This window comes from Sedimentitalea sp. (assembly GCF_039973035.1).
Taxonomy (GTDB): domain Bacteria; phylum Pseudomonadota; class Alphaproteobacteria; order Rhodobacterales; family Rhodobacteraceae; genus Sedimentitalea.
In genome coordinates this window covers 57672-140704 of the sequence record NZ_JBDWLR010000086.1, presented here as the reverse complement: position 1 = coordinate 140704, position 83033 = coordinate 57672, and the positions used below count along the sequence as shown (strand labels likewise).

Annotated in this window: 69 protein-coding genes and 1 tRNA gene (1 of these 70 only partly in view); 41 read left to right on the top strand and 29 right to left on the bottom strand. The window is 59.0% G+C overall.

The window, feature by feature from the left end; all coding sequences use genetic code 11:
- The 6 genes from fdhF to ABJO75_RS21920 form a co-directional block, all read left to right on the top strand.
- Positions 1 to 2317: formate dehydrogenase subunit alpha (gene fdhF / locus ABJO75_RS21945; RefSeq protein ID WP_348126578.1), on the top strand; the 2317-nt coding region annotated here is incomplete at its 5' end.
- A gap of 163 nt (positions 2318 to 2480) precedes the next feature.
- The gene (locus tag ABJO75_RS21940; RefSeq protein WP_348126576.1) at positions 2481 to 3179 is read left to right on the top strand and encodes a fumarylacetoacetate hydrolase family protein; all 699 of its coding nucleotides are present in this window, start codon (positions 2481 to 2483) and stop codon (positions 3177 to 3179) included.
- A gap of 265 nt (positions 3180 to 3444) precedes the next feature.
- A complete protein-coding gene (locus ABJO75_RS21935) occupies positions 3445 to 4491 on the top strand; it encodes a TRAP transporter substrate-binding protein (RefSeq protein WP_348126574.1) in 1047 nt (348 codons plus the stop codon).
- Between the two features lie 77 nt (positions 4492 to 4568).
- Positions 4569 to 5153, top strand: coding sequence for a TRAP transporter small permease (locus tag ABJO75_RS21930; protein ID WP_348126572.1), 585 nt, complete (start codon positions 4569 to 4571; stop codon positions 5151 to 5153).
- Positions 5150 to 6466 carry a TRAP transporter large permease gene (locus tag ABJO75_RS21925; protein ID WP_348126570.1) on the top strand — a complete coding sequence of 439 codons (1317 nt, stop codon included), beginning with the start codon at positions 5150 to 5152 and terminating at the stop codon, positions 6464 to 6466. The genes ABJO75_RS21930 and ABJO75_RS21925 overlap by 4 nt, the downstream gene beginning before the upstream one ends.
- 180 nt (positions 6467 to 6646) lie before the next feature.
- Entirely contained in the window at positions 6647 to 6823 is a 177-nt protein-coding gene (locus ABJO75_RS21920) for a hypothetical protein (RefSeq protein WP_348126568.1), read from the top strand.
- A gap of 25 nt (positions 6824 to 6848) precedes the next feature.
- On the opposite strand, the gene ABJO75_RS21915 is transcribed toward ABJO75_RS21920, so the two are convergent.
- Positions 6849 to 7571, bottom strand: coding sequence for a DUF599 domain-containing protein (locus tag ABJO75_RS21915; RefSeq protein WP_348126566.1), 723 nt, complete (start codon positions 7569 to 7571; stop codon positions 6849 to 6851).
- Positions 7572 to 7650: 79 nt separating this feature from the next.
- On the opposite strand from ABJO75_RS21915, the gene ABJO75_RS21910 reads away from it, so the two are divergent.
- The 6 genes from ABJO75_RS21910 to ABJO75_RS21885 all read left to right on the top strand — a co-directional run bounded on the left by ABJO75_RS21910 (position 7651) and on the right by ABJO75_RS21885 (position 13899).
- Positions 7651 to 9096, top strand: coding sequence for an FAD-linked oxidase C-terminal domain-containing protein (locus tag ABJO75_RS21910; RefSeq protein ID WP_348126564.1), 1446 nt, complete (start codon positions 7651 to 7653; stop codon positions 9094 to 9096).
- A 50-nt stretch (positions 9097 to 9146) separates the two neighbouring features.
- A complete protein-coding gene (locus tag ABJO75_RS21905; protein WP_348126562.1) occupies positions 9147 to 10265 on the top strand; it encodes an FAD-binding protein in 1119 nt (372 codons plus the stop codon).
- A 3-nt stretch (positions 10266 to 10268) separates the two neighbouring features.
- The gene (gene glcF, locus ABJO75_RS21900) at positions 10269 to 11591 is read left to right on the top strand and encodes a glycolate oxidase subunit GlcF (protein WP_348126561.1); all 1323 of its coding nucleotides are present in this window, start codon (positions 10269 to 10271) and stop codon (positions 11589 to 11591) included.
- A 72-nt stretch (positions 11592 to 11663) separates the two neighbouring features.
- Entirely contained in the window at positions 11664 to 12476 is an 813-nt protein-coding gene (locus tag ABJO75_RS21895; RefSeq protein ID WP_348126559.1) for a trypsin-like serine protease, read from the top strand.
- Positions 12473 to 13294, top strand: a complete 822-nt coding sequence (locus ABJO75_RS21890; RefSeq protein WP_348126557.1) for a trypsin-like peptidase domain-containing protein — start codon at positions 12473 to 12475, stop codon at positions 13292 to 13294. The genes ABJO75_RS21895 and ABJO75_RS21890 overlap by 4 nt, the downstream gene beginning before the upstream one ends.
- 131 nt (positions 13295 to 13425) lie before the next feature.
- The gene (locus ABJO75_RS21885) at positions 13426 to 13899 is read left to right on the top strand and encodes an Hsp20 family protein (protein WP_348126555.1); all 474 of its coding nucleotides are present in this window, start codon (positions 13426 to 13428) and stop codon (positions 13897 to 13899) included.
- Positions 13900 to 13977: 78 nt separating this feature from the next.
- Here the strand turns inward: ABJO75_RS21885 and ABJO75_RS21880 are convergent, their stop codons facing one another.
- From ABJO75_RS21880 to ABJO75_RS21870, 3 genes are all read right to left on the bottom strand, one after another.
- Positions 13978 to 15177: a cytochrome P450 gene (locus ABJO75_RS21880; RefSeq protein ID WP_348126553.1), complete on the bottom strand. Its 1200-nt coding sequence runs from the start codon at positions 15175 to 15177 to the stop codon at positions 13978 to 13980.
- 313 nt (positions 15178 to 15490) lie between these two features.
- Positions 15491 to 16966 (bottom strand): NAD-dependent succinate-semialdehyde dehydrogenase, encoded by a 1476-nt coding sequence (locus tag ABJO75_RS21875; protein WP_348126551.1) that lies wholly within the window; start codon positions 16964 to 16966, stop codon positions 15491 to 15493.
- A gap of 302 nt (positions 16967 to 17268) precedes the next feature.
- Positions 17269 to 18540, bottom strand: a complete 1272-nt coding sequence (locus ABJO75_RS21870; RefSeq protein WP_348126549.1) for a Hint domain-containing protein — start codon at positions 18538 to 18540, stop codon at positions 17269 to 17271.
- Positions 18541 to 18923: 383 nt separating this feature from the next.
- Between ABJO75_RS21870 and ABJO75_RS21865 the strand changes: the two genes are divergently transcribed.
- From ABJO75_RS21865 to ABJO75_RS21845, 5 genes are all read left to right on the top strand, one after another.
- Positions 18924 to 20132: an aminopeptidase P family protein gene (locus ABJO75_RS21865; RefSeq protein WP_348126548.1), complete on the top strand. Its 1209-nt coding sequence runs from the start codon at positions 18924 to 18926 to the stop codon at positions 20130 to 20132.
- A gap of 333 nt (positions 20133 to 20465) precedes the next feature.
- Positions 20466 to 22067, top strand: a complete 1602-nt coding sequence (locus ABJO75_RS21860) for a di-heme-cytochrome C peroxidase (RefSeq protein WP_348126546.1) — start codon at positions 20466 to 20468, stop codon at positions 22065 to 22067.
- A 152-nt stretch (positions 22068 to 22219) separates the two neighbouring features.
- Positions 22220 to 23296 (top strand): hypothetical protein, encoded by a 1077-nt coding sequence (locus tag ABJO75_RS21855; RefSeq protein ID WP_348126544.1) that lies wholly within the window; start codon positions 22220 to 22222, stop codon positions 23294 to 23296.
- A gap of 6 nt (positions 23297 to 23302) precedes the next feature.
- A complete protein-coding gene (locus ABJO75_RS21850; RefSeq protein WP_348126542.1) occupies positions 23303 to 24427 on the top strand; it encodes a hypothetical protein in 1125 nt (374 codons plus the stop codon).
- A 122-nt stretch (positions 24428 to 24549) separates the two neighbouring features.
- Complete coding sequence (locus tag ABJO75_RS21845) at positions 24550 to 25629, top strand: pyridoxal-phosphate dependent enzyme (RefSeq protein ID WP_348126540.1); 1080 nt, start codon at positions 24550 to 24552, stop codon at positions 25627 to 25629.
- A gap of 95 nt (positions 25630 to 25724) precedes the next feature.
- Here the strand turns inward: ABJO75_RS21845 and ABJO75_RS21840 are convergent, their stop codons facing one another.
- Both ABJO75_RS21840 and ABJO75_RS21835 read right to left on the bottom strand, forming a co-directional pair.
- Positions 25725 to 26573: an SDR family NAD(P)-dependent oxidoreductase gene (locus ABJO75_RS21840; protein ID WP_348126538.1), complete on the bottom strand. Its 849-nt coding sequence runs from the start codon at positions 26571 to 26573 to the stop codon at positions 25725 to 25727.
- Positions 26574 to 26803: 230 nt separating this feature from the next.
- Positions 26804 to 28720: a CoA-transferase gene (locus ABJO75_RS21835; protein WP_348126536.1), complete on the bottom strand. Its 1917-nt coding sequence runs from the start codon at positions 28718 to 28720 to the stop codon at positions 26804 to 26806.
- 11 nt (positions 28721 to 28731) lie between these two features.
- Here ABJO75_RS21835 and ABJO75_RS21830 point away from each other — a divergent pair, with 11 nt between their 5' ends.
- A complete protein-coding gene (locus ABJO75_RS21830) occupies positions 28732 to 29826 on the top strand; it encodes a trypsin-like serine protease (protein WP_348126535.1) in 1095 nt (364 codons plus the stop codon).
- A gap of 62 nt (positions 29827 to 29888) precedes the next feature.
- Here ABJO75_RS21830 and ABJO75_RS21825 read toward each other — a convergent pair.
- A tRNA-Thr gene (locus tag ABJO75_RS21825) sits at positions 29889 to 29963 on the bottom strand.
- Between the two features lie 83 nt (positions 29964 to 30046).
- On the opposite strand from ABJO75_RS21825, the gene ABJO75_RS21820 reads away from it, so the two are divergent.
- The 9 genes from ABJO75_RS21820 to ispD all read left to right on the top strand — a co-directional run bounded on the left by ABJO75_RS21820 (position 30047) and on the right by ispD (position 36280).
- On the top strand, positions 30047 to 30205 hold the full coding sequence (locus ABJO75_RS21820) for a hypothetical protein (RefSeq protein ID WP_348126533.1): 159 nt from the start codon (positions 30047 to 30049) through the stop codon (positions 30203 to 30205).
- Positions 30206 to 31474 (top strand): UDP-N-acetylglucosamine 1-carboxyvinyltransferase, encoded by a 1269-nt coding sequence (murA, locus tag ABJO75_RS21815; protein WP_348126531.1) that lies wholly within the window; start codon positions 30206 to 30208, stop codon positions 31472 to 31474.
- Positions 31471 to 31941 carry a DUF2948 family protein gene (locus tag ABJO75_RS21810; RefSeq protein WP_348126529.1) on the top strand — a complete coding sequence of 157 codons (471 nt, stop codon included), beginning with the start codon at positions 31471 to 31473 and terminating at the stop codon, positions 31939 to 31941. Before murA ends, ABJO75_RS21810 begins: the two co-directional genes overlap by 4 nt.
- Entirely contained in the window at positions 31938 to 32438 is a 501-nt protein-coding gene (locus tag ABJO75_RS21805) for a GNAT family N-acetyltransferase (RefSeq protein WP_348126527.1), read from the top strand. Before ABJO75_RS21810 ends, ABJO75_RS21805 begins: the two co-directional genes overlap by 4 nt.
- A gap of 99 nt (positions 32439 to 32537) precedes the next feature.
- Positions 32538 to 33041, top strand: coding sequence for an anthrone oxygenase family protein (locus tag ABJO75_RS21800; RefSeq protein WP_348126525.1), 504 nt, complete (start codon positions 32538 to 32540; stop codon positions 33039 to 33041).
- A 52-nt stretch (positions 33042 to 33093) separates the two neighbouring features.
- A complete protein-coding gene (gene hisD, locus ABJO75_RS21795) occupies positions 33094 to 34410 on the top strand; it encodes a histidinol dehydrogenase (RefSeq protein ID WP_348126523.1) in 1317 nt (438 codons plus the stop codon).
- A gap of 225 nt (positions 34411 to 34635) precedes the next feature.
- Positions 34636 to 35115 (top strand): UPF0262 family protein, encoded by a 480-nt coding sequence (locus ABJO75_RS21790; protein WP_348126521.1) that lies wholly within the window; start codon positions 34636 to 34638, stop codon positions 35113 to 35115.
- A gap of 2 nt (positions 35116 to 35117) precedes the next feature.
- Positions 35118 to 35576 (top strand): low molecular weight phosphatase family protein, encoded by a 459-nt coding sequence (locus ABJO75_RS21785; protein ID WP_348126520.1) that lies wholly within the window; start codon positions 35118 to 35120, stop codon positions 35574 to 35576.
- Positions 35573 to 36280, top strand: a complete 708-nt coding sequence (gene ispD, locus ABJO75_RS21780) for a 2-C-methyl-D-erythritol 4-phosphate cytidylyltransferase (RefSeq protein WP_348126518.1) — start codon at positions 35573 to 35575, stop codon at positions 36278 to 36280. The genes ABJO75_RS21785 and ispD overlap by 4 nt, the downstream gene beginning before the upstream one ends.
- A 19-nt stretch (positions 36281 to 36299) precedes the next feature.
- Here ispD and ABJO75_RS21775 read toward each other — a convergent pair whose 3' ends face one another.
- Positions 36300 to 37958: a hypothetical protein gene (locus ABJO75_RS21775; protein WP_348126516.1), complete on the bottom strand. Its 1659-nt coding sequence runs from the start codon at positions 37956 to 37958 to the stop codon at positions 36300 to 36302.
- Positions 37959 to 38162: 204 nt separating this feature from the next.
- Here ABJO75_RS21775 and ABJO75_RS21770 point away from each other — a divergent pair, with 204 nt between their 5' ends.
- Both ABJO75_RS21770 and ABJO75_RS21765 read left to right on the top strand, forming a co-directional pair.
- Entirely contained in the window at positions 38163 to 38840 is a 678-nt protein-coding gene (locus ABJO75_RS21770) for a rhomboid family intramembrane serine protease (protein ID WP_348414119.1), read from the top strand.
- Between the two features lie 217 nt (positions 38841 to 39057).
- Positions 39058 to 39735: a VPLPA-CTERM sorting domain-containing protein gene (locus ABJO75_RS21765; RefSeq protein WP_348126512.1), complete on the top strand. Its 678-nt coding sequence runs from the start codon at positions 39058 to 39060 to the stop codon at positions 39733 to 39735.
- Positions 39736 to 39962: 227 nt separating this feature from the next.
- Here ABJO75_RS21765 and ABJO75_RS21760 read toward each other — a convergent pair whose 3' ends face one another.
- Positions 39963 to 40820, bottom strand: coding sequence for an AAA family ATPase (locus ABJO75_RS21760; protein WP_348126510.1), 858 nt, complete (start codon positions 40818 to 40820; stop codon positions 39963 to 39965).
- A gap of 621 nt (positions 40821 to 41441) precedes the next feature.
- Here ABJO75_RS21760 and ABJO75_RS21755 point away from each other — a divergent pair.
- Complete coding sequence (locus ABJO75_RS21755) at positions 41442 to 42131, top strand: sugar transferase (RefSeq protein ID WP_348126508.1); 690 nt, start codon at positions 41442 to 41444, stop codon at positions 42129 to 42131.
- Between the two features lie 60 nt (positions 42132 to 42191).
- Entirely contained in the window at positions 42192 to 44645 is a 2454-nt protein-coding gene (locus tag ABJO75_RS21750) for a tetratricopeptide repeat protein (RefSeq protein WP_348126506.1), read from the top strand.
- 227 nt (positions 44646 to 44872) lie between these two features.
- Here ABJO75_RS21750 and ABJO75_RS21745 read toward each other — a convergent pair whose 3' ends face one another.
- On the bottom strand, positions 44873 to 45235 hold the full coding sequence (locus ABJO75_RS21745; protein ID WP_348126504.1) for a hypothetical protein: 363 nt from the start codon (positions 45233 to 45235) through the stop codon (positions 44873 to 44875).
- A 57-nt stretch (positions 45236 to 45292) separates the two neighbouring features.
- On the opposite strand from ABJO75_RS21745, the gene pncB reads away from it, so the two are divergent.
- Complete coding sequence (gene pncB / locus ABJO75_RS21740) at positions 45293 to 46585, top strand: nicotinate phosphoribosyltransferase (RefSeq protein ID WP_348126502.1); 1293 nt, start codon at positions 45293 to 45295, stop codon at positions 46583 to 46585.
- 42 nt (positions 46586 to 46627) lie between these two features.
- On the opposite strand, the gene ABJO75_RS21735 is transcribed toward pncB, so the two are convergent.
- The 13 genes from ABJO75_RS21735 to ABJO75_RS21675 all read right to left on the bottom strand — a co-directional run bounded on the left by ABJO75_RS21735 (position 46628) and on the right by ABJO75_RS21675 (position 59326).
- Complete coding sequence (locus tag ABJO75_RS21735; RefSeq protein WP_348126500.1) at positions 46628 to 48250, bottom strand: dipeptide ABC transporter ATP-binding protein; 1623 nt, start codon at positions 48248 to 48250, stop codon at positions 46628 to 46630.
- The gene (locus tag ABJO75_RS21730) at positions 48247 to 49062 is read right to left on the bottom strand and encodes an ABC transporter permease (RefSeq protein WP_348126498.1); all 816 of its coding nucleotides are present in this window, start codon (positions 49060 to 49062) and stop codon (positions 48247 to 48249) included. Before ABJO75_RS21730 ends, ABJO75_RS21735 begins: the two co-directional genes overlap by 4 nt.
- Positions 49059 to 50006: an ABC transporter permease gene (locus ABJO75_RS21725; RefSeq protein ID WP_348126496.1), complete on the bottom strand. Its 948-nt coding sequence runs from the start codon at positions 50004 to 50006 to the stop codon at positions 49059 to 49061. Before ABJO75_RS21725 ends, ABJO75_RS21730 begins: the two co-directional genes overlap by 4 nt.
- A 102-nt stretch (positions 50007 to 50108) precedes the next feature.
- Positions 50109 to 51590: an ABC transporter substrate-binding protein gene (locus tag ABJO75_RS21720; RefSeq protein WP_348126494.1), complete on the bottom strand. Its 1482-nt coding sequence runs from the start codon at positions 51588 to 51590 to the stop codon at positions 50109 to 50111.
- 145 nt (positions 51591 to 51735) lie between these two features.
- The gene (gene idi, locus ABJO75_RS21715; protein ID WP_348126492.1) at positions 51736 to 52269 is read right to left on the bottom strand and encodes an isopentenyl-diphosphate Delta-isomerase; all 534 of its coding nucleotides are present in this window, start codon (positions 52267 to 52269) and stop codon (positions 51736 to 51738) included.
- A gap of 74 nt (positions 52270 to 52343) precedes the next feature.
- Positions 52344 to 53345, bottom strand: coding sequence for a P1 family peptidase (locus ABJO75_RS21710; RefSeq protein WP_348126490.1), 1002 nt, complete (start codon positions 53343 to 53345; stop codon positions 52344 to 52346).
- Positions 53346 to 53403: 58 nt separating this feature from the next.
- Positions 53404 to 54150: an SDR family oxidoreductase gene (locus tag ABJO75_RS21705; RefSeq protein WP_348126489.1), complete on the bottom strand. Its 747-nt coding sequence runs from the start codon at positions 54148 to 54150 to the stop codon at positions 53404 to 53406.
- 66 nt (positions 54151 to 54216) lie between these two features.
- Positions 54217 to 54636 carry an alternative ribosome rescue aminoacyl-tRNA hydrolase ArfB gene (arfB, locus tag ABJO75_RS21700; RefSeq protein ID WP_348126488.1) on the bottom strand — a complete coding sequence of 140 codons (420 nt, stop codon included), beginning with the start codon at positions 54634 to 54636 and terminating at the stop codon, positions 54217 to 54219.
- 282 nt (positions 54637 to 54918) lie between these two features.
- The gene (locus ABJO75_RS21695) at positions 54919 to 55548 is read right to left on the bottom strand and encodes a queuosine precursor transporter (RefSeq protein WP_348126486.1); all 630 of its coding nucleotides are present in this window, start codon (positions 55546 to 55548) and stop codon (positions 54919 to 54921) included.
- 89 nt (positions 55549 to 55637) lie between these two features.
- Positions 55638 to 56522 (bottom strand): esterase-like activity of phytase family protein, encoded by an 885-nt coding sequence (locus ABJO75_RS21690; RefSeq protein WP_348126484.1) that lies wholly within the window; start codon positions 56520 to 56522, stop codon positions 55638 to 55640.
- Complete coding sequence (gene mepA, locus ABJO75_RS21685) at positions 56495 to 57349, bottom strand: penicillin-insensitive murein endopeptidase (protein WP_348126584.1); 855 nt, start codon at positions 57347 to 57349, stop codon at positions 56495 to 56497. The genes ABJO75_RS21690 and mepA overlap by 28 nt, the downstream gene beginning before the upstream one ends.
- A gap of 14 nt (positions 57350 to 57363) precedes the next feature.
- Entirely contained in the window at positions 57364 to 58731 is a 1368-nt protein-coding gene (locus ABJO75_RS21680; protein ID WP_348126482.1) for an MFS transporter, read from the bottom strand.
- A 46-nt stretch (positions 58732 to 58777) separates the two neighbouring features.
- A complete protein-coding gene (locus ABJO75_RS21675) occupies positions 58778 to 59326 on the bottom strand; it encodes a thioesterase family protein (protein WP_348126480.1) in 549 nt (182 codons plus the stop codon).
- Positions 59327 to 59453: 127 nt separating this feature from the next.
- Here ABJO75_RS21675 and ABJO75_RS21670 point away from each other — a divergent pair, with 127 nt between their 5' ends.
- From ABJO75_RS21670 to yaaA, 3 genes are all read left to right on the top strand, one after another.
- A complete protein-coding gene (locus ABJO75_RS21670) occupies positions 59454 to 59741 on the top strand; it encodes a YggT family protein (protein ID WP_348126478.1) in 288 nt (95 codons plus the stop codon).
- 128 nt (positions 59742 to 59869) lie between these two features.
- Positions 59870 to 61909: a DNA helicase RecQ gene (recQ, locus tag ABJO75_RS21665; RefSeq protein WP_348126476.1), complete on the top strand. Its 2040-nt coding sequence runs from the start codon at positions 59870 to 59872 to the stop codon at positions 61907 to 61909.
- 20 nt (positions 61910 to 61929) lie between these two features.
- Positions 61930 to 62703, top strand: coding sequence for a peroxide stress protein YaaA (gene yaaA / locus ABJO75_RS21660; protein WP_348126474.1), 774 nt, complete (start codon positions 61930 to 61932; stop codon positions 62701 to 62703).
- 23 nt (positions 62704 to 62726) lie between these two features.
- Here the strand turns inward: yaaA and ABJO75_RS21655 are convergent, their stop codons facing one another.
- A complete protein-coding gene (locus ABJO75_RS21655) occupies positions 62727 to 65078 on the bottom strand; it encodes a response regulator (protein ID WP_348126472.1) in 2352 nt (783 codons plus the stop codon).
- A 153-nt stretch (positions 65079 to 65231) separates the two neighbouring features.
- On the opposite strand from ABJO75_RS21655, the gene ABJO75_RS21650 reads away from it, so the two are divergent.
- From ABJO75_RS21650 to ABJO75_RS21640, 3 genes are read left to right on the top strand one after another with little or no spacing between them, the layout of a single operon-like run.
- Positions 65232 to 70670 carry an alpha-2-macroglobulin family protein gene (locus ABJO75_RS21650; protein ID WP_348126470.1) on the top strand — a complete coding sequence of 1813 codons (5439 nt, stop codon included), beginning with the start codon at positions 65232 to 65234 and terminating at the stop codon, positions 70668 to 70670.
- A 29-nt stretch (positions 70671 to 70699) separates the two neighbouring features.
- Complete coding sequence (pbpC, locus tag ABJO75_RS21645; RefSeq protein ID WP_348126582.1) at positions 70700 to 72709, top strand: penicillin-binding protein 1C; 2010 nt, start codon at positions 70700 to 70702, stop codon at positions 72707 to 72709.
- 29 nt (positions 72710 to 72738) lie between these two features.
- A complete protein-coding gene (locus tag ABJO75_RS21640; RefSeq protein WP_348126468.1) occupies positions 72739 to 73584 on the top strand; it encodes a fumarylacetoacetate hydrolase family protein in 846 nt (281 codons plus the stop codon).
- Positions 73585 to 73600: 16 nt separating this feature from the next.
- Here the strand turns inward: ABJO75_RS21640 and ABJO75_RS21635 are convergent, their stop codons facing one another.
- Genes ABJO75_RS21635 through ABJO75_RS21620 form a run of 4 tightly spaced genes read right to left on the bottom strand, consistent with a single transcriptional unit; the run spans position 73601 to position 80281 of the window.
- On the bottom strand, positions 73601 to 75643 hold the full coding sequence (locus ABJO75_RS21635) for a hypothetical protein (RefSeq protein WP_348126466.1): 2043 nt from the start codon (positions 75641 to 75643) through the stop codon (positions 73601 to 73603).
- Positions 75640 to 78405 (bottom strand): DUF4159 domain-containing protein, encoded by a 2766-nt coding sequence (locus ABJO75_RS21630; protein WP_348126464.1) that lies wholly within the window; start codon positions 78403 to 78405, stop codon positions 75640 to 75642. Before ABJO75_RS21630 ends, ABJO75_RS21635 begins: the two co-directional genes overlap by 4 nt.
- Positions 78402 to 79277 carry a DUF58 domain-containing protein gene (locus ABJO75_RS21625; protein WP_348126462.1) on the bottom strand — a complete coding sequence of 292 codons (876 nt, stop codon included), beginning with the start codon at positions 79275 to 79277 and terminating at the stop codon, positions 78402 to 78404. The genes ABJO75_RS21630 and ABJO75_RS21625 overlap by 4 nt, the downstream gene beginning before the upstream one ends.
- Positions 79274 to 80281, bottom strand: coding sequence for a MoxR family ATPase (locus tag ABJO75_RS21620; RefSeq protein WP_348126460.1), 1008 nt, complete (start codon positions 80279 to 80281; stop codon positions 79274 to 79276). The genes ABJO75_RS21625 and ABJO75_RS21620 overlap by 4 nt, the downstream gene beginning before the upstream one ends.
- A 68-nt stretch (positions 80282 to 80349) precedes the next feature.
- Here ABJO75_RS21620 and ABJO75_RS21615 point away from each other — a divergent pair, with 68 nt between their 5' ends.
- Together ABJO75_RS21615 and ABJO75_RS21610 are read left to right on the top strand one after the other, a co-directional pair.
- Positions 80350 to 80934: a DUF1285 domain-containing protein gene (locus ABJO75_RS21615; protein ID WP_348126459.1), complete on the top strand. Its 585-nt coding sequence runs from the start codon at positions 80350 to 80352 to the stop codon at positions 80932 to 80934.
- A gap of 107 nt (positions 80935 to 81041) precedes the next feature.
- The gene (locus ABJO75_RS21610) at positions 81042 to 81794 is read left to right on the top strand and encodes a TIM barrel protein (protein ID WP_348126457.1); all 753 of its coding nucleotides are present in this window, start codon (positions 81042 to 81044) and stop codon (positions 81792 to 81794) included.
- Positions 81795 to 81850: 56 nt separating this feature from the next.
- On the opposite strand, the gene ppk2 is transcribed toward ABJO75_RS21610, so the two are convergent.
- Positions 81851 to 82771, bottom strand: coding sequence for a polyphosphate kinase 2 (gene ppk2 / locus ABJO75_RS21605; RefSeq protein WP_348126455.1), 921 nt, complete (start codon positions 82769 to 82771; stop codon positions 81851 to 81853).
- A 258-nt stretch (positions 82772 to 83029) separates the two neighbouring features.
- Here ppk2 and ABJO75_RS21600 point away from each other — a divergent pair, with 258 nt between their 5' ends.
- Positions 83030 to 83033, top strand: partial view of a redoxin domain-containing protein gene (locus tag ABJO75_RS21600; RefSeq protein ID WP_348126453.1) — the 5' portion only. 533 nt of this gene lie beyond the right edge of the window; the window shows 4 of its 537 coding nt (coding positions 1-4); it begins with the start codon at positions 83030 to 83032; its stop codon lies beyond the right edge, outside the window.

The window sequence follows — 83033 nt, the reverse complement described above, 5'->3', positions numbered from 1 at the left end:
CATCCAATGCGGCCTCTGCGTCCGCGCCTGCCGCGAAGTTCAGGTCAACGACGTCATCGGCATGGCGGGCCGCGGCCACGACGCCTACCCCACATTCGACTTCGCCGACCCCATGGGCACCTCAACCTGCGTCGCCTGCGGTGAATGCGTACAAGCATGCCCAACCGGAGCGCTTATGCCCTCAGCAGTGCTGGACGCCGAAGGACAGGGCAGCAGTGCCGAGTTTGACCGCGAGGTCGAGAGCATTTGCCCCTTCTGCGGAGTCGGATGTCAGCTGTCATTCAAGGTGCGTGACGACAAGATTGCCTGGGTCGATGGTGTCGAAGGTCCGGCCAATGAAAACCGCCTTTGCGTCAAGGGCCGTTTCGGCTTTGACTACATTCACCACCCGCATCGACTGACCAAACCCCTGATCCGGCGCGACGATGCTCCGGCCAAGGGTTTGAATGTCGACCCAGCCAATCCGCTCACCCATTTCCGCGAGGCCACGTGGGACGAAGCATTGGGTGCTGCCGCCGACGGCCTTAAGGGGCGGGGAACTGAGATCGCAGGCTTTGGCAGCGCCAAATGTTCCAACGAAGAGGCCTATCTGTTTCAAAAATTGATCCGACAGGGGTTTGGTCATAACAACGTCGACCACTGTACCCGCTTGTGCCACGCCAGCTCGGTTGCTGCCTTGCTGGAAAACGTCGGTTCAGGGGCCGTAACGGCGACGTTCAACGAGATCGAAAACGCCGATGTGGCCATCATGATTGGCTGCAATCCTCTCGAGAACCATCCGGTCGCGGCCACCTACTTCAAGCAGTTTGCCCAACGCGGAGGCAAGCTGATCGTCATGGACCCGCGTGGGGTCGGACTAAAGCGGTTCGCATCCCACATGCTGCAATTCCGCCCGGGAACTGATGTCGCGATGCTGAATGCGATCATGAACGTGATCGTCGAAGAGCGCCTGTATGACGAACAATACATCGCCGGATTCACCGAGAATTGGGATGCGATGAAGGAGCATCTGGCAGACTTCACCCCTGAAAAGATGGCGCCTCTGTGTGGAATTGACGCCGACATGCTTCGGGACGTCGCGCGCACCTTTGCCGGTGCCAAATCGGCGATGATTTTCTGGGGAATGGGAATCTCGCAACATATCCACGGTACGGACAATTCCCGCTGCCTGATTTCTCTGGCGCTGATGACCGGACAGGTTGGGCGCCCCGGCGCGGGTCTGCATCCATTGCGCGGCCAGAACAACGTGCAGGGTGCCAGTGACGCGGGGCTGATCCCGATGTTTCTGCCGGACTATCAGTCTGTTGAAGATGACGGCGTGCGCTCGGCCTTTACCGAGCTCTGGGAGTCCGACGATTTTTCGAACAAGAAAGGCCTGACCGTCGTTGAAATCATGGACGCGATCCATGCCGACCAAATCAAGGGCATGTATGTTCTCGGCGAGAACCCGGCCATGTCCGACCCCGACGCCGAACACGCGCGCGCAGCCTTGGCCAAGCTCGACCATCTGGTGGTGCAGGATATCTTTCTGACCGAGACGGCAAACTATGCCGATGTCATTCTGCCATCCTCGGCCTGGCCCGAAAAGACCGGCACCGTGACGAACACCAACCGGCAGGTGCAGATGGGTCGCCCCGCTGTACCGCCACCCGGACTGGCCAAGGAAGACTGGTGGATCACCGTGCTTTTGGCGCAGCGGCTCGGGTTGAACTGGTCCTACACACACCCGCGCGAAGTCTTTGCCGAGATGGCGCTGAACATGCCGAGTCTCGACAACATCACATGGGAGCGACTGGAAAAGACAGCCGTCACATATCCCAGCCTGACGCCGGATGATCCGGGACAGGCCATCGTCTTTGCTGACGGATTTCCACGGGCGGATGGCCGCGCTCGTTTCACACCGGCGAGCGTGATTGCCCCGGCGGAAACGCCAGATGACGACTATCCGATGATCCTGACGACAGGCCGGCAGTTGGAACACTGGCACACCGGATCAATGACCCGACGCGCCAGCGTGCTGGACTGGGCGGAACCTGAGGCGAACGCCTCGCTGCATCCGCAAACCCTGCGCAGGCTGGGCGTAGAACCGGGAGGCATGATAAGTCTGGAAACTCGACGCGGCCGGATCGAAATCATGGCGCGGGCAGACCGTGCTGTCGCCACCGACATGGTGTTCCTGCCGTTTGCCTATGTCGAGGCGGCCGCCAACATCCTGACCAATCCAAAACTCGATCCCTATGGCAAGATCCCCGAGTTCAAGTTCTCGGCCTGTCGGGTCGCGGCCATCCCCACAGCAGAGTCCACGGCGGCAGAGTAGCAGCGCGGCTTCGGCTTTCCTCCCCGCCCGAAACAAGGCCTCGCACACAGTCGCCCGGGCGGCTGCCAGTCAGATCGACCGGCAGCCGCCCTTGAAAAATTGTACCGCACCTGTTTCATGGCATCAGCAAGGTAACGATACGCGGTACAAGGACCCTGACCGGATGAGCGACAGCCTTTTTCCCCTGCCCCCGGTGCCCGGCATCCCGATTCGCGGCGAAACCGCCACCTATCCGATCGGGCGCATTTTTTGCGTCGGTCGCAACTATGCCACGCACGCTGCCGAGATGGGTATCGAGGTGGACCGCGAAAAGCCCTTTTACTTCACCAAGTCCCCAGCCTCTGCCGTACTCAGCGGGGCCAGCGTTCCCTATCCGTCAGGGACGGAAAACTATCACTACGAAATGGAACTGGCGCTGGCGATCTCGGCCCCGGTCTTCCGTGCAACGCCAGAGCAGGCGCGGGATGCGATCTATGGCTATTGTTGTGCGCTCGACATGACACGGCGCGATCTTCAACTCAGCGAGCGAGCCAAGCAACGCCCTTGGTCACTCGGCAAGGATGTCGAGAATTCGGCCGTCTTTGCCCCGATGACCAAAGCGGTTGATCTGCCTGCAATCAGGGATCAACGCATTCATCTGTCAGTCAATGGCGAAATCCGTCAAGATGGTAACCTCACGGAACTGATCTGGAAGCTCGACGAGATCATCGCCCACCTGTCCGGCTTTTATCATCTGCGCCCCGGCGACCTGATACTGACCGGAACGCCTGCCGGCGTCGGCCCGGTCGTAGCGGGCGATGTCATCGAGGGTGGCATCGATGGGCTTGATCCGATCCATTTGACTCTGACGCCACTGGAGTGACGCTGTATCGCTGATCCAAAGGCAAACAGTTTGATGTGACGGTGAAACAGCACTTGCACCACGTCGGCATTCGCAGGCACTCTTCCCTTGGCGATCCTGTTTCGCAATCCGCAACAAAGCAGGCTCCGCCATGGATTTGCCCACGTTCGGTTGCTCAAACAGCAAACTGCGGGACGTTTCGCACATAAGCTGTGGGGTGTTGTTGTTGCCGTTCATGGCAAATCCGTCCTAAAAGCAAAATACGAAAAATTCAGGGAGAGAGTATATGATCAGTCGGAGAAATCTGCTGAACTTGGCGAGTGCCGCCGCAGTGGCCGCATTGTCGACCGGTTTCGCTGCGACATCGGCAATCGCACAGGAAGTCACGCTTAAACTGCACCAGTTTCTGCCAGCACAGGCAAATGTGCCAAAGCTGATTCTGGATGTCTGGGCCGACAAGGTCGAGGCGGATTCGGATGGTCGCATCAAGATCGACCGCTATCCGTCGATGCAGCTTGGTGGTCGTCCACCCGAGTTGATGGATCAGGCTGTTGATGGTGTCGCCGATATCGTCTGGACCGTTGTCGGCTATACGCCGGGTCGGTTCCCCGGCACCGAAGTGTTCGAACTGCCGTTCATGATGACCAACGCCCGCGCCGCCAGCCGGGCCTATTGGGAAATGTTCGAAAAGCACTGGAAAGACACAGATTTTCAGGAGGTTCATATCCTCGGCGCATGGGTCCATGGCCCTGGCCTGTTCCACACCTCCGACCCGGTCGCCACGCCTGATGACCTGCGCGGCATGAAGATCCGTGGCGGCTCGCGTTCGATCAATTCGTTGCTGTCGGAACTGGGCGCAACCCCGGTCGGCATGCCGGTGCCAGCCATCCCCGAAGGCCTGTCCAAAGGCGTGATCGACGGGACCACCATTCCGTGGGAGGTGACACCGGCGCTCAAGGTACCTGAGCTGGTCAAGAACCATACCGAGTTTACCGGCAATGCCCTTTATGTGCTGACCTTTGTTCTGGCTATGAACAAGGACAAGTACGAGAGCCTGCCTGACGACCTGAAAAAGGTGATCGACGACAATTCGGGTCTCGAATTCTCGGTCTTTGCCGGTGGCACACAGGCCGATTCCGATGGTCCCGCACGTCAGATCGCCGTCGACATGGGGAATAATATCATCACCCTGGATGCCGAGCAGACTGCTGTATGGAAAGACGCCAGCCAGCCCATCTATGAACAATGGGTTGCCGACATGGACAGCAAAGGGATCGACGGTCAGGCGCTGATCGACGAAGCCCGGACACTGATCAACCAGTACACCGAGTAAGCCAGCAACCGTTGGTCAGGGCCGTCGCATGACATATGCGGCGGCCCGAACCGGTCTGCGATGGACAGGGTAGGAAAATGCACAAAATAATGATGGGCCTCGCCCGGTTTATGGCTGTTCTGGGCGGAATCGCCCTGAGCGCCCTGATTTTGCTGACCTGCGTTTCCATTGCCGGACGGCTGCTGAACGGATTTTTTCACAACGACTTCATGCAGAGCCTTCTGCCCGCTTTCTCGAACTGGATGATCGAGATTGGGGTCGGCCCGGTGAATGGCGATTTCGAACTGGTCGAATCCGGTGTCGCATTTGCCATCTTTGCGTTTATTCCCCTGTGCCAGATCACCGCGGGCCATGCGTCGGTTGATATTCTCACCAGCCAGTTTTCGGCCCGTGTGAACCGCTTTCTTCGCATGGTTACTGAAACTGTGTTCGCCGCCGTGCTGATCCTTATCGCGGTCAAGCTCTATGACGGGATGGCGAGCAAGATGCGCTATGGCGAAACCAGCTTTCTCCTACAATTCCCGATCTGGTGGGCCTATGCCGCCAGCCTCTTTGGCGCCGTGGTGTCCGCGATCGTCGGAGTGTATGTCGCGGCAGTCCGAATATACGAATTCTTAACAGGCCGGATCATCATTGTGGACGGCATGGAGGCAGACGCATGAGCGCCCTTGAAATCGGCATCGCGTCATTCCCGGCGCTCATGGTCCTGATCTTTCTGCGGGTACCGATTGGCCTCGCCATGTTCATCGTCGGGCTGGTTGGGCTGGTGATCGTGACCGACGGCACAAACGTGCCCTTTTCGCGCCTCAAGAATGAAACCTACACGACGTTTTCCAGTTACTCGCTCAGCATCGTGCCGATGTTCCTCTTGATGGGCCATTTCGCGACGTTGGGCGGCATGTCCTCCGCCTTGTTCCGCGCCGCCGAAGGGTTTCTCGGCCACCGCAAGGGCGGTGTGGCCATGGCATCCATCGGGGCGTGTGCAGGGTTCGGCGCGATCTGCGGCAGCTCGCTCGCAACCGCTGCCACAATGGGCCGTGTAGCCCTACCGGAACTGCGCCAATACGGCTATGCGGGCGGGTTCTCGACGGCAACATTGGCCGCTGGCGGTACGCTCGGCATCTTGATCCCGCCCTCGGTTGTGCTGGTGATCTATGCCATTCTGACCGAACAGAACATCGCCAAACTGTTCCTCGCCGCATTCATTCCGGGGCTGCTGGCGGCGCTTGGCTATGTCATTGCGATCTCGATTTATGTGCGCCTCTACCCCGATTCAGCCGGAACGCGCCCCCCGGTTCCCTACAGCGAACGCTTTGCCGCGCTGTTGCGGGTCTGGCCTGTCCTGCTGGTCTTTGGTCTTGTGGTGGGTGGCATCTATCTCGGATGGTTCACCCCAACCGAAGGCGCCGCTGTCGGGGCCGCTGGCACCGGGCTGATCGCGTTTCTGAATGGCGGTCTGACTTTCTCGACCCTGATCGAGAGCTTTTATGTTACGGCGCGTTCAACCGCGATGGTGTTTTTCATTGTGCTCGGTGCGGGGTTCTACAATGGCTTTCTCGCACTGACACAGGTGCCGCAGGAACTGTCGAATTTCGTCGTCAGCCAAGGGCTAAGCCCCTGGATGGTGCTGTCGTTGATCCTTGTGTTCTACCTGCTGTTCGGTTGTCTGATGGACAGCCTGTCGATGATCCTACTGACGATCCCGATCTTCTTTCCGGTGATCAGCGCCCTTGATTTCGGGATGAGCGCCGAGCATGTGGCGATCTGGTTTGGTATCCTTGTTCTGATCGTTGTCGAGGTCGGTCTGATCACACCTCCGGTTGGCATGAACCTGTTCATCATCAACGCGATGGATCGCAAGACGCCGATGGTCGAAACCTATAAGGCAGTGATGTTCTTTGTCGGCTCCGACCTCGTGCGCGTGGTGATCCTGGTGATGTTCCCGGCAATCACGCTGTTCCTTTTGCCTAACTGACAAGCGCCAAAAATTCTCAGCACGAGCGCATGCTGAACCCGGCCATCCGCATCAAGTAGGGTCTGGAATCTAAGACTTTTGCCGATTCGACGAGTCATGATAGGCTCAGAATCACGGGCGACATATTTTCGCCTCACAACCGGGATAGTTTCCCGAACGATACCTGTATTGGAGTTGTCTATGTTTATCAGTCGCCATATTGCCGAAGCGCCGCGCACCGCAGCACTGACCTCAGAAATTTCCAAGTTGAACGGCCCCTGCATCGGGTGCACCGAATGCGATGGATTGTGCAAGGAATTGATCGAAGCACTGGTTGTTCCCGACGTGATCCTGTCAAAGAGCCAAAAGTCCCAGTAACCACAAGCAACTTAGTGTTTTGACGCTAAACCGCTGACTGCGACCCTGCGTCCGATGGAATACGCATCAGAGATGCCCGTGACTCGGACGCGAATTCGCGCCGATACAACACTGCTGTGGTCAAAACTACGCTAACCATGAGTGCGGCTGGCCCCAAGAGCCATGCCACAGCCGCCAGCGCAAAATAGACCGAGCGCATAGCGCGATTATAGCTGCGCGCAGCGGTGATATTGACCTCGGCCGCCTGTTCGGCGCGCGGATATGCGCGCGGGTCTTCTGGGTCATTGGGCACCGACGCCATCAGAACAGCGCAATAGCCGAACAAGCGATGCGACCAGACAAACTTGAGAAACGCATTCGCAAGTAACACCAGCACCAATAATACCTTGACCTCCCAGACGATCGACGGTGCATTGCCTTGCGTCAGGTCCGTGACCAACCCGGCAAGCTGTTCGGTGTTTCCCATCAGGGCTAGCGTTCCGCCGATTGCGATCATCGAGGCCGAGGCGAAAAATGCGGTTCCCTGCCGCAAGTTACCGATCAGCTGTGCATCAAAGACACGCGGTTCGCGCGACACCATGTTACGCATCCAATCGCGCCGAAAGTCCACCATGAGAAGCGAGACCGAAGGCTGCTCTTTGGGAGGGGATTCGATCCGCCACCCAATCCACAGCGCACCGAGCAACAGCCATACAAGGGCAGCAATATCGAGCGGTGAAAACAGGTCAAATGTCTGTGCGGCGGTCATTTCGCGACAGTAAGACGCTTCTAAATCACTTGCCAGACTCTAAAATTGGTAATATCTTTTTACCAAAATGGAGAGCCGTATGGAAATGCCTGCACCCAACCCAGCCGTTCTGGCGCGCAAGACCCGGCTGATCGAACGGCTGTCAAAAGTGCTGCCGGATGACGCGCTCATCCACGAACTTGCCGAAACGCGCGCCTATGAATGTGACGCGCTGACCGCGTATCGCTGCCCGCCGATGTTGGCCGTATTGCCCGCGACCACGCAGGAAGTGTCAGACGTGCTTCGCATCTGCCATCAGGAGGGTATTCCGGTTGTGCCCCGTGGTGCAGGTACGTCGCTTGCGGGCGGGTCACTGCCCACTGCAGATTGTGTGATTCTGGGCGTTGCCCGGATGAATGACGTGCTGGAAACCGACTATGACAACCGCATCATCCGGGTGCAGTCCGGTCGCACCAACCTGTCGGTCACCGGCGCGGTCGAAGAAGAGGATTTCTTTTACGCCCCCGACCCATCCAGCCAGCTTGCCTGCGCGATTGCCGGCAACATCGCAATGAATTCCGGCGGGGCACATTGCCTGAAATACGGCGTCACCACAAACAACCTGCTCGGCGTGACGATGGTGATGATGGACGGGACAGTGGTCGAAATCGGCGGCGGACACCTCGACGCGGCGGGCCTCGATCTATTGGGGTTGGTCTGCGGGTCCGAAGGCCAGCTTGGCGTGGTCACCGAGGCGACTCTGCGCATTCTGCGCAAGCCCGAAGGCGCGCGTCCGGTTCTGATGGGATTTGACGACAACGAAGTTGCCGGAGCCTGCGTAAGCGATATTATCAAGGCTGGCGTCTTGCCCGTCGCGATCGAGTTCATGGATCGCCTCTGCATCCGGACAAGCGACGCCTTTGCAAATGCCGGGTACCCGGATTGCGAAGCCTTGTTGATCGTCGAAGTCGAAGGGTCCGACGCCGAGATCGACGCACAGCTTGCCAAGATCATCAAGATCGCACGCAGGCACAATCCGGTCGAACTGCGTGAAAGCAAGTCGCCCGAGGAAAGCGCGCGCATCTGGTTGGGACGCAAAAGCGCGTTTGGCGCGATCGGGCAGATCAATGATTACATGTGTCTGGACGGGACGATCCCTGTGTCTGCGCTGCCCGAAGTGCTGCGCCGCATCGGCGAATTGGCCAAGGAGGTCGGCCTTGAGGTCGGCAACGTATTCCATGCGGGCGATGGCAACATGCACCCTCTGATCCTGTTTGATGCCAACAAACCCGGAGATCTTGAACGCTGCGAGGCGCTTGGTGCAGAAATCCTGAAGCTTTGCGTCGATGTTGGCGGTTGTCTGACAGGCGAACACGGTGTTGGCATCGAAAAACGAGACCTGATGCTGCACCAATACACGCCCGAGGATCTGGAGGCACAGATGTCCGTCAAGGATGTGTTTGATCCGGCATGGCTGTTGAACCCGGCCAAGGTGTTTCCACTGTCCGCATCCGAAGCACGGCGATCCTCGGATATCGCGGCATGATACAGCTGCTGCGTGGCAATTCCCCTCGGAACGATTGAGGCAAGAGCAATATGAGAACTGTTGAAACCGAGGCCGAACTGGCCGGGGTGATTGGTGCCGCGAACGAACCGCTGGCGATTCAGGGCGGCGGCACGCGCGGTGTGCGTCTATCCGGAGATGTGGTGAGCACCGCTGGTCTGAGCGGGGTAGAGCTGTACGAGCCGGGCGCATTGACCCTTGTCGTTGCAGCGGGCACACCGGTTGCCGAGATTGATCGCCTGCTGGCCACGGAAAACCAGCGTCTGGCATTTGAACCGATGGACCATCGATCATTGCTTGGGACTGCAGGAGAACCGACAATTGGCGGAGTGGTTGCGGGAAATATCTCGGGGCCGCGTCGGATACAGGCCGGAGCTTGCCGCGATTTTTTGCTGGGCGTGCGTTATGTTGATGGCACCGGAACCGTCATCAAGAATGGCGGTCGCGTGATGAAGAACGTCACCGGCTATGATCTGGTCAAGCTGATGGCAGGCAGTTGGGGGACGTTGGGTGTGTTTACGCAGGTTTCCCTCAAGGTTTTGCCGCGCGCAGAGACAGTGTGCACACTGAACATCAGTGGCGTTGGAACCACGCAGGCCGTTCGCGCCATGTCTACGGCCCTCGGCTCGCCCTTCGAAGTGTCAGGCGCGGCGTATGATGCGTCCAAGGACAAGGTGTTGATCCGGGTCGAAGGGTTTACCGACTCCGTAGCCTATCGCATTGGCCGGTTGACCGATTTGCTTGACCGATTTGGCACGGTCGAAACCATCGAAAGCGCCGAGGACTCTGCGGCCCTGTGGAGGTCGATACGCGATGTAGAAATGTTTGCAGGTGAGCCGGGCGACGTCTGGCGGCTGTCGGTAAAACCATCGGATGCACCGGCGATCGCTGACAGGCTGAACGCCGATGCGCTGCTTTTGGACTGGGGCGGCGGATTGATCTGGGCGCGTGTGCCTGCAGGCTCCAATCTGCGCGCGGGCATCGGCGAGGTGGATGGCCACGCCACGTTAATCCGGGCCGACGCCGCAACCCGCGCGGAACTTGGCATGTTTCATCCCCAGCCCGCACCGCTTGAGGCAATCAGCGCAGGCCTGCGCGCCCGGTTTGATCCCCGTGGAATTTTCAATCCGGGCCTGATGGGGAGAACCTGAGCCATGCAGACGATATTTACCCCGGAACAGCTGAATGACCCGGCAATCAAGCGCAGCAATGAAATCCTGCGATCCTGCGTGCATTGCGGGTTCTGCACCGCGACCTGTCCGACCTATCAGGTTCTTGGCGACGAACTCGACAGCCCGCGCGGCCGTATCTACCAAATCAAGGACATGCTCGAAAACGAACGCGTCCCGGATGAGCGCACCGTTCTGCACATCGACCGGTGTCTGAGTTGTCTGGCCTGCATGACGACCTGCCCGTCCGGCGTACATTACATGCACCTTGTCGACCATGCCCGCGCCTATATCGAGGACAATTACAAGCGCCCGTTCAGTGACCGTGCACTGCGCTGGATACTGGCCCGCATTCTGCCCTATCCGACGCGGTTCCGTCTTGCCTTGTTAGGGGCCAAGATCGGGCGCCCCTTTGCACGGCTGATGCCTGATGCGCGGCTGCGTGCGATGATCGCAATGGCACCAAAGACCATTCCGCCGGTAAGCCTGAATGACGACCCCCAGAGCTTTGCCCCTGTCAGTCCCAAAAGGATGCGCGTGGCACTGATGACGGGCTGTGCGCAAAAGGCGCTAAACACAGATATCAATGATGCTACGATCCGCATCCTGCGCCGGTTTGGCTGCGAAGTGGTCGTGGCACGCGGGGCCGGATGCTGTGGAGCGTTGACCCATCACATGGGCAAGACCGATGAAAGCCACGCGTCGGCGGCCAGGAACATCCGCGCCTGGGTTGCGGAAATGGACGGCGAAGGGCTGGACGCCATCATCATCAACACCTCCGGCTGTGGCACGACGGTCAAGGATTACGGACATATGTTCCGTAACGATCCCCTCGCCGCAGATGCAGCAAGGGTGTCAGAGATGGCGATGGACGTGAGCGAGATTCTCACTCGGCTCGACATCCCCGAAGCTGCGCCAAAGGATACGGTTGTCGCCTATCACGCCGCCTGTTCGCTACAACATGGCCAGCAGATCAAGACATACCCCAAAACCCTGTTGAAACACGCCGGGTTCACAGTGGTTGAACCCGCTGACAGCCATCTGTGTTGTGGATCGGCCGGTACCTACAACCTGATGCAACCCAAGATTTCCGCCGAACTCAAGGCCCGCAAGCTGCGCACACTCAAGGCCAAGTCGCCGGATATCATCGCTGCGGGCAACATCGGCTGCATGATGCAGCTTGGGACTGGTGCGGGCGTTCCCATCGTGCACACGGTTGAGCTCTTGGATTGGGCGACAGGTGGGCCGCAACCTCCCGCCCTGAGCGCGGATCACGGAACAGAAACACCTGTGCCGATCCTCAGGTAATACTTGCGGGTGCCCAAGTTTCGCCGCAACACTGGGCTACTCATTGCCTTGGTACCTTGTGGAGGTGGTTCGGTGCGCCACTGGCTAACCTGTCTCGTATTTGTGCTGATCCCTTTTGCGGCTTCGGCGCAAGACGCCGTGCTCGAGCGGCTCGAAACAACCGATTCCGGCCGCCAATGGGATGCGGTCGGTCGGCTCGACATCAACGGGGCTGGCTTCTGTACCGGGGCGCTGATTGCACCCAATCTGGTCCTGACGGCGGCCCACTGCTTGTTTGACAGTCCAACAAAGACACGGATCGATCCGGGATCGTTCGAATTTCTCGCCGGATGGCGCAATGGCCGCGCATCCGCCTATCGGCAGGTTCGCCGTGCCGTCGTGCATCCTGATTACATCTATGATCAGGACGTGACCTCAACACGGGTCCGGAACGATTTGGCCCTGCTGGAACTGCAACAGCCGATCCGCAATACAACCGTGGTGCCATTTGAAACATCCGACCAACCGCGCCGTGGCGACGAGGTTGGCGTGGTCTCATATGCCAAAGACCGGGCCAATGCGCCGTCGTTGCAAGAAGTATGCAAGGTGATGGCCCGGCAGGAAGGGATGCTGATCATGTCCTGTGATGTTGACCATGGTTCCTCGGGGGCACCGATCTTTTCCTTTTCCGGCGATGCGCCACGTATCGTCTCGGTAGTTTCCGCAAAAGCCGAGGTGCAAGGGCGACGCGTCGCCTTGGGAACCGATCTGACAGAACCTCTCGCGCACCTGAAATCGCAGCTTGAAAATGGCGACGGATTTGCGGTGCCCACCGCACCAAGAACCAACCGCATCACCGCGGGCGGCGCGAGGCGCGATACGGGTGCCAAGTTCATCAAGCCATGAAACAAGTCATCCGTTACCCGGTCTTGTTGGCCCTGTTGAGCCTGATCCTTATACCAACTCTTGCCGCAGCACAGTCGACGAGGTTGGCGCGTTTAAGCGACAGAGATGATCTTTTGGGATGGGAAGCTGTCGGTCGGCTCGACATTAGGGGGCGTGGGTATTGCAGCGGCACACTGATTGCGCCGGACCTCGTTCTTACAGCGGCCCATTGCGTTTATGACAAGAAAACCAATCTGTTGCACGACCCGCAGACGCTGACGTTTCGCGCAGGTCTGCGCGACGGAACGTCCATCGCCGAGCGCGCCGTTTCACAGATCGCAGCAGCTGAACAATTCGTTCCCGGTGTTCCACTAAGCCTTGATATGGTGCGCCACGATGTTGCGCTGCTGCGGCTGACAGAACCGATTGTCAGCAGCGATGCAGACCCGTTTATCCTTCACTCTGGCCAAGAAGTTGGCAGCGCGGTAAGCGTCACGTCCTATGGACAGGGTCGATCTGAGGCACTGTCGCGGCAACGGCATTGCAACATCCTTGCCGCCGAAGAAGACTTGATGGCTTTTGACTGTGATGTGACCTTTGGTTCATCTGGCGCGCCGGTCTTTGCAAAGGTCGGTTCGCGCGGCCGCATTGTTTCAGTCATTTCGGGCGCTGGTTCCCTTGATGGGCGCCCGGTGGCCCTTGGCCCATCCCTGCCCGCCAATGTCGCCCGCCTCAAGTTGCAACTGCGCAATGCACCGCGCCCGGTCCCTGACCAGATCAAGCGGCTGTCGGTCGGTGACAGAAACCAGTCTACCGGCGCGAAATTTATCCGGAACTGAGGGGCTTGAAACCTCGTTTTTCGCTCCCCACATCAATCAGGTCGAGACGCCGTACCGGGTTTCGACAAGCAATCAGGCCCGTCCATAATGGAGGGCTTTCGGAAATCGCTCTATGAATGAGGATAACGACCATGCGTAACTTTGATTTTGCACCGCTGCACCGCGCCACCGTGGGTTTTGACCAAATCGCCGATCTTATGGATCGCGTCATGACCAACGATGTCGGCCAATCCAGCTACCCTCCCTATAACATCGAAAAGACCGCCGACGATTCCTATCGGATCTCGATTGCTGTCGCCGGATTCGCGGACAGTGACCTGAGCGTCGATGTCAAGGAAAACGCCCTTGTCGTGGCCGCCCGCAAGGCCGAAGACGACAACGAACGCACCTATCTGCATCGTGGCATCGCGACCCGTGCCTTTGAGCGTCGGTTTCACCTCGCAGAGCATGTGCGCGTGACCGGTGCCAGCCATGCGGATGGCATGCTGCACATCGACCTGACCCGCGAGATCCCCGAGGCGCTGAAACCGCGCCGGATTGAGATCTCCAGCGTCAGCAGTCAGCCCATCGAAACCGATGTGGTTGACGCCAAAGCTGTGAACTGATCGTCCTCCTGACTTCCCTCGGATAGACGATATGCCCCGCATCTGGTCAGACAGGTGCGGGGTTCTTGCGTTGCGACCTCAGACCACAACTCTCATGCCGCTCAGGGTGCGCACGGCCCCGTATCCGCGCAGCTGCACGGGTGGACCGTCGAGTTGCATGTCAGGCACCAACCGCGCCAGCGCCTTGAGCGCCTCCTCCAACTCGATCCGTGCCAATGCTTCGCCTAGGCAACGATGTGGGCCGCCGCCAAAGACAGGGTGCAGCCGAGGGTGGTCCGTGCGGGTGATATCAAATCGATCAGGATCGCCATAGACCTCCGGATCGCGCAGCGCGGTCAGCATGGAAACGGCGATAAAGCTCCCTTTGGAAATGAGCACACCCTCGACCTCGCGCGGTTCGAGCGTGATCCGGGGCAGTGATCCGATTACCGGATCAAACCGCAACCCCTCCAATACCGCAGCCTCGGCCCAGCGATCCGGGTCATTGACCAATAATGCCCATTGTTCTGGATGTTGCAGAAGTTGCGATATCGTTGACGCCAGCGCACCGCGCATCGTGTCCGACCCCGCCAGCACCAGCGCAGCAAGTTGTGCGCGCACTTCGTCCTCGGTCAGCGGGCCATCTTGCACACGTTCCAGATAGGTACTCAGGAAATCCGCCTCGGGAGACGCACGTCGCTGCGCAATCAGACCGGCGACATAAGTACCCAACGCAGCCATGTCAGCATTCGACTCGGCACGGACCTCTTCGGAGCAATGCGACAGACCGCGAATTGCGGAATAAACATGCCGCGCAAACATGCCGGTGTCGTCTTCGGGCGCCCCAATGACCGACGCGATAACCTGCGCGGGAAATGGACCGGCGATCGCCTCAAGGAAATCGATCGACCCTGTTCCACGCAGTGGGGCGACCAGCGCGCGGGCTCGGGCAGATATTCTGGGACGCATCTCGCCGATAACCTTGTTTGCAAAGCTGCGCACCAATGGGCCGCGCCGGTTGCGATGGGTCTGACCATTGGAAAACAATACGGCGTTGCGCTGAAACTCGAACATCGGGCCATCACGCACACCGGAAATGAACATGGCCTCCATCTCGATCTGCCGGGTCCACCGATCGTCGTTAATCAACTCCATATTCGCTAGGGAAAACCCTGATATGATCCCCAGCCGATTCCGGGCCAGCGGCCCCTGGGAGCGGGCGGCGGCCATAAAGTCATGATCCGTCTGGCCTTCGACATAGGCGGGGAGTTCGGGGATATCGCGGACGGTCTTGGGCATCAAATGCCTCCGAGCTGTGCTGGCAGGGACAGACTAGCCGGAACTCGTATAAAAACAGCCCCGACCCGACGTCAAGCGATCCGTATTTGCGCAGACCCCGCCTGCCCCGTCCAGTGTTATGCTAACTCGGTCCAGCTTTTGCGCCGGATAGCCATTGCGGTGAAAATTCAGTTCTGCGGCCACAGGCCTAGCCGTCAGGGCAGCAACAAACGATGTCAGAATCCCGCGAAAATAAACGGGGCCACTCTCCTTGCTGTGATTGCAAGAGAGAGCGGCCCCGGATTGTAGCTCGCTTGTGACGTTTGTCCGAAAGTCAGACAGACAGGCAGACGTATTTCATTTCGAGGTAATCCTCGATCCCATGATGGCTGCCTTCGCGGCCCAGACCCGACTGTTTGACCCCGCCAAACGGCGCGACTTCGGTCGAAATAATACCGGTGTTGACCCCGACGATGCCGTATTCCAGCGCCTCGGCGACCTTGTAAACGCGGCTCAGATCCTTGGCATAGAAATAGGCGGCGAGACCAAAGATGGTATCGTTCGCCATCGCGATCACTTCGTCCTCGTCTTCGAACTTGAACAGCGGCGCCAGCGGACCAAAGGTCTCTTCTTTGGCCACAGCCATTTCCTGCGTCACACCGGTGACAACGGTAGGTTCAAAGAAGGTTCCGCCCAGTTCGTGAGGTTTGCCACCTGTCAGAACTTCACCGCCCTTGGATGTGACATCTCCGAGATGCTCCAGAACCTTTTCAACGGCGTCGGAGTTGATCAGCGGACCTGTCGTGACGCCATCGTTCAGCCCGTCCCCAACTTTGAGATTCTCGACCGCCACCTTCAGCTTGGCCGCGAACGCGTCATAGACGCCGGCCTGTACGTAGATACGGTTGGCGCAAACGCAGGTCTGACCGTTATTGCGGAACTTGCACATCATCGCGCCTTCGACCGCGGCATCCAGATCGGCGTCGTTGAAAACGATGAACGGTGCATTCCCGCCCAACTCCATCGAACATTTCATAACCTGATCTGCCGCCTGTTTGAGCAGGATGCGCCCAACTTCGGTGCTGCCGGTAAAGGTCAGCTTGCGCACGGCAGGGTTTTCACAGAATTCCTTGCCGATCGCGCTCGCGGACGAGGATGTAACGACGTTGAAGACACCCGCCGGAACGCCTGCGCGCTCAGCAAGTACGCCCATGACCAGCGCAGACAGCGGTGTTTCCTTGGCCGGTCGAGCGACAAAGGAACATCCTGCGGCCAGCGCCGGAGCCGCTTTGCGCGTAATCATCGCGTTCGGGAAATTCCACGGTGTGATCGACGCCGCCACACCGATGGGTTGTTTCAACACCATGATCCGTTTGTCACGCTGATGACCGGGGATCATCTCGCCATAGATCCGTTTGGCCTCTTCGCCGAAGAACTCGATGAACGACGCGCCATAGGCAATCTCGCCAACGGCCTCGGTCAGGGGTTTGCCCTGTTCTGCCGTGAGGATGCGACCCAGATCCTGTGCGTTCTCCATCATCAGGTCGAACCATTTGCGCAGAATGCCCGCCCGTTCCTTGCCGGTCATGACGGCCCATTCCTTCTGGGCTGCCTCGGCTTGTGCGATGGCATCAGCGACCTGTTCGCGACTGAGATCTGCAACCTCGGCGATCACGTCACCGCGCGCAGGGTTGGTAACCGCAAAAGTTCCATTGTCGCCATCAACCCACTCGCCGCCGATATAGGCCTTGGTGACCAGAAGATCGGGGTCATTGAGTAGGGATTTGAGGTCGGTTGTCGTGTCAAGCATTGAAGTGCCCTCCCGCAAGAAAATTAACTCGCGCACGCAAATCAGGTGGGACAAGCTTTGTCCAGAGGTCAATGCGGGGAAACCGAATGGAACTGAGTGATGTCGTCGCGAATGTCGTCTGTATTGAAGGTGCGGTGTACACGTAATCGCGGGCCAGCTTCATCCGCCACGGGCGTCCATGAACCGCGGTTCGGGTTTACATTGGCAGACGCCAAAGCCGAGAGCCCGCTGCAGATCCAAGACCGATACAATGCTACGTTTTCGATTTCGTTAGATACAATGGTACGACCGGCATTCTTGAATCAGGCCCTCTGACCTGCCGACGCATTGCAGGTCGAAAATGTTGTAGAGTCGGGCGGACACCATTCCGACGCCAACGACCTGCTGAAGGATGCGGGATCCGGCTTGCCCACCGTATTGACGAGGCCCTGAGATCGCATGGCTGCAACTTTAGATGATGATATCAGCGACTTCGCCAAGCCATTTGCAATGACGGGTTTTCCGGTCATCAAAAGGCGCTTTGCGAACTCCTTCTGCTCTTTCGGAGACGGCAGAAAACGAGCTGGCACGTCGCCATCAAACCGCGCGGCCAGATCAGGACATCGGGCCTTGATGTCCGTGACCGTTTTAGGGCCCAGCGCCACACTGGCCTCCTTGCCCGCAAACAGGGTTTCGGCGGGCGCTCCCTCTGCCAGAACAATTTCGTGCCGATCAGACAGGATGTGCCAATATGTGACCCGGGGCCGATCCTGTGCGAGTGTAATACCGGGCAAACCGACCAGTTTCTTGGCCGCGATCAACACCTCGCTTTGCCCGAACAGGCGCCTGGCAATACCGCAACCGGCCAACACGCGATGCTGCTGGGAAACATGCAGATCGCGAAAAGGCAAACCATTTCCGAGCGCGCCAGCCCTGATCCGCACGGGGCGCATCGATGCCGTGGCCACGACCTCTCTGGAGCCAATCCAGCGGATCGTCTGGGCGCCGTTATCGACGCTGCAAACAGCATCCCCGACGGCCAGCTCTTCAATCGCGGTGAGCCCCGATGGCGTGCCGAGTTGCGTTCCTTCGGCAAAGCAAACCATGAAATTTCCGGCTTCACGATCACCCACGAAACCACTCACATTGGAATCGACAGCCACGCGATCAAGGTTTAGCGATTGTATTGGTTTGGCTTCCAGTCTCGTCTGATCAGTGTTGTCGGAATATTCGGGTGCAAGATATGTGTTCCCGGACGTGTCCTGAAATATCACCGCGCTGATATTCGCAGTCGTACCATCGACATAAGTGATCGTTGCCCAGAAACTGGCGACACCGTCAAAGACCTGATCAGGGCCGTCATCAACCCTGAATGTCTCTATTGAAGGGTTTGCCAGATCATAAACTTCGCTGTTGCCACTGACATGAGTGGCGCTTCCTTGCGACAGGGTTTGGATATGGTGGCTAAGCGGGTCAGTTTCAAAGCCAAAACTCTGCCCCACCAGATCAGAGGCCCCTTCGGCCCGGCTGTTGCCCTCGACTGTATCAAGGTCTGCCGTTCTCCCAAGGGAGATCACGTTGAAGGTCGTCGCCATTACAATTCTGCCCGCGCCACTTTGAGGTTTCCCCAGCTTCACCGGGATTGTTGGGAACCGCTGAATGGCGGTCACCGATTTGCCTCATTAGCCGCGTTGCAACTTAAGCTTTGCTGAAATCAGGTTGCGGGAAATGCGGTGGATTTTCGACGAATTGACCGCTCTGCCGCCTCGCAGCCAGTCTGACCACCCCGCGCTAACGTCCTACCGATACATCCGGGGTTTAGCTTCGCTGCTTCAAATCAGACAAACAGTGATAATAAAGCTTGTCACGCCTGTGCTTTTTGGCGACCTATGCCTGCGTCCGGTCGATGGCGTCGCCCGGTCGAATCGTTTTTTCTTCGTCCTGAACGCCGGGACCTTTCTGTAAAGGAGGGTCATTCATGACCACACGTCCCGAAATGTACCGATTTCACAACGGTGAAAAGGCTGTTCTTCCGTTTGAAACAGCGGAATACGAGGCCCGGATTACCGAGTTGCGAGAGCGCATGGAGGCCACGGGTGCCGCCGCTGCTGTTTTCACCTCGATGCACAACATCGCCTATTACTCGGGCTTTCTGTATTGCGCGTTCGGGCGTCCCTATGGGTTGGTGGTGACTGAAACAGACTGCGTGACCATCAGTGCCGGGATTGATGCAGGCCAGCCTTGGCGCCGCAGCTTTTGCGACAACATCACCTATAGCGATTGGCAACGCGACAATTTCTGGCGGGCCGTTGCGTCGGTCGCCGGCACCGGCAAGGTGATCGGATATGAAGGCGATCACCTGACCCTGATGCAGCGAGACAAGCTCGAAGATTACCTGCAGCCACTTACGATGGTTGATCTGTTTGAAACCACCATGCGCCAACGCATGCACAAGAGCGAAGCAGAGATTGCGCTGATCCGTCAGGGCGCGCAGGTGGCCGATGTGGGCGGATACGCGATCCGCAACGCGATCAAGGCGGGTGTCCGCGAGATTGAAGTGGCGATGGCCGGACGGGATGCGATGGAGGCTGAGATCGCCAAGCGTTTTCCTGATGCCGAGTATCGCGACACGTGGGTCTGGTTCCAATCGGGGGTGAATACTGATGGAGCGCATAATCCGGTGACCGGGCGGGTTCTGGAACGCGGTGATATTCTCAGCCTCAATGCCTTTCCAATGATTTCAGGGTATTACACCGCACTTGAACGCACCCTCTTTGTGCAAGAGGTCGACGCCGCCAGCCAGAAAATCTGGCAGGCCAATATCGCCGCGCACGAATACGGCATGTCGCTCCTGCAACCCGGTGCGCGCTGCTCCGAGATCACGCAAAAGATCAACGCCTTCTTTGAAGAGCGCGACCTGCTGCAATACCGAACCTTCGGATATGGTCACTCGTTCGGCGTTCTGTCGCACTACTATGGCCGTGAAGCGGGGCTGGAGCTTCGAGAAGACATCGACACGGTTTTGGAGCCCGGCATGGTGATTTCGATGGAGCCGATGCTGACCATTGCGCAGGGACAACCGGGCGCGGGCGGGTACCGCGAGCATGATATTCTGGTGATAACCGAAGACGGAAACGACAATATCACCGGCTACCCCTATGGGCCGGATTTCAACGTGGTCGGCTGACGCCTTGGACTCTTGAGGGCGACCGTTGGCTGCTCCCAACTTTGAAACCATACAGCCCTGCGTCTGGTCTCGATCTTGTCGATGGCGCAATCACCGGTTGAAGTAAGGTTTCCGTTTGCCCTGATTTTGGTGTAATTTGTGATGGTGGAGCCTTTTCACCGTCCGGCTGCCATTTTGCGTCCGGATCGTTTTTCACATTATTGACCGGACATTTTGCATCCGGCATCGACATATTTTGAGGTTTGAGAAATGGTATTTTCTGGCAATAATTTGCGGTTGAGCGCGTTGGCAGCAGGGATGCTCGCCGCGGGGTTGGTCGCCTGTGATCCCGCAATGACAGACGAACCCATCTATCTTGACCAAGGTTGGTCGGCCGAACTGCGCGAGAAGTTCTATTTTACACCGCAAGGATCACGAATGATGCCAAACGCGTGGTTCCGCGCGCTTGAGACATTGGCCGGAGATGAACGCTTCAGTGACCCGGAGAACCTAGCGCAATATGGCCTGATCGCATCCGTGGGAGAGCACGATCTGAACCCCGATGGCTATCCCGTGGGTTTTGCGATTGATCCCGCCCCGGGTGCGCCGGGTGTCGGGCCCGCGGTTGGGTTGACATGTGCCGCCTGTCACACCTCGGCTGTCACCGTGGACGGGCGAACAATCCGCGTTGATGGCGCCCCTGCGAATTTTGATTTCGACAGCTTCTTTCAGGATCTTGCCCGCGTCGTTCAGGTCACGCTGGTGGGCGAAGAGCGTTTCAAACGGTTTGCCGGAGCCATTCTGGGCGAGGGCCTGACACCCGAAAACGCCGCGCGGCTCAAGGCCGGGTTTGCAATGTTCCAGGTGGACTTCACAGCCGAAGCCGCCCTGCGCCGTCCGGCCTTGCAATCCGGCTTTGGCCGCGTCGATGCGCTGACCCAGATCGTCAATTCGCTTGCCGTCAGGGATCAGAACGTGACGGCCAACCTCTATCCTGTCGAGGCTCCGACCAGCTACCCACCTCTGTGGTTGGCACCGGATCTGGAGTTCGTACAGTGGAGCCCAATTGCCGCCAGCCCGATCGGGCGCAACAGCGGCGAGGTTCTTGGCGTCTTTGGCCATGCCAACCTAAATGGGGACTCTGGCAATCCTTACCAGTCGACGATCCTGCTGGACCAACTCGCCGCGATGGAGGCTTGGTTGACCGAACTGTCCCCTCCCGTCTGGGACGAAGAGATCATGGGAACCATTGACCAGGCAAAGGCCGCAGAGGGGAAAACCCTGTTTAAGGCGAATTGTTCCGGTTGCCACAACATGGCCCCCTACAAGCGCACCGACCCCACCAAGAATTTCTTTGGCAAGGATTTCATCGAAATCGGGCGGGTGAACTATCGCGCGGTTGGAACCGACCCGGCCTACATCGAATCGCTTCTGTTCCGTCTGATAAAGACCAATGCGATTACCGCTCCCGGTTTTGCTGGCAAGCCGGTGGTACCGGCGGCAGAGTTCTTTATCTCGACGGTGGCCAAGGTTGTCGGCAAGGCAATGGCGGATCAGGGGATGAGTCAGGAGACACAGATCGCACTTCACGGGTTCCGCTTTAGCAAAGGCGAAGATGGCAAACCCGTGCCTTACAGCCCCACCAAGGAAACCCTGATGCAATTGAAGGCACCTACGCTCGCCGGGGTGTGGGCGACAGGCCCCTATCTGCACAACGGGTCGGTGCCGACCATCTATGAAGTGCTGTCACCTCCGTACGAACGGCGGGTCGAGTTCTGGACCGGCGGGCGAGAGGTTGACCGCGACAGGCTTGGTTTCGTCAGCGAAGAGGCCGCAGGGCTGTTCCGTTTTGACACGTCACTGCGCGGCAACGGCAATATGGGGCATGAATTTCCCAAGGACGGCCTGACCCCGGATCAGAAAATGGCGATTATCGAGTATCTGAAAACCCAATGAAACCACAGGCCCGGCCGGTGTGGTCGGGCGAACTCCGCTTTTCTTTCAGCCGCTGATTTGCAAGACTTCGTGCAATTGCGCAGGACGGCCAATGTAAATGGCCGTTACATACCTTATATGGACCCCATGGGATTTGAGACGGAGATACTGTGATGACGAATTTCGAAGAAATGGTGCGCGAGTCTCAGGCTCAGGTCGCCAAGGGTCAGTCCGAAATCAAGGCCATGACCAGCCGGATCGAGGCCGCACGCGCCAAGATCGACGCCGGTGAGGATGCCAGCATCGACATCGAAAACGCGACGCTGGAAGATGTGCACGCCCATACCGACGTAATGACGGCGAATATCGCAGAGCTGATCATGGGTCTGGACGATGTGACCAGCGCGTTTTCCAAGGATTTCGACGAAATGCGCACCAAGACCGGGTGGGAGAGCTTTGTCGGCATCTTCAGCCGTGGCAAATCGGAATCGATGCGGCAAGAGCGCATGCGCATGGCCAATATCGACGACAAGTTACAGGATCTGATCGGCAAGTCGGACGTGATCGTCAAGCTGCTGGAAGGTCAGCTGGAGGTCCTGAACGATCAAAAGGAAAAGGTCGGGGCCAATCTTGCCCGCACCTTGGACGAACGGGAAAGCACGGTTGGAACGCTTGAGGCCGTGCGCGCCGACATTCTGGCAATGGACCCCAAGATCATCGAACTTGAAAACAAGATCAGCGTCGAACAGGACGCCGCCGCGCGGACCAAGCTTGAAACCGAACTGGCCGATATGAACGCGAAATACAACGCGCTGGTTCAGGACGAACAGGTCAAACTGGCCAAATCCCAGACGCTGGAACGCTATATCGAAAAGGGCAAGACTTGGGTCGACAGCCTGCAAAATCAGGCGGCAACTCAGATGGTTCTGATCAACAAGTTGCAGACAGACACACAGCAGCGCGTGGTGCTGTATGATGCGTTGACGAAATCCCTGAAGACCGCGCAACAGCAGGACGTGGCACACCGGATCAATGAAATCGGGGTCAAGACAGACCAAGAGGCACAGACCGCGATGGCCGCGATCGGCACGGCGACCAATCAGAAAATGGCCGACATGCTGGACGCGCATGAAGACCACATGGTGTTCGCCCGCGATGTGCTCGAGAAAAAGGCCAAGGCCGACGAACGCTTTGCCCGCCGGTTCGCCGCGATTGTCGAAAAACACGACAAGAATTTGTACGGTGGGTAAGCCGCTGTGACCGACGCGCCGGATCACGACCATATTGGCCTGACGGACCTGTTCGCCAGCCGCCGCTATTTCCGCAAGTTCGAGGCAATCACCGGGCACCTGACACGGGTGGCTGGCGCGATGGAGACGGACAGGACGCTGAACAGGACCGAGGTCAAGGTTCTGACCCGCTATGTCATGGCGCTGACATTTACCTTTCGCGCCTTGTCGATGAAATACCTTCTGGTAGGGCGCGATACCGGTCGGTTCTTTGGCTCGCTCACGATCGACATGCACGAAAGCGGTTTTCCTGCCGCTCCCGAACTGATGACCATGGCCAACGACGCTCAGCAGGCCGCCACACATCTGGCGAACATGCCATCAGAGGCGTCGCTCAAGGACGATATGGTGCGGGTGATTGTCGGAGACCGTGAGATTCCGACCAAGCTGCAATTCGCATTGTCCCAGAGGCTCTACTATCAGGAATTGCTCAAGGGACAGTTGTTCTGGATGCAGAACGATCCTGATTGCATCTGGCTGGGTGATGTGAGCGAAGATCGCCGCCGGTTCCTGTTGCATTGGGCGGTCTATGACAGCCAGACCAACCTGCCCGTTGTCTACCTGATGGAAGTCGAGGACTCAGGCAGCAACGCGCTGCCCAAGGATCAGCGACGTTGGCCGGGCGTTCAGGCGCATCTGATCGCGCAAAGTCTGGGCGGTCTGAAACTCTTGACCATCGCGCGCGGCTTTGACGAGGATTTTTCCGATCTGCACCCCAAGCGCCTACGCCGGTTCCATCTGGGGCCGATGTATTCCAGCGCCTACACCCAGCAATCCGGTCCGCTGCCCAAAGTGCTCGCCGATGCGGCAGCACCAGAGGGTCAGGATTGGGCGCTCGCCTGGACGGCCGAGGACCTTGAAAGCGAACGTGTAGTCGAGGAACGCGCCGGCTGGTTTTCCAATGTCGAACGCGAGGTCTTTGCGCTTGATCCATTTGCCGGGCGCGGGGCCGATACCGGCGCCACTCGGACCGAGCGCGCGATCATCCTGCCACAACGCCCGTTCCAGGTTCTGGCCGAGCGCAACCCGCCCGGGTTTGCCGATGTAAAGAAATTCGTTGTCGGTTCCGGTGGACGGGTGCTCAGATACTAAGTCTGATGTGATGATGCCTGTGATGGGCAAGACAAGTTGGCGGTTTCGATGTTAGGCTCGCATGCACAAGGCGACCTGCGGAACTTCAAACATCAGCCTGTTCACCAAGACGAGGGAATGCGATGACCGAGAATAAACTCAGAACCACCCAAGGAAACGGGCGCAGATATGACAGCGTTCTTGACACGATTGGGAACACCCCGACAATCCGCGTGAACAATCTGGGCCCCGAGGGGATCAATCTGTTCGTCAAATTCGAAGCGTTCAACCCGGCCGGGTCGGTCAAGGATCGCCTTGCCGTCAATATCATCGAGGCCGCCGAACGCGACGGCACGCTCAAGCCCGGTCAGACTGTGGTCGAGGCCACGAGCGGCAACACCGGCATTGGCCTTGCCATGGTTTGTGCGCAAAAGGGCTATCCGCTTGTCGTCACCATGGCTGACAGCTTTTCGGTCGAACGCCGTCGATTGATGCGGATGATGGGGGCCAAGGTGATCCTGACTCCGCGTGCAGAAAAAGGCTATGGCATGTACCGCAAGGCGGCCGAGCTCGCCGAGGCGCATGGCTGGTTCCTCGCACATCAGTTCGAAACCAACGCAAATGCCGAGATTCATGCGTCAACCACGGCTCAGGAAATTCTGGGCGATTTTGACGGCGTACCTTTGGGTTATTTCGTGACCGGATATGGCACAGGTGGAACATTAACCGGCGTTTCACGGGTGCTGCGTGACAAGCGACCGGACACCAAGATCATCCTGTCTGAACCTGCCAACGCCGCATTAATCGGAAGCGGCATCCCAACCGAACGTGACACCAGCGGCGCACCGACATCCGGCCACCCGGCATTTGAGCCGCACCCGATCCAGGGCTGGACGCCGGATTTCATCCCGGCGGTCCTGCAGGAATCAATCGACAACGGAAACTATGATGAGTTGCGACCCGTGGCTGGCCCCTCCGGCGTCGAATGGGCGCGAAAGCTGGCCAGCAAAGAAGGTATTCTGACCGGCATTTCCGGCGGAGCAACTTTTGCGGTGGCGGTGGAGATCGCGGAACAGGCGGAACCGGGCGCGACGATCCTTTGCATGCTGCCCGACACTGGAGAACGTTACCTTTCGACTCCGATGTTTGAGAATATTCCAGAGGACATGTCCGAGGAAGAAACGGCCATATCCCGTTCCACAGCAGGCTACCAAATGGACTGATCTCTCTGGCTGATGAACCCGGCAAACCGCGCTTTATCAGAGCGGTTTACCATCGTTGCCAAGGCATCTGCAGGCAGATCGGTAAATGCACCCGGTCAGTCTCGCCCCGATTTTTCAAACGCGGCAAAGGCGTCGGCGTGGTCCGGATGCCATCGCGACAGGGCCGGTCTGTTTTCGGCGACATCACGCGCCGCCCATTCTGACCGCTTCCGATCACGAGTCTCGTCAACATCATTGTCGGGACAGAGAATGTAAAAGTCACCCTTGGCCATTCGCGCGATGAAATAGTCCACCGTCTGTTCGCTGGTCCATGCCGCTGCCGGTTTCTCGGGTATGAAGGATGCGATCATACCCGTATAGGTGAACCCCGGCACAAAAAGATGGGCCGATATGGGAGCCCCTGCTTCGCGCAGTTCATGGGCAAGTTGTTCAGTCATGACTTTGATGGCAGCCTTGGATACGTTGTAGCCGGGGTTACCTGGGGGCGTGGTGATCCCCTGTTTGGAACCCGTGTTGATGATGACAGCCGGACGGTTTGCCTCGATCATCCGTGGCACAAAGGCGTGAATACCCCTGAGGATACCACCGAAATTCACGTCCAGCAGCCTTTGCCAGTTGTCCATATTCGACCAGACCGTGGTCGGCAGTCCGATCCCGGCGTTGTTCATCAGGACCGCCACTGGTCCGACAGAAAATGCCCGGTCGGCGAGGGCATTGACCTCGGCGTCGTTTGAAACATCGGTCGGCACACCGATCACTTCCGCACCGGGTGCCGCTACGGCGCGAACCTCGCCAACCGCTTCGTCAAGTTGCGGCCCCGGCAAATCCGCCAGGATCACGCCCAGCCCGGCCTCGGCAAAGCGCAGGGCAGCGACCCGCCCCACACCACTAGCCGCGCCGGTGACCACGGCGACCCCGCCTGCCGCGATTGCCTCTGTATACATATCGATCCCCTTCCCGTTTCGTCGCAACCAGCATGAAGGCCGTGCTTGAGCATCATAGCCGAATTTAGCACAGCTGTTGATCGTCCAAGAGAATATCGTTCGTTGCGGATTAAATCACATGAGCCTGTGATAGTTCGAGCCGATTTAGGTATATGTTTTATCTTTATCCCCGTATGGGGCGAAAACGAACACAGCGGGTTGAGATGTTTTGCCAGCGAACTAAGCGCGGCTCAGTCCAGAAAGTTGCGCGCCTGTTCACTTGTTTCAAATATATGCGTGCGGGCGTCGGGAAAGACCTTGCCCAGCTTCATGCGCATGAAGGCCGATCCAGAATAGCGCGAGACCTTGCCATAATAACGCGCCGTCAGGTCGGCCACCATGCGCGCCCAGTCAGGCTCGAGCGCCTCGTCAATGCGAAACCCGTCGTAATTGACGACCACGTCCACTGGCTGCTGCATTGGCGCGCAGGTTTCGGCCACAAGGCGGCCAACCCGCTCGACTTCGGCCTGAGAACGCACCCGCATCTTTTCAAAATTCAGGAACAGTTGATGTCTCGCCGGATCCAGCGCAATCCGATCCGGCAGATCAAGGTGCAACAGATCGGTCCTCAAGTCCATTTTGACCGGGCTGAAGAGGCGCGCATCCATCAACGTGACCTCTTCGATGGTCGGGTGCACAGCCATCTGGGCGAGAATATCGCGATCCAGATCAACGCCCGGCGCGATTTCGATCAGTTTCAGCCCATCCGGTGTTAACTCGAACACACAGCGCTCGGTCACATATGTCACGCGCTGGCCAAGCCGACCGGCACGGGCACCGGAAAAGGTAATCTGCTCGACCTGTTCAAGAAACTTGCGCGATTTGCCTTCACGGCGAATCTCGACCGCACCACCCGACACCGCGACATCAATACCCCGGGCCGTGAACGTACCGGCAAACACCACAGCGCGTGCATTCTGGCTGATATTGACAAAGCCGCCGGCCCCTGCCAATCGCGACCCAAAGCGCGAGACGTTGACGTTGCCGTTCCGGTCCGCCTGCGCCAGCCCGAGGCAAGTCATATCGAGCCCCCCGCCATCGTAGAAATCGAACTGGTTGTTTTGCGGGATCACCGCATCAATATTGACCGCAGCCCCGAAATCGAGCCCCGAGGCGGGCTGTCCACCAATCACACCCGGTTCTGCGGTGAGTGTCACGTGTTCCAGCAAACCTTCTTCGGCGGCCACACAGGCCACGCCCTCGGGCATACCGATGCCAAGGTTGACGACGCCGTTCACCGGTAACTCGAACGCACAGCGTCGCGCGATCACCTTGCGGGCATCCAGCGGCATCGGAGGGATTTCCCCTTCTGGCGTCCGCATCCGCCCCGTGAACCCTTGGTTAAAGGCCGTGGCATAAGTCTGAACATGGTGCTCTGGTTTTGCAACCACCACCGCATCGACAAAAATACCCGGAATGTGCACGTCACGCGCGGGCAGCGTGCGGGCCTTGGCAATCCGCTCGACCTGCACAATCACCACGCCACCTGCATTCTTCACCGCCATCGCCTGCGCAAGATTGTCGATGGTGAGCGCCTCGCGCTCCATCGTCACATTCCCCGCTTCATCGGCCGTTGTACCCCGCAAAAGCGCGACAGTCAGCTTTTGTGACGGGTAAAACAGCACCTCTTCTCCGGCGACCTCCATCAATTCGACCTGCGCCTCGGTCGAGATGTCGTTGATCGCTCCGCCGCCATTCCTCGGATCGACAAAGGTCTCCAGACCCACCTTGGACAGCATCCCTGGCTTTCCGGCAGCGATATCGCGATACAACTGGCTGATGCAGCCCTGCGGCAGGTTCCAACCCTTGATCTTTCCCGCGACCGCAAGCGCCGCAATTTTAGGGATCAACCCCCAATGACCGCCGACCACCCGATTAAGCAACCCATCATGGCCTAGCCGATTCAACCCCCGCGCCTTGCCATCGCCCTGCCCCGCGGCAAAGACAAGCGACAGGTCACGGGGATGCCCGGTCTCGAGGAACCGTGTCTCAACGGCCGCCAGCAGTTCATCAGGCACGCCAATGCCAACAAAACCCGAGGTGGTAAGTGTATCGCCATCCTTTACGAGGGCGGCGGCATCAGCGGCGGAAACGACCTTGTTCAACATCTGTCGAGTCTATGCTGCAGCCTATCGGCAAGACAACACCGGCGATGTTTTTAGCCGCACCAGCACAGCGAAAGAAGGTCGCGCCGGTCAGCTGTTGGGCAGTGACGAATTTCTTCGTCCGTTGTGCAGCCAAAAGCACGCCGCGCCCTGCGAGGGGAGGAGTCGTGCCACCAAGGATGAAGCGTGATAGCAACTTACTGGACCAACAAATCTGTTCAGGCGGCGACCTATCGGATAGCACTCAAGAGAAGGACAACCCGATGAGGCGATTATTATCTGTTCTTGGCCTCAGCGCCCTTCTCCTTCTGCCCGGGCAAGCCCCAATGGCGCAGAACACTGGCCCAGATGCCGGATATCTCAGAGAAAACAACTTTGCGCCGGAACTGGACGGCATCTGTGCCAGTGGCCGCAGCATGTCGACGGGTTGCGACGCCATCCGCAATCGAGAAATCGTAGATGCCGCTACCGCGCCGTGGCGGGCAATCGGACGTGTCAACTTTGCAAGCACCCAGACACGACATCACTGCACCGGGACACTTGTATCGGAGCAGGTTGTATTGACCGCCGCACATTGTCTTTACAACCTCCCGAGGAAGGTCTGGTTGCCGCCGCAGAGTATTGTTTTCGTCGCGGGATTTCAGCGCGGAACCAGCGAGGCCATTTCCCGTGGAAAGCGCTATGTTCTAGACGGAACGCAAAATACAGACATGCGGAATTTTCAACCATCTCCCGAGAGAGATTGGGCCTTGCTTATCCTAGAAGACCCAATTGGGCGCGAGGTCGGATACTTGGACATAGCCCCACCGGAACTGATGCAGGAAGAAAACACAGATTTCCTGCTCGCCGGGTACTCTGGATTGCGGCCCAACGTTTTGTCACTCGCCACAGATTGCGGTCGGCCGACGATCGGGGCAAAAAACGCTTTGCTTCAAAGATGTTCGGCCATGCCGGGCGATTCCGGCGCACCGATGCTGATCCGAAAGAACGATGAGTTCCACGTTGCCGGGGTGTTCTCAAGCATCGTCAGCCAGAGAGAGAGCTACGCTAGCTTGGCAGTGTCATCCATTCTCTTTGCCGACCCCCTAAACGAATTGCTCGAAAGATAGTCGGCAAACTGCGCGGAACACGATCCATCGCGCAACAAAATCGTCATAGTGATGTCAAAAAATGGTGCTGCTGCAGAGAATCGAACTCTGGACCTCTCCCTTACCAAGGGAGTGCTCTACCTCTGAGCTACAGCAGCGCCGTGCGCGGCTCATTAGACGCAAACGAGATATCCTGCAAGGACAAACTGGACCCTTTTTATGTGCTGCGCTAGAGAGGGGCATGGCAGGTAACACCCCATCCCGTCCAGACAAGCCGCGAGGGCAGAGCCGAGAGGACCGGCTCAAGTCCGCGCTCAAGGCGAATTTGGCACGCCGAAAGGCGCAGGCGCGCGCGCGCTCGGACGAGGTGGGCAATAAGAAAGACAAGGAACAAGAGTAGATGGATTCGATTTTGGTGACAGGGAACGGACCATTGTCCGGGCAAATCCCGATTGCGGGGGCCAAGAATGCCTGCCTGACCTTGATGCCAGCAACGTTGCTGAGCGACGAACCGCTGACCCTGACCAATGCGCCGCGACTAAGTGACATCCGCACCATGACCGAACTTCTCGGCTCGCTTGGGGCCGAGGTCAGCCAGCTTCAGGATGGGCAGGTTCTGGCCATGTCGAGCCATGATCTGAACAACCACACCGCAGACTATGACATCGTCCGCAAAATGCGCGCATCGATTCTGGTGCTGGGGCCAATGCTGGCCCGGGACGGTCATGCGATTGTTTCGTTGCCGGGCGGCTGCGCGATCGGGGCGCGCCCGGTTGACCTGCATCTTAAAGCGCTTGAAGCGCTCGGCGCTGAATTGGAACTTAAAGACGGTTACGTGCACGCCAAGGCGCCAGGTGGACTGAAAGGCGGTAAGGTCGATTTCCCGCTGGTATCGGTCGGGGCCACGGAAAACGCGCTGATGGCAGCGACACTGGCCAAGGGCACAACCGTGATCACCAACGCCGCGCGCGAGCCAGAAATCGTCGATCTCGCCCATTGCCTGCAAAAGATGGGCGCGCAAATCGAAGGCGAAGGCACCAGCACGATTACCATTCAAGGTGTCGACCGGCTGCACGGGGCCACACACCCGGTGGTCACCGATCGGATCGAACTCGGGACCTATATGCTCGCCCCCGCCATCTGTGGTGGCGAGGTCGAACTGTTGGGCGGGCGTATGGGCCTCGTAGGTGCATTTTGTGAAAAGCTCGATGCGGCCGGAATCGACGTACGCGAGACCGAAAAAGGTCTGTCGGTCAAACGCCGGGGAGATCACGTGAAAGCCGTTGATGTCACGACCGAGCCCTTTCCCGGATTCCCAACCGACCTTCAGGCGCAGATGATGGCGCTGCTATGCACGGCTGACGGTGTCAGCGTGCTTGAAGAGAAGATTTTCGAGAACCGGTTCATGCACGCGCCGGAACTTTTGCGGATGGGCGCACAGATCGACGTTCATGGCGGCACCGCCACCGTCACCGGCGTTGACCGGCTCAAGGGCGCGCCAGTGATGGCGACTGACTTGCGGGCTTCGGTCTCGCTGATCCTTGCCGGGCTGGCTGCCGAAGGCGACACAACTGTCAGCCGGGTCTATCATCTGGATCGCGGATATGAACATGTGGTGCGCAAGCTTGAAGGCGTGGGCGCAAAAATCGAACGGATCAAAGAACAGTGACACAGGATGCGACATTCGAAGACGGCCGTGAGTCTCCGCTGAACCTTGGCGCGCAGGATGCCGACGATCTGCAGGTGATATCCTCGCTTGTTCAGGATGCGGTTTTTCCGATTACGGAAATGCGCTGGCAGGCAAAACAACACCGCTTCGGCTTGTTGCTCAACCGTTTTCGCTGGGAAGATGACGCACGCAGCCGCCATGCGCCCGAGCGGGTCCAATCCTTGCTGGTGGTTGATGATGTTGTGGCGGTGTCTTCGCAAGGTATCGACCGGGGAGAGACGGATCTGATTCTGTCACTGCTCTCAATTGATTTTGAGCCCTCAGAGGACGGCGCCGGAGAGCTACTGCTGACATTGGCAGGAGACGGCGCGCTCCGTTTGAAGGTCGAGGCGCTGGATGTCACGCTCAAGGACGTCACCCGCCCCTATATCGCGCCGTCTGGGAAAATTCCGGATCATCCTGAATGATGCAGGCGCGCCAGCTTTGCCGGGCTGATGTCGGCATCTGGCGCGATCTGCGAAGTGAGGGTGTCCGGCTGTTTCCCGATGACTTTCTGCCGTCGTTGAACGAAGTCGAAACCGTCAGCACGGAGCAGGATATGCAGATGATCGCACAGGGCGGGCGATATGGCGTATTCGATGGCTCAACCCCGATGGGCATCGCGGCGATCAGACAAGAAGTCTTTGAGCGCGCACGCCACAGGGCGTTCATCGGTCCCTTCTATGTCATTCCACAAGCGCAGGGCACCGGAGCGGCGGACCTTCTGATCGCAGCGCTCGTGGATCATGCGGTTCAGGCAGGTATTTGGCAGCATGAGCTCTGCGTTGCAGAAACCAACACCCGCGCGATTGCATTCTATGAACGGCACGGGTTTCAACGTACAGGGCACTGGCCCAACGCCATTGTGACGTCACGCGGCCCGCAGCATGACTGGTTCTATGTGCGCGAATTGGCGCGGGATTAGTCACGCCTCTATTCTTGAACAAGTACTTTTCTCAGGACCGCCGGAAACCGCGCGCGGGTGCGTTGAAGAATTATTACTATTTCAAACAGGGATTCATTTATGCGATTTCTTCTTTTCCCCATGTCGATCCTGTCACTGGTGTTGACCGGCGCCATATTCGGATTTTTCTTCGCCTGGGTTTGCTCCACGATGTGGGGGTTGGATCAGATCGATCCGAACGTCGCGATCGAGGCGATGCAGGCAATGAACGCTTCGGTCCGCAACGCCACTTTTGCCCCGGCCTTTTTCGGCACGCCGGTTGCGCTGTTGCTGACCACCATTATCGCCTGGAAATCCGGTGCAACGCAGTCTGCGATCTGGTTTGCCATCGCCGGTGTCGTCTATTTTGCGGGCGGTCTGATCCTGACGATGCAGATCAATGTCCCGATGAACGAGGCGCTTGGGGCATTAACCACCCCACTTGAGGCAGCGGAGGCCAAACGGGTCTGGACCGACTATTCCAGTGTCTGGCAGTTTTGGAACCAGGCCCGGACTGTAGCGTCGGGCGTTGCGCTGACGTGCGTTGGGCTGGGCCTTGCTGCGTTGTCACATCGCCGCCGTTGACCCTTGAGGCGCATCAGTCCTGAGGGTATGTGGGCCGCCAAAGGAGATCCACATGCCCCAGTTTCTGGACACCACGTCGCCTGACTTTGAAACAGCGTTCGCGGCGCTGTTGTCAGCCAAGCGCGAGGACAGCCCGGATGTGGACGCGGTTGTTGCCGATATCATAGCCGACGTGCGTGCCCGTGGTGATGATGCGGTGATCGAACTCACCACACGGTTTGATCGGCTTGAGCTCTCTCCCTCAACCCTGCGCATTACGCCGGATGAAATCGAACGGGCCGTTGCACAGGTTTCAGACAAGGAGCGCACCGCGCTGGCACTCGCCGCCGAACGCATCCGGGCCTATCACGTGCGCCAGATGCCGGAAGACCAGACATGGACCGATCCAGAAGGGGCAACGCTAGGCTGGCGATGGTCGGCAGTGGGCGCGGCCGGGCTGTATGTGCCGGGTGGTCTGGCCTCTTACCCGTCTTCGGTCCTGATGAACGCGATTCCGGCCAAGGTTGCCGGAGTGGAACGGTTGGCAATGGTCGTGCCGACGCCCGATGGGGTGATCAATCCACTGGTGCTGCTGGCTGCGCAGATCGCCGGTGTGGACGAAATCTACCGCATTGGCGGTGCACAGGCGATTGCCGCGCTTGCCTATGGCACCGCAACCATCCCGCCCGTGGACAAGATCACCGGCCCCGGAAATGCCTTTGTGGCAGCGGCCAAGCGACGAGTCTTTGGCAAGGTCGGCATCGACATGATTGCCGGCCCGTCCGAAATCTTGGTGATCGCGGACAAGGACAATGATCCAGACTGGATCGCGTTGGACCTGCTGAGCCAGGCGGAACACGATGAAAGTGCGCAGTCGATCCTGATCACCGATGACGCCGGCTTTGGCCGCGCTGTGGCCGACGCCGTAGAAACACGTCTGCAAACGCTGGAACGAACCGCCATCGCCGGAGTCAGCTGGCGCGATTTTGGGGCGATCATCACGGTACGCGATCTGGACGAAGCCGCGGACTTGTCCAACCGCATAGCACCGGAGCATCTTGAGCTTTGTGTCGCCGACCCGGATGCACTCTCGGCGCAAACGATTCACGCAGGAGCCATCTTTCTTGGGAAATGGACACCCGAAGCAATCGGCGACTATGTCGGCGGTCCCAACCACGTTCTGCCCACAGCACGCTCTGCACGGTTTTCGTCAGGCCTGTCGGTGATCGACTTCCTCAAACGCACGACACTGTCCCAGATGACGCCAAACGCCCTGCGCGCCATCGGAGAGGCTGCTGAAACACTGGCGTTCTCCGAAAGTCTTCAAGCGCACGGTCTGTCTGTTAGGGCGCGGCTGTCAGCACTGAACAGTTCGACCGACGATTCCTAAAGACCCTGAGCAAGCCGTCATTGCTTTCAGGCGATCGGCCGAGAGGCGCGCCAGATCTTTGACTAAGCGATTTGACCCTATTGCGGCACATTTCTCTCCGATGGGTCGATTACACTGCAAATTCCACAATTCGCCGCCGTCGTCGAAGCGTCCACGCGGCGCCATGGATTGCGGCGGTCGCGCGATCAAGCTAATCCTGTCGAAATCGACAAAGGACAGGCCAGGATGAGTCACATTGCCCATATCGCGCTGGATGATGCCAATCTGCCAGCGCCCACGCCCGAGATCGAACAAGAGCGCAAGGTCGCCATGTTCGACTTGCTTGAGGGAAACAGCTTTGCCTTGCCCAAACGCGACGACCGGCTGGTGCCCGACGGCCCGTATAACCTGAACCTGTCGATCCGCGACAAGCGCCTTGTCTTTGACGTGCGCACCGAACAAGACCAGCTTGCTGCAGAATTCCATCTGTCGCTTGGACCTTTTCGGCAAGTGGTCAAGGACTATTACCAGATCTGCAAAAGCTACTATGATGCGGTCAAGACCATGCCACCAGGTCAAATCGAAACAATCGATATGGCCCGGCGCGGCATTCACGATGAAGGCAGCCGCGTTCTTCAGGAACGGCTCGAAGGCAAGGCCGAGATCGATACTGATACCGCACGCCGCCTGTTCACCCTGATTTCCATTCTGCATTTCGGAGGCTAGGGGTGCTGCCACTGCCCCAGTCGATCCTTTTTTGCTGCGATCATAACGCTGTCCGCTCGCCCATGGCCGAGGGGATCATGAAGAAGTTCTATGGCAGCGACACCTATGTGCAGTCCGTCGGCGTCAATAACGACATGGAGATTGACGGCTTTGCCATCGCCGTGTGCGAAGAAATCAATGTCGAACTGTCGCGGCACCGCTCGCGCAGCTTTGACGAGATGGAGCGATGGGGCGATGACTTGTCGTCGTTTGATCTGGTGGTTGCTCTCTCTCCTGCCAGCCAGCGGCGCGCGCTGGAGTTGACGCGTTACTTTCACCTGACGGTAGAATACTGGCCGATCCTTGATCCGACCGGTCTGGGTGAAACCCGCGACACCAAGCTGGCCAGCTATCGGCAGACCCGAGATCAGATCGTCGGCCACCTCAAAGACCGCTGGGGCCCACCGGTGGAAACGGCATGACAGTTGCAGTCGTAATCGTTGCCGCCGGACGGGGGCGCAGGCTGGGTGCCGAGATACCCAAGCAGTATATTCCGCTTGGCGATGCCTGCTCGCTGCGCCGTGTCGCAGAGACATTTCTGGCGCTCAATGCCGTGCGCTGGATCATTCCGGTGATCCATCCTGATGATCGTCCTTTGTGTTCGGACGCGCTGGACGGGCTGCAGGATGCACGCCTCTTGCCTGCCGTCGATGGCGCCGAGACGCGGGCAAAGTCAGTGCGCTGCGGGCTGGAAAGGCTCGCCCCCTATGATCCGGAATGTGTGTTGATCCACGACGCCGCCCGTCCGTTTCTACCGACATCGGTGATATTCGACGTGATCGATGCCTTGCGCCACAGCAACGGCGCCTGTGCAGCCCTGCCCCTTGTGGATGCGCTTTGGACATCGAAGGACGGCGCGGCGGTGACTCCGGTACCCCGAGACGGCGTGTGGCGCGCTCAGACGCCCCAGGGGTTCTCATTCGCCAAAATCCTGAACGCCCATCGCAATCATGACGGGAACGCGGCTGACGATGTTGCCGTTGCCAAAGAGGCGGGTCTTGATGTGACGTTTGTCAGGGGCGCGGAGCAAAATTACAAGATCACCACCTCAGACGATCTGGCACGGGCCAATCGGGACGTTCAGGTTCTGGATTCAAAGCGCGCCAGCAGCGGCGGGAAAAACTAAGCCGTGGCAATTCGTTAAGCTAGTTTTCAGGATCCTCGCGCACCAAACTGAGCAACGGCGGCTCCTCTGGTGTCAGTACAAGCTGATAGGTTGCACCGCTACCATCTGCGGGCTGCCCGGCTGCATCAAAATCTTCCTGCGCTTCCCCGGTTGTCCGGGTCCACCCATGTAGCGTTCCGTCCGCAGCATAGTTGAAACGATCAACCCAAGGTGCTGACCAATGCAACCGTGGATCATAGGGCGCGCCTCGCCCCTGTGCGTCATAGTCTATACTAACAAGTCGCGCGGATCCTTCTGCGGGCGCTTCATAGGTTCGGAGCTGATGGGTCGGAAAACTGATGGAAATGATCGCCGGTGCGCTATCTGACCGTCCGTTCCACGCAAAAACACCGATATCGACCCGCGATGTTTCCAGCGCCTCTCCGTCCGTACCGTTGCGAGGCGGAAGAACGAAGGCATCATGCCAGTTGACCGTGATCCGCGCCGTTTTCCCATCCGGACCCTGCGGTTCGATCCGAACCCGCGTCGGGTCACCGCGCAACAACACCCAGTCAAATCGCAACACATGACCATTGGGGTCAACGGTTGGCGCGGTACTCACGACCATCTGACGTTCCCACGCAAACCCACGCCAGATGCGCGCGATTGCCGATGGGGTCGTGAACAGATGCTCGTCCAGCCCGGCCAACCCTGTACTCTGAACAAAATCCTCCTCTACGACCTTAAGCCGGACGATGGGCGGAATGTCTTCAGGACGCATCGCGGCGGCCTGCCCGATCATGCGTTCAGGCTGAAGCCTTTCCCAGGCAAAAACCGTGGGATGCGCAATCGCAGACAGGTAGTTGGCCTGGGTTCTGACCCCTTTCAGGTTACGCCGCATGATCATCTGTACGGTCGGAGCAATCAGCCCGTTTTCCTCCAGCGCCGCGCGCGTGTCGGCAGGAAAGGACGCCAGCGTCATGGCGGTGGCATCCATGAATGGATAATCAGAACCAGACGATCCCTGGCTCACCGTGGTATAGGGCCAGTTTGCGGGATACAGATCGAGAGCATCGTGGTCGCGATGCTCCGGATACATATAGAGGCTGTTTGACACATAGTCCCGATAGGCACGCGCCGCACCACCGGGTGCGGTCATGACGTGTCTGACCAAACTCCGCGCATGCAGACCTGAGGTCATCGCCGTCGACGAGTTCCCAAAAACCAAAGACGGAACAAGAATCGGTCCCGCCAAACCATAGTCGGCACCGCCGCTGACAAGTTCTGGGGCATATTTGAGAAACGTCAGGTTTGGGAACCTTGAAGGCGCCAACGTCGAATGGCCTCGATCCCGGTTGTCATACAAAATCCGGTCAAAGCCCTGCGATACCCCGCGCGCCACGAGGCCGCGCAATTGTTGCGCCGCGCCGCTCTCGTCCACCGGATCAACAGCGGGCAGCGCCGGGTCGGCGGGCAAACCCGTGATGTTCTGGGCGATCTTTGGCCCGCTTCCAAAGCTGGTCAGATCTTTCAGCGTCAGGGTCAGTTCAGCCGCATGTCCGCCCGCCCCCCAGACACCAAGTACGACCACTGCTGGCCGAAGCAACCGGCGCACCCTTCTCAGAAGGCCGGATGCGTCCCGGCTCGCGGCTTGGCCAACACAATTGGATTTGTTGCGTTGCAGAGTTGTTCTGATCATGACCCTGGATCCTCGATACTCATCACGATGTCAGTCTGCCGTGCAATGCTCGCAAGGTGAAGCCCTCGATCACGTGCCGCGTTCAGGGGTTCTGCCAAACACCGATGTTTCCTCTTCCGGTACAGGTCCTGATCCGTCTGACGGCACATCGCTGTTCACCTGCTGCCCCTTGTTGTTCCTGCAACTGCACGGCACAAAAAGGCAATGAACGGGCAGGATGAGACCGCGATTCGATCTAGCCGCCAGCCCGAAAGGTCATGGCGGCCAGCACCCGTTGTGATTTGCATCGTTGTCATCACCTGTTTCATCGAGTTTCTTCTGGAGGCCAGCGATCTTGGCCTGATCGGCACCACGCGCTGGCGTGGAATTGCCTATGAAAACGGCGCTTTCTGGGTTGGATTACTCGACAACTGGCAACCGAACTATGCCGCGCAACCCTGGCTGATGTTCCTGAGTTATCAGGGCCTGCATACAGGGTTTTCACATCTGGCAGGCAACATGATCGTGCTCCTTATCGTCGGGCATATCGTGGTTCGGCGGGTCGGTCAGACGTGGTTTGCCGCAATCTATGTTCTGTCGGGCCTTGGCGGTGCATTGGGTTTCGCCCTGCTCAGCGATAGCGCACAGCCGATGGTCGGTGCGTCCGGCGCGCTCTTTGGTTTGGTGGGCGCATGGAAATGGCAGGATTGGTTCTTTAGTTCACAGAGCGGATACAGCCGTAAGTCCCTTGTCATAGATATCATCGGTTTGATTCTCTTGAACGTTCTGCTTTGGGCGATTCAGGATGGGCAACTCGCGTGGGAAACGCATTTGGGCGGTTTCCTGACCGGGTGGCTGGCCGCTACACTGGTGATTCCGCGCCGAGAGGATCCGGGCCGATAGGCCGAAGCCTTCGATTCCGCGCCGCTTTGCGAAACAAAGTGGAATCTCGTGCGCTACAGTTTCCGAAAGCCGGGGTAAAACCTTTGATTTTAACCAAGGTTTACCGAACATCATTCCTCTTGGGGCCCAGCTGAACTAAGTATCTCCCTGTAAAGTGACTGCGCCACGTGAGTGTTAGGCGCATCGAGTGCCCAAGTTGGTAACAAGTAGGAATATTATGTTTAACGGTTTGAAAACACTGGGAGTGGTCGCAGTTCTGGTTTCACTGCCAGCAATGGCGTCAGCCGCCACCATCCGCGTTTACGACATCGCTTCAAAGCCCAAGGTCTTGCTTGAAAGGGTTCTGGATACCGGTGACATGACCAGAGCCAAGTCAGACGGCACCGACGCCAACATGTCCTGGGACATCACAGTGACCCCACAGGATATGGCAGGACAATCCCGGCTAAATACAATCGCGGTCACGACAAGCGGTGTCGGGGCGATCATGATCCTTGTTTCCGAGGACAACTTTGGCGCCGGCGCTGGCGGGACCTCCACCTCATTGGTTCAACTGGACGTGGCGGCAACGACTGTTGGCAAGTCCCTCATGGTCAAGGGCTATGTGGATGATAACAACAGGCTGTTCTCAAAGCATACAGCCATCGATGCGGGCGGCGTTCTTTTGAACAGTTCGGTGAGCGGTTTCCAGACCGGCCAAAACACATTGAGCAAAATCCTCACCGACCCGTTTTCGATGACCACGGCATTCATGATCCGCCACAATGACGCAAATGACATGACGTCGTTTGATGCAACACAAGTTGCTGCCGTTCCGGTACCGGCGGCTGGGATGATGCTGCTCACCGCATTGGGCGGTCTGGGTCTCGCACGGCGTCGGCGCAAGGCGTCCTGACTGTTCAGCAGCACCAATAAAAGAATTCACGGGGCCATATGGCCTCCGTTTTCGCGGACGCCGTCCGACCAATGCCGGACAATGGGCCGAATTAGCTCGCCTACGCCACTCTTGTTCAGCGCTTGGTAAGACAGATGAGATGATGCGAGCCGGGAAACGCACTACTGGCGACACATGGTCAAAAATCGAGAAATGAGTTCTGCAAACCCGTCCCTCAGAAGCCCGCTCTAGGCGAGCGCCTCTGAACCGTATCCGCGTTCACAAAAGAACACGCCATCATCAATCACCGACTGCACAACCGGCGCAGTGACGACTTTGCTGACCTCTTCGGTCCAGCAGTAAAGCAATGCGAAATCGCACAATTGATTGACAAGACGCGGCACCCCGCCGGTTACGCCGTGGATCAGCGTACAGGCGCCGGTGCTGAACACATCGCTATCGGCGCCGGCAACCTTCATTCTGTGTCGAATATAGGCTTGGGTGGCATCCGCATTCATCCGGTTGAGATGAAAGCTCGACGAGATACGCTGGGCCAACTGGCTCATGCTCGGATGGCGCACCATATCTCTCAACTCGGGCTGTCCAACAAGGATGAGCTGCACCAATTCATCCTTGTTGGAGTTGATGTTGATCAGCATGCGCAGTTCTTCAAGACCCTCGCGAGAGACGTTCTGCGCCTCGTCAAAAACCAAAACGACCCGCTTACCCCGCGCATATTCACCGATCAAGAAATCCTGAAGCGCCTGAAAATGCTGGACGTATCCGTCTTCTGCGTCAAAGGGGATGTCCAATGAGTTCAGGACCCACTGCAAGAGTTCACCGCGGCTTCCCTGTGCGTTGGATACAAGGCCAACGGTCACATCCTCCTCCATCTGACTCAGCAGATTTTGCAGCAGCGTGGTCTTGCCTGCGCCAACCTCTCCGGTCAGCATCGTGATAGGCGCGTGCGACAGGATACCGAACTCCAGTATCGAATAGGCGCGCCGGTGCTGTGGGGACCAATAGATGAACTCGGGGTCCGGAACGAGCGTGAACGGACGCTCGGTCAGGCCGAAATAGTCAAGGTAAAATGAAGATTGTGTCATCTTGGGTCAAATACCTGAAAACGGGTTGCTACTCATAAACTACAGCCGGACTTGCTTGATACCGGTTAACACCAGACACACTTGGGACGTTCCAATGCCTAAAACAAGAGACCCATCTGCGACTTCAATCAACACGTTGTGCCTTACCCTTGATCGATTTGCCCGCCGGAACGGTGGGAAAATGTGGTTAGCGCGCGGCGGAACTGCCGCAAACAAGCAAATTTCGGCCTCCGACGACGCGCAGATGACCGACTCAGCACCGGTTTCTCATCCGGGTACAGTTGTTATGATGGTCAACTAAATCGAAACAATGAAAGGTATGTGCCCAAATTGTGGCGACACTGGGTGACGTAACGTCCAATCGCCTCAGTATCGCGAGCCCGCAAAAGCCGTTTATACAGGTGTTTGGCTAACTCTCGCTTATTTTATCGAGCCGTAAAATTCAATATATTTACTATTTATCAATTACTTAACTAAAATCTACAACTTAAGGTAGTTGAGAAAGCGGTTGTTTATGCGCAAATTTTCGCTAAGTTGTAGAGCATTGCTAGTGTAGCTGTTGCGGTCGTTTTGGACCGCGTCTTGTAACCAATGAACTTGTTAATTTTAAGTGAGTGTAAGATGACTTTTCCAATTAATGATCCGACACGCCTTCAAGGAGTGTCACTTTCCGATATCGTTCCATCGACAAGCGGTCGCAAACTGGACCTTTATACAGGTCTTGGAAAGCGCGTCTGTGACTTGGTTGTCATTCTGTTGACCGCTCCGGTCACCGTGCCCCTGATGCTGCTGACCGCCTTTCTCGTGGCGCTTGACGGAGGCTCTCCGATCTACATCCAGAAACGGATCGGAAAGAATGGCCGCCTCTTTAACATGTACAAATTCCGCACGATGGTGCCGAATGCCGATCAGCGTCTGGCCGAATACCTGTCAGAGCATCCTCAGGCGTTGGCCGAATGGAATCGCAGCCAGAAACTGCGTCATGACCCGCGCGTCACCCGGATTGGCGCGTATCTGCGCAAGTGTTCGCTCGATGAATTGCCCCAGCTGATCAATGTATTCTTGGGTGATATGGCTCTTATTGGTCCCCGGCCCATGATGATCGAGCAGGAAAACATGTACCCCGGTCGTGCATACTACTGGATGCGCCCCGGTATTTCCGGCCTGTGGCAGGTGACAGAGCGTAACGAAAGCGCCTTTTCCGACCGGGCGCGTTACGATGACAAGTATTTCTACAACATGACATTCGCAAATGATTGCAAAATCATCGCCAAAACCTTTGTTGTCGTGGTCCGCGGAACCGGATACTGATTCTGCGGTAACCACAACAACCCGGGGTTTAGTAGAGTGCAGAATGTTCGGAATAATCGCGTGCGTACGCGCACGGGTCGCGTTGGCCTCGCTATACTTCTATCGGCGGGACTTAGCTTTGCAGCGGCATGTGATACATCCGAGGAACGCGCCGAGTCGCACTATCAATCCGCTCTGTCGCTGCTTGAAGAAGGTGATGTCGAGCGCGCCCTGATCGAATTCCGCAACGTATTTCAGTTGAACGGCACCCACGAAGGTGCGCGCGAAACCTATGCTCGCACGCTGTATGAACACGGCCATATCCCGGACGCCTATGGTGAATACCTTCGTCTGGTCGAGCAATATCCCGAAAATCTCGAGGGCCAGCGTGCGCTGGCAGAAATCGCTGCATCCACGCAGAACTGGTCTGACGCGGAAAGTCACGTGGCCAAGGCACTTGCCCTTGCCCCCGATGACATCAAACTGCTCTCCATCGAAAACGCCGTTGCCTATTTCAACGCCGTACAGGCGCGCGAAGACGACGCCCAACAGGCAGCGATCGTAAAGGCACAAGCCCTGATCACCGAAGACAGCAGCCTCAAGAATGCACGCAATATCCTGATCGACAACCTGCTGCGCAAACAGGAATGGTATGCGGCGCTTGATGCAATCGACGATGGTTTGGCGATCGACCCGGATCAAAAGGATCTATACGGCATTCGCCTTGGCATCCTCCAGCAGGTTGGCGATCTGAAAGGTATCGAGGCCCAGCTGCGCGACCTCATGGATCGTTTCCCGCAAGAACGCGGCGCGTACAAACAGACACTGGTGCGTTTTCTGATCAATCAGCAAAAACTTGACGAAGCAGAAACGTTCATTCGCTCAGAGGCCGAACGCGAAGGAGCCAGCCCCGAAGATCGCGTGTTTCTCATCAGCTTTCTGGAGCAGATGCGCGGACAAGAGGCTGCACTGGCAGAGGTTGAAAAGCAACTCGCAGCAGGTCTTGCGGATGATGCCAACTTTCGGTCCATGCGCGCCAAGTTGAATTTCCAGATGGGTGAAACCGATGCCGGTATCGCCGAAATGGAGGAACTGACCGCGGATGCAGAACGAAACGATCTGACGCGCAGCTTTGAAGTTGATCTTGCCCGGATGCTGTTTCAGCAGGACAACGCCGTCGGTGCCCGCGCATTGGTGGAAAAAGTCTTGGCCGAAGACCCCGCCCAGCCCGACGCCGTCAAGCTCAAGGCCAACTGGCTGATCGACGACGACGAAACCGCGGATGCGATTGCTATGCTGCGGGATGCGCTGAACGATTCACCCGATGACGCCGACATCATGTCGCTGATGGCCCGCGCCTACGAGCGGGAGGGCAATCAGGATCTGCGCTCCGAAATGCTTGCGCTCGCCGTTCAGGCATCCGGAAAGGCACCCGTCGAATCTCTGCGCTATGCCAGCTCCCTTGCCGACGACGATAATCTGCTGGCAGCAGAAGGTATCCTGATCGATGCACTCCGGCTTGCCCCACAAAACCCTGCACTTCTGGCTGCACTCGGAGACGTCTACACTAGGATGGAAGACTGGTCGCGAACCGACGATGTTATCGCGGCTCTCAATGCTCTGGATGATCCGAACGCACGACGTCAGGCAACCGAACTGACAGCGCGTAAATTGACCGGTCAGGATCGCTCCGAGGAACTGACAACCTTGCTCGAAGGCTTGGAAAATGATGCGGCATTGGGCAAAAGCGCACAGTATGCATTGCTTCGGAGCCGGCTGGAAACGGACGGTCCGGAAGCGGCAGAAACGTATCTGAACGATTTGCTGGCCGAAAGCCCAGACGATGCGACCCTGCGCTTTATGAAAGGCGGTTTCCTTGCCGAGGCAGGAGAAACCGCAGAAGCCGAAGAACAGTTTCGCGCGTTGCTCGCCGAAAATCCACAATACGCCAATGTCTGGATCGCACTGTACCGTATGAAGCAACAGGCCGGCGACTTGGATGCTGCCAACGCCGTTCTTGACGAAGCCCTTGCGGCGCTTCCGACAAACGGCACCTTGTTGTGGGCCAAGGCAGGCGAGCTTGAGCGCGCTGGCGATCTGGATGCCGCGATCGAAATCTATGAAGCCATGTATGTTGAGAATTCTAACTCGCTGATCGTTGCCAACAACCTTGCAAGCCTGCTCGCAACCCATCGCGGGGATGAAGAAAGCCTACAGCGCGCCTATACCGTGTCGCGCCGCCTTCGCGAAAGCGACGTCCCGGCATTTCAGGATACCTTTGGTTGGATCAGCCACCGCCGAGGCAACCACGAAGCCGCGCTGGAACACCTGAGAGCCGCCGCCGCAGGGTTGCCGGGGGATGTGACAGTGCAATACCACTTGGCAGCCAATCTGGCAGCGCTTGAGATGACCGAGGAAGCTCTGGGACAGTTCCAGAAGGTGAAGGCAATGATCAACGCGGAAAACCCGCCCGCGTTCTCGGCAGAGGTTGACAGCGCGATCCAGCAATTGAGCCAACCGGCAGCCAGCGAGTAACCGGAACCTCAGCGTTACCGGAACCACCTGGGTTCATCACTCTCGTTTGGCATTTTATTTGAACCTCCCCGTGTTCGGGGAGGTTCTTTTCTGTAGCTTAAACACCCTACACCTATGTGTAAGGCAGTTCACAAGACGCCGGGAGCAACGTCTAGGCCGCCGAGCAGCTCCCCTCCAATGATGGCTTCGTCAAGGTCAAGAGCTTCGCCGCCATTGGCATCAAGTGCTCAGGAATCAGCGCCGCATGAGGTCTCGAGATCTGTGGGCGCATCGACACCACAGGCATATCCACCACACTCGGCACTGGCAGCAGCCGCGGTCGGGAAATTCCAACCCTCATCGCATTCGTCACTCTCTTTGCCCTCATTACCTTCGTTGCCTTCATCGTCCTCGTTGTTTTCGTTTCCCTCTTTGCATTCGTCAAGATCACTAAGGTCTCCAGTTGGCATGCCTGCAGAAATCAAACGCGCCGCTGCTGTTCGAATTTCTTCAAACAATTCTGTTTCGAAAAACAAGTTCCTCCGCCGTCCTAGCTGCACAACAGCGGCGTTGAGTATTTCATCCAAAGGCCCAAATGTTCTTTCCGCCAAGGGCTTGCCCCTCAAGTCTAGGGTTGGCAGAAGTGTCAGGCAGTAGGAGAACCGCACATGGTCGACATCGCGACGCGCGTCTATAACCACAAGTGGAAGATCGACCCCATTGTACGGTCGCTGATCGACACCGATTTCTACAAGCTGTTGATGTGCCAGTCGGTGTTCCGCAACAAGCCCGATACCGAAGTGGCGTTTTCACTGATCAACCGCACCACCCGCATACCCCTCGCGGACCTGATCGACGAAGGGGAACTGCGCGAGCAGTTGGACCACATTCGTTCGCTCAGCCTGAGCCGGGGGGAAAGTACATGGCTGCGCGGCAACACGTTCTATGGCAAGCGCCAGATGTTCCGCTCAGATTTCATGGAGTGGTTCGAGAACCTGCGCCTGCCTGCCTACCATCTGGAGCGCCGCGGCGATCAGTACGAATTGACCTTTGAAGGCAGCTGGCCCGAGGTCATGCTGTGGGAAATTCCGGCATTGGCGGTGTTGATGGAACTGCGCGGCCGCGCGGTACTTGATGGGATGGGGCGGTTTGAACTGCAGGTGCTCTACGCCCAGGCGATGACCCGCGTTTGGGAGAAGATCGAGCGCCTGCGCGATGTGGAACCCTTGGGAATTGCCGATTTCGGCACCCGCCGTAGGCATTCCTTTCTCTGGCAGGATTGGTGTGTGCAGGCGATGATGGAAGGGTTGGGCAAGAAGTTCACCGGCACGTCAAATTGCCTGATCGCCATGCGGCGCGAGGTCGAGGCGATCGGGACCAATGCCCATGAGTTGCCGATGGTCTATGCCGCGCTGGCCGAGGACGATGCCGCCTTGGCGCGCGCACCTTATGACGTTCTGTCCGATTGGCACGAAGAACATGAAGGCAATCTGCGCATCATCCTTCCGGATACCTATGGCACGCAAGGGTTTCTGGACAATGCGCCTGACTGGCTCGCCGGGTGGACCGGCATTCGGATCGACAGCGGTGACCCCGCCGCCGCCGCCCGCATTGCTATCGACTGGTGGAAATCGCGTGGAGAGGACCCCAAGCAAAAGCGGGTGATCTTTTCGGATGGGCTGGACGTTGAGAAGATCATCGAACTTTCCCGCGAGTTCGCAGGTGAAACCAACGCCTCGTTCGGCTGGGGCACCTTGCTGACCAATGATTTCCGCGGGCTGGTCCCCGATGATGCGCTGGCTCCATTCTCCCTTGTTTGCAAGGCAGTAGCTGCGAACGGGCGCCCAACGGTCAAGCTGTCGGACAACCCTGAAAAAGCCATGGGTCCTGCCGACGAGATCGAACGCTACAAACGTGTTTTCGGAGTGGGCGATCAGGAACGACTCGAGGTGTTGGTCTAATCCCTGTGATCGGTTTTGGCGCATGGGAGGCCAAAGAGGCGCTCACGTTATGTTTGGTGTATCAACTGCCGAATATTCCCTGCCCAAGTCCGGCAATACCGGTGCAGCGGCGATCAGTGATTTTGTATAAGGGTGTTGCGGGTCGGTGAACACGGCCTCGGTATCGCCCTGCTCGATGATCTGCCCCGCCTGCATCACCAACACGCGGTCAGTGACAGTGCGCACGACGCTCAGGTCATGGCTGATGAACAGATAAGTCAGATCATAGGCCGCACAAAGCTCTGCCAAAAGATCAAGTATCTGGGCCCGGACCGACACATCAAGTGCGCTGACCGCCTCGTCAAACAAGATCAGTTCTGGCCGGATGATCAGGGCGCGGGCGATCGCAATCCGCTGGCGCTGGCCGCCGGAAAACTCGTGGATGTATTTCTGCGCGTCGTCCGGTTGCAAACCAACCGCCGTCAGCGCCTCGGCAATCGCATCCTGACGCTTGGTGCCGCGCGGAGGATCGTCGAGCAGGTGGAACGGTTCGGTGACTAGCCTGTCGACCCGGTGACGCGGATTGAACGACCCGAACGGGTCCTGAAACACCACCTGCATCTTGCGCCGGACCACGATATTCGGCGCGTTGCCTGCAAAAACCGGCGCACCATCCAGCAGGATCTGCCCCGATTGCACCTGTTCCAACCCCAGAATGGCTCGTGTCAGCGTCGACTTGCCGCAACCGCTTTCCCCGACCAGACCCAGCCGCTCTCCCCGATTCAGCGTAAAGCTGGCGTCATCAACCGCGCGAAAGTGGCCGGGATCGGCAAAGAGCCGGGTACGAGGCAAACGGTAATCCCGCACCACGTTCTTGACCTGCAAAAGCGGCACTGGTGCAGGCGCGTCAGGCAGGACCACCTTGTGCGACGACGCCTCAAACAGCATTTTCGTGTAGGGGTGCCGCATGTTCGCCAGCAAATCATCCGTCGGCCCGGTCTCGACGACTTCGCCGTGACGCATCACCACGATGCGGTCGGCCATGTCTGCAACCACCGCCAGATCATGCGTGATCATCAGAAGACCCATGCCAAAATCGGCGACCAGTGATTTCAACAGATCGAGGATCTGCGCCTGCGTCGTCACATCCAGCGCAGTGGTCGGTTCGTCGGCGATCAGCAGCCGGGGCCGTAGCGCGATGGCCATTGCAATCACCACGCGTTGACGCTGACCGCCGGACAATTCATGCGGATAGCGTGACAGCGGGAACCGCTCGACAGGCAAACCCACACGATCAAGCATCTCGCGCGCACGCGTTCTCGCGGCATCAGGCGACATCGCCTTGTGCACAAGGATGGTTTCCGCAACCTGATCCCCAATCGTCTTGACCGGGTTCAGCGCGGTCATTGGTTCCTGAAACACCATGCCGACGGCGCTGCCGCGTAATGTGCACATCTCGGCCTCGGAACTGCTGAGAATTGCGGTGTCTTCGAGGTCGATTGCCCCGTTGACACGTGCGCCCATTGGCAAGAGCCCCATCACGGCCAGTGCTGTCATCGACTTTCCCGACCCGCTTTCACCAGTAACGGCGACGATCTCTCCGGGGTCGACAGTCAATGATACGCCCTTCAGGATCTCTGTCTTGTGAAGAGCCAGTGACAGGTTATCAATCGCAAGCAAGCTCATGCGCGGCTGATCCGCAGGCGGGGGTCAAGATAGTCGCGTAGCCCGTCACCCATCAGGTTCAGACCCAAAACGGTGAGCACGATGGCGATGCCCGGCACCAACGCCAAATGCGGTGCGATGCTGACCATGGTTTGCGCATCCGCCAGCATCCGCCCCCAGCTGGGCGTCGGCGGTTGCGCACCAAGGCCGACATACGACAGGCCAGCCTCGGCCAATATCCCTAGGCTGAATTGAATGGTCCCCTGCACGATCAACAGGTTAGTGACATTCGGAAGAATGTGTTCAAACGAGATCCGCGCCCCAGATTTGCCCGCGACGCGGGCGGCAAGAATAAAATCACGCTCCCACAGGGACAGTGCCGCACCCCGCGTGATCCGGGCAAACACCGGGATATTGAAAATGCCGATGGCGATGATCGCATTGACCGCCCCGGCCCCGAAAACTGCTGTGATCAGGATTGCGATGACAAGGCTCGGAAAGGCAAAAACAAGGTCGTTTCCCCGCATAATAACCTCGTCCAGCCAACTGCCCTTGCGCGCGGCCGCGGCAAGGCCAAGCGGCACGCCAAGCACCATACCTATCCCGACAGCAACCAGCGCTACGGCGATAGAGGTGCGCGCGCCGACCATGATCATGCTGAAGATATCGCGCCCGAAATGATCCGTTCCAAGCCAATGGGCGGCGTTGGGGGTTTGCAACTTGGCCGGGATGTTCATCGCGGCGTGACCATATGGCGTCCAGACAAAGGAAACCAAAGCCATCAGCAGGACCAGCGAGGACAGAATTACCCCAAGGATCAGGTTCCGCGTCATGTACGCGCCCTCAGCCGGGGATCGACCAGCGCATAGGCGAGATCGACCAGAAAATTCACGGTGATGACAGAAAACACCAATAACATCACCACGCTTTCAACCACGATCAGATCGCGGGAACTGATCGCCTGAAACACCAGACGCCCCAGCCCCGGCAGGTAGAACACCTGTTCGATGATGATCGCGCCGGCCAGCAAGAACGAGAATTGCAGGCCAATGATCGTCAGGACCGGGATCAAAGCGTTGCGCACCCCATGCCGCCACAGAGTCTGCCGCCGGCTCAGCCCCTTGGCGCGAGCTGTGCGCATGAAATCCTCTCCCAGAATATCCAGCAACGACGACCGCATCACCCGCGCGAGAATCGCGGCTTGCGGCAGGGCCAGCGAAATCGCCGGCAGTGTCAGAGAGTGCAGTCCAACCCAAACACCCTTGTCCCAACCGGCAAAGCCCCCCGCGTTGAACCAGCGTAGATTAATGGCAAAAACCAGTACCATCATCATCGCGAACCAGAAATTCGGGATCGCAACACCCAGTTGGGTTGCGCCCATCACCGCGACATCACCGGGGCCACCCCGGCGTGCTGCGGCATATATCCCCGCCGGAAATGCAATGAGCGTTGAAATGGTCAGCGCATACAACGCGAGCGGCAAAGACACCCACAACCGGTCGGCAATCATTTCCGCAACCGGGGTGCGATACGTATAAGACGTGCCGAAATCCCCGCTGAGCATGCCACCAACCCAGTTCAGATATCGCGCCCATTTTGGCACATTCAGCCCCAGTTCGCTGCGCAGCGCGGCAACCGTGTCGGGCTGTGCGTTGATCCCCAGCATGAAACTCGCCGGGTCGCCCGGCGCAACCTCGATCACAAGGAATATGACCAGCGAGGCAACCGCCAGGCTGATCAGAAGCGACAACAGACGTTTGAGTGAATAACGCAGCATTGCAGACAGGTTAGGCCGTTGACCCAACCGGGTCCAGCGACCGGATGGGTTGATGGGCAACCTGCGGCCAACAATGTCGGGCCGCAGACAGGGTCATGGCGACTACTCTGCCCAGCTTACGGCCGTCAGGTCTGTCGCCTGTGTCGGTGCGTTCACCCAAAGGCCTTGTACTCCGGCCTTGGCAACCGTTGGAAACGCCAGCTCAAAGAGATACGCGTTGACGTAATCCTCCGAGAGGATCGTCTGTGCCTGCTGCAGCAACTCGGTCCGCTTGGCTTCGTCGGTGGTGCGGTTCAAATCGGCCATCAGATCCTGAAACGCCTTATTGTCATACTGAAAGTAATACTCAGGACGCGCATAGATACCGATGTCCATCGGTTCGGTATGGCTGATAATCGTCAACCCGAAATTCTTGCCGCGAAACACCGTTTCAAGCCATTGGGCCCATTCGACGTTGATGATTTCAGCGGTGATCCCGACCTCCGCCAACTGCGCTGCGACGATCTCGCCACCGCGTCGTGCGTAGGACGGTGGCGGCAGGTGCAGGGTGGTCTCAAACCCGTCTGCAAGGCCTGCTTCGGCCAGCAAGGCTTTGGCCTTCTCCGGGTCAAAGGCAGAATTACCGGTCAGGTCGACATAGGCAGGGTGATGCGGGGCAAAATGGGTGCCAATGGGCGTGCCAAGTCCGAACATCGCGCCGTCGATGATCGCCTGCCGGTCGATTGCATGCGCCAGTGCCTGACGAACCTTGATATCGTCAAAAGGTGGCTGCTTGTTGTTTGTCGAAAGGATCGTTTCGCCCTCGGTCGACCCGACAAGTACCTGAAAGCGCGACTCGGCTTCGAACTGCGGCAGATTTTCAGGCGCCGGAAAGCCTGCAAACACGTCCACGTCCTCGGCCATCACCGCTGCAAAGGCCGCCGTTGGATCGCTGATGAACTTGAACGTCGCAGTATCGAGCACCGCCGGCGTGCCCCAGTAGTCCGGGTTCTTGGCAACATCGACCTTGTCGCCCTGCACCCAGTCGACGAACTTGAACGCGCCGGTCCCGATCGGGTTGGTTTTGATGTTCTCGATACTCTCTGGCGCGACGATCACCGCGTCACCCCAGGCAAGGTTAAACAGGAACAGGCCATTGGGTTCGCTCAGTGTGATCTTGACAGTCAGCGGATCGACGACCTCCACCTCGGAGATCGCCGTGAACAGCGCCTTTTGTGCATTGGCGCTGTCTTCGGCACGGGCGCGATCAAGGCTGAACTTGACGTCTTCGGCGTCCATCGTCGTACCGTCATGAAATGTCACGCCGTCCCGCAACCGAAACGTATAGACCAGCCCATCATCCGAGATTTCCCAGCTTTCGGCCAAACCGGGCACAATCGAACCATCGCCCATAAAGCGCGTCAGACCTTCGAAAATGTTGGAATAGACCACCGAATCGATGGCGCCTGCGGCGGCGCTGGTCGGATCCAGATGAGGAGGTTCAAGTTGCAGTGCAACGGTCAGATTGGTTTGCGCCTGCGCCGCGCCCAAAGATGCGGCAAGGGCCATGGCGCTGGCAAAGGCCAGTCTGGAGATGGGTTTCATGTACTAACTCCCTGTCGGTAACGTGATGCCTTATGCGGCAATTCCGCTGCCATACTGGCCGAGATTCAGGGTTATACAAGCCTTTAGTGACGGCTCTCGACGAGCCGACGCACCAGCAGTGTTGCAGCCTGCGTCAGTTCGCTGATCACCCTTTAGCCAGGTGGCTTCCGAATATGGTTTCGGAATGCTCGGTCAGGTAGATGCGCAGCCATGGCGTAAAACGCTCGCCCTGCGCGCGGACTTCTTGCTGCAAGGCGGCAAAGCTGACCCAGCGAGTCTCCATCACTTCGTCGGGATTGGGCGTCACCGCCAGATCGTGCGGTGCATGCGCCAGAAAAACGTCGACAACCTCGTGTTCGATCAGACCACCACCAACATCCGCACGGTATTCGAGCGTCTGGCGGTACTCGGGTACAAGCCCGGTTATCCCCAGTTCCTGCTGTAAGCGTCGGACGGCACAATCCCCGGCATCCTCGCCCCATTTGGGATGCGTACAACAGGTATTCGCCCACAGACCGGGCGTGTGGTATTTCCCCAAGGCGCGGCGCTGGAGCAGTATGTCCTGCCCACGGATCACAAAGACCGACACGGCCATATGCCGGATGCCTTCGCGATGCGCAGTAAGCTTTTCGACAGTGGTCAGCGTCCCGTCGACCCAGGCGGGAATCAAATCAGTCATGGCTTGGTTTTCGGTCCGTTGCGGCAAGAAAGCCGTAGGTAGCGGGGCGTTCCCGCTCTGGCAAGCACCCTGCGCTAGGTTTCGCCGTCGCTCCAACAAGGTAGCAGGTCGCCCGGCGCCGGGCGCGCAAGATAGACGGCCCGTGCCACCGCCCGCGCGATGCAGAGTGCCGCCGCATGACCGATGTCGCGAATGTCACTTTCGGGCGCGCGCAACTGGCGACTGTTTGTGGATACCGCAAAGATAAGGTCTCCGTCGTTGGGCATATGGGACGGGACAATCGCCCGCGCGATCCCGTCATGTGCGACTGTTGCAATCCGCTTGGCCTGCGCCTTGGTCAGGCTGGCATCAGTGCCAACGACGCCGATGGCCGTATTGGCCAGTTGTGCAGCCGCGCCAGCCTTCCGGCTTTCAAAACTGCGACCTAGCCCACCACGCGGATCCGGGCCGAGCCCGCCAAATTCGCCATCAACTTCAAACGGAGCCGCCCAGAAATGCCGCTCTCCGGGCGTGGTAACGCTTCCGACCGGGTTCACAGCGATCAGGGCACCAACGGTGATTCCACTGTCCAGAACCAAAGATGCCGACCCAAGGCCGCCTTTCAGCATTCCGGTCAAGGCCCCCGTTCCCGCGCCAACAGTCCCAAGTTCAAAATCAGCCCGTGCGTCTGCCAACGCCGCCCGCCCGAGCGCCGGATATGGGTTTTCGCGCCAGTCCTTGTCGCCGCCGTTCAGCAGATCAAAGATAATTGCAGACGGCACCAACGGTATCCGCAGATGCAGCAGAGGAAAGCCCCGGCCCTGCTCACGCAGGCCAGACACCACCCCGGATGCAGCATCCAGTCCATAGGTCGAGCCACCGGAAAGGACGATCGCGTCAACCTGCGCAACCGACTTGTCCGGCTCCAGCAGATCTGTTTCGCGTGTCCCCGGCGCACCTCCCATGACGCAATATGAGCCCGTCAACTGATCTTGCCCGAGCAGAACCGTAGTGCCGGATTTTAAAGCCGGATCCTGCGCATTCCCAACCAGCAAACCCGGTACATCAGTGATAAGGTTCCGTGGACCGGGGGTCATGCGACTGTCCTCATCGCCAGAAGAAACCGCGCAAACCGGCCATTGGTCTGCAAACGCATCAGATGCAACGCCCGCCATCCACTTCCATGACAACGCCGGTGATCATGCTTGCTTCGTCCGAGCAGAGGTAGCAAGCGGCGTTCCCCATGTCTTCTGGTTGCGAGAATCGACCAAGGGGAATCGTCGACAAGAACTTGGCGCGCATCTCTGGCGTGTCTTCGCCCATGAAGGACTTGAGCAACGGGGTTTCTCCGGCGACCGGTGCCAGCGCGTTGACCCGAATGCCGTCGGGGGCCAGTTCCACCGCCATGGTCCGACTGGCCGTGATGACCCAACCTTTGGACGCATTGTACCAGTTGAGCTTGGGCCGCGGCGACAGACCCGCAGTTGAGGCAACGTTCAGAATAGCGCCCTGCCCCCGCGATTTCATATGCGGCACCAGCGCCCGCGCAGCGAGGTAGATCGACTTCATGTTGACCCGGAAAACCCGATCAAAGTCATCCTCGCTGATATCTTCCATCGGGGCAGGCAAATGCGTCACCCCGGCATTGTTGACAAGAATATCGACCTGACCAAAGCGTTCCAGCGCGCCGGTCGCCATGGCATCGACAGACGTACCATCCGCAACATCGACGGCCTGTGCAACCGCAAGGTCGCCGATTTCCGTAGCAAGGTCTGACGCCGCGTCGCCGTTGATATCCGCAATCATCACCCGCGCGCCTTCGGCGCAGAATTTGCGCACGATACCAGCGCCAAAGCCTGACGCTCCGCCTGTTACGATCGCGGTTTTGCCCTCAAGTCGCATCCGTGTCCCCCATGTCACCGGTCTGTCTGGCGGCACCGTAACAGCAAGCTGCGCGCTTTCACAATGTCACTCGTCAGGAACCGAGCCGCGCAACGCCTTGACCTCTCCGCGTGCTTTCTTGGCATGAAGACGGCGGCGCACGGAGCCCTTGGTCGGCTTGGTCGCGATGCGGCGTTTCGGGGCTGTCAGCGCACGGCGGATCAGATCGGCAAGGCGATCAAGCGCGATGTCGCGATTGCGGGCCTGGCTGCGAGTTTCATCGCACTGAATGATCAGCGCACCTTCCTTGGTCCAACGGCGCCCGGCCAAACGCTTTAGCCGCGATTTGGCAGCAGGCGGCAGAGACGGCGACCGGGCCGCCTCGAACCGCAATTCAACCGCAGTCGCGACCTTGTTCACGTTCTGCCCGCCCGGCCCCGAGGCACGCACGAAATTCTCGGTCAGTTCCCAATCCTGAATGGTGATATCTTCGTTTATCCGCAACATAACCCCTGCATACAGGCCCCGGCCCGATTCAAAAACCGGAATCAAAAAGGGACGCCCGAATATCCGGACGTCCCTTCGAAAGTCTTTCGGAGGCAGGGTCGGTCAGACCTTTGCCAGATCGCCTTGGGCGGATTGACCGCCGAGGACTGCCTTAGTGGGCAACCTCCCAAGCTGTTCCGACACCTCGCTCCAATACCTTTCTTGACACTGGATCACCTCCTTTTCCGTTGTTGACGTAGACCTCAGCTTGGCACGGGTCAACGAAATCGCAAAGAAAAATCGTCAGTGCGAAACAGGGGCCGACCTGAACCGCTCAGAAATCAGGCGGAAGGGGATCAGCGCGACCAACGCCAGAGAAAGCTTGACCATCCAGTCCGCCAGCGCGAGCGACATCCACAATGGCAGGGCCGGTCCAACACCCAACAAGGGCAGAACCTCGTTCGCCCAGCCGACATCGTTGGAAGGCTCTAGCCAGACAAGCCACGCAGAAAACGCGACGGTAAAAAACAGCGCCGTATCCACCGAAGACCCGACCAGCGTGGATACAAGCGGAGCCCGCCACCAACGCCCCTCGCGTAGGGCGGAAAAGATGCTGACATCCAGCAATTGCGCCAGCAGAAAGGCGATGCCAGAACCCAAAGCGATCCGCAGGGTGACCAGCGGGCCGAATTCACCAGCGATCTGGGTGCCGATCAGTGAACAGATGATGCCGACGATGAAGCCGGCCAGAACGACCTTGCGCGCCGCTTGCGCGCCGTAAATCCGGTTCATCAGGTCGGTGACCAAGAAAGCGAACGGATAAGTGAAGGCCCCCCAAGTCAGCCATTGGCCAAACAGGAACTGGACGAGAATGTTCGAGGCCACGACGATGGCGGCCATGGCAAGAATGCCGGGAATATGTGCGCGTGTCATTTGGATGCCCGTTTTTGCAAGGTTGCGGCGACTTGGCCCGCCAGATGGCAAGCACGGTGCGGTTAACGCTTTGCAGCTTGCAACGCAAGTCAATTGATCAGGGCGTATTCCACAAATTCTGTGCGTTGCAGGAACAGAAAGTTGTCATCTGCAACCATCGTCAGACGCACGCGGTCCTGCGTATCCGTCCAGATCGATATGCCCTCGAGGTTGTCATGTGTCCCGGTTGTTGTCTGCAGCTCCAACCGTTCGTCAACAGCGCTATCATCCGCAATCTGCCAGCTTCGCACCCTTGAGCGGAAGCCAAAGATGTTGAACGTCCGTTCAAGCAGGTAGAGGCGACCATCGGGGCCAAAATCCGCACCTACTGGAAGAAATGCACCATCGCTGGGCAGGCAGAACGGTTGCGTCCACACATCATCGTCCCAGCGATAGACTGGAATGTCGCCATTGTCGTCAAACGCCTGTTCTGGCATTGCCAACAGACGTCCGCGATCATCCATCGCCAACGCTTCGAACCCGCCATTCACCGGCAACTGACGAAATGCCCGAGGCCTGTGCAGGCTTTCGGACGCCTGATCGACCTGTCGGTAGCGCGACACGCGATGCACGCCTTCAAAGGACACATAGATCGTGCCGTTCGGCGCAACCACCAGCCCTTCGGAATCGCGAATCCTGCCAATGAGGGGGGCGCCGTTGTGCCCGCGCAATCGGGCTTTGCGAACAAGGTCTATGCCCTGTATCAACCCGTCCTGCCGCAGAACATTCGCAAACAGAATCCGCCCGCGGTCGGATATGACGGTCATCCGCTGTCCATCCGCCGACAATTCGATCCCCGATAGGCCACCGAACCAACGTTGCGACAATTCCCATTCAAACGAGCCAAGATACTCTGCCCGCATCCCCTCGGAACGGGCGGGAAGCGCGGCAAGTGTCAGGGCAAAGATCAGTTGGAGCGCAGGACCGAGGCGCATTGCTGAGGCAGATCGGCAAGGTAATATTCACGCCGTGGCTGAGGTTTGGGGGCGTTTGGATCTCGTGGTTTTGGCGGTGGCGGGCTGATGATATTGTTGACCCATTGTTGCGCTTCGGCACAGCCATCACCGCGTGGCGGTGGGTTCTGATCGGCACAGCCTGTTGCGCCCTTGGGACAGGAGAGGCGCACGTGGAAATGATAGTGGTGCCCCCACCATGGCCGCACCTTGCGCAGCCAACGGCGGCTCCCCTTGTTGTCCTTGCACATCTGCACCTTGGCGCCCGGAAACACAAAAATGCGCGCAACACGCTTGTCACGTGCTGCGGCCCGGATGATTTCGTGATGTGCGCGGCTCCAGCTGTCGTTGACATAGGCGCCCTTGGATCGCTGCATGGAAATCGACGAGATATTCTCGCGATTGCGCTGTGACAGGTTCAACCGCGAGGTCGGCAACATCCAGATATCAACATCCAGCCCAACCTGATGGCTGCGGTGTCCCGACGTCATCGGCCCGCCCCGTGGCTGGCTGATGTCCCCGATATAAAGTCCGTTCCATCCCGGTTGCTTGGCCGCGGTGCGGCTGAGGTCCTGGATGAAATCGATGGTTTCCGGGTGGCCCCAGTTACGATTGCGAGACAAGCGCATCGCCTGCCATGTGGGTCCGGTTTCCGGCAATTGCACCGCGCCCGCTACGCAGCCCTTGGAATAGCTGCCGTAAGACGCCGGCGCTTGGCGCGAGTTGGCGGATTTCGCGCCAAAAAGCTGCTTGGCCAGCGGTTCCGCCCCGACCGGCAGCGCCAGCACCACGCCCAGAAGAGCGGCCATGACACGCGAATAGGTCATTTGGAAAGATCTCCTTCGGGTTTTACCCAGACTAGCAGAACAAGACCGACAAGAAAGAGGGCAATAACCGGTGAAATGCCCAGCCGTGCGCTCCCCGTCCAAGCCGTGACCACACCGATCAGCGACGGCGCAATAAAGGCCGTCGCGCGACCGGATAGGCCATAAAGCCCAAAGTACTCGGTTGGCGACGCAGGGTCAGAATGGCGCACCATCAGGCTGCGGCTGGCAGATTGCACCACACCGCCCATGCCGCCGATCAAGACGCCACAGCCAAAGAAGACCAGATCCGGCAATGTCGAACCTTCTGGCAGCGGCATCCCGAAGAACTGTGTGCGTGACATGCTGATAATCACAACGCAAACCGCAATCAGGACCCAGATTGAGCCGATGATCACCGGCTTTGGACCCAAACGTTTGTCGACCTTGCCGCCCAAAAAGCTGAAGATCACTGACGAGATAAGCGCCATAATTCCGAAAATGCCAATCTGCGTGACTTCCCAATCAAGAACCAGCCCGGCATAGACGCCACCAAATCCGTAAAGCCCGTTCAATGCATCGCGATAGAACATCGACGAACCAAGATAGGCCGACAGGCTGAGGCGCTGACCAAGGCTGCGCACCAATCGGCCCAGATTGGAAAACGCATCCGTAACCTTTCCTCGCGGCCCGGTAACAGGCGGATCCCGCATCCACATGAAATAGGGGATCATGAACACCGCGTACCACAGGGCCGTGATCGGGCCGACAGCGCGTGTGCCTTCGCGTTGCGATGCATCCAGCCCGAACAACGGGTCAAGCCCAAGGATCGTCTTGCCGTTGCCCTGCTCGGCAAAGAACAACAACAAAATGAGCAGCGTGATGAAACCGCCAAGATATCCGAACGCAAAACCAGAGCCGGAAATTTCTCCGATCTCTTCGTCGCTACCCAAGTCCGGCAATTGCGAGTTGATAAAGATCAGCGCGTATTCCGCACCAATGAACCCGACACCAAAAGCAATCAGCCCCCACCACATGTTCGACCCGTCCGGTGCCGTGGTCCAGAGCGCGGCGGCGCCGACCACATACATAACCGAAAACGCTGCGATCCATGGAATGCGCCGCCCCGACGTATCCGCGAGCGCCCCCATGACTGGCGCCCCCAGCCCGATGATCAGCCCGGTAATTGTCAGGCACCAGGCCCAGACGGTCTGGGCCTTGGCATCCGCGGCCTGATCGCTGAGGCCCGTGGCTAGGTAATATTCGGCGGCAACGCTGGCGAAATATGGACCAAAGATGAAGGTGACCAACAGCGTGTGGTAAGGCTGGCTTGCCCAGTCAAAGAACCACCAGCCCCAGATACGCTTGCGCGTAGAGATTTCCGCCATACCTGCCCCGCCAGTTGTTGGTGCGATATGACAGGTGTTTCACCTGTCAATCAAGCGCATCCTGCATCGGAGGCCAGGGACGGGTCGCATCTGCCTGACACCATGCGGCGATCCACTCGGGCATTTCGGGCGAACGAACATCGGCCCTGTCCATATGGGCAAGCACCTGTTCAGGGGGAACAATCCCGTTCTTGTTGGTGACAGCCGAACGATAAAGAACATGGCTGGCGCATTCGCCGTTCTTTTTCCACATGGATTGCTCAAGATAAATGAACTTGTCATCCCAGCACACCGCACGGCTGCGCATCTCGAATTTCTCGAACCCTCGGATACGTCGACGAAAGCGGACTGTGCTGCCTGCCATTGTCAGGCCCCAGCGTTGGCCCGAGATGACCTTGACCAACCCGACTCGCTGGGCCGTCATGCTGCGTCCCAGATCATACAGCGTCATCGCCCGGCCATTATTCAGCTCAAGCCACATATCCAGATCCCAGGGCCAGCAGATATGGTGCGAAACATGGGTGCCCGTCAGCGGCAATGGCGGCAGCTTTCGCGCGATTAGCATATCCTTGATCAGACGAACGATGGGAAACATGGCAATCTCCTTTCTTTGAGTCCCGTCATTTGCCTGAGTGCATCGCGCGTCAACCACAACCCTGCGGCAGGGTTGCGCTTTTGTGAGCTTGTGCATAGGTGATAGCCGCTACCAGAGAGGATGCCCAATGCAGTCGTTTTTCCAAATCCTGATGCTGATCCTGGATGTGGTGCAGTTCTTTATCATTGCCCACGTCATTATGAGCTGGCTGATCAACTTTCAGGTGCTGAACCTGCATCAACCGCTTGTCGGGCAAATCTGGCAGATGCTGCAACGCATTCTCGAACCGATTTATGGCCCCGTACGCCGTATTCTACCACCGATGCAGGGCCTTGATCTGGCACCCCTCGTGGTTCTGCTGGGAATCTTTGCGCTGCGCATTATTCTGGTCAACAACGCTGCCGCGTTTTACTGACCCCGAACACACCACGGAAACCTGTGCATTCGGCTAGAAAGACCCGGGCGAACGCCTTGTTCCCATCTGTCTGATATGTGAAACTGCGCGCCACGAGCAGGCACAATATAACAAGTGAGGCAGGACGCATGTCCGACGCGGACCGGCTGTTGCGCGAGATATTCGGATTTGATGCGTTTCGCCCGGGTCAGGCCGAAATCGTCGAGGCCGTGACAGCGGGCGAAAACGTCCTCGCGATCATGCCCACGGGTGGCGGAAAATCCCTGTGCTTTCAGCTCCCTGCGCTGTCCCGCAGCGGTGTGACCGTGGTAATTTCCCCTTTGATAGCCTTGATGCGCGATCAGGTTCGGGCCTTGCAAGAAGCCGGGGTCTGCGCCGGGGCGCTGACGTCTGGCAACACACCCGAGGAAACCGACGCCGTTTGGCAGGCGCTAGAGCGCAACGAACTCAAACTTCTCTATATGGCCCCGGAACGTTTGGCTGCCGGATCCGCCATGGGAATGTTGCGTCGAATTGGTGTCAACCTGATCGCCGTTGACGAAGCCCATTGCGTCAGCCAGTGGGGCCATGATTTCCGGCCCGACTACTTGCGCATCGGCGAATTACGCCGCGCGCTGAACGTACCACTTGCTGCGTTCACGGCCACGGCGGATGCCGAAACCCGCGACGAAATCATCGAAAAGCTGTTTGACGGGGAACAACCTCGCAGTTTTCTGCGAGGTTTTGATCGGCCCAACATCCACCTCGCCTTCGCCGCCAAGAACAACCCGCGCCGTCAGATTCTGGACTTTGCCGGTGCACGACGCGGACAATCCGGTATCGTCTATTGCGGAACCCGCGCCAAGACCGAAGGGCTGGCCCAAGCCTTGCGCGAAGACGGTCACAGCGCCTGCCATTATCACGGCGGCATGGAGGCCGAAGACCGGCGGATCGTTGAAACCCGCTTTGCCCGCGAAGACGGCCTGATCGTCGTCGCAACCGTGGCCTTTGGCATGGGTATCGACAAACCGGACATCCGCTGGGTGGCCCACGCCGATCTGCCCAAGAGTATCGAAGCCTACTATCAGGAAATCGGCCGCGCCGGACGAGATGGCGCACCGGCGGAAACGATGACACTGTTTGGTTCCGACGATATCCGTCTGCGCCGCAGCCAGATCGACGAAGGGCTGGCTCCGCCAGAACGTCGCAGCGCCGATCATGCCCGGCTGAACGCGCTTTTGGGGCTTGCCGAGGCGCTGAAATGCCGTCGCCAGACGTTGTTGGGCTATTTCGGCGAAACATCCGAGCCTTGCGGATATTGCGACCTCTGCGACAGCCCGCCCGACGTGTTTGATGGCACCACCGCAGTGCGCAAGGCGTTGTCGGCGATCCTGCGCACCGAGGAATGGTTCGGAGCCGGGCACCTGATCGACATCCTGATCGGGGCCGATACCGACAAGATCCGCACCCGCAGACACGACCAGTTGCCAACTTATGGCTGCGGCAAGGAATACGACAAACGGCAATGGCAGGCCGTGTTCCGGCAGATGATGGGACATGACCTTGTGCGGCCGGATCCGGAACGGCACGGCGCGCTTCGCATGACCGAAGCTGCACGCCCGATCCTGCGCGACGAAGCCACGATAGATCTGCGCCGTGACACCATCCGCAAGGCCGATCGCCGCCCTGCTGTAAAGACACTGGTCTCTGACGAAGACGCCCCGCTGCTTTCCGCGCTCAAGGCCAAACGCCGTGCGCTTGCCGAGGCTGCACGTGTACCGGCCTATGTCATTTTCACTGACCGCACGCTGATCGAAATGGCCGAAACACGCCCTGACAATCTTGATGCAATGGCCGGTATCTCTGGCGTCGGCGCAAAAAAGCTGGAGCGCTACGGCACGACGTTTCTTGAGGTCATCACCGGGGCGACCGAACCCGTTCATCCTGTTCGGCGTAAGTTGGCGGGGCATGACGCCGGATCGCTTTATGACAGGTTGCTCGCCGTGCAGGCCGATCTGGCCCGCGGCGAGGGTGGCATCGACAAGCCGCTCAGTTGCTCGGCGTCGCAGCTCGCAAAGGTCGCACAGATGCGGCCCGACGACGAAAACGGGCTCGAACGGTTGTTGGGAGAGCGGCGCGCGGAGCGTTTTGGCGCGGCCTTTCTCGGTGTATTGCGGGCGGCCGTGTAAGAGTTGAAAAGGAATTTGGAATGCTGATCGTCATATCACCCGCAAAGCGGCTGGACTGGGCAGAGCGCGACATAGCCGCGACCACGCCGGCATTTCAGGACGATGCCATTCGGCTGGCCCGCACAGCGCGCAATCTGACGTTGGGTGATCTGCAAAAACTAATGAGTCTGAGCCCCGATCTGGCCCGCCTGAATCGCGACCGATATCGTGACTTTTCCGATGCCCCAGACGCCGAGCTGACTCGCCCAGCTGCGCTGGCGTTCGCTGGCGACACCTATCAGGGGCTCGAAGCTGCCTCATTGGACGCCGACGAGCTTGCTTGGGCACAGGATCATCTGCGGATTCTTTCAGGGCTTTACGGTGTTTTGCGCCCGCTGGATGCGATTCAGCCCTATCGTTTGGAAATGGGCAGCAGGCTCAAGACGCGGCGTGGAAAATCGCTCTATGAATATTGGCGCGATCAGCTGTCAAAAGCTCTGAACGTGCAGGCCGAACAGGTCGGGACAGAGATTCTCGTGAATTGCGCAAGTCAGGAATACTTCGGTGCAGTGGACCCAAAGGCGCTGAAGCTTCGGGTAATCACACCGGTTTTCATGGAAGATAAGAGCGGCACACCCAAGATCGTCAGCTTCTTCGCCAAAAAGGCCCGCGGAGCGATGGCGCGTTACGTCGTACAAAACCGCCTGACCGAACCGTATGCCCTCATCGAGTTTGACAGCGGCGGCTACCAGTATCAGCCGGACCTGTCAGAACCTGATCGCCCGGTCTTTCTGCGCCCCTACGACAACAGCTGATCGCTCAACCCGGGTCTCGCCTCTTACGCGGATTGCTGCACCGGCAAGGCAGGTTGCACTTCGGTCGGACAGTGTTTGGCAACCTGCTCGTGGATCGACGCCTTGCGCAATGGCTTGGTCATGTAATGATCCAGCCCCGCCGAGAGAATCCCGTCTGAATCTCCATCCATCGCATGCGCCGTCAGTGCAATGATCGGCACATGCCCACCGCTTGCCTGCTCCAGTTTGCGTATCTCGCGGGTCGCTTCCTTGCCATCCATCTTGGGCATGGAAATATCCATAAAGATCATGTCGGGCATAAATTCAGTATATGCCTGCACAGCCTCGATGCCATTATTCGCAAATCGAAGTTCGATATTCAGGTCCTTGACCATCTTGCGCAGCACAAGCTGATTAGTCTTGTTGTCCTCGGCCGCCAACACCCGCATGACACGGATCGCGGCCGTTTGCGGCGGCTCCTCTTCGGTCTGTCCCGTGTCAACCGCCGTCTCCACGGCAATAGGCGCAGCATCGGCGCCAGCGTCGGCGAATGGCGCTAGCTCCTCCAAAGGCACGATATGCAACCGCCGTCCATCAGCGGATTTTGGCGCGGATTTGGTGAGAGTATCGTCAACGGGGTCAGGTTCGGCTGGCAGTATTTCGTCACCGTCACTCTGCAGCGCTGCAAGGGCGGCATAAAGCGCCTGACGCGGATATGGCTTTTGCAGCAAACCCTGGACGTGCCGAAAAGACGGATCACTTTGGGCAAAACTGGCGCTGGAACTGAGCAAAAGGAATGGCACATCAGCCCACTCCTCGGCGCGGATCGCCTCAACCAGTTCCAGCCCATCCATTCCGGGCATGGTGTGATCACACACGACCAGATCAATGTCCGCAGACATGTGCTTCATCGCTTCGCCCCCAGAGGCGCAACAGGTGACTTTCAGCCCCAATTGGCTCATCTGCTTTTCCAGCACTGCCCGGTTAATATCTTGATCGTCGACGAGCAAAACATGAACCAGATTGCCCGGCAGCATGGGTGGACCGTCCTCGGACGCGCCCGCCCGGTCCAGCGTGATACGGAACCCAAAGCACGATCCCTTGCCTGCTTCGCTTACAACCCAGATTTCACCATTCATCAGCTTGATCAGTCGCTGAGTGATCGCGAGCCCCAAACCAGTACCTTCGAACTGGCGGTTCTGCTCGTCTTCGACCTGATTGAACTCGCCAAATATATGATCAACCTTGCTTGCGGGAATGCCGATCCCGGTATCTTCGATCGCTACATGAATCGCACTGCTTCTGCCGTTCTGATCCGGAATACCGGTCACGCGAATCAAGACATGGCCCGATGACGTGAATTTCAGCGCATTGCCGACAAGATTTGTCAGAACCTGACGCATACGCCCGGGATCGCCAACAAATTGCGTTGGCAGGAACAGATCGTAGTCCAGCAGAAGCGCCAGACCCTTGTCCCGCGCGATCGGCTGCAAGAGCAACACGACCTCATGCATACAGCGCTCCAGATCGAACGCCTCGGGGTGCAGTTTCAGCTTGTCCGCCTCGATCTTGGAGTAATCCAGCACGTCGTTGATGATGACCAGCAGCGCCTCGCCCGAACTCTTGATAGTGTTCACATAAAGCCGTTGCTCTTCGTCAAGCGGCGTATCGGTGAGCAGATCGGCCATCCCAACCACACCATTCATCGGGGTCCGGATCTCGTGGCTCATGTTTGCGAGAAAGGCGGACTTGGCGCGATTGGCTGCTTCTGCCCGCCGCCTGGCCGTTTTCAGCTGTGCTTCATATTCAACAGTCGAGGTGATGTTAAGCGCCAGACTGACCACGTCGCCGCCTTGCCCCCGCTGGTCGATCAGCTTGATGTATTGATTGTTCCACATCCGCATGATGATCGGTTCGGGATTTGGTTGCAGCCAACGCTCGGCCATCATCGCGCGCCAATCGTCCGGGCTGCGCTCTTCGGTGTTGACCAGCCCCTCATCGGTCAAAAGCTGCAAAATGCGCATATAGTTTACACCCGGCCCGACCTCTTCAAGCCCGTCAAACGCGCTGATATAGGCGGAATTGGCGCCGATAAGAACATCGCTAGTATCAAAGAAGGCAAAACCATCCTGTATGGTTTGGATCGAATGCCACAGGCGACGTTCGGCGATTTCGACCTTTTCATGCGCCACGGTCAGGTCGGATTTCACCTTTTCGTTTTCGTTCCGAACCGTCGCGACCTCGGCCTGTGTTTCGCCAATCTGCCGTGTCAGGGCCAACGCGTGGCGCCCCAGCTTTCGGTTGGCGGCAGTCAGCTCCGCCTGTTTGAGTTCAAGCAGGCGTTCGGCAGCAAGACGCGACCGCCGTTCGTCGGCAAGTTTATTGGCAAGACTCATGCTTGCAAGGCTCCGCAACTGGCCCTGAAAGGGCGATTTTGACTCAGCATCAGCGAACACGGTGAACAAGTGTTTAAGGCGCGCAACTTCCGGGGAATCGTTGCCAGCGCTACCTTGGCCATGGCACTTTGCAGAAAACATCGGGAGACTGTCATGCGGTATCTGCGGCACGTGATCGGAATTGCTCTGGTGCTCTGGCTTGGTGCTTCGACAATAGCGCACGCACAGCAATCGATTCCTGATTTCAGGTATGTCGCCACGCAGGACATGGACTTCTATGGGGCCGATCTGGACCCGCTGTTTGATACAGATCTGCAAAGCTGCGTGCGCGCGTGTTCTGCGCAAACCGATTGTGCCGCGTTCACGTTCAACGCCCGATCAAATGCCTGTTTCCCCAAACGCGAGGTCAGCGAACAACGACCGTATCAAGGCGCGATTTCAGTGGCCCGTATCCCCGCTGACCCCACTCTGCTCGACCAAGCCGCGTCGCGCCGTGCGGCGTTGCCGTTTCTGGCCCAGGACGACTGGACCCGGGCGAAGGATCAGGGTCGTACGCTCGGCCTGCGAAACCCGACAGGCGGGCAGGACCCCGCGACACTCATTGAGTCAGCGCGGGCGCGCATCGCCGAAGGCAAGATCAGCCAAGCCGCCACGCTGACCGCCATGGCCGTATCACTCACCGATCGCGGCGACCTATGGACCGACTATGCCCGCCTGCTGCTGGCCATCAAGACCGAGAATTCGCGCGATGCCCGCGCCCTTGCCGACCGCGCGCTCAGTGCCGCGCTGAATGGGTATCTTCGCGCGTATGAGGAAGCCCAGCAGGCCCAAGCACTTCTGATCCTGTCCAACGCATTGGACAGGTCTGGCCGAGGCCGTGACATGATCCCGACGCTCAGGCTGGCACAAAGTCTTCAGCCAAACAGCGCCGTCACCGCCGCGTTGGAACGAGCCGTTGCGCAATATGGTTTTCGCATCACCGACAGCACCGTTGAAAGCGATTCGGCCAGCCCCCGGATATGCGCACAGTTCTCTGAACCTCTGGCACGCGCAGAGGTCGATTATGAGCCATTCGTACGGCTGCCCCAATCGGATTTGGTGGTGCAGGCTGATGGCGACCAGCTTTGTATCGGCGGCGTAACCCATGGCACCCGTTATCGGATTACCCTTCGCGCGGGGCTTCCTGCGGCAAGTGGCGAGACCCTGTTCAAGGATGTCGAGCTGACCCATTATGTCCGCGACCGCGCACGTTCTGTCCGGTTTCCCGGTCGCACCTATGTGTTGCCCAAGACTGCCGATGCCGCGCTGCCCGTCGAAACCGTGAACGTCAGCACCCTTGATCTGCGCTTACGTCGGATCAGCGACCGCAACCTGTTGCGCGCGGTGCAGGATGGCTATTTCGGGCGCCCGCTGTCGCAATGGCAGGATCAGGCCTTTGCAAGCGAAATCGCCGAAGAGGTCTGGACCGGCACCGCCGAGGTTGGTGACACGCTCAACAGTGACATGACCACGCGCCTGCCGCTGGACGATGCGATTGCCGGCCAGCCCGCTGGCATCTTTGCGCTGTCCGCACGGGTTCCGGGGGCTGATCCATATGACGATCCCGGCGCAACGCAATGGCTCGTGCTGTCTGATCTGGGCATCAGCAGCATGTCGGGCACGGACGGGTTGCACGTAACGCTGCGCGGATTGTCCGACGCAGCAGCGCGCGCAGAGGTCGAGGTGATGCTGATCTCGCGTGCCAATGCTGTGCTCGCCCGCGAAACCACGGATGCACAAGGCTATGTCCAATTTGACGCGGGCCTGACGCGCGGAACCGGTGCCGCTGCACCCGCCCTGATCCTCGCCCAAGGGGCCGCAGGAGATATCGGGTTTCTGTCCTTGACCGATCCCGGCTTTGACCTGTCGGATCGGGGTGTGGAGGGCCGCGCACCGTCCGGACCAATTGATGTCTTTCTGGCAACTGACCGGGGTGCATATCGCGCAGGCGAAACCATCCATGTCACGGCGTTGACACGCGATGCAGAAGCCAAAGCGATTGAGGGGCTGCCGCTGACCGTGATCCTGTCGCGACCGGATGGAGTAGAGTATGCCCGCCAACTGTCCGAGGGCGGTGTCGCCGGTGGTCATGTATATTCCCTGCCGATTGCGGCGGATGCCCCGCGCGGGACTTGGCAGGTGGACATCAAGACCGATCCAAAGGGTCCCGCATTGGCCAGCCAACCTGTATTGGTCGAGGATTTTCTTCCGGAACGGATCGATTTCGATCTCGCGCTGACCCCGTCGCCCCTGCGCGCGGGTGAATCCCCACTGTTGCATACCGACGCCCGCTATCTTTTTGGCGCGCCTGGGTCCGATCTGACAATCGAAGGCCAGGCAACCTTGCGCGCGGCCTCGCGGGTAGAAGCATGGCCCGGATATCGCTTTGGTCGGCATGATGAACAAGGCGAGCCTGCCAGCAGTGCCTTTGGCGATCAACGAACCGATGCAGAGGGCGCAGCCTCTGTTGCCCTAGACCTGCCGGGCCTTGCGACAAGCAATCAGCCGATGGAATTGACGGTGACAACCCGGCTTGCCGATGGTGCCGCGCGCCCGGTCGAGCGGCAGATCACCGCGCCGGTCCACCCGGACAGCGCGGTCATCGGTATCAAACCACTGTTTGACGATGTCGTGGCCGAAGGCACCGAAGCCGCGTTTGACGTAATCGTTCTGACCCCCGACCTGACCCCAACCGCGATGAACGTGCGCTGGACACTGAACCGGATCGAAACGCGCTATCAGTGGTATCAGCTTTACGGCAATTGGAATTGGGAGCCGACAACGCGGCGTACCCGCATTGCCACGGGTGAGGCGATGATTGACGGGCCATTCACCCTGTCCGAGCCAGTGGATTGGGGCGAATACGAGTTGGTTGTCGAGCGGCTCGACGGCCCGTATGCCGCCGCATCCGTCGATTTCCACGCAGGCTGGTACGCGTCTGCGGATGCGACCACGACTCCGGATCGGCTCGATCTCTCGCTCGATCAGGACAGCTATCGCCCCGGTGACACGGCACGCCTGCGCATTGTTCCGCGTGCGGCGGGCACGGCGCTGATCACGGTGATGTCCAACCATGTGATCCACCGGCAGGCGGTCGAGGTCGAGGCCGGTGAAACCGTCATTCCACTCACCGTCACCAATGATTGGGGCACAGGTGCCTATGTCAGCGCAACCGTCCTGCGACCGATGGATGTGTCCTCCGGGCGCAACCCTGCTCGCGCGATCGGACTGGTCCATGCGGATATCGAACCTGTGGGCAAGGTGCTGGACGTGGTCATTAATGTGCCGGAAACGACTGACCCGCGCCAAACCCACCGGACCCGCATCACCGTCAACGGCGCTGAACCGGACGATGAGGTTTGGCTGACACTGGCCGCCGTCGACCTCGGTATCCTCAACCTCACCGGCTTTCAAAGTCCGGACCCCGCAGGCCACTATTTTGGCCAACGCCAACTGGGTATGGAACTGCGCGATATCTATGGCCGCCTGATCGATGGCATGAACGGGGCCCTTGGCACCGTGCGTTCGGGTGGCGACAACGGCGCGGGATTGCGCATGCAATCGCCACCGCCGACACAGGAATTAATGGCAGAATTTTCGGGGCCGATCCGAGTCGGCCCGAACGGCGAGGCGTTTGTCGATCTCGATCTGCCTGCGTTCAATGGCACCGTTCGGCTGATGGCCATCGCATGGTCAGACAATGCCATCGGTCAGGCCCAGGCCGACATGCTGGTACGTGATCCTGTCGTCGTCACGGCCACCCTTCCAAACTTTCTCGCGCCGGGCGACACCAGCCGCATCCGCCTTGACGTCGTGCATGCGGATGGCCCCGCCGGAGACATGCGCCTGATGCTAGAAACATCCGGGGCAGCGCTGGAACTGGATAGCAGCCCCGGTAACTTTGTGCTTGCCCAAGGAGGCAAAACCGATTTTCAGGTGCCCGTCACGGCGCACACGGTGGGCGACCCGACTGTTGATGTGATCTTGACCACGCTCGATGGGCGCGAACTGCGCCAAAGCCTGACCCTGCCCATACGCGCCAACGATCCCGTCACGGCGCAAACGCGGCGCTTTTCGCTTGCTGCCGGGCAAAGCTTTGACTTTTCCAGCGATGTCTTTGCCAACCTGCGCGCCGGTACGGGCGAGGCCATTCTATCTGCCGGGCCGCTTGCCCGCTTTGACGCCCCCGGCTTGCTCGCGACGCTGGATCGCTATCCCTATGGATGCACCGAACAAGTCACATCGCAGGCCCTGCCCCTGCTCTATATGTCCTCTGTGGCCGAGGCTGTCGGGCTGGGTGATGGATCGGCGGTCGATGCCCGGATCAATGCTGCCATTTCACGGATCATGACGCGGCAGACCAACAATGGTGCCTTTGGTCTGTGGCGCGCCGAATCCGGTGACTTCTGGCTTGATGCCTATGTCTCCGATTTCCTCAGCCGCGCTCGGGCCACCGGTCACACGGTGAGTGACCGGGCCTTCCAACTCGCGATGGACAACTTGCGCAACCGCATCAACTATGCGCCCGATTTTGACAGTGGCGGTCAGGACATTGCCTATGCCCTGATGGTGCTGGCCCGCGAAGGTCTCGCCGCGATGGGGGACTTGCGGTACTATGCCGACGTCAAGGCCGACGCGTTCGCGACCCCACTGGCTGCCGCGCAACTGGCTGCCGCGCTGGCTTACTATGGCGATCAACCGCGTGCAGATGCGATGTTCGCCCGCGCAGCCCGGATGACCGAGACGCGTCAGCGCAATCCGCTGCTGTGGCGCGCCGATTACGGCACGGGGCTACGCGATACCGCGGGTGTTCTTGCCCTCGCCGCCGAAGCCGGCAGCGACGCCATCAACATCGCAGACCTGACGCGACAGATTACCGGAACCGATGCGCCGCTATCGACGCAAGAGGCCGCCTGGTCGCTCTTGGCTGCGCAAGCTCTCATCGCATCACCGGAACAATCCGGTCTGCGCGTCAACGGCGCATCGGTGGCAGGCCCGTTTGTACAGGTGCTGAATGCGGATAGTGCGCAGTCAGAGATGACGATCACCTCCGCTAGCGGGGGCGATACTGACATTACACTGACCACGCTGGGCGTGCCCCAAACGCCACCGCCCGCAGGCGGCACCGGCTATGGCATAACCCGCAGTTATTATACCATGGACGGCGCGCCGATTGAGCGGAATACCATGGCCGTTGGTGACCGGTTTGTGACCGTTCTCCGCGTCAATCCATTCGAAGACTCCGCCGCCCGGTTGATGATCAACGATCCGTTGCCAGCCGGGATCGAGATCGACAACCCCAGCCTGCTGCGCTCGGGCGATGTGGCAGCGCTTGACTGGTTGTCACTGTCCGAGGCCACACATACCGAATTCCGCAGTGATCGCTTCCTCGCCGCAGTTGACATGCGCACATCGGGCACCGTCACTCTGGCTTATGTGGCACGCGCGGTAACGCCGGGCGACTTTCACCACCCGGCGGCGTCGGTCGAAGACATGTACCGGCCCCGGTTTCGCGCCCGCACAGCAACTGGCCGGATGACCGTCACCAGATGAGAAGCTGTGCTCTCTTTGCGGTAGTGGCGATGCTCTTTGCCGCTGCGGCCCTGCGCGACCATGTTGACGCGTGGATAGATGCGACTGATTTGCCACCGACTTTGGCAGATACCTCGGTTGAAATCCGGGACCGGACCGGAAAGCTGCTGCGGGCCTACACGGTCGGTGACGGCATCTGGCGTCTCGCGCCGACGTTATCGGCCGTGGGTGACACCTTTCTGGCCATGCTCGTTCGGTACGAAGACAAACGTTTCTGGCAGCACCACGGCATTGATCCTTTGGCCATGTCGCGCGCCGCTGCACAGGCGGTCTGGAATGGGCGGACGATCTCGGGTGGATCGACTCTGACAATGCAGGTTGCACGGCTGATCGAAGATGGCAGCACCGGGAAATGGGCGGGCAAGCTGCGCCAAATCCGTCTGGCGCTAGCACTCGAACGGCATCTGACCAAGGATCAGATCCTCACACTTTATCTGACCCATGCGCCCTACGGGGGGAACCTCGAAGGCATCCGGGCCGCAACGCTCGCCTGGCTCGGCAAGGAACCGCACCGTCTGACGCCTGCCGAGTCCGCACTGCTGGTGGCTTTGCCCCAATCGCCCGAAGCCCGCCGCCCGGATCGGCACCCTGAGAGGGCCAAGGCCGCGCGCGACCGGGTGCTGACCCGTATGGCAGGGGCCGAAATCCTACCGCAGCATCAGGTGCGTTCCGCGCAACACGCCCGCATTCCTCGGCACATCCGCCCATTTCCCCAACTGGCCGCACATCTGGCGGATCGTGTACGCGGTTCATCACCGGACAAGCAACGCCATGACCTGACGATCGATGCACACCTGCAGGCATCACTGGAACCGATCCTTGCCCAAGCCGCTCGGCGCTCTGGGTCACGCACCTCTGCCGCACTGGTCGTGGCGGATCATCAAACCGGAGAAATTCTCGCCTCAATCGGCTCTCCCTCCTATGACAATGCGCAAGGGAGACAGGGGTTTGTGGATATGACGCAGGCCATCCGTTCGCCGGGATCGACGCTAAAGCCATTGATCTACGGGCTCGCCTTTGATCAGGGGCTGGTGCATCCCGAAACCCTGATCCATGACGGGCCCGTGCAATTTGGTCGCTATGCCCCGCGCAATTTCGATGGGCAGTTTCGCGGTGACATCCGGGTGCGCGAGGCGCTGCAAAACTCGCTGAACATCCCGGTGATCAAGCTGACCAACGAATTGGGTCCCGCACGGATCATGGATGCGCTATCGCGCACGGGGGCAGATGCGCGGTTGCCGGGCGGCGCGCCGGGGCTGGCGATTGCGCTCGGTGGTGTCGGAATCAACCTGCAGGATCTGGTGCAACTCTATGCGGCGCTGGCACAGGGCGGGCATGGCCACGGTCTTCGCACGCGGCTGCATGACGAGGCACCGCATACTAATCGTGCAATTTCGGATGTCGCCGCTTGGCACGTGGGTGACATTCTGGCAGGTCTTGCGCCCCCTCCCGGTGCACCGCGTGGGGCGCTGGCCTACAAAACCGGTACGTCTTATGGTCACCGCGATGCCTGGGCGATTGGCTATGATGGGCGGCATGTGATCGGCGTGTGGCTGGGCCGCGCCGATGGCACTCCGGTTCCCGGCGCCTTTGGTGGCGATCTTGCGGCCCCGCTGCTGTTTCGTGCCTTTGGACGGCTCAAGCCCGACTTTGAACCTCTGCCTCCGCCGCCACCCGCGACTTTGATCATGGGGGCTGCCGGGTTGCCTCAGCCGCTCCAGCGGTTTCGTCCGCGTGGCGCCCGTTTCACCGAGGCTCCCGATGCACCAAAGCTGCTCTTTCCGCCGGATGGCGCCATTCTGGACAGGGCCGGGGAAACTGTTACGCTCAAGGTTCGCGGCGGACGCGCACCCTTTCTGGTGCTGGCCAATGGACAACCGGTGGCCAAGGGGCAGCGCCGCAGCGAATTCGATATTCCCAACCCCGGTACCGGATATTCCACGCTGGTTATCGTCGATGGGGCCGGCCAGTCTGACCGGGTGACGGTCCGGCTGGATTAAAACGTTGAGACAATCGGGAGGATAGCAACGTGAAAACAAGACAAACTCTGGCCCTGTGCCTGATCTGTATCGGTGGCACGGCGGCAGCTGAATGCGCAAGCGACGCCCAGATCGACGCCTATGTTGCGGACTACACCAGCAACACACCGGCAAAGGCGCTGGCCGCCGGTGGCAGTATGGACGACGCGCTTTGCACCCAAGCCAAGCTGGTCAAAGCCCTCACGGCGCATATGGGTCCAGTTGTCGGCTACAAGGCCGGGCTGACAAGCAAACCGGCACAGGAACGCTTTGGCGTGACCGAACCGGTTCAGGGCGTGCTGTTTCGCGACATGATGCTGCAAGACGGTGCCGAAGTGCCAGAGAAATGGGGCGCGCGCCCAGTGTTCGAGGCTGATCTGCTCCTCGTGGTCGGCAGCGGTGCGATCAATGATGCGACCACTGCGGAAGAGGCCATGCCCTATATCTCGGCCGTTCGCCCGTTCATTGAACTGCCTGATTTGTCCGTTGCCGAGGGCGAGCCGATCACTGGAGTCACCCTGACAGCCAGTGCCGTCGCCCCGAAACTGGGCGTGATGGGTGCGGAAATCCCGGTTGGTGATCCCGGCGCGATGTACACCGCACTTGGGACGATGATGGTGACGCTATCGGCCGCCGATGGTGAGGTTCTGGCGCAGGCACCGGGCGAAGCGGTGCTGGGCCATCCGGTCAATTCCGCGATCTGGCTAATGTCCAAGGGCATTGCGCTGAAACCCGGTGATCTGGTTTCAGTTGGGTCATTTGGCCCGCTGGTGCCACCGGTCAAAGGCAAGGGTGGTGCGTCGGTCCAGTATTCAGGACTTCCCGGCGATCCAACGGTCAGCGTCACGTTCAAGTAATACGGCTAGGGCGGCGTCAGCGCCGCCCTTCGCGCAACCAGCCGCCGACGATCAACGCCGACGCCAAGAGCAGCACAAGCCATGCGGGCAACAATGGCGATTGCGTCACATCGCGGGTTTCATACGCTCCGCGCGGGGTCAGACCGATCCACCCGCGTCCAGCGGCGGGGCGACCCTCGCGAACGTTGCGGATGCTGGGCAGCCCTTCCTCAAGCCGAAATATTCCACCGCGCAACGGCGCGATTGCCGGTTCCAGCAGGTCGGCGGTGGCTATGGTTTGCTCAAACTCACGCGGTGCAGCCGGGCCAAGGCCGATCACCGCCTCGTGGTCGCCTTCGGCAAGGTGATAGAGGCCAATTTCCGGGCCATCATACAGCGCCTCGAACCGGCCTGATGACACCTCCTCCAATGGCACCTCTGTGGTTGTACCGTCAGGCCGCGTCACAGTCACCGCCCCGGCTTCCTCTGACAGTGTTCGGCGAATGATACGCATGTTTTGACCCGTGGCTTCGGCCCACAGCGCCTCTTCCTCTAGCTCCGGTTCCTTCATCATCCAATGCGCCAACCGACGCAGCAATTCCAGTTGCGGCCCGCCGCCTTCATATCCCCGGCTCCACAACCACGCATGATCAGAGGCCAGCATTGCCACGCGCCCTTCACCCACTCGGTCAAGGATCAGCAACGGGCGCTCATCAATGCCGTTCATCAGAACTTTGCCAGCTTGCGGGTCCACATCGATCTGGCGCAGCCAGGACCCCCAGCTGTCCTCGCCCTGCAAATCCGCCGTCACCGGATGACGCGCGCCCACGTCGGTCACAACAGGGCGGTATTTTTCCTCGACCACCCGTGCGCTTGGTTCGGCGGGCAGCACACGCGCCAGCGGCGAGCGATAGATGCTGTCGGCCCCGGCAAAATCCGGTCCTGCGGCGACCAGAACCGCGCCCCCTTTGGTGACGTAATCGGCAACATTATCCAGATAGATCGCCGGGAGGATGCCGCGCCGCTTGTATCGATCAAAAATGATCAGGTCGAAATCGTCGATTTTTTCAAGAAACAGCTCGCGGGTCGGGAAGGCGATCAACGACAGCTCTCCAACCGGTACGCCATCCTGTTTTTCCGGTGGGCGCAGGATGGTGAAGTGGACCAGATCGACGGAACTGTCTGACTTCAGCAGGTTGCGCCATGTGCGCCCCCCCGGATGCGGCTCGCCCGATACCAAAAGGACCCGCAAGCGGTCGCGCACCCCATTCATCTGGATCAGCGCCGTGTTGTTGCGATCCGTAATCTCGCCATCCGATTCAGGTACGGTAAACTGGATCACGTTGCGTCCACCGTGGGGCAGTGTGACCGGCAATTCGATGTCCTGCCCGACCGGCACGCTAAAGCTCTGTGGCTCGCCGCCATCCACTGATATATCTAGCGTCGCGGTGCCATCAGAAAGTGGCGCAGCACCACTGTCCTCGATCCGCAAGGTCAGCGTGACCGCCTCGCCGATGATGGCAAATGCAGGCGCATTGCGCACGATCAACCGCCGGTCCCAGTCGGTTTCCCGCCCCGTCATCAACAGATGCATTGGGGCGGCAACCTCAGGCATGCTGTCCATGTCATGAACCCGCCCGTCGCTGAGCGCGATGATCCCCGCCACACGCGCGCTCGGTTCCTCTGCGAGCACGGCTGACAAGGCCCCCATCAATTCGGTTCCTGCATCGCCTTCGCCATCGCGCACCGTAACCCGGCGCAGTTCTGTATTCGGACGTGCGGCGATTTCAGCGGCCAATTCTTCCACCGCCTCTTCCATCTGCGCAGGCCGATCCGAGAGCATCTGGCTGGCGCTCTGATCCTCGATCATGACCAAAATGTCGGTCAACGGCGCGCGATCTTCGACCTGATAGGCCGGTCCGGCCAGCGCGCCCAAAAGCACCAGCGCCGCAAGCGTTCGGTAGCCCCACCCTGACAACCCGCGCCACAGGGCCAGACTCACTCCGGCCAGCGCCAGCGCCGCGAGCACGGCAATCGCGATCCAGGGAATCAGCGGATCAAAGACAACAGAACCCGTCATTGGCCCAACCTGTCCAAAAGTGCGGGCACATGCACCTGATCGGATTTGTAGTTTCCGGTCAGCACGTGCATCATCAGATTAACTCCGAACCGATTGGCCAACTCGCGCTGCCGCTCGCCCGCAAATCCGCGCCCCACCGGCAATAGAGGACGCCCGTTGCCATCTACGGCCCATGCGGCGGCCCAGTCATTGCCGCCGATGACCACCGGCGTCACACCATCGTTTAGGTTGCGAAACGGCATGCCCTCGATCTGTTCGGCGTCGGGCGCCGCCGCCTCGACCCAAAGTTCTCGGCTGGTGTGGCGACCCGGAAAATCCTGCAAAAGGTAAAACGTACGGGTCAGCACGTGATCAGGCGGCAAGGGTTCAAGCGGCGGCACGTCCAGAGGCGCCGCCAGTTGCTGCAGTTTGCGCCCATTCGGGCTGGCCGCGCCAAAGCGGGCTATGTCTGCGTCGCGCGTGTCAAACAGGATCATCCCACCGGAACGCAGGTATTCGTTGATTCGCGCATAAGCCTCGGCCGACGGGGTCGGTTGATCCGGTGTGATCGGCCAGTAGAGCATCGGAAAGAACGCCAGCTCATCCCGCTCCAGATCGACGCCCACAGGGTTGGCAGGCTCGATTGACGTGCGAAAGAACAGCGTTTCCGACAACCCGCGCAATCCGGCCTGAGCGACGCGATCAAGTTCGGCATCGCCGGTCAGCACATGCGCCAGCACCAGTTCGCTGGTCGCAGCAATTGCAAACGCATCATCGTCTTCCTGCGCCTGTCCGGGCAGCGGTTGCAGTAGCATCAGCGCGCCAGCAAAGACAGCGGCCGCGCGGGAGAGGCCAAGACGTCCGGACAATGCCAGAGAGGCAATCACATCCACCGCCAGCAGAACCAGCGCAAGACCCAGCAACGCTCCGCCAAGTGGCATTTCCCGTTCCACAGTCAGTCCCTCGACCGGGATGCTGTCGGGCCATGTTGCCGTTATCAATTCACTGTCTTCAGACATCACATTACGCGCAAGACGGCGGTCTTCGCTGGCGTATAGGCCCGGACGCAGGTTGGGACCAACCGGATCACCGACCAGCGCCGCACCGTCAACTCCGGGCAAATTGCCCGCGTCGGAGAGTTTGCCAAATCCGTCCATAACCTGAAGGGGCGTCCATGTGGTGCCTTCGAGATCCTCGGGATGCGGTATGGACGCGGATGACGACACAGCCAGCCGTTCCAACATCTCGACGAACAGGCCTGACAACGGCAGGCTCGACCATTCGGCGTTGGCGGTCACGTGGAACAGCACCACCTGCCCCTGCCCCAGCTGTTTGCGGGTGACCAACGGAGTGCCATCGCTCAGCGCAGCAATCACTCTGTCTGCCAGCGTCGGGTCAGGTTGCGCCACGACCTGCGACGACACGGTTACGTCATCAGGGATCGTGAGCCCGTGAAACGGCGACTCCTCGGCGAAGGGCGCGAGGGCCTTGGGTTCGCCCCAACTCATCGCGCCGCCGACACTGCGCCCTCCGGCCCGCAAACGAACCGGCATCAGTGGGTGTTCGGTATCGCGGCTGATATCGCTCGCTGCCAGTCGCGGCCCGGCAAACCGCAGCAGCATGCCCCCTGCATCGATCCACGCGGTCAAAGCCTCTTGTTCCGCCATCGAAAGGGTCGCGACATCGGCCAGAACTAGGACATCGGGATTGGCGGGAAGTAGGTCCAGCAACGCTCCGGTCAGTAATTCCGCCGTCGGCGACAACGCTTGTTCAAGGTAATGCAGCGGGGCCAGCAATTCGAGCCCTTCGCGACCATCGCGACTGGCCATCAGCGCCACCTCGCGGCGACGCAGGCTATCATCACTGAGGGTCAGAGCGCCCGCAGATCGTTGACCCTGAATTTCAAACCGCGTGATACGTGCCCGCAGCTCCGACGGCAGAGACAAGGCGGCAGATGCGGTGACCTCATCCGCCTCAAACGTCGCAGGCACCGAGGCCAACACTCGCATGGTTCCCGCCGGGTCCCGGCCTTGCGCCAAAATTGTAATTTCTCGCACATTTCCGGGCAAGGATCTTCGGGCCGTCAGCTGAACCGCGCCATCCTCATAACGCGCCGGGGCCAATGCCACCACCGCGCCTCCGGTCTGATAGGCGCGCACATCTCCGCGTGCCTCCAAAGCGGCCAGCAACTCATCCCGCCCCACATGATCCAAACCGTCGCTGATCCAATGCGTGTCAAAACTGCCGTCCACCTCGGCCAACGCCACGAGTGTCGCATCGATCTGCGCTTGGGTGGCAGCCCACGGCGCGGGTAACAGCCCGGCCAACCGGCTGCGCCAGACATCTGCGGCCTGAAAGACCGGCACCTCTGGAGCAGTAAGCCGAAGTATGGACACCGGGCGTCCAGCACGCCCCGCCTCGGTCAATTGCGCCTCGATGAGATCTGTCTTGTCGGTCCATTGCGTGGCCCCGGCCCAACTGGCATCCATCACGATCAAAAGCGGGCCAGAGCCGCTCTGATTTTGCTGTGGATTGAGAACCGGACCGGCCAGTCCCACGATCACAGCAGCAACTGCCAGCATACGCAACAACAGCAACCACCATGGCGTGCGATCCGAAACACTTTCATCATCCGTCAATCCAAGCAGCAACGCCACACCGGGAAATCGGCGGCGGATCGGAGCCGGCGGGATCGCACGCAGAAGCAGCCACAGAATAGGCAAGGCCAAGAGCCCCAGCAACAGCCAGGGCGATGCAAACCCGATTCCGCCGAGCACCGTCATAGGCTGCCCCGATCCAACGCGCGATAAAGCCACAACAGCCCTGATTGTGCGCTGTCATTGGTGTGATGCAGCCCAAGATGCCAGCCGGTACTGCGGCACAGATGCGCCAATCGCGCCTTGCGCTCAGCGAGCCTGTCCAGATAGCGATCTCGCAATTCATTCGCCTTGAGCGTTTCATGCCGCAGCGTACCGCCCACGCTTTCGAATATTGTGCGCCCTCGGAAAGGAAACGCCTCTTCGCTCGGGTCCAGAATTTGCAGGACGACCCCACGCACGCCACGGTCTGCTGCTTTGGTCAGAGCCAGTTCCACCTCGCGAATATCTCCCAGAAAATCCGACAGGAAAACCGCACGGGCATGTGGGATCATCGCGCGATGTTCCGGTGCCGCATAGTCTTCGGGGGCGTCCAGCGCAAAGCTCTCGGCCAACCGCAGGATTTGGGTGTTGCCACGTCGCGGCGGCAAACTCGTACCGGTCAGGCCGACCCGCTCGCCACCACGCACAAGCAGGATTGCGATGGCCAGCGACAGCAACCGCGCCCGTTCGATCTTGGTCGGCAGGTTGTCGTCTGAGGCAAAGCGCATGGATGCGCCCTGATCGACCCAAAGCATCACGGATTGCGCGATCTGCCATTCGCGTTCGCGCACGAATTGCTGATCGCCCCGTGCAGAGCGGCGGTGATCGATCAAACGTCTGCTGTCGCCGGTCTGTGCCGGTCGGTACTGCCAGAAATCATCCCCCAACCCCGCGCGCCTGCGCCCGTGTTCGCCCAGAAGAACCGTACCGGCCAAATGCTCGGCCCGCGCCAACAGCGGCGGCATCCGACCCGCTTCGGCCTCGGCACGTTCGCGCAGGGACAAGGGTTGTGTCACGCGGCGGCCTCAGCCCGGGTCAGGTCGCGGGCGGTGCTCTCGATCAGTTCGGATAGACTGTCTCCGCGCGCCCGCGCCGCAAAGTTGAGCGCCATGCGGTGGCTCAGCACAGGGCGCGCCATGTTGATCACGTCTTCTGCGTTGGGCGCCAATCGCCCTTCAAGCAACGCCCGCGCCCGCACCGTCAGCATCAACGCCTGCGCCGCACGCGGACCTGGCCCCCAGGCAACGGTGTCACGAACACGTTCGGACGCGCCGGGTTCATCAGGACGGAACGCGCGGACCAGATCGAGAATCATCTCGACCACCGATTCCCCGACTGGCATCCGGCGCAGCAACGTCTGCGCAGCCAACAATTCGTCGCGCGTGAAGACTGCTGTCGACAAATCCTCTTCGACCCCAGTGGTCGCAATCAGGATGTCCCGCTCGGTGTCTCGATCTGGATAATTCACATCAATCTGGACCAGAAAACGGTCAAGCTGTGCTTCGGGCAAGGGATAAGTCCCCTCTTGTTCGATCGGGTTCTGCGTCGCCAACACGTGAAACGGCGGGTCCAGCGGGCGGTCTTCGCCTGCAACTGTTACCGTCCGCTCTTGCATAGCCTGCAACAACGCAGACTGCGTCCGCGGGCTGGCGCGGTTGATCTCGTCCGCCATGAGGAGCTGGCAGAAGATAGGTCCCTGAACAAACCGGAACGACCGCGATCCGTCGGCGGCGGTATCGAGAATCTCGGAACCCAGAATATCGGCAGGCATCAGGTCAGGTGTGAACTGGATGCGATTGCCGTGCAGCCCCATCACCGTTGACAGCGTTTCAATCAGGCGTGTCTTGCCCAGACCCGGCAGGCCGATCAACAACCCATGCCCACCGCAAAGCAGCGCGGTCAAGGTAAGATCGACAACCCGCTCCTGGCCGATGAAGCGGCGGGTGATCGAGGCCTTGGCCTGCGCAAGCTTGATTTCCAGTGCCTCGACTTCGGCAACCAGATCATCTGGATCGGACATGACATTCCTTTCGGGGAACCTTAGACTAGATCATAAGTCTATCGCGCTTGGAGGAAATGGCAAAAGCTATGAATGGACAAAAAGCTGTTACCCCCTCGGCAGAGGGCATCGCCGCAGCCGTCAGCGCCGCGAAAAAAGGGCGTGGATTGCCACCGGTCCACCTGTGGAATCCGCCGTTTTGCGGGGATCTCGACATGCGGATCGCCCGTGATGGCACATGGTTTTACCTTGGCACACCGATCGGCAGGTTCGAGCTTGTCAAACTGTTTTCCTCGATCCTAAAGAAGGAAGACGACAAGTATTTCCTTGTCACTCCGGTCGAAAAGGTTGGAATCACCGTGGATGATGCCCCTTTTGTTGCCGTTGATTTCGAGGCGTCCGGTGCCGGACAGGATCAGGTCCTGACCTTTAACACACATGTCGGCGATGCCGCGATGGCTGGTCCCGATCACCCGATCCGTGTTGAGCGCGATGCCGAGACCGGCGAGCCGTCACCCTACGTCATGATCCGCGCGGGGCTTGAGGCGTTGATCGACCGCAAGAGCTTTTACCGGCTGGTGGAACTGGGCAGCCACTATGACAACTGGTTTGGTTTGTGGTCGTCTGGCGAGTTCTTTCCGATCATCCCTTCCAAAGAGTTGGAGAATATATGAATGGCGAGAAATCCGGAAAAGTTTAGAAAACTTGCTGTGCTGCAGAGCTTGGCAAACGCCATGTTCCGGCGTTAGACCGCGAACCTTAGCTGCCTGAACGAGTTGCCATGCCCAGATTTGCCGCCAACCTGACATTGCTCTTTACGGAATTGCCCTATCTGGACAGGTTTGATGCGGCCGCCAGCGCAGGGTTTTCAGCCGTCGAGATCCTGTTTCCCTATGATGTGCCCGCCAAGGACACTCGCCGCGCCCTGCTGCGCAACGGGCTCGACCTGATCCTGATCAACGCCCCACCGCCCAACTACACTGGGGGAACACCGGGATACGGTGCCGTTCCCGGTGGTGAGGGTCGTTTTGAGCACGACATAAAACGTGCGCTGCGCTATGCGGGCGAACTTCGTCCCACCTTCATCCACATCATGGCAGGCTATACCAAGGATGAGGCGGCAGAGGCGACATTCGTTCGCAATCTGCAATGGGCTGCGGATCTAGCGCCCGAGCAAAGTTTTACCATCGAACCGCTCAATCCCGGCGACCAGCCCGGCTATTTTCTCGATGATTATGCCCTCGCCGCCCGGATACTTGACGCGGTGGACCGGCCCAATGTCGGGTTGCAATACGACAGCTATCACGCCGAGGTCATTCACGGGGATGCCTTGCAAATCTGGGAGGTGTACAAGGATCGCGTCACACATGTGCAGATCGGCGCGGCGCCCGGGCGCAGCGAACCGGGAACCGGCCCTACTAATTTCCCGGCACTATTCGCGGCAATTGACGCCAGCAGCTATGCCGGCTGGGTCAGCGCCGAATACCATTCCAGCACAGCACGCACCGAGGACAGCTTGCATTGGCTGAAATGACCCCGGCGCCAGACAGGGCAGCACCATATCGCCCGCCCCGCCCGGAACTTGAAAGATCAGTACTTTTTCGGAACGTAAAGTTCGTCTGGCAGAACCGCGCGTTCGTAATCGGGATTGAACTGGCGCTCGGGCAGATGAATCTCGTCGCTCGGCACATCTGTGTAGGGAAACACGCTGAGCAGGTGGCTCATGCAATTCAGCCGCGCGCGTTTCTTGTCATTGCCCTGCACGATGTACCACGGTGCTTCCTCGATATTGGTTCTGAGCAGCATCTCTTCCTTGGCTTTGGTGTATTTTTCCCAACGCACACGGCTTTCCAGATCCATCGGAGACAGCTTCCACTGTTTCAACGGGTCGTGAATGCGGATCAAAAACCGCATCTGTTGCTCTTCGTCTGTGATCGAGAACCAGTATTTTATCAACCGAATCCCCGAACGGACCAGCATCCGCTCAAACTCGGGCACATCGTGAAAGAAATCTTCAACCTGATCTTCGGTGGCAAATCCCATCACACGCTCAACGCCGGCGCGATTGTACCATGATCGGTCGAACAAGACGATTTCACCCGCGCCCGGCAGGTGCGGGACATACCGCTGAAAATACCACTGTGATTTTTCGCGATCCGATGGCGCCGGCAGCGCCACTGTGCGCACCACGCGGGGGTTAAGCCGTTGGGTAATGCGTTTGATCACCCCGCCTTTGCCAGCGCTGTCGCGCCCCTCGAAAACGATGACGACCTTTTCACCACTGTGCACCACCCAATCCTGAAGGCGGATCAGCTCCGATTGCAGCTTTATCAACGCAGAAAAGTAGTCCGCTCGCGGCAAGGCCTCAGGGTGAGCCGCCTTGTAGATCTTGCGGATCTCCATCGAAAGCGCGGCGTCTTCGAGTTCCAATTCATAGTCTTCGTCCAGCGTATCGGCCAGTTCGGCCTGCAGCCAATCGTTGGCACCGTCGTCCTCGGTCTTGCCGCTCATGCAATCGTCCTCTTTCTTGAATTCTGCGCCATCGTTAACCACCATTTCATGACATAAATGTAATACACGCCAGCGATATTAGCGTTGCGGACCAGATTGAGCGACTGGTCCCGCCTTATGCCTCTCGCACGAACGGCACCTGCCTCTTGCACCACCAGCGCACCAAAAAGCTGTGTAACTCCACCGCTTCGCGCGCTACGGTCCGCGGACAATGGCTCCCATGTGAGAGCTCAGGCCAAGGAACGAAAGGTTCTGAAAATGA

Excerpts from the sequence above, each read along its gene's own strand:
- hisD (WP_348126523.1), top strand. The coding sequence starts at position 33,094 with ATGCCCCAGTTTCTGGACACCACGTCGCCTGACTTTGAAACAGCGTTC.
- ABJO75_RS21690 (WP_348126484.1), bottom strand. The coding sequence starts at position 56,522 with ATGCGCCTCGGTCCTGCGCTCCAACTGATCTTTGCCCTGACACTTGCC.
- ABJO75_RS21930 (WP_348126572.1), top strand. The coding sequence starts at position 4,569 with ATGCACAAAATAATGATGGGCCTCGCCCGGTTTATGGCTGTTCTGGGC.
- ispD (WP_348126518.1), top strand. The coding sequence starts at position 35,573 with ATGACAGTTGCAGTCGTAATCGTTGCCGCCGGACGGGGGCGCAGGCTG.
- ABJO75_RS21670 (WP_348126478.1), top strand. The coding sequence starts at position 59,454 with ATGCAGTCGTTTTTCCAAATCCTGATGCTGATCCTGGATGTGGTGCAG.
- ABJO75_RS21635 (WP_348126466.1), bottom strand. The coding sequence starts at position 75,643 with ATGACGGGTTCTGTTGTCTTTGATCCGCTGATTCCCTGGATCGCGATT.
- ABJO75_RS21725 (WP_348126496.1), bottom strand. The coding sequence starts at position 50,006 with ATGCTGCGTTATTCACTCAAACGTCTGTTGTCGCTTCTGATCAGCCTG.
- mepA (WP_348126584.1), bottom strand. The coding sequence starts at position 57,349 with ATGGCCGCTCTTCTGGGCGTGGTGCTGGCGCTGCCGGTCGGGGCGGAA.
- ABJO75_RS21760 (WP_348126510.1), bottom strand. The coding sequence starts at position 40,820 with ATGACACAATCTTCATTTTACCTTGACTATTTCGGCCTGACCGAGCGT.
- ABJO75_RS21915 (WP_348126566.1), bottom strand. The coding sequence starts at position 7,571 with ATGACCGCCGCACAGACATTTGACCTGTTTTCACCGCTCGATATTGCT.
- glcF (WP_348126561.1), top strand. The coding sequence starts at position 10,269 with ATGCAGACGATATTTACCCCGGAACAGCTGAATGACCCGGCAATCAAG.
- ABJO75_RS21920 (WP_348126568.1), top strand. The coding sequence starts at position 6,647 with ATGTTTATCAGTCGCCATATTGCCGAAGCGCCGCGCACCGCAGCACTG.
- ABJO75_RS21705 (WP_348126489.1), bottom strand. The coding sequence starts at position 54,150 with ATGCGACTTGAGGGCAAAACCGCGATCGTAACAGGCGGAGCGTCAGGC.
- ABJO75_RS21830 (WP_348126535.1), top strand. The coding sequence starts at position 28,732 with ATGCTGCAGCCTATCGGCAAGACAACACCGGCGATGTTTTTAGCCGCA.
- ABJO75_RS21755 (WP_348126508.1), top strand. The coding sequence starts at position 41,442 with ATGACTTTTCCAATTAATGATCCGACACGCCTTCAAGGAGTGTCACTT.
- ABJO75_RS21720 (WP_348126494.1), bottom strand. The coding sequence starts at position 51,590 with ATGAAACCCATCTCCAGACTGGCCTTTGCCAGCGCCATGGCCCTTGCC.
- yaaA (WP_348126474.1), top strand. The coding sequence starts at position 61,930 with ATGCTGATCGTCATATCACCCGCAAAGCGGCTGGACTGGGCAGAGCGC.
- ABJO75_RS21765 (WP_348126512.1), top strand. The coding sequence starts at position 39,058 with ATGTTTAACGGTTTGAAAACACTGGGAGTGGTCGCAGTTCTGGTTTCA.
- ABJO75_RS21800 (WP_348126525.1), top strand. The coding sequence starts at position 32,538 with ATGCGATTTCTTCTTTTCCCCATGTCGATCCTGTCACTGGTGTTGACC.
- murA (WP_348126531.1), top strand. The coding sequence starts at position 30,206 with ATGGATTCGATTTTGGTGACAGGGAACGGACCATTGTCCGGGCAAATC.
- ABJO75_RS21775 (WP_348126516.1), bottom strand. The coding sequence starts at position 37,958 with ATGATCAGAACAACTCTGCAACGCAACAAATCCAATTGTGTTGGCCAA.
- ABJO75_RS21880 (WP_348126553.1), bottom strand. The coding sequence starts at position 15,177 with ATGCCCAAGACCGTCCGCGATATCCCCGAACTCCCCGCCTATGTCGAA.
- ABJO75_RS21730 (WP_348126498.1), bottom strand. The coding sequence starts at position 49,062 with ATGACGCGGAACCTGATCCTTGGGGTAATTCTGTCCTCGCTGGTCCTG.
- ABJO75_RS21870 (WP_348126549.1), bottom strand. The coding sequence starts at position 18,540 with ATGGCGACGACCTTCAACGTGATCTCCCTTGGGAGAACGGCAGACCTT.
- ABJO75_RS21865 (WP_348126548.1), top strand. The coding sequence starts at position 18,924 with ATGACCACACGTCCCGAAATGTACCGATTTCACAACGGTGAAAAGGCT.
- arfB (WP_348126488.1), bottom strand. The coding sequence starts at position 54,636 with ATGTTGCGGATAAACGAAGATATCACCATTCAGGATTGGGAACTGACC.
- ABJO75_RS21855 (WP_348126544.1), top strand. The coding sequence starts at position 22,220 with ATGACGAATTTCGAAGAAATGGTGCGCGAGTCTCAGGCTCAGGTCGCC.
- ABJO75_RS21885 (WP_348126555.1), top strand. The coding sequence starts at position 13,426 with ATGCGTAACTTTGATTTTGCACCGCTGCACCGCGCCACCGTGGGTTTT.
- ABJO75_RS21835 (WP_348126536.1), bottom strand. The coding sequence starts at position 28,720 with ATGTTGAACAAGGTCGTTTCCGCCGCTGATGCCGCCGCCCTCGTAAAG.
- ABJO75_RS21630 (WP_348126464.1), bottom strand. The coding sequence starts at position 78,405 with ATGACGGTGCTCGGCGGAATCGGGTTTGCATCGCCCTGGCTGTTGCTG.
- recQ (WP_348126476.1), top strand. The coding sequence starts at position 59,870 with ATGTCCGACGCGGACCGGCTGTTGCGCGAGATATTCGGATTTGATGCG.
- ABJO75_RS21820 (WP_348126533.1), top strand. The coding sequence starts at position 30,047 with ATGGCAGGTAACACCCCATCCCGTCCAGACAAGCCGCGAGGGCAGAGC.
- ABJO75_RS21680 (WP_348126482.1), bottom strand. The coding sequence starts at position 58,731 with ATGGCGGAAATCTCTACGCGCAAGCGTATCTGGGGCTGGTGGTTCTTT.
- ABJO75_RS21845 (WP_348126540.1), top strand. The coding sequence starts at position 24,550 with ATGACCGAGAATAAACTCAGAACCACCCAAGGAAACGGGCGCAGATAT.
- ABJO75_RS21735 (WP_348126500.1), bottom strand. The coding sequence starts at position 48,250 with ATGAGCTTGCTTGCGATTGATAACCTGTCACTGGCTCTTCACAAGACA.
- ABJO75_RS21935 (WP_348126574.1), top strand. The coding sequence starts at position 3,445 with ATGATCAGTCGGAGAAATCTGCTGAACTTGGCGAGTGCCGCCGCAGTG.
- ABJO75_RS21615 (WP_348126459.1), top strand. The coding sequence starts at position 80,350 with ATGAATGGACAAAAAGCTGTTACCCCCTCGGCAGAGGGCATCGCCGCA.
- ABJO75_RS21910 (WP_348126564.1), top strand. The coding sequence starts at position 7,651 with ATGGAAATGCCTGCACCCAACCCAGCCGTTCTGGCGCGCAAGACCCGG.
- idi (WP_348126492.1), bottom strand. The coding sequence starts at position 52,269 with ATGACTGATTTGATTCCCGCCTGGGTCGACGGGACGCTGACCACTGTC.
- ABJO75_RS21875 (WP_348126551.1), bottom strand. The coding sequence starts at position 16,966 with ATGCTTGACACGACAACCGACCTCAAATCCCTACTCAATGACCCCGAT.
- pncB (WP_348126502.1), top strand. The coding sequence starts at position 45,293 with ATGGTCGACATCGCGACGCGCGTCTATAACCACAAGTGGAAGATCGAC.
- ABJO75_RS21675 (WP_348126480.1), bottom strand. The coding sequence starts at position 59,326 with ATGTTTCCCATCGTTCGTCTGATCAAGGATATGCTAATCGCGCGAAAG.
- ppk2 (WP_348126455.1), bottom strand. The coding sequence starts at position 82,771 with ATGAGCGGCAAGACCGAGGACGACGGTGCCAACGATTGGCTGCAGGCC.
- ABJO75_RS21655 (WP_348126472.1), bottom strand. The coding sequence starts at position 65,078 with ATGAGTCTTGCCAATAAACTTGCCGACGAACGGCGGTCGCGTCTTGCT.
- ABJO75_RS21805 (WP_348126527.1), top strand. The coding sequence starts at position 31,938 with ATGATGCAGGCGCGCCAGCTTTGCCGGGCTGATGTCGGCATCTGGCGC.
- ABJO75_RS21790 (WP_348126521.1), top strand. The coding sequence starts at position 34,636 with ATGAGTCACATTGCCCATATCGCGCTGGATGATGCCAATCTGCCAGCG.
- pbpC (WP_348126582.1), top strand. The coding sequence starts at position 70,700 with ATGCTCTTTGCCGCTGCGGCCCTGCGCGACCATGTTGACGCGTGGATA.
- ABJO75_RS21770 (WP_348414119.1), top strand. The coding sequence starts at position 38,163 with ATGAACGGGCAGGATGAGACCGCGATTCGATCTAGCCGCCAGCCCGAA.
- ABJO75_RS21940 (WP_348126576.1), top strand. The coding sequence starts at position 2,481 with ATGAGCGACAGCCTTTTTCCCCTGCCCCCGGTGCCCGGCATCCCGATT.
- ABJO75_RS21710 (WP_348126490.1), bottom strand. The coding sequence starts at position 53,345 with ATGACCCCCGGTCCACGGAACCTTATCACTGATGTACCGGGTTTGCTG.
- ABJO75_RS21620 (WP_348126460.1), bottom strand. The coding sequence starts at position 80,281 with ATGTCCGATCCAGATGATCTGGTTGCCGAAGTCGAGGCACTGGAAATC.
- ABJO75_RS21650 (WP_348126470.1), top strand. The coding sequence starts at position 65,232 with ATGCGGTATCTGCGGCACGTGATCGGAATTGCTCTGGTGCTCTGGCTT.
- ABJO75_RS21860 (WP_348126546.1), top strand. The coding sequence starts at position 20,466 with ATGACAGACGAACCCATCTATCTTGACCAAGGTTGGTCGGCCGAACTG.
- ABJO75_RS21925 (WP_348126570.1), top strand. The coding sequence starts at position 5,150 with ATGAGCGCCCTTGAAATCGGCATCGCGTCATTCCCGGCGCTCATGGTC.
- ABJO75_RS21695 (WP_348126486.1), bottom strand. The coding sequence starts at position 55,548 with ATGACACGCGCACATATTCCCGGCATTCTTGCCATGGCCGCCATCGTC.
- ABJO75_RS21905 (WP_348126562.1), top strand. The coding sequence starts at position 9,147 with ATGAGAACTGTTGAAACCGAGGCCGAACTGGCCGGGGTGATTGGTGCC.
- ABJO75_RS21610 (WP_348126457.1), top strand. The coding sequence starts at position 81,042 with ATGCCCAGATTTGCCGCCAACCTGACATTGCTCTTTACGGAATTGCCC.
- ABJO75_RS21890 (WP_348126557.1), top strand. The coding sequence starts at position 12,473 with ATGAAACAAGTCATCCGTTACCCGGTCTTGTTGGCCCTGTTGAGCCTG.
- ABJO75_RS21840 (WP_348126538.1), bottom strand. The coding sequence starts at position 26,573 with ATGTATACAGAGGCAATCGCGGCAGGCGGGGTCGCCGTGGTCACCGGC.